The 115,343-nt window shown below is 39.9% G+C and carries 103 protein-coding genes, 3 pseudogenes, 2 riboswitches and 2 other annotated features (2 of these 110 running past the window's edge); of the genes and pseudogenes, 35 read left to right on the top strand and 71 right to left on the bottom strand.

Annotated features, from left to right (window positions below; all coding sequences use genetic code 11):
- Positions 1-983, top strand: partial view of a hypothetical protein gene (locus MKZ02_RS14065; protein ID WP_340854112.1) — the 3' portion only. It extends 109 nt beyond the left edge of the window; only the last 983 of its 1,092 coding nucleotides appear in the window; its start codon lies off the left edge, out of view; its stop codon occupies positions 981-983.
- A 3-nt stretch (positions 984-986) separates the two neighbouring features.
- Positions 987-2,210 (top strand): amidohydrolase family protein, encoded by a 1,224-nt coding sequence (locus MKZ02_RS14060; RefSeq protein ID WP_340854110.1) that lies wholly within the window; start codon positions 987-989, stop codon positions 2,208-2,210.
- Between the two features lie 313 nt (positions 2,211-2,523).
- Here MKZ02_RS14060 and MKZ02_RS14055 read toward each other — a convergent pair whose 3' ends face one another.
- Entirely contained in the window at positions 2,524-3,420 is an 897-nt protein-coding gene (locus MKZ02_RS14055; protein WP_340856404.1) for a DMT family transporter, read from the bottom strand.
- A gap of 25 nt (positions 3,421-3,445) precedes the next feature.
- The gene (locus MKZ02_RS14050; RefSeq protein ID WP_340856403.1) at positions 3,446-4,402 is read right to left on the bottom strand and encodes a proline dehydrogenase family protein; all 957 of its coding nucleotides are present in this window, start codon (positions 4,400-4,402) and stop codon (positions 3,446-3,448) included.
- A 116-nt stretch (positions 4,403-4,518) separates the two neighbouring features.
- On the opposite strand from MKZ02_RS14050, the gene pdxR (MKZ02_RS14045) reads away from it, so the two are divergent.
- The gene (pdxR, locus tag MKZ02_RS14045; protein ID WP_340854108.1) at positions 4,519-5,922 is read left to right on the top strand and encodes a MocR-like pyridoxine biosynthesis transcription factor PdxR; all 1,404 of its coding nucleotides are present in this window, start codon (positions 4,519-4,521) and stop codon (positions 5,920-5,922) included.
- Positions 5,923-5,966: 44 nt separating this feature from the next.
- On the opposite strand, the gene MKZ02_RS14040 is transcribed toward pdxR (MKZ02_RS14045), so the two are convergent.
- From MKZ02_RS14040 to MKZ02_RS14030, 3 genes are all read right to left on the bottom strand, one after another.
- Positions 5,967-6,491 (bottom strand): hypothetical protein, encoded by a 525-nt coding sequence (locus MKZ02_RS14040; protein WP_340854106.1) that lies wholly within the window; start codon positions 6,489-6,491, stop codon positions 5,967-5,969.
- Between the two features lie 193 nt (positions 6,492-6,684).
- Entirely contained in the window at positions 6,685-7,446 is a 762-nt protein-coding gene (locus MKZ02_RS14035; protein ID WP_340854105.1) for a class I SAM-dependent methyltransferase, read from the bottom strand.
- A gap of 356 nt (positions 7,447-7,802) precedes the next feature.
- Complete coding sequence (locus tag MKZ02_RS14030; protein ID WP_340854104.1) at positions 7,803-10,769, bottom strand: Tn3 family transposase; 2,967 nt, start codon at positions 10,767-10,769, stop codon at positions 7,803-7,805.
- Positions 10,770-10,916: 147 nt separating this feature from the next.
- On the opposite strand from MKZ02_RS14030, the gene MKZ02_RS14025 reads away from it, so the two are divergent.
- On the top strand, positions 10,917-11,489 hold the full coding sequence (locus tag MKZ02_RS14025; protein ID WP_340854103.1) for a recombinase family protein: 573 nt from the start codon (positions 10,917-10,919) through the stop codon (positions 11,487-11,489).
- Between the two features lie 341 nt (positions 11,490-11,830).
- On the opposite strand, the gene MKZ02_RS14020 is transcribed toward MKZ02_RS14025, so the two are convergent.
- The 9 genes and pseudogenes from MKZ02_RS14020 to nagE all read right to left on the bottom strand — a co-directional run bounded on the left by MKZ02_RS14020 (position 11,831) and on the right by nagE (position 22,114).
- A complete protein-coding gene (locus MKZ02_RS14020) occupies positions 11,831-13,000 on the bottom strand; it encodes a DUF418 domain-containing protein (RefSeq protein ID WP_340854102.1) in 1,170 nt (389 codons plus the stop codon).
- A complete protein-coding gene (locus tag MKZ02_RS14015) occupies positions 12,978-13,652 on the bottom strand; it encodes a YqeB family protein (protein WP_340854101.1) in 675 nt (224 codons plus the stop codon). The genes MKZ02_RS14020 and MKZ02_RS14015 overlap by 23 nt, the downstream gene beginning before the upstream one ends.
- A gap of 79 nt (positions 13,653-13,731) precedes the next feature.
- Entirely contained in the window at positions 13,732-14,325 is a 594-nt protein-coding gene (locus MKZ02_RS14010) for a TetR/AcrR family transcriptional regulator (protein ID WP_340854099.1), read from the bottom strand.
- Positions 14,326-14,876: 551 nt separating this feature from the next.
- Positions 14,877-15,878 (bottom strand): C40 family peptidase, encoded by a 1,002-nt coding sequence (locus MKZ02_RS14005; protein WP_340854098.1) that lies wholly within the window; start codon positions 15,876-15,878, stop codon positions 14,877-14,879.
- 29 nt (positions 15,879-15,907) lie between these two features.
- The gene (locus tag MKZ02_RS14000; RefSeq protein ID WP_340854097.1) at positions 15,908-16,990 is read right to left on the bottom strand and encodes a dipeptide epimerase; all 1,083 of its coding nucleotides are present in this window, start codon (positions 16,988-16,990) and stop codon (positions 15,908-15,910) included.
- A gap of 15 nt (positions 16,991-17,005) precedes the next feature.
- Positions 17,006-18,169, bottom strand: a complete 1,164-nt coding sequence (locus tag MKZ02_RS13995; RefSeq protein ID WP_340854096.1) for a DUF819 family protein — start codon at positions 18,167-18,169, stop codon at positions 17,006-17,008.
- A 95-nt stretch (positions 18,170-18,264) separates the two neighbouring features.
- Positions 18,265-18,582: a DUF3870 domain-containing protein gene (locus MKZ02_RS13990; protein WP_120031318.1), complete on the bottom strand. Its 318-nt coding sequence runs from the start codon at positions 18,580-18,582 to the stop codon at positions 18,265-18,267.
- A 146-nt stretch (positions 18,583-18,728) separates the two neighbouring features.
- Positions 18,729-20,071: pseudogene (locus tag MKZ02_RS13985) on the bottom strand (MATE family efflux transporter).
- A gap of 156 nt (positions 20,072-20,227) precedes the next feature.
- Positions 20,228-22,114: an N-acetylglucosamine-specific PTS transporter subunit IIBC gene (nagE, locus tag MKZ02_RS13980; RefSeq protein WP_340854095.1), complete on the bottom strand. Its 1,887-nt coding sequence runs from the start codon at positions 22,112-22,114 to the stop codon at positions 20,228-20,230.
- Positions 22,115-22,318: 204 nt separating this feature from the next.
- Here nagE and nagA point away from each other — a divergent pair, with 204 nt between their 5' ends.
- The 3 genes from nagA to MKZ02_RS13965 are packed head-to-tail and all read left to right on the top strand — an operon-like array spanning position 22,319 to position 24,967.
- Positions 22,319-23,497, top strand: a complete 1,179-nt coding sequence (nagA, locus tag MKZ02_RS13975) for an N-acetylglucosamine-6-phosphate deacetylase (protein ID WP_340854094.1) — start codon at positions 22,319-22,321, stop codon at positions 23,495-23,497.
- Entirely contained in the window at positions 23,494-24,216 is a 723-nt protein-coding gene (locus tag MKZ02_RS13970; RefSeq protein ID WP_120031326.1) for a GntR family transcriptional regulator, read from the top strand. Before nagA ends, MKZ02_RS13970 begins: the two co-directional genes overlap by 4 nt.
- A 13-nt stretch (positions 24,217-24,229) precedes the next feature.
- Positions 24,230-24,967, top strand: coding sequence for an SIS domain-containing protein (locus tag MKZ02_RS13965; protein ID WP_340854093.1), 738 nt, complete (start codon positions 24,230-24,232; stop codon positions 24,965-24,967).
- 51 nt (positions 24,968-25,018) lie between these two features.
- Here MKZ02_RS13965 and MKZ02_RS13960 read toward each other — a convergent pair whose 3' ends face one another.
- The 3 genes from MKZ02_RS13960 to thiT form a co-directional block, all read right to left on the bottom strand.
- The gene (locus tag MKZ02_RS13960; protein ID WP_340854092.1) at positions 25,019-28,810 is read right to left on the bottom strand and encodes a dynamin family protein; all 3,792 of its coding nucleotides are present in this window, start codon (positions 28,808-28,810) and stop codon (positions 25,019-25,021) included.
- Positions 28,811-28,859: 49 nt separating this feature from the next.
- Positions 28,860-29,303, bottom strand: a complete 444-nt coding sequence (locus MKZ02_RS13955) for a DUF1801 domain-containing protein (RefSeq protein WP_340854091.1) — start codon at positions 29,301-29,303, stop codon at positions 28,860-28,862.
- A gap of 426 nt (positions 29,304-29,729) precedes the next feature.
- On the bottom strand, positions 29,730-30,296 hold the full coding sequence (thiT, locus tag MKZ02_RS13950; protein WP_120031335.1) for an energy-coupled thiamine transporter ThiT: 567 nt from the start codon (positions 30,294-30,296) through the stop codon (positions 29,730-29,732).
- A gap of 70 nt (positions 30,297-30,366) precedes the next feature.
- A riboswitch (TPP riboswitch) is annotated at positions 30,367-30,468 on the bottom strand.
- 379 nt (positions 30,469-30,847) lie between these two features.
- Here thiT and MKZ02_RS13945 point away from each other — a divergent pair.
- Positions 30,848-31,342 (top strand): L,D-transpeptidase family protein, encoded by a 495-nt coding sequence (locus MKZ02_RS13945; RefSeq protein WP_120031337.1) that lies wholly within the window; start codon positions 30,848-30,850, stop codon positions 31,340-31,342.
- Between the two features lie 78 nt (positions 31,343-31,420).
- The gene (locus tag MKZ02_RS13940) at positions 31,421-31,762 is read left to right on the top strand and encodes a DUF3243 domain-containing protein (RefSeq protein WP_120031339.1); all 342 of its coding nucleotides are present in this window, start codon (positions 31,421-31,423) and stop codon (positions 31,760-31,762) included.
- A 184-nt stretch (positions 31,763-31,946) separates the two neighbouring features.
- Here MKZ02_RS13940 and MKZ02_RS13935 read toward each other — a convergent pair.
- From MKZ02_RS13935 to MKZ02_RS13905, 7 genes and pseudogenes are all read right to left on the bottom strand, one after another.
- Positions 31,947-32,117: pseudogene (locus tag MKZ02_RS13935) on the bottom strand (GNAT family N-acetyltransferase); the annotation flags it as partial.
- 220 nt (positions 32,118-32,337) lie between these two features.
- Complete coding sequence (locus MKZ02_RS13930) at positions 32,338-33,429, bottom strand: branched-chain amino acid aminotransferase (protein WP_340854090.1); 1,092 nt, start codon at positions 33,427-33,429, stop codon at positions 32,338-32,340.
- 154 nt (positions 33,430-33,583) lie between these two features.
- On the bottom strand, positions 33,584-35,101 hold the full coding sequence (locus tag MKZ02_RS13925; protein ID WP_340854089.1) for an ABC transporter permease/substrate-binding protein: 1,518 nt from the start codon (positions 35,099-35,101) through the stop codon (positions 33,584-33,586).
- Positions 35,094-36,056 (bottom strand): ABC transporter ATP-binding protein, encoded by a 963-nt coding sequence (locus tag MKZ02_RS13920; protein ID WP_340854088.1) that lies wholly within the window; start codon positions 36,054-36,056, stop codon positions 35,094-35,096. Before MKZ02_RS13920 ends, MKZ02_RS13925 begins: the two co-directional genes overlap by 8 nt.
- Before the next feature lie 206 nt (positions 36,057-36,262).
- Entirely contained in the window at positions 36,263-38,185 is a 1,923-nt protein-coding gene (gene thrS / locus MKZ02_RS13915) for a threonine--tRNA ligase (RefSeq protein ID WP_340854087.1), read from the bottom strand.
- A 48-nt stretch (positions 38,186-38,233) separates the two neighbouring features.
- Positions 38,234-38,461, bottom strand: a binding site (T-box leader).
- 45 nt (positions 38,462-38,506) lie between these two features.
- Positions 38,507-38,734 (bottom strand) — a binding site (T-box leader).
- 429 nt (positions 38,735-39,163) lie between these two features.
- Complete coding sequence (locus MKZ02_RS13910; protein ID WP_340854086.1) at positions 39,164-39,694, bottom strand: GNAT family N-acetyltransferase; 531 nt, start codon at positions 39,692-39,694, stop codon at positions 39,164-39,166.
- 144 nt (positions 39,695-39,838) lie between these two features.
- On the bottom strand, positions 39,839-41,320 hold the full coding sequence (locus MKZ02_RS13905) for a PAS domain-containing sensor histidine kinase (RefSeq protein WP_340854085.1): 1,482 nt from the start codon (positions 41,318-41,320) through the stop codon (positions 39,839-39,841).
- Between the two features lie 185 nt (positions 41,321-41,505).
- Between MKZ02_RS13905 and MKZ02_RS13900 the strand changes: the two genes are divergently transcribed.
- The 3 genes from MKZ02_RS13900 (at position 41,506) to MKZ02_RS13890 (ending at position 44,837) form a co-directional block, all read left to right on the top strand.
- On the top strand, positions 41,506-42,165 hold the full coding sequence (locus MKZ02_RS13900; RefSeq protein WP_340854084.1) for an NUDIX hydrolase: 660 nt from the start codon (positions 41,506-41,508) through the stop codon (positions 42,163-42,165).
- Between the two features lie 292 nt (positions 42,166-42,457).
- Positions 42,458-43,573: a glutamate 5-kinase gene (gene proB, locus MKZ02_RS13895; RefSeq protein WP_340854083.1), complete on the top strand. Its 1,116-nt coding sequence runs from the start codon at positions 42,458-42,460 to the stop codon at positions 43,571-43,573.
- 22 nt (positions 43,574-43,595) lie between these two features.
- Complete coding sequence (locus tag MKZ02_RS13890) at positions 43,596-44,837, top strand: glutamate-5-semialdehyde dehydrogenase (RefSeq protein ID WP_340854082.1); 1,242 nt, start codon at positions 43,596-43,598, stop codon at positions 44,835-44,837.
- Positions 44,838-44,886: 49 nt separating this feature from the next.
- Here the strand turns inward: MKZ02_RS13890 and MKZ02_RS13885 are convergent, their stop codons facing one another.
- Both MKZ02_RS13885 and MKZ02_RS13880 read right to left on the bottom strand, forming a co-directional pair.
- A complete protein-coding gene (locus MKZ02_RS13885) occupies positions 44,887-45,216 on the bottom strand; it encodes a hypothetical protein (RefSeq protein WP_340854081.1) in 330 nt (109 codons plus the stop codon).
- A 232-nt stretch (positions 45,217-45,448) separates the two neighbouring features.
- Positions 45,449-46,363 (bottom strand): hypothetical protein, encoded by a 915-nt coding sequence (locus tag MKZ02_RS13880; RefSeq protein WP_340854080.1) that lies wholly within the window; start codon positions 46,361-46,363, stop codon positions 45,449-45,451.
- Between the two features lie 246 nt (positions 46,364-46,609).
- Between MKZ02_RS13880 and yfkAB the strand changes: the two genes are divergently transcribed.
- Positions 46,610-47,722, top strand: coding sequence for a radical SAM/CxCxxxxC motif protein YfkAB (gene yfkAB, locus MKZ02_RS13875; RefSeq protein ID WP_340854079.1), 1,113 nt, complete (start codon positions 46,610-46,612; stop codon positions 47,720-47,722).
- A gap of 195 nt (positions 47,723-47,917) precedes the next feature.
- Here the strand turns inward: yfkAB and MKZ02_RS13870 are convergent, their stop codons facing one another.
- A complete protein-coding gene (locus MKZ02_RS13870; RefSeq protein WP_120031364.1) occupies positions 47,918-48,304 on the bottom strand; it encodes a VOC family protein in 387 nt (128 codons plus the stop codon).
- Positions 48,305-48,533: 229 nt separating this feature from the next.
- Positions 48,534-49,268, bottom strand: a complete 735-nt coding sequence (locus MKZ02_RS13865; protein ID WP_120031366.1) for an SDR family NAD(P)-dependent oxidoreductase — start codon at positions 49,266-49,268, stop codon at positions 48,534-48,536.
- A 237-nt stretch (positions 49,269-49,505) separates the two neighbouring features.
- Between MKZ02_RS13865 and MKZ02_RS13860 the strand changes: the two genes are divergently transcribed.
- The 3 genes from MKZ02_RS13860 to MKZ02_RS13850 all read left to right on the top strand — a co-directional run bounded on the left by MKZ02_RS13860 (position 49,506) and on the right by MKZ02_RS13850 (position 50,683).
- Positions 49,506-49,781 carry a ferritin-like domain-containing protein gene (locus MKZ02_RS13860; RefSeq protein WP_340854077.1) on the top strand — a complete coding sequence of 92 codons (276 nt, stop codon included), beginning with the start codon at positions 49,506-49,508 and terminating at the stop codon, positions 49,779-49,781.
- 23 nt (positions 49,782-49,804) lie between these two features.
- On the top strand, positions 49,805-50,143 hold the full coding sequence (locus MKZ02_RS13855; protein ID WP_120031372.1) for a spore coat protein: 339 nt from the start codon (positions 49,805-49,807) through the stop codon (positions 50,141-50,143).
- A gap of 132 nt (positions 50,144-50,275) precedes the next feature.
- On the top strand, positions 50,276-50,683 hold the full coding sequence (locus MKZ02_RS13850; RefSeq protein ID WP_340854075.1) for a hypothetical protein: 408 nt from the start codon (positions 50,276-50,278) through the stop codon (positions 50,681-50,683).
- Positions 50,684-51,039: 356 nt separating this feature from the next.
- Here the strand turns inward: MKZ02_RS13850 and MKZ02_RS13845 are convergent, their stop codons facing one another.
- Positions 51,040-51,615 (bottom strand): nitroreductase family protein, encoded by a 576-nt coding sequence (locus tag MKZ02_RS13845; protein ID WP_120031376.1) that lies wholly within the window; start codon positions 51,613-51,615, stop codon positions 51,040-51,042.
- A 263-nt stretch (positions 51,616-51,878) separates the two neighbouring features.
- On the opposite strand from MKZ02_RS13845, the gene MKZ02_RS13840 reads away from it, so the two are divergent.
- Complete coding sequence (locus tag MKZ02_RS13840) at positions 51,879-52,559, top strand: hypothetical protein (RefSeq protein ID WP_340854074.1); 681 nt, start codon at positions 51,879-51,881, stop codon at positions 52,557-52,559.
- 86 nt (positions 52,560-52,645) lie between these two features.
- Here MKZ02_RS13840 and MKZ02_RS13835 read toward each other — a convergent pair whose 3' ends face one another.
- Both MKZ02_RS13835 and MKZ02_RS13830 read right to left on the bottom strand, forming a co-directional pair.
- A complete protein-coding gene (locus tag MKZ02_RS13835) occupies positions 52,646-53,323 on the bottom strand; it encodes a DUF3885 domain-containing protein (RefSeq protein WP_340854073.1) in 678 nt (225 codons plus the stop codon).
- A gap of 78 nt (positions 53,324-53,401) precedes the next feature.
- The gene (locus tag MKZ02_RS13830) at positions 53,402-54,805 is read right to left on the bottom strand and encodes a sigma-54 interaction domain-containing protein (RefSeq protein ID WP_340854072.1); all 1,404 of its coding nucleotides are present in this window, start codon (positions 54,803-54,805) and stop codon (positions 53,402-53,404) included.
- Positions 54,806-55,072: 267 nt separating this feature from the next.
- Between MKZ02_RS13830 and MKZ02_RS13825 the strand changes: the two genes are divergently transcribed.
- The 3 genes from MKZ02_RS13825 to MKZ02_RS13815 are packed head-to-tail and all read left to right on the top strand — an operon-like array spanning position 55,073 to position 57,992.
- Positions 55,073-56,269 carry an amidohydrolase gene (locus MKZ02_RS13825; RefSeq protein WP_340854071.1) on the top strand — a complete coding sequence of 399 codons (1,197 nt, stop codon included), beginning with the start codon at positions 55,073-55,075 and terminating at the stop codon, positions 56,267-56,269.
- Positions 56,270-56,307: 38 nt separating this feature from the next.
- Positions 56,308-56,514: a DUF3311 domain-containing protein gene (locus tag MKZ02_RS13820; protein ID WP_340854070.1), complete on the top strand. Its 207-nt coding sequence runs from the start codon at positions 56,308-56,310 to the stop codon at positions 56,512-56,514.
- Complete coding sequence (locus tag MKZ02_RS13815) at positions 56,511-57,992, top strand: sodium:solute symporter family protein (RefSeq protein WP_340854069.1); 1,482 nt, start codon at positions 56,511-56,513, stop codon at positions 57,990-57,992. The genes MKZ02_RS13820 and MKZ02_RS13815 overlap by 4 nt, the downstream gene beginning before the upstream one ends.
- Before the next feature lie 129 nt (positions 57,993-58,121).
- Here MKZ02_RS13815 and MKZ02_RS13810 read toward each other — a convergent pair whose 3' ends face one another.
- The 4 genes from MKZ02_RS13810 to ytvI all read right to left on the bottom strand — a co-directional run bounded on the left by MKZ02_RS13810 (position 58,122) and on the right by ytvI (position 62,031).
- Positions 58,122-59,084 carry a metal ABC transporter substrate-binding protein gene (locus tag MKZ02_RS13810; RefSeq protein ID WP_340854068.1) on the bottom strand — a complete coding sequence of 321 codons (963 nt, stop codon included), beginning with the start codon at positions 59,082-59,084 and terminating at the stop codon, positions 58,122-58,124.
- Between the two features lie 21 nt (positions 59,085-59,105).
- Complete coding sequence (locus MKZ02_RS13805) at positions 59,106-59,963, bottom strand: metal ABC transporter permease (protein ID WP_340854067.1); 858 nt, start codon at positions 59,961-59,963, stop codon at positions 59,106-59,108.
- Complete coding sequence (locus MKZ02_RS13800; RefSeq protein WP_340854066.1) at positions 59,964-60,707, bottom strand: metal ABC transporter ATP-binding protein; 744 nt, start codon at positions 60,705-60,707, stop codon at positions 59,964-59,966.
- Positions 60,708-60,999: 292 nt separating this feature from the next.
- Complete coding sequence (ytvI, locus tag MKZ02_RS13795; RefSeq protein WP_120031390.1) at positions 61,000-62,031, bottom strand: sporulation integral membrane protein YtvI; 1,032 nt, start codon at positions 62,029-62,031, stop codon at positions 61,000-61,002.
- 187 nt (positions 62,032-62,218) lie between these two features.
- On the opposite strand from ytvI, the gene msrA reads away from it, so the two are divergent.
- Genes msrA through MKZ02_RS13780 form a run of 3 tightly spaced genes read left to right on the top strand, consistent with a single transcriptional unit; the run spans position 62,219 to position 65,337 of the window.
- Positions 62,219-62,764: a peptide-methionine (S)-S-oxide reductase MsrA gene (msrA, locus tag MKZ02_RS13790; protein ID WP_340854065.1), complete on the top strand. Its 546-nt coding sequence runs from the start codon at positions 62,219-62,221 to the stop codon at positions 62,762-62,764.
- A gap of 51 nt (positions 62,765-62,815) precedes the next feature.
- Entirely contained in the window at positions 62,816-64,237 is a 1,422-nt protein-coding gene (pdxR, locus tag MKZ02_RS13785; protein ID WP_340854063.1) for a MocR-like pyridoxine biosynthesis transcription factor PdxR, read from the top strand.
- A 29-nt stretch (positions 64,238-64,266) separates the two neighbouring features.
- A complete protein-coding gene (locus tag MKZ02_RS13780) occupies positions 64,267-65,337 on the top strand; it encodes a DUF3900 domain-containing protein (RefSeq protein WP_340854061.1) in 1,071 nt (356 codons plus the stop codon).
- Between the two features lie 453 nt (positions 65,338-65,790).
- Here the strand turns inward: MKZ02_RS13780 and MKZ02_RS13775 are convergent, their stop codons facing one another.
- The 6 genes from MKZ02_RS13775 to MKZ02_RS13750 form a co-directional block, all read right to left on the bottom strand.
- Positions 65,791-66,246 carry a PH domain-containing protein gene (locus MKZ02_RS13775; protein WP_340854060.1) on the bottom strand — a complete coding sequence of 152 codons (456 nt, stop codon included), beginning with the start codon at positions 66,244-66,246 and terminating at the stop codon, positions 65,791-65,793.
- Positions 66,247-66,918: 672 nt separating this feature from the next.
- On the bottom strand, positions 66,919-68,208 hold the full coding sequence (locus MKZ02_RS13770) for a C40 family peptidase (protein ID WP_340854059.1): 1,290 nt from the start codon (positions 68,206-68,208) through the stop codon (positions 66,919-66,921).
- Between the two features lie 314 nt (positions 68,209-68,522).
- Positions 68,523-69,728, bottom strand: a complete 1,206-nt coding sequence (locus MKZ02_RS13765) for an MFS transporter (RefSeq protein WP_340854057.1) — start codon at positions 69,726-69,728, stop codon at positions 68,523-68,525.
- Positions 69,729-69,829: 101 nt separating this feature from the next.
- A complete protein-coding gene (locus tag MKZ02_RS13760; protein ID WP_340854055.1) occupies positions 69,830-71,341 on the bottom strand; it encodes a sodium:solute symporter family protein in 1,512 nt (503 codons plus the stop codon).
- Positions 71,334-73,001 (bottom strand): amidohydrolase, encoded by a 1,668-nt coding sequence (locus MKZ02_RS13755; protein WP_340854054.1) that lies wholly within the window; start codon positions 72,999-73,001, stop codon positions 71,334-71,336. The genes MKZ02_RS13760 and MKZ02_RS13755 overlap by 8 nt, the downstream gene beginning before the upstream one ends.
- A gap of 14 nt (positions 73,002-73,015) precedes the next feature.
- A complete protein-coding gene (locus MKZ02_RS13750) occupies positions 73,016-74,269 on the bottom strand; it encodes a M20 family metallo-hydrolase (protein WP_340854053.1) in 1,254 nt (417 codons plus the stop codon).
- A gap of 284 nt (positions 74,270-74,553) precedes the next feature.
- On the opposite strand from MKZ02_RS13750, the gene MKZ02_RS13745 reads away from it, so the two are divergent.
- Complete coding sequence (locus MKZ02_RS13745) at positions 74,554-75,960, top strand: sigma-54 interaction domain-containing protein (protein ID WP_406908656.1); 1,407 nt, start codon at positions 74,554-74,556, stop codon at positions 75,958-75,960.
- Between the two features lie 170 nt (positions 75,961-76,130).
- On the opposite strand, the gene MKZ02_RS13740 is transcribed toward MKZ02_RS13745, so the two are convergent.
- Positions 76,131-76,298: a hypothetical protein gene (locus MKZ02_RS13740; protein WP_340854051.1), complete on the bottom strand. Its 168-nt coding sequence runs from the start codon at positions 76,296-76,298 to the stop codon at positions 76,131-76,133.
- A 441-nt stretch (positions 76,299-76,739) separates the two neighbouring features.
- Between MKZ02_RS13740 and MKZ02_RS13735 the strand changes: the two genes are divergently transcribed.
- A complete protein-coding gene (locus MKZ02_RS13735; protein ID WP_340854050.1) occupies positions 76,740-78,188 on the top strand; it encodes a serine hydrolase domain-containing protein in 1,449 nt (482 codons plus the stop codon).
- Between the two features lie 181 nt (positions 78,189-78,369).
- A complete protein-coding gene (locus tag MKZ02_RS13730) occupies positions 78,370-79,026 on the top strand; it encodes a PspA/IM30 family protein (protein ID WP_340854048.1) in 657 nt (218 codons plus the stop codon).
- A 266-nt stretch (positions 79,027-79,292) separates the two neighbouring features.
- Here MKZ02_RS13730 and MKZ02_RS13725 read toward each other — a convergent pair whose 3' ends face one another.
- From MKZ02_RS13725 to MKZ02_RS13670, 12 genes are all read right to left on the bottom strand, one after another.
- Complete coding sequence (locus tag MKZ02_RS13725; RefSeq protein ID WP_340854046.1) at positions 79,293-80,426, bottom strand: NADH:flavin oxidoreductase; 1,134 nt, start codon at positions 80,424-80,426, stop codon at positions 79,293-79,295.
- A 64-nt stretch (positions 80,427-80,490) separates the two neighbouring features.
- Entirely contained in the window at positions 80,491-81,138 is a 648-nt protein-coding gene (locus tag MKZ02_RS13720) for a DsbA family oxidoreductase (RefSeq protein WP_340854044.1), read from the bottom strand.
- 336 nt (positions 81,139-81,474) lie between these two features.
- On the bottom strand, positions 81,475-81,858 hold the full coding sequence (locus MKZ02_RS13715; RefSeq protein WP_340854042.1) for an SDR family NAD(P)-dependent oxidoreductase: 384 nt from the start codon (positions 81,856-81,858) through the stop codon (positions 81,475-81,477).
- A gap of 19 nt (positions 81,859-81,877) precedes the next feature.
- The gene (locus MKZ02_RS13710; RefSeq protein WP_340854040.1) at positions 81,878-82,048 is read right to left on the bottom strand and encodes an SDR family NAD(P)-dependent oxidoreductase; all 171 of its coding nucleotides are present in this window, start codon (positions 82,046-82,048) and stop codon (positions 81,878-81,880) included.
- 148 nt (positions 82,049-82,196) lie between these two features.
- Positions 82,197-82,997 carry a methyl-accepting chemotaxis protein gene (locus tag MKZ02_RS13705; protein ID WP_340854038.1) on the bottom strand — a complete coding sequence of 267 codons (801 nt, stop codon included), beginning with the start codon at positions 82,995-82,997 and terminating at the stop codon, positions 82,197-82,199.
- 19 nt (positions 82,998-83,016) lie between these two features.
- Positions 83,017-83,103: riboswitch (cyclic di-GMP riboswitch) on the bottom strand.
- 232 nt (positions 83,104-83,335) lie between these two features.
- Positions 83,336-84,208 carry an AraC family transcriptional regulator gene (locus MKZ02_RS13700; RefSeq protein WP_340854037.1) on the bottom strand — a complete coding sequence of 291 codons (873 nt, stop codon included), beginning with the start codon at positions 84,206-84,208 and terminating at the stop codon, positions 83,336-83,338.
- Positions 84,209-84,443: 235 nt separating this feature from the next.
- Entirely contained in the window at positions 84,444-85,589 is a 1,146-nt protein-coding gene (gene solA, locus MKZ02_RS13695) for an N-methyl-L-tryptophan oxidase (protein ID WP_340854036.1), read from the bottom strand.
- A gap of 426 nt (positions 85,590-86,015) precedes the next feature.
- Complete coding sequence (locus tag MKZ02_RS13690) at positions 86,016-87,467, bottom strand: sodium:solute symporter family protein (RefSeq protein WP_340854035.1); 1,452 nt, start codon at positions 87,465-87,467, stop codon at positions 86,016-86,018.
- Positions 87,468-87,497: 30 nt separating this feature from the next.
- Entirely contained in the window at positions 87,498-88,748 is a 1,251-nt protein-coding gene (locus tag MKZ02_RS13685; RefSeq protein ID WP_340854033.1) for an NAD(P)/FAD-dependent oxidoreductase, read from the bottom strand.
- A gap of 181 nt (positions 88,749-88,929) precedes the next feature.
- On the bottom strand, positions 88,930-90,138 hold the full coding sequence (locus tag MKZ02_RS13680) for a CdaR family transcriptional regulator (protein ID WP_340854031.1): 1,209 nt from the start codon (positions 90,136-90,138) through the stop codon (positions 88,930-88,932).
- A gap of 241 nt (positions 90,139-90,379) precedes the next feature.
- Positions 90,380-91,183: a CPBP family intramembrane glutamic endopeptidase gene (locus tag MKZ02_RS13675; protein WP_259455537.1), complete on the bottom strand. Its 804-nt coding sequence runs from the start codon at positions 91,181-91,183 to the stop codon at positions 90,380-90,382.
- Between the two features lie 198 nt (positions 91,184-91,381).
- Positions 91,382-91,801: a carboxymuconolactone decarboxylase family protein gene (locus MKZ02_RS13670; protein WP_120031432.1), complete on the bottom strand. Its 420-nt coding sequence runs from the start codon at positions 91,799-91,801 to the stop codon at positions 91,382-91,384.
- A gap of 121 nt (positions 91,802-91,922) precedes the next feature.
- On the opposite strand from MKZ02_RS13670, the gene MKZ02_RS13665 reads away from it, so the two are divergent.
- Positions 91,923-92,363: an Lrp/AsnC family transcriptional regulator gene (locus MKZ02_RS13665; protein ID WP_120031434.1), complete on the top strand. Its 441-nt coding sequence runs from the start codon at positions 91,923-91,925 to the stop codon at positions 92,361-92,363.
- Between the two features lie 182 nt (positions 92,364-92,545).
- Here the strand turns inward: MKZ02_RS13665 and MKZ02_RS13660 are convergent, their stop codons facing one another.
- The 3 genes from MKZ02_RS13660 to pdxR (MKZ02_RS13650) all read right to left on the bottom strand — a co-directional run bounded on the left by MKZ02_RS13660 (position 92,546) and on the right by pdxR (MKZ02_RS13650) (position 96,534).
- Complete coding sequence (locus MKZ02_RS13660; protein ID WP_340854027.1) at positions 92,546-94,708, bottom strand: sensor domain-containing protein; 2,163 nt, start codon at positions 94,706-94,708, stop codon at positions 92,546-92,548.
- Positions 94,709-94,953: 245 nt separating this feature from the next.
- Complete coding sequence (locus tag MKZ02_RS13655) at positions 94,954-95,097, bottom strand: hypothetical protein (protein ID WP_182916935.1); 144 nt, start codon at positions 95,095-95,097, stop codon at positions 94,954-94,956.
- Positions 95,098-95,145: 48 nt separating this feature from the next.
- Positions 95,146-96,534 (bottom strand): MocR-like pyridoxine biosynthesis transcription factor PdxR, encoded by a 1,389-nt coding sequence (gene pdxR, locus MKZ02_RS13650; protein ID WP_340854026.1) that lies wholly within the window; start codon positions 96,532-96,534, stop codon positions 95,146-95,148.
- 91 nt (positions 96,535-96,625) lie between these two features.
- On the opposite strand from pdxR (MKZ02_RS13650), the gene MKZ02_RS13645 reads away from it, so the two are divergent.
- Positions 96,626-97,195 carry a GNAT family N-acetyltransferase gene (locus tag MKZ02_RS13645; protein WP_340854025.1) on the top strand — a complete coding sequence of 190 codons (570 nt, stop codon included), beginning with the start codon at positions 96,626-96,628 and terminating at the stop codon, positions 97,193-97,195.
- A gap of 204 nt (positions 97,196-97,399) precedes the next feature.
- Here MKZ02_RS13645 and MKZ02_RS13640 read toward each other — a convergent pair whose 3' ends face one another.
- Positions 97,400-97,858, bottom strand: coding sequence for a divergent PAP2 family protein (locus MKZ02_RS13640; protein ID WP_120031442.1), 459 nt, complete (start codon positions 97,856-97,858; stop codon positions 97,400-97,402).
- A gap of 582 nt (positions 97,859-98,440) precedes the next feature.
- Positions 98,441-99,823, bottom strand: a complete 1,383-nt coding sequence (locus MKZ02_RS13635) for a sigma-54 interaction domain-containing protein (protein ID WP_340854023.1) — start codon at positions 99,821-99,823, stop codon at positions 98,441-98,443.
- Between the two features lie 650 nt (positions 99,824-100,473).
- On the opposite strand from MKZ02_RS13635, the gene MKZ02_RS13630 reads away from it, so the two are divergent.
- Together MKZ02_RS13630 and MKZ02_RS13625 are read left to right on the top strand one after the other, a co-directional pair.
- Positions 100,474-101,880: an amino acid permease gene (locus MKZ02_RS13630; RefSeq protein ID WP_406908639.1), complete on the top strand. Its 1,407-nt coding sequence runs from the start codon at positions 100,474-100,476 to the stop codon at positions 101,878-101,880.
- 327 nt (positions 101,881-102,207) lie between these two features.
- Positions 102,208-102,885: a DUF2711 family protein gene (locus MKZ02_RS13625; protein ID WP_340854022.1), complete on the top strand. Its 678-nt coding sequence runs from the start codon at positions 102,208-102,210 to the stop codon at positions 102,883-102,885.
- A gap of 395 nt (positions 102,886-103,280) precedes the next feature.
- On the opposite strand, the gene MKZ02_RS13620 is transcribed toward MKZ02_RS13625, so the two are convergent.
- Positions 103,281-103,772, bottom strand: a complete 492-nt coding sequence (locus MKZ02_RS13620) for a GNAT family N-acetyltransferase (RefSeq protein ID WP_120031448.1) — start codon at positions 103,770-103,772, stop codon at positions 103,281-103,283.
- A 277-nt stretch (positions 103,773-104,049) separates the two neighbouring features.
- On the opposite strand from MKZ02_RS13620, the gene MKZ02_RS13615 reads away from it, so the two are divergent.
- Entirely contained in the window at positions 104,050-104,442 is a 393-nt protein-coding gene (locus MKZ02_RS13615) for a hypothetical protein (protein ID WP_340854021.1), read from the top strand.
- Between the two features lie 250 nt (positions 104,443-104,692).
- Here the strand turns inward: MKZ02_RS13615 and MKZ02_RS13610 are convergent.
- From MKZ02_RS13610 to MKZ02_RS13595, 4 genes and pseudogenes are all read right to left on the bottom strand, one after another.
- Positions 104,693-105,249: pseudogene (locus MKZ02_RS13610) on the bottom strand (DUF4256 domain-containing protein).
- A 508-nt stretch (positions 105,250-105,757) separates the two neighbouring features.
- Positions 105,758-106,336 (bottom strand): YdhK family protein, encoded by a 579-nt coding sequence (locus MKZ02_RS13605; protein ID WP_406908637.1) that lies wholly within the window; start codon positions 106,334-106,336, stop codon positions 105,758-105,760.
- A 72-nt stretch (positions 106,337-106,408) separates the two neighbouring features.
- On the bottom strand, positions 106,409-107,119 hold the full coding sequence (locus MKZ02_RS13600) for a response regulator transcription factor (RefSeq protein ID WP_340854017.1): 711 nt from the start codon (positions 107,117-107,119) through the stop codon (positions 106,409-106,411).
- The gene (locus tag MKZ02_RS13595; protein WP_340854016.1) at positions 107,116-108,498 is read right to left on the bottom strand and encodes a sensor histidine kinase; all 1,383 of its coding nucleotides are present in this window, start codon (positions 108,496-108,498) and stop codon (positions 107,116-107,118) included. Before MKZ02_RS13595 ends, MKZ02_RS13600 begins: the two co-directional genes overlap by 4 nt.
- Before the next feature lie 143 nt (positions 108,499-108,641).
- On the opposite strand from MKZ02_RS13595, the gene MKZ02_RS13590 reads away from it, so the two are divergent.
- Positions 108,642-108,968, top strand: coding sequence for a four-helix bundle copper-binding protein (locus tag MKZ02_RS13590; RefSeq protein ID WP_340854014.1), 327 nt, complete (start codon positions 108,642-108,644; stop codon positions 108,966-108,968).
- A gap of 96 nt (positions 108,969-109,064) precedes the next feature.
- On the opposite strand, the gene MKZ02_RS13585 is transcribed toward MKZ02_RS13590, so the two are convergent.
- Both MKZ02_RS13585 and MKZ02_RS13580 read right to left on the bottom strand, forming a co-directional pair.
- Positions 109,065-109,496: a DoxX family protein gene (locus MKZ02_RS13585; protein WP_340854012.1), complete on the bottom strand. Its 432-nt coding sequence runs from the start codon at positions 109,494-109,496 to the stop codon at positions 109,065-109,067.
- Between the two features lie 29 nt (positions 109,497-109,525).
- Positions 109,526-110,308 (bottom strand): dioxygenase family protein, encoded by a 783-nt coding sequence (locus MKZ02_RS13580; protein ID WP_340854011.1) that lies wholly within the window; start codon positions 110,306-110,308, stop codon positions 109,526-109,528.
- A 423-nt stretch (positions 110,309-110,731) separates the two neighbouring features.
- Between MKZ02_RS13580 and MKZ02_RS13575 the strand changes: the two genes are divergently transcribed.
- Complete coding sequence (locus MKZ02_RS13575) at positions 110,732-111,259, top strand: helix-turn-helix domain-containing protein (RefSeq protein WP_120031462.1); 528 nt, start codon at positions 110,732-110,734, stop codon at positions 111,257-111,259.
- 24 nt (positions 111,260-111,283) lie between these two features.
- The gene (locus MKZ02_RS13570; RefSeq protein WP_340856477.1) at positions 111,284-111,454 is read left to right on the top strand and encodes a hypothetical protein; all 171 of its coding nucleotides are present in this window, start codon (positions 111,284-111,286) and stop codon (positions 111,452-111,454) included.
- A 153-nt stretch (positions 111,455-111,607) separates the two neighbouring features.
- Here the strand turns inward: MKZ02_RS13570 and MKZ02_RS13565 are convergent, their stop codons facing one another.
- Together MKZ02_RS13565 and MKZ02_RS13560 are read right to left on the bottom strand one after the other, a co-directional pair.
- Positions 111,608-111,850 carry a hypothetical protein gene (locus MKZ02_RS13565; protein WP_120031464.1) on the bottom strand — a complete coding sequence of 81 codons (243 nt, stop codon included), beginning with the start codon at positions 111,848-111,850 and terminating at the stop codon, positions 111,608-111,610.
- A complete protein-coding gene (locus MKZ02_RS13560; protein WP_340854009.1) occupies positions 111,847-112,209 on the bottom strand; it encodes a helix-turn-helix domain-containing protein in 363 nt (120 codons plus the stop codon). The genes MKZ02_RS13565 and MKZ02_RS13560 overlap by 4 nt, the downstream gene beginning before the upstream one ends.
- Before the next feature lie 281 nt (positions 112,210-112,490).
- Here MKZ02_RS13560 and MKZ02_RS13555 point away from each other — a divergent pair, with 281 nt between their 5' ends.
- The gene (locus MKZ02_RS13555; RefSeq protein ID WP_340854008.1) at positions 112,491-112,886 is read left to right on the top strand and encodes a hypothetical protein; all 396 of its coding nucleotides are present in this window, start codon (positions 112,491-112,493) and stop codon (positions 112,884-112,886) included.
- Positions 112,887-113,103: 217 nt separating this feature from the next.
- On the opposite strand, the gene MKZ02_RS13550 is transcribed toward MKZ02_RS13555, so the two are convergent.
- The 3 genes from MKZ02_RS13550 to MKZ02_RS13540 form a co-directional block, all read right to left on the bottom strand.
- Positions 113,104-113,658: a sugar O-acetyltransferase gene (locus MKZ02_RS13550; RefSeq protein WP_340854007.1), complete on the bottom strand. Its 555-nt coding sequence runs from the start codon at positions 113,656-113,658 to the stop codon at positions 113,104-113,106.
- Positions 113,659-113,953: 295 nt separating this feature from the next.
- Positions 113,954-114,709: a GNAT family N-acetyltransferase gene (locus tag MKZ02_RS13545; RefSeq protein ID WP_120031473.1), complete on the bottom strand. Its 756-nt coding sequence runs from the start codon at positions 114,707-114,709 to the stop codon at positions 113,954-113,956.
- Positions 114,710-115,138: 429 nt separating this feature from the next.
- Positions 115,139-115,343: the final stretch of an SDR family NAD(P)-dependent oxidoreductase gene (locus MKZ02_RS13540; RefSeq protein ID WP_120031475.1), read on the bottom strand. Its footprint extends 554 nt past the window's final position; 205 of the gene's 759 nt are visible here — the last part of the coding sequence; its start codon lies off the right edge, out of view — the gene reads right to left on this strand; it ends in the stop codon at positions 115,139-115,141.

Below are 115,343 nucleotides of genomic sequence, written 5' to 3'. Positions count from 1 at the left end.
AACCTAATTCGCTGGCAGACTTTTTTAGTGCCATTATAAATGAAGTCAAACCTGTGGTTGTTGACATTTTTTTAATGAGTGAGATAGGTATTGCCATCATTGCGAGTGTTATTATGGGCCGCCTACTAGAGCGGCTTGGATTTACAGATGGATTAATTCGAATGTTTGTGCCCGTTATGAAATGGTTCAGAATCAATCCAGCTGTTATTATACCAAGTGTCTATAATGTCCTTGGCGACATTAATGCTGCTGGAAAAATTGCGGGTCCAATACTTATGAAAGCCAGTGCTACGAAAGATGAGCAAAAAATTGCTGTTGCCACAATGATTCAGTCCCCCCAATCCTTCGCAACATTTGTACTGGGATTAATAGCTTTAGCTGCCTTTGGCATTCATGCTTTTCCGCTCGTGATTCTCTCTATTTTCCTTCCAATTATTGTTGTTCCTTTTCTGTTATCAATAACAGTTTATCGCTCCACTAAGAAAGTCGAGCTAGAAGAACTGCCACGCTTTACACCGAAAACGCCTTTTCTTCAAACCATTTTCTCTTCAGCAAAAGAAGGAGCAGAGCTCTTGTTTTTAATTATCATCCCGGCAGTGGCCGCTGTTTTTTTCTTTATTGGTATTTTAAAGTTTGCAGGCGTATGGGAACTGCTGGAGTCGTGTTTATCTTCTTTCCTTACGTTCATAAGCATTGAGCCGGCGACGGGTCTGGTTTCTATTCTTGCAGCTCCTACCCTTGCAGTGGCTCAATTGGCTGAATTAAGCCAGGGGTTTGACCCCCGTCTCATCGTTGGCTCTTTTATCATTGCCAATTCAGGGTTACCGCTGTCTGTCATCTTTGGTCAAGTGCCGGCAACATGGGTAGAATCGTCTAGTTTAAACGAGAAAGAAGTATTAAAAGCAGCGCTCATTGGGCTGATTATCCGCTTCATTACAGCCTGGGTACTCGGAGTATTTTTAACTCCTTATTTGGTCGGGTGAGCTATGGAAGAGCGGTATTTAATTCGCGGGAAAAAGCTGGTTACTGTATCAGATTACGGAACGATAGAGGATGGATGCCTCGTTATCAGTCACGGAAAAATTGAAGAACTTGGCCCTTGGGAACAAGTAAAGAAACGCTTTTCAACCATTAAAGTGATCGATTGTTCCGAATATGTCATTACGCCTTCACTCGTTGATTGTCATACTCATTTGTTAGAATTTGCGCCTTCTTCCTTGCATCCTGTTTCTCCAAACACTCATCTATGGGCAGGAAAATCGATTCTTTTTCATGCTCTATCCTCAGGGATTACAGCGCTCGGAGAACAAATTTGCGGCCATCCAAACTGCAATTTTTCAATAAAGGATTATCGAAAATCAATAGCTGATTTGCCGATTGATATTTCTTTTGCCACGACGAGCATATCTATTGGTTTTGATGAACCTGTACACTTTTCAGCTATTACCCAGTCACAGCCTATCGAAAGAAGCCGCTTGTCTGATGCACGATTAGTACGAAAAATTGCAAAAGAAAGCGGCTTTCCCGGTGAAAATGTTTTCATCAATGCGACTCCTGCCAATTTTATTGCTGAGGCAGTGCCTTGCGCTGGTGAGATTATGTACAGTTTGCAAGAATTGAAACAAGTAACGGATATTTATCATCAATTGAATAAGGAAATAGGCGCCCATGTGGCAGGCGAAGAAGGAATTGAATTAGCCATCTCCGCAGGGATAGATGTCCTGCATCATGCTCATGGAATTACGGATGAACAAATTAAAAAAGTAGCAAAGCAGAACATGAAAATAGTAGCCACTCCAATGGGAGGAACTCATTTGCCGCCCAATTCTCCGAAGGAAATTATGAAGTTGGTAGAAAAGAAAATAGCTGTATCGATTGCGACAGATGCTTATCTTCCCCCCTATCCGAATGTTTCATGGCTTCCTTTCCATTCCCGTACACTGCAAGGACCAGATGCTTTGATGCTCATAGCCCAACCTGCTATGAAATTGATGAAGGAGCATCAATTTGATGAAAATGACATTCTAGCTTTATTAACAGCAAACCCCGCAGACCTTTTAGGAAAAGGAGATCAGTTCGGTCGTCTGGAAAAAGGAATGGACGCTAATTTTATCGTATCTGCGGGCATACCTGGCCTGGAGATAACAGACGTGGAACAAATAAAGAAAGTATTTTTCCGAGGAATAGAAGCGATTAATCGCTTGGTTTAATCCTTTTCTTTTGGCATTCTACCAGAAAAATACGGAAGGTATACGTCAAGACAATTTCGGGAGACCAAAAGCCGATTTTCCTTAGCGCAAGGAAAATCGGCTTTAAAGTTGAGCATGGTTAAAAATGAATGATGTTTTTTGCCGTTGATTGTAGCGGAAAGCGCCCGCCTGCAGCGAAAATCAACTTTTTCCTCTCTTTTTGACAATTAGTTTGTTGAAGCGCGGATCGATTGTTTACTATTTTAATGATGAATCAGTTAATTTAATAGGAGGAAGCTTGTTAGAGAGCGTTAAGCGAAAGACACGTGCAGCATCAAGTGTCTCCTTTTCTAATGTGATCGAGACGAATAACTTTTTTCTCTGGGTGTTTAGCAATCAACAAAATAGCTGTTAATATGAATCCACTCCCTATAAGATGGATAAAAGAGAGTTTTTCACCTAAGAAAAGCACAGAAAGAATGACACTGCTAATTGGTAAAACACCTGTCAACACTCCAACTGTACTTGCCGGAACTTTTGAAACACCCTGGTACATAAGAATAAAAGCAATAACAGTCACAACTACACCAAAATAAAACACTAATCCCCACTCCGCCATGGACACTTCTTTAAATTTAAATTGAGAGCTCTCATAAAGAGAAAACGGTAGAAATAAAACAGCCCCAAACAAACTAACAATCGTTGAAATAGCAAGCGGACTAACTCGCTGTGCCACAAATTTCCCAAATATAATAAACAAAGCTTCACCAATAACGGCACCAAAAATGAGTAAATTCCCCAATATGGGAGAGGAACTACGCTCAATGGATGAAAAAGAGGTGAAAACATTGATTATCAATGTTCCCAAAACTGCCAGCAAAATGCCTATGCTAACATTTTTGGTTAGTTTCTCTTTAAGAAAAAGAGCAGCAAGGCCCCCGGTAACTGCTGGAATAGTGCTTGTAATAATGCCGCCTTCCATGGCCGTAGTTAGTTTCAGGCCATATAACATCAGAATATTAAATAAAAATACACCAGATAATGCTTGTAAAAATAGGATGAAAAAATCGCTCTTATTAATAGTCGGGATCCCTTCCATCTTAATCAGTAATGGAACCATAATAATGGTTGCAATAAGAAACCTAAGTTCAGAAGCCAAGAACACGGGGAAACTTTGAACCATCAGCTTACCTGCTACAACTGAACTGCCTACAATAATCATGGCCAACATAATTTTCAAGCTTGGGATTAAATGGTCATTCAATATGAGTACTTCTCTCTAATGAATGGATGATATCCGTTACTGCGCGATATAAATTTTCCGGGTATTCAGCTATTCGATGACATAAATATAAGTACCACTCTTTTCCATAAGGTAAGTACACTTTACAGTTATAACCTTTGCTTTTTAAATCACTTAACAAATCTGAACGTATGCCATAGAGCATTTCTATTTCTACGTCTGGACGATTAAGGTATTGACGATATTCCATTTCGCGGATAAGAATCTCATCATGTGTGGCTATGGATACCGAGTGGTTGGCTTCTATTAGTTGCTCTATAAGTTTAAGATAGCGATCATTTAATTCTTTCGATCTAGATATGGCAATATCGGCAGATTCTTGATAAGCTCCTTTGACAACGCGTATCTTCCCAGGATAATCAATGAGTTTCTGAATATCATTGTCCGATCGGTATAAGTGCGCCTGTATAGTTATCCCTACATTCGGGCACTGTTCAGCTGTTTTTCTATAAATATCAAGAATGTGATTTGTTTTTGCAGATTCTTCCATGCTGATCATCAGTGAAATCCCATGCAGATTTGCTTCCTTTGCTATCTCAAGCAAATGGCTATAAGCTGTATCAGGATCCACAGATAACCCGATATGTGACAAATCAAGCGAAACAGTTTCCTTCATAGATAGAGAGCCCATCTCTTCTATAAGGTTTAGAAACTCATTTTTTGCTTTTTGACACTCCTCTAAATCAGTTATGTTTTCTCCTATGTATTCCAGTGAAATAAAATAACCTGTTGAAATTAGTTTTTTTGCTACTTCGATTCCTTCTTGGCTATTTTCGCCTGTGACAAACCGTTTAGCAGCTTTTAACAATAACGGATAGAGTTCGGATGATTGCTGAATATAAGATTTCATTTGTTCATTACGTGCAATTGATTTAAGAGCTTGAATAACTTCGATTTCTGGATTAGTCATCATTGTCCATCTCCTTTTCTATTTGCATCCACTTTATCATGGTAAAATGGTTTGTATTAGTACCACTAAACACAATTTTTAATGGTACCACTTTTATTAAAGGAGAAAATGTACATATGCTTTGGATACCGATTGACCGATCCTTAGATATACCTTTGATTAGACAAGTGTATCAACAAATACGGGAGCAAATTTTAAATGGGCATCTACATTCAGGAGAAAAACTGCCATCCACACGCGAACTATCATCTGAATTAAAAGTTTCCAGAAATGTGATTTTGGAAGCTTACGATCAACTGCTGGCTGAAGGTTTTTTAGTTTCACGGAGGGGAGCAGGCACCTTTGTTGCTGCAGGAGCTTTTTTAGAACAACATAAAAAGGTGCCTGTATTTCATTCTTCAGATGAGAGGGAAGAAAACAGAAAAGAGGATTCCGTTATTAATTTTCGGTCGGGTATACCTTCATTAGATCTATTCCCCCGTAAGACATGGGCAAAGTTATCTCATGCCACGTGGAATGACACCTCACCTTCTTCGTTTGGATACGATATCCCTGAAGGACGACCAGAATTAAGGCAGGTTTTATCACGGTATTTACTTAAAACGAGAGGAGTTCACTGTCATCCAGATCAGATTGTTATTACTTCTGGTGCCACTCAAGCTCTCACACTTGTTTCTAAACTACTTTTAACACCGAATGATACAGTAATAATGGAGGATCCCATCACTAATGATATTCAAACGATCTTTAAAGATTCAGGGGCTCTTCTTTATCCCGTATCTGTTGATGAATATGGAATGAAGACATCCTTGCTACCAATCAATCAAAATCCAAAGTTTGTCTTTATTACTCCTTCCCACCAGTTCCCTTTAGGAGGAACATTGCCGATTCAACGACGGATCCAATTGATTAATTACTCGAGAAAGACAAACTGTTATCTTGTTGAAGATGATTATGATAGCGAGTTTCGATATGAAGGCCCTCCCGTAAGTTCGTTGCAGGGGTTGGAACCGGAACGCGTGTTATATATTGGTTCATTCAGTAAAATCTTATCTCCTGCTCTTAGAATGGGATATTTAGTTCTCCCTTCGCATCTGATTGAAAAATGTCGGAAACTAAAATGGTTTTCCGACCTACACACTCCTTCTGTAGATCAGCTTATTCTCGCTCGATTTATTGATGAAGGCTATTTGGAACGACACATTACAAAAATGAAAAAAATGTATAAAAATCGGAGGGATTTCCTGATTCATTGTTTAAAAATAACCTTTTCGGATAAGGTTAATATCTTCGGTTATTCAACAGGCTTACACCTAATTGTTGAATGGAATGAGCTCCATTTCTCAAAAGAATTACTTGAACACATCCAACAATTTGGAGTGAAAGTATATCCAGTAGAAGATCATACAATTGAAAAAGGAAAACACCAAAATCGGATTATTTTAGGATACGGCCATCTGAAAAATGAAGAAATAAATGAAGGCGTAATTAGATTGCATGAAGCCATATATAACTATTAAATTTAAAAGAAAGGAAATCCTAACAATAGGGTTTCCTCCATTCTTCAATTGAGGCCTTTTACAGTTATTTCAAATGTGTCTCCATCCATTTCTAACTTCACACGATTACCCAAGTTGAGAAATTCATCGCATGTAATCAATAATTTATTATTAGACCAACCATGAAATGTAACTGTGTCCATTTTAATTGGACTTTTTAATAGAATTTTATCATTTAATGTTGACTCTATTTTTTCAATATCATAATAATCCGCAATTATGAAGTCACCTGATGGTGTCACGGTTAAACATTGATATGGAGGTTGGGATTCATATGCAGTTACTTCTCCGCTATAACAGTCAACTTGAAATAAATAATCGGAAGTGAGAACCAGAATTTTGTTATGCTTGTTTGATAGTGCAACAGCCCTTGGTGAATCTCTAAACTCCCCACACCATTCATGAAAATTTTCTTCTTCAAACTTTATCCAAGTCCAATTTTGAGAATTCCAAGAACTTGCTATGTCATAAATTTTTTCTTTGTACTGTCCTGAATAAGGCTGGTTGATTATTTCTGCTTTGATTATCACTTTTTTGTCCTCCAAAAAGGGTTTGTCTTATACATATTCGATAAATAATGATGGAGTACAGCTAACATTTCGGAAACTTTGTACGCTAAGCGAATGTCAACTTAAAAAAAGTCGAATTCCCGTATTCGAAGGGTTCGACCTTTTTTTGATTAGCTTGCTACACTACAGGAGGATAATTGGATAAGAAAAAATGTCATTCCTTATGAGCGACAGCTTCAAACGTAATTATTTGACTTGATGTAGTTGGATATTGTCCGTATTGATAGTCTGCTGATATGGTTATATCTTCAAATCCAATCTGTTCAAGAATCATTTTGAATTCTTCAATTCCATACCAACGAAGTGGAAAACGTTCCAATTCTGTTTGTATTCGTTCCCCATCCCCCCATTTTTCATAGCGATTATGAGATATTGTGTATTGGTTGATATAGTCAACTTCGACCACTTTATTTTCTAATGTGATAATATCGCCATTCTTAGATTCCCAAGTTCTTGTTGATACCTTGCCAATAGATATATCCGTTTGTAAAAAAACATCTAAAATTAGCCTGCCTCCATTGGAGAGATGGTGATAGAAATTTTTTAAGGCTTTAATCGAGTCCTCTCTTCTATGTAACAATAGGAATGTGCCAGTTGGCACGATAATAGCTTCATATTTTATGTCTAATGAAACTGACTCCATTTTTCCTTCAAATAATTTTGGTTTCAGTCCTCTTTGTTCGCAGTTGTTACGGCATATTTTTAACATTTCTTCTGAAACATCGAAGCCATCGACCTTCAAGCCTTTTTGTAAAAGTGGAATAAGAATACGGCCGGTTCCAACTCCTGGTTCAAGAATGTTGTCCTTGCAAGACGCTAATCTATCGCTATAAAATTCGACATCACCAAATGAAAGACCGATATATTTGTCTATATCATATACTTCTGAAGAAAGTTTATTATAATAACCCAGCATATGCCTTTCCCCTTTTCTTTTTTAATCATCCTACCTATTAGTTTAAGCATATTTCTTTATCATAACTTTCCCATCATAACATATTTATCCAATTCATTCTCTCTAAAGGGTTCCGAAAATGGCATGTTAATGGGACTAAAAATAACGCTGTTAACAACAACTATTTTGTATGATTTGATAGAGCCAAAACTCACACCTAAAATCAGAGTAGTCTTTTTAATAGACTAAATCGTTTTTGGTGAATAAAATAGCTATAGCTCTCCGAGGAATTATATACTTTAAGGGGTACCGTCAGGAAAATGCGGATTTACAACGCTAAGCACATTTTCGGGACGATTCCCCCATTTTTTACAACGTTAAGAAAGTTTCAATGGTCTTAAAGAATCTAACGAGACCACTTTCTCCAAATTAAAATGATATTCCCCTAGTAAATTAATATGTTCCCAACCTAGAGGCGACATATGGTGCAATAATTCTTCATTAAAACGACCAGACCGTTTTTGATATTCAACTGCTTTTGTTAGATGTAAAGTATTCCAAATACTGATGGCATTGATGATTATGTTTAGAGCACTGGCCCTTTGCAATTGATGCTGTATGGTTCGTTCCCTAAGCTCACCTTGCTTTCCAAAGAAAATAGCTCTTGCTAATCCATTCATGGCTTCGCCTTTATTCAATCCTCTTTGTATTTTTCTTCTTAATGATTCATCCGATATATAATTCAAAATAAAGATCGTTTTTTCTATTCGGCCCATCTCACGTAAGGCCGTAGCCAAGCTGTTTTGTCTTGAATAGGAACCTAGTTTTCCCATAATAAGGGATGCTGAAACTGTTCCTTCTCTTATAGAATGAGCTAATCGCAAAACATCCTCATAATTTTCTTTAATGACCTTTGTATTTATTTGTCCACGTAAAATGGCTTCTAATTTTGGATATTCACTTGCTTTATCTATTGTAAATAATTTTGAGTCTGATAAATCTCTTATTCTAGGAGCAAATTTAAATCCTAATAAATGAGTCAGCCCGAATATTTGGTCTGTGTAACCAGATGTGTCTGTATAATGCTCTTCTATATTTAGATCCGTCTCATGGTGCAACAATCCATCTAAAACATGAATCGCATCTCTTGAATTTGTATGAATAATCTTTGTGTAGTAAGAAGAAAATTGATCACTAGTAAAACGATAGATAGTTGCTCCTTTTCCAGTCCCGTAATGAGGGTTTGCATCTGCATGCAGTGATGAAACACCTAGCTGCATTCTCATACCATCTGACGAGGATGTTGTACCGTCACCCCAATAGGAGGACAACTGTAATTTATGATGGAAGTTTACTAAAATGGCTTGGGCTTTATTCATTGCATCTTCATACATGCGCCATTGAGATACATTGGCTAATTGCTTATATGTAAGTCCAGGTGTGGCTTCGGCCATCTTGCTCAAGCCAATATTCATTCCCATTCCTAAAAGAGCAGCCATGATAATGATTGTTTCTTCCTTATCTGGTTTTCGATTATTGGAAGCATGAGTGAATTGCTCATGAAATCCTGTTATATGAGCCACATCCATGAGTAAATCAGTTAATTTTATTCTTGGTAGCATCTGATACAGGCTTGCACTAAATTTCTTTGCTTCTTCTGGAACATCTTTTTCTAATCGTGCAAGTGACAGCTTTCCTTTTTCAAGAGAAACTCCATCTAACTTGTTGGAATTAGCAGCTAACCACTGTAACCTCCCATTAAGGCTGCTAGTTCTCTCTGTAATATAATCCTTGAATGATAAACTAACCGATAATCTTGTATTCTCCTTCGTTTGATTCCATGTATCTTCGGAAAACAAATATTCCTCAAAATCTCTATATTGTCTACTGCCCACAATAGAAACATCACCAGCCCGAATATGCTCCCGAAGTTCTGTTAAAACAGCCATTTCATAGTAATGCCGATTGATTGTTGTACCATCATCCTCGTATAAATGCTTTTTCCACCGTTTTGAAATAAAATCCAAAGGTGAGTTATCAGGTACTTTTCGCTTCCCAGATTCGTTCATTCCTCGTATAATCTCTACAGCTTGTAAAAGTGGCTCATTCGCCTTTGTGGAATGAAATTCCAATACCCTTAATAGGGTTGGCGTATATTTTCTAAGAGAATAAAATCGTTTTTGCAGTAAGTCTAAATAGTCATAGTCGGCAGGACGTGCAAGCTCCTGAGCTTCTTCGACCGAAGAGACAAAAGAATTCCATTCGATAACGGATTCTAAAACCTCAAAAACGTCTAATTTTTCCTTTTTTGCTTTGATTAAAGCTTGTCCGATGTTCGTAAAGTGTATAACTTTCTCATTCAGCTTTTTACCGTTTTGTTTCTGAATTTCCTCTTGAGCCTTACGGCCTTTTGATAACAGACTAAGTATTTGTCTATCATGAATTTCAAAAGCTTTATCCGTTAACTCTTGAGTAAGATGTAATAAATAGACGGTTAATATCGAATATCGCTTATTTTCTTGAAAGTCACGGAATGCATATGGCTCATATCTTGAGCCTAAGCGAGATAGTTGAAACAGGCGATTGCGATGCAAATGACTAATTTGTACCGTTTCTAATTCCATTCCTCGTATGTATTCGAGTCGTTCTATTACTTTTAGAAATGTTTCGGGTGAAGGATGACCCGGCGGTTCCTTTAACCAACCCAATATCGTTTTATTGGATTCGGATGGATGCTGCGAAGTAATGATCTCTTCAAGCTTTCCTTTTTGTTCATTTGTAAGAGATTGACTAACAGTATTAAACAGTTTCTTTTCAGCCATTGCCCTTGCCTCCCACACCATTCTTTCAAGTGTAGTAATAGCAGGCAGTATGATTTTGTTTTTTCTTAGAAAATCTATACATTCATGTAGTAGATGTATGGCATCGCCATTTTCAAAAGCTAATTGATGAAGATGCTTAAATGCTATTCGATATTCTCTTAGAGTAAAAGTTACAAAGTCGTATTCACTTCGAAGTTCTTTCAAATGATCCCAAAGTGTATTTTCTCTTTGAGGATAAAGACTAATCGAAGATGGAGTGGCACCGATTTGTTTCGATATATAATGTATGACTGATTCCGGGATGCTTTTGATATGAGTGTATGGCCAACCGGGATACCGAAGAACAGCTAATTGAACAGCAAACCCTAAACGGTTTTCTTCTCTCCTTCGCTTATTAACTATTTCTAAATCCCGTTTGGAAAAAGTGAAGTAGGTCCCCAATATCCATTCATCTTCAGGGATTTGCATAAAATCCTGCCTCTGTTCCAGTGTAAGCAATTCTCTACCTCTCGCAATTTTCATTCAGTATCATCCCATTTCCATAATTATTCAGTTAATTAGTTCAATTATATATCAATAGAGTGTACTCTATTGATACAAGTGTAGGAGACTGATAAAATCATAGTTAAGAGCGTCTCATAAGACTTGTCTCGAAAATGAGGTGATATTTTGCGAAAAATCGGTTATATACGTGTCAGTTCAACTAGCCAGAATCCTTCAAGGCAATTTCAGCAGCTAAACGAAATCGGAATGGATATTATTTTTGAAGAAAAAGTTTCTGGAGCAACAAAGGATCGCGAACAACTCAAAAAAATGTTAGAGGTTTTACAGAAAGGTGACATTATTTATGTTACAGACTTAACTCGAATCACTCGCAGTACACAAGATTTATTTGAATTGATTGATATAATACGAAGTAAAAAGGCAAGCTTAAAATCAATCAAGGATTCATGGCTAGATTTATCAGAGGATAATCCATACAGCCAATTCTTAATTACGATAATGGCTGGTGTTAATCAATTAGAGCGAGATCTTATTCGTATGCGTCAACGTGAAGGGATTGATCTGGCTAAGAAAGAAGGTAAGTTTAAAGGCCGGTTAAAAAAATATCATACAAATCACGCAGGTATGAATTATGCAGTAAAGCTATATAAAGAAGGAGGTATGACTGTAAATCAAATTTGTGAAATTACAAATGTGTCTAGGGCATCATTATATAGAAAGCTGTCGGAAGGGAAATAATAATGGTTCCTTATTCCATTAAAGGCCAGATTATTGAATAAGATAAATGAATGCGATATTCATTTTATAAAAGTTCTTATTGTAGAAGGGAACACAAGGTCCCTTCAGTGTTCAGGACTAGTAGTATACCACGATTAGTATGGTATGAAAAAATGGTGAAGATTAATCAACTTTATTGAAAATGTTAGTGAATGATATAGCGCCTGATCAAGAAATTGTACAAGAATTCTGTCAAATCGCTTATATTACACAAAGTAAATGAGGTTTTTTGATTTTTTATGAAAGGTTTTAAAACCAAAAAACAACCAAGGTACTCCAAAAATCCCTTGGTTTCTTTTGGTTTATTTATTTTTATACACCAATCGCCTCAATAATATTTCCAATGGACCATTTAGATTGTTTCTTTCTAATAAAGTTGCCAAAACAACAGAAAGGGCCCAAATCCCCACTGCCATCATAGCAGCAATTCCGTTGCTCAAATGTCCTCCTAAATCAAGTGCTACTGGTGATAGGAATAACACAAGCATTGCCTCATTCCAAACATAGAATGTTAAAGAACGTTTCCCTAATGCCATTAAAGAATAGCTACTGTACCCTGGCTTTTTTACCTTGGCCCCGATTATTCCAAAAATCGCCGCATAAGCTAATCCTCCGGCGATTCCTGTTAACATGTGAAGTCCGGCTATTAATCCTGCTATAAAAAAATTAGGGTGCCATACGCTCCCTAAAAAGGATAAAGGCAACGTTCCTAGTAAGGAGACAGACAATCCAATAAGGGTTATGAAATAAAGTATTCTTACATGTTGTTCAGGTTTTGTTAATAGCTGATATCTAGCAATCCACATTCCAACTAAAACGGAAGGAATGATGGGGAACATAATATGAATCATAATCGGAATGATAGGAAAAGAAAACAGGGTTGAAAACGTTGTGCTTAGGTATGTGTCTATGGCTGAAACCTCTGGAGCAAAACCATAACTTCCGATTTCTTGCATGTTGAAGCCCCATAAAATTGGAGTAAAGAGACAATAGACTAAAGTTACAATTGTAAAGGTTCGTATTAGAGCATTAATCTCGCGTTTTAATTGCCAGCTAACAAGAAGCCCAGCTAAACCATATGCCATTAAAATATCTTGACCGCCAATGAAGACTGCCAACATGATCCCAAATAAAATCAAATACCAGGAACGTCGTCGTATCGTTTTTATGGCATCTTTTTCACTTTTCCCTTTAGAGATTTGACTATTAAATGACAGTACTAAACCATAGCCTAATAATATCGCAAACATCGGTCTTGCCCGATTGTCAATAAAGAACATGCCAAAAAGATTCACGACTTGATCAAAAGAGTTTATACTTTCCGCCCTTTGCATGATTCCAGGTTCAGAGTTGTATAAATATAGGGGGGCATGTGCGAGTACAATGAGCAGTAACATAGCACCTCTGGCTAAATCTAATGAAATGGCACGTTTTTTTCTTTCTGTTGTGCTATTGGTTAATAGAACGGACATACTGATCTTCTCCTTGGTCTTTGACAAATACACCTAGCTCATTCAAATCTTTTCGTAAATGCTTCGCTTTTTTAGTATTTCCTTCCCGAATTGCATTTCGCCTTTCATATAACATAGTATTTACATTTGAACTAAATCGCTCATCCTCTAATTTCCATAGGCTATATTCCTGTTTATAAGGATCTTGTTCCACCCATGGGAAACCGTGCATTAAGAAAGTATCTTTAATTTTGCTGGGGTTAATATCAGATGTTTCACGTAACAATTCTTGATCTGCTTGATCGATGACCACCACTTGACGCTTGTCTACAAAAACGGCTTTTACATTCGACTTTGAAATTTGCTTTTCTAGGGAGTCCTTCTTAATATAAATGCTTTCCAAAGTAATTCTCATCTTTAAAGCTTCACTATATATTGTTAAAGAAAATAGAATTCCCACAATAACACCAATTAACATAAAAATAACTGAAAGCCAGAAAGGAACAAATAAATTTAATAGCTCTATAAATTTCGAATCAGCAAAAAGAGGGATCTTTTTTATCATTTCTACCAATCTGGGTAAAAACCATCCGATTATTCCTAAAAGAATCGGGCTTACTATAACAAGTAGTTTTTCTAAAAAACCTAATCCAATGATAGATACATTTTTCATGTGTAGTTAATCCTTTCTAGTTGGAGTTTGTTTTTGATTTCAAACTTACTGTGATAAAGAAAAGAAGATAATGGCATATTTAAACAATGAGTTTCTTCACCATTTTTATGAGCTCTACTGAGTAATTCTCAGTAGGTATTGATGAATTTGCCTTCAGCATTCTTTCCTCTATCGCCCCGATAATAAATGATGCTAGTATTTCTGTTTGAAAGGATTGAGTAAACTCACCGTTTTGTAGGCCTTCATTGAGAATATTCAAAACCATCGTTCTAAGTGCGTCTTCTTCCTCTTCTTCTTCCATTCTGTAATATGCCATGCCCTCTTCATTTCGGGCATTAAAGACAATCTCAATTAAAGCAATATTATGTTTAAAATGGGTCTCTTGATAAGCCAAATATGCCTTAATAAAAGCCTCTAGTTGTTGCGTTGCAGACTGGGTTAACAGAACCTGTCTACTAATAAAATCATGCTGCTTTGCTAATAGAAACAGTAATGTATGATTCATTAGATCAAGCTTGTCATTAAAGTGATAAGAAATCAGCCCTGCGCTAATCCTAGCCTTTTTCGCCACCTTCGTTAAACTTAAGCTGTTATATCCAACCTCTTCTAATGTATCAATACATGCAAGAATAATTTGCTCTCTTCTAGCCCCTGCAATAAAAGAATCAGTCATGCTTTTCAACTCCTAATTTATTCATATTGGTGGTTCAATCAAAAAAGTGTTTGGTCATTCAATCAAAGTTTAGTGAAAAATTTATATTTTGTCAAATGTATTATGAATACTAGGTGATATGAAGTGTTGAAATGAGAACCTAAAAAAGGAATATGTAAGGGAATTGTGCTGAAGAATGGTAATTAAAGGAGCAAAGCAAGACATTTGGCATGTGAAACCTCATTTTGATACATCACGGAGAACTTCATCATAAATAATGAATGAATTATTCAACAATAGGGCTTTTTAATATGGGAAATTCCTTATCGTTGTAAATCCGCATTTTCCTGACGCTACCCCTTTAACAAGTTGCTAAACGATTTACTCACCTTGATCGTTTCCCCTGATAACTGTTCTTCTGTGGATTATATCAACATCCATCTTTAACAGAGGCAAAAGAAAAAGTAACGATAGATTGTTAGCCTATTTTGCCTGCCCTTCTCTACGCGGGCCCTTTTTAGGAAACACAAAATCACCCACCCGGGACTGCATATCCCGGGTGGATGATTGGATTACTGAATATATCGGCGGGCCCCCGCATACTCTTCGCCATAGCCAGATGTTTCAATCGGATCAATGCGCACATGAGTCGAGCTGTTAGGAGAGTGAATCATCTTGCCATCTCCAATATAGACAGCGACGTGGTGAACTTTGCCTTTTCCTTGATCATAGGCGAAAAACAAAAGGTCTCCGGCCTGTAGATTTTCTCTTTCAACAGGTATTCCATGTGTGGCCTGTACAGAAGAATCCCGCGGGATCACTATTCCATTTGCATGATAAAGCGTGTAGGTGAACCCCGAGCAGTCAAAGCCAAAACCGGACATGCCTGCCCACAGATAGGGAAGGCCGAGAAACTTTTTGCCGGTATTGACAATATCCTGTCCAGTCGGAGCTGGGATATCCATCTCGTTTTTGTAAATGGCCACATCGCTCTTTTTTAGCCATTTGGCACCATCGCCAGGTGTCGCAACGAGCACTTCATGTTTGAATTCTTTTATAACTGGAAGGCGAGTGTTAAAGCTGATCTCCATAAACGCATGATTGCCCTTTTTGTTTTCATACAGCCAAGCTGTTGGAGACGTGACAAGTGCAAACGGTCGATTCAATTTGTTTTCAAAGCTTTTCCCTTTTACAAGCTGGGCTTTCGGCATCCAGCCCGGGTAGCCTTGTTCATTTCTTGGTGTTGGTTGATTATGAACGACCACTTTAACCCATTCCCCTTTTTGCTCAAGTACCGTTACTTTTGATCCGTATAAGGCTTGTGTTTCTAGTTTCCCGACAAGGCCGAGTTTTTCTTCGTAAGTCATGCTGGTGGTCCATTTTCTTAGATCAACCGGATTAGCGGAGGAAGGCTTGTCCACCTCTCGTAAAAGGTTTGGAGCCGTCCACAAAGTCGCCGCTGATACATCAACATAATAAGTATCTGTCTCTTTCCCTTTTGCTTCTGCTGAATTGATTGACAAAAGCAATAATGTTCCAAGAGCTAACACAATGGCATACCACTTTTTTAACATAATGAATGTTCATCCTTTCTTTTATTTATTTAAAAGGAAAGGTTTTCTTTCCTTTTTATCCCCAGTCCTGGAGCATTTCCGAGCTTGATCAGATCTTTCTCGTAAGAAATGCCTTCGAAGTTCTCTTGCTTGATCCAGAGCGGTGCATCCAGGTCAACTTTTGTTATATTCGGGTGGGCTACGGCCAGATGGATGGCGGCTGAAACACTGACGATTGATTCCATCATGCTGCCAATCATGCATTCTACTTCTGCTGCTTCCGCCATATCAGCGATTTGTACTGCCCGACGAATCCCCCCTGTTTTCATTAATTTAATATTTAAATAGTCCACTGCTTGCTCGGATAATAGTTTCATAGCATCAACCGGTGAAAAGAGGCTTTCATCTGCCATGATAGATGTGCGAACGTTATTTTTTATTTCTTTTAGACCGGCAATGTTGTAGGCTTTTACCGGTTGTTCGACCAGTTCAATATTAAGTTGTCGATCTTCAAGTTCTCTGATAGTTCGGATCGCCTCGCTGACCGACCATCCCTGGTTCGCGTCCACACGGATAGCGATTTTACTGCCGACCGCCTGGCGGATGGCACTGATTCTTTCCACATCCTGCTCCCAGTCTTTTCCCGCTTTAATTTTTAAAATGGAAAAGCCATCTTTGATAATTCTCAACGCATCATTGACCATCTCAGCTTCACCGGCAATGCTGACGGTCATATCATTGTGCAGCTGATTCGTCTCGCCGCCGAGCAGTTCGTATAGAGGAATATTCCAGTAACGGCAAGCTGCATCATATACAGCGATTTCAACAGCTGCCTTTGCACTCGTATTCCCGGCACATGATTGCTGAATGATTTTTGAAAGCCTATTAAGGCAGGTGATTCTCTGGCCAATCAACTGAGGAGCGATTATCTGTTCAATGACACTTGAGATTCCTTCTGTTGAGTCTCCCGTAATAGCAACTGTTGGCGCAGCCGCTCCTACTCCTGTCAGGCCATTTTCCAATTGAATTGTGACAAAGATATTGTCAATTTCTGTTGCTGTGCGTAAAGCTGTCTTAAAAGGTTTGACCAATGAAAGTTTTTCTACAGAAACAGCTAGTTTGCTAATATACATGATGACATCCTTTCCTTACAGTGCAGATAAAATATAAGAAGTGAAAATTCCATAATATGTGCCAAGCAAACTACCGAGCACGGCCATTAAAATACCTACCGGGATCAGTGTCCTGTTAAAGGAACCGGCTAAGATTGGTGCCGAAGCGACACCGCCAATGTTGGCAAGTGAAGCGACTCCCATTGTAAATAGATCTAACTTAAAGACTTTCGCCAGAATAACCATAATTACACCATGGAAGAACATAATCATGAAACCGGAGATAATGTAAACTGGCGCCTGGAACAATTGCGAAAAGTCGGCATGGGAGGCAATCAACCCGATGACAATGTAGAGCATTACTTTCGAAATTTCCATAGAGCCCGGCAGTTTGCCTACCTTCGTCATTGCCAATATAAGGCCAACAGCAGAGGCGATAATGATTGTCCACGTAGTTGCATTGACAGCAGCCCCGAGTTCAGGAAGGCTGTCTCCTATTTTCGTTGCAGCTGCGGAGACGAATAAGGCGAGTGCCAGAAAGCCAATTAACTCTACAAAGCCGATCGGCTGTTTGTCGCCGTTATCTTCCGCTTCCAGCTGGGCTGTAATTTCATCAATATAAGAAGTGTCCGCTTTCGTCCACTTGTTGAACTTTAAGGCAAACGGCACAAGCCAGAATAAGAACATAACCCAAACGGAATAATTGACGGTATCCATGATCAGGGCGTACCCAAAAATATTTTCCGGAACATCTAAAATTCCTTGAAGAATGACCATATTGGCTGATCCGCCTGTCCAGCTCGCACTGAGTGCAGAAAATGCCTTCCATGTTCCTTCGGCATAAAATCCTTGAAGAAGCACATAAGTGATGGTAAATCCAGCGATAATACTGAGCGATGCAGCGAAAAATGTCAGCAGCATTTTTGGTCCTAGGCGGATAATTTTTCTTAAATCACAGTGAAGCAGCATGAGCATAAGCATCGCTGGCAACAGCAAACCGCGCACGGTCCCGTAAGCGGTTTCAACGGACTCACTAGCAGAGAAGAAACCAAAAGTTTTCATTAAAGCAGCTCCAATATAAATGAGAACAATGCCGGGCACATACTTAAAGAACTTCCCACCAATCGTTTTTTCTGCAATGGCAATGACAGCCGTAAATGCCAGCAAAAAACAAACAAACATAACACCATCTTGAATCATCTATAATTCCTCCTTTAAAAAATAAAAAATCCAGCTGCCAAAGGAGAGTAGCCCCTTTAACAGCTGGATTTCAAATGCGTAAACAATTGAAGCAGCTAATTGCTAATAATTTGGTTATATTTAATATGGGCATTCTTAAATGCCACAATTAAAGCCTTCTGTGATGCGCCAAAATAACGGGATTCAATATCGGCAATAATATCCTCGAATTCCATCATGGATCGCCCGCTAAAAATGGATTGAACAAATTTAGATGTTAATGAAATGGTTGAAGAGCACTCAGCTTCTAATATTTTATGATTGCTCCGATCGATGACGAGTCCGATAAAATAGGAATTAAACTGCTGCATAATCGGATTGTTAGAAGCCGTTTTACTATCTCCAATTACATAGATTGTATCTTTATGAAACACGAGTGATCCTCCTGCCATTCGGATATTACGCGGGGCATCCACATGTTTTGCATGCAAATGTTCGCCGTAATAAGCATGGTACATTCATCTTAATATATCCGCCCGCTATTTGCAATATTAAAAATATTTTGTTTCAAAGACAATAGTTAGGCTCCTTCTTTTGTAAACAGCTTTTTTTCTTTCCATTTTCCAAAGTGAAAATAGGCGAAGGCAAAAAGGCTGCTAATGATAAAGCTTGTCCCCATGCCAAAAGCAATGCCGCGTTCTCCTATCCAGTTTGCAAACCATTCCGTCAGTGGATATCTCAACACCCAAAAAGAAATGAAGTTCAATACCAACACTTGAAACATGGCCCCTGCTCCCCGCACGATGCCATTTAATACAAAATTCAAGCCGAGGAAAGGATAGAAAAACGCCACCATTTTTACATATTCACTTCCGAACGCTACCGCTTGCTTGTCGGTAATAAACAGGCGGATGCTCCAATCAGCAAATAAGAAGATAAATAGAGCGGCCAACAGCATAATAGCTAAATTTAACAAAGCGGCATAGAGAGCAGTTTGGTTTACCCGCTTCCACTGCTGGACGGCGATATTTTGACCAGCCATACTGTTGACTGCTGTACTGAGAGCCTGGGCCGGTAAGATTAACAGGCTGTCCAATCGCTGAGCAGCACCGAAACCAGCAACGGCATATCCACCAAATGAAGCAACCACACTCATAATAGCGGCCATCCCTGCAGAAATAACCGTCATTTGCAACCCAGCTGGAATCCCCTGTTTTAAGATCAGAGTTACTTCTTTTTTGGCAGGGATCGAAGGAATGGTGAACGGAATCAATTTAAACCGAATGCTAACTACTAGACCATACAAAAAAGCGGCACCTTGAGCGAAAATGGTGGCATAGGCGGCACCGTCAATGCCCATGTCTAATACACGGATAAATAATGGATCAAGAACAGCGTTTAATATAACCGCCATGGAAACAAAGCGGATAGGCGTCTTGCTGTTTCCGAGCGCCCGAAAAACCGTGCCAATAAAGTTGTAACCGAATAAAAAAAGAATGCCAATAAAGTTTATTTGTAAGTAACTGACCGCTTCAGGAACCATGGCGGATGGCGTATCCAGCAATCGTAAAATATCTTCTGCCAAAAAAAAGCCAGCTATACCTAGGCTAATGACAAAAAAGTTAAAAGGACGATAAAAGCATTTACGTATCTTTTTAAATGCTCAGTGTCATCTTTGCCTTTTAACTGCGACAGAATGGTCAAGGTGGCATTGTTAATGCCAATGATAAAAGATAACACTGTAAAGATGACGGTGCTGGAAACAGCTACTGCCCCTAGTGCATTCGCACCGAGTAAATTTCCTACCCACAAGCTATCAATGAATTGATAAGACACCTGTAAAAGGTTGGTCAGCAAAATTGGCAGAGAAAAGGTAAGCAGCTGCCTACAGATGTTCCCTGTCGTGAAATCATGCTGTTTCATTCTTGTACTCCTTTTTGTTCTATCATAACGAAAAACAATGGAAGATGTGCTGAAAATGCTTCCAAAAGAGAAAGCAAGATGTTTGGCAGCTGAAAAAACACCGTCTGGTTTAGACGGTGTCGTATGATGACTAATGATTATTTGGGCCTATCTGTATTATACAATTTTAATGAGGTCCGAGGTGCCTGTGCGCATCTCCCCTGTTTTATTCAGTTCAATCGCCTGTCCTTCTTCGAGGTTAGTAAAAATAACCGGCGTTACAGCTGAAGGAGCATGTTCATGAATATAATCTAAATCGACTTTCAAGAGAGGTTCCCCTCGTCGGATTCGATCCCCATCTTTTTTAAGCGCTTCAAACCCCTCTCCTTTTAAATGAACTGTATCAAGGCCGACGTGGATCAATACTTCATGCCCTTCGTCTGAACGAAGACCAATGGCATGCTTGGTAGGGAAAATAGTAACAATTTCTCCGTTAAACGGAGCTTCCACTACGTCTCCTGTTGGCTCTATCGCAAATCCATCCCCCATTAATTTATTAGAAAATACTTCATCAGGCACTTCTGAAAGCGGCATTACACGGCCGGCAATCGGCAAAGAAAAATCGGTCAGTGATCCAGGATGGTTCACTGAAGTCATTGTATTTTCCGTTGAAGGAGCAGAAGGTTGTTGTCCGGACATGATATTTTTCATATCTTCATATACAAATTGCACATTTGTACCGACGATGACTTGCACGCCTGTTTTTCCAAGCTTCATTACACCACGAGCTCCATTTGCTTTTAAAGCTTGATCTTTCACTTTTTCGCTATCGGCTACTGTCAGGCGAAGACGAGTAGCACAATGATCAAGAGACGTGATGTTGTCCTTTCCGCCTAGATTTTCGATGAAAGCAGCCGCCATGTGTCCAGTTGTTCCGTCACCTTGAACAGCTAGTCCTTCTTTTTCTGAATCAGCGGTTTCTTTTTCTCTTCCTGGTGTTTCAATATCGAGCTTTTTAATTAATGTGTAAAAAATAACAAAATACAAAACAGCATATACAATCCCTATTGGTATAAGGAAAAGCGGTTTTTGAGCGATACCAAAGTTTAAAAAGTAGTCAATTGCTCCCGCGGAAAAACCGAAGCCATGATGAATGCCGAGCATCACACTGATTGCCATGGACAAACCAGTTAATAAAGCATGGACGACATACAGAAGCGGCGAGAGAAACATAAATAGAAATTCAATCGGTTCTGTAATACCAGTTAAGAAGGAAGTTAAAGCTAAGCCGCCGAGCATGCCGGCTACTGCTTTTCGCTTTTCTTTCTTAGCAGCAGCAATCATCGCCGCCGCTGCTGCAGGAAGCCCGAACATCATAATAGGGAAAAATCCAGTCATAAAGGCACCCGCTGTCGGATCACCGGCAAAGAAGCGCTTTAAGTCTCCATTTGCCCCATTGAACTCACCAAACACAAACCAAACAAGACTATTTAAGACATGGTGAAGCCCTACTGGCAATAGCAGGCGATTTAAGAAACCAAAAATACCGGCTCCAAGAGCACCAGCGCCTGTAATCCATTCTCCTACATTATTAATGCCTTCCTGAATTGGGGGCCAAATCACACCGAAAATACCGGCAAGAATGATCATCGCAAAAGAAGTAACGATAGGCACAAAGCGCTTGCCTCCAAAGAAACCGAGCCACTCTGGGAGCTTTATACCGGAAAATCGGTTATATAAAAGCCCGGCCGTAATCCCTGAAATAATTCCGCCAAGCACATCCATATTAATGTCTTTATTAATAGCCTCTGTCCCATTCGACAAGACGAAATAACCAACAGCCCCAGCTAGCGCAGCGGCCCCGCTTCCGTCTTTCGAAAGGCCAATCGCAATGCCGATCGCGAACAAAATGGCTAAGTTAGCAAATACTGCATCACCAGCGGCAGCGACGAATGGAATTCCTAGTAAGTCATCTTGGCCAAGCCGCAGCATTAATGCTGCGGCTGGCATAACAGCGATCGGCAGCATTAACGATTTGCCTAGTTTTTGTAAAAAATTCAGCATATATTCATATCTCCTTTTAAAATGAATGAAAACGCTTTTGTTGGGAAAACTGTATCACAAAACATTTATAGTTGTCTATACCAATTTTGCGGTTTATCATGATATTAGAATGTGCTTTTTTTCATTCTTTATGACCAATTTAGACAAAATTATGGTGAACAGGTACATTAATAATGAACTTCTTTATAGAAAAGGATGACGTACATGAGCGATTATATTTTAACGGGGGCGACAATTTTTGCAGAGAACGAGACTATCTCTGATGGCTTTATCCGTGTAACTAACGGAAAAATTGCTTCATTTGGCCGCTGCAATGATGGCGAACAATCCCCAGAAATGCCAGTCATTCAGCTTCCAAAAGATAGCCTGATCATTCCAGGGGCGGTCGATATTCATATTCATGGAGCTGGAGGAGCCGACGCGATGGATGCCACGGAACAATGCTTGCAAACGATATCGTCAGAATTGCCAAAGGAAGGCACCACCTCCTTTTTGGCAACAACCATGACCCAATCACAGGATGCTATTCAAAAGGCCATACAAAATGCAGGAACATTTCGACCTGACCGTCCAGGCTATTCAGAGATGGTTGGCATTCACCTGGAAGGGCCTTTTATTTCAAAAAAACATCCCGGCGCCCAGCCAAAAGAAGCGATTATGCTTCCTGACGCCTCCTTGTTTGATCAATGGCAACAGATGGCAAACGGCCGGATTCGGCTGGTAACAATGGCTCCGGAGGAACCTGGTGCTATCAGCTTTGTTCAATCCCTTGTACATTCCGGCATCACCGTATCTGCCGGACATACAGATGCGACATATGAACAGCTGCTTGAAGCTGAGTGTGCTGGTGTTAAGCACGTTACCCATTTATATAATGGCATGCGAGGCATGCATCATAGAGAGCCTGGAACAGCTGGCGGGGCTTTGCTCATCGATAGCTTGTTTATAGAAATGATCGTCGATGGCATTCATATTCATCCCGAAATGGTCCGGCTTGCTTTTCGCCAGAAAACCGCTGACAAAACTGTGCTGATTACCGATGCTATGCGGGCAAAGGGGCTGAAAGACGGGCAATATGAGCTTGGCGGCCAGCCTGTCGCTGTCGAGGGAGGAAAAGCTACTTTAGCCGATGGTACGCTAGCGGGAAGTACGCTAACGATGAATCAGGCGATCAAGAATATGATGAGCTATACTGGCTGCTCGATCCGCGATATTATAAAAATGACAGCCGAAAATCCCGCCCGCCAAATTGGAATATTTGATCGTAAGGGCAGTATTGCTTTGGGGAAAGATGCGGATCTAGTCGTATATAATAAAGATTTAGATATCCAGTGGACCATTTGCCGCGGTGAAACGGCTTTTTTACAGGAGGATTTTTTATGATTAATAAGCAGTCCCCCTTGCCTATTTATTTTCAAATTGAAACGATGATCCGCCAGCAGATCGAACGTGGCGAGCTAAAACCGGGAGAGGCTCTTCCTTCTGAGAGAATCTATGCGGAAGAATTCGGCATTAGCCGCATGACTGTCCGACAAGCTATTACGAATCTTGTCATAGCAGGTCTTCTATACAGAGAGAAAGGGCGTGGCACATTTGTCGCTGAGAATAAAATGGAGCAGCATCTCTCTGGCCTGACAAGCTTCACAGAGGATATGAAAAAGCGCGGCCTTACGCCAGGAAGCCGATTGCTTACATTTCAAATAGCGCCGGCCCCAAAGAAAATTGCTGGCCGTTTGCAAATTAAAGAAGGCGCGCCTATATACGAGGTTACCCGTCTTCGCTTGGCAGATGATGTGCCGATGGCTTTAGAGACACTGTTTGTTTCCACAGATCTCGTTAAGGATCTGAATGAAGAGATTGTCATCAGCTCTTTGTACGAATATGTGGAGGGAAAGTTGAACTTAAAGATCGGTCATGCCCTTCAATCGATAGAAGCGATTTCTCCTGGTGAAAAAGAGCGGGAATATTTGCAGGTTTCAAAAGATGTGCCTGTTATGCTGATGGCTCGGCACACTTTTCTGGAAGACGGCCGTCCATTAGAATATGTACAATCATCTTATCGGGCAGACCGGTATAAATTTATGATTGAAATTAAACGATAAGAGGATGAGTGCAATGTTTCTTGCTTATATGGAAAAAGTAGCGCATTTGTTACAGGAGACTGCCCAAAAACAAGCAGACAGTGCTCAGCAAGCTGCTCACACGATTGCCTCCTCTATAAAAAATGGCGGGATCATTCATGTGTTCGGCTGTGGTCATTCACATATGCTTGCTGAAGAACTCTTCTATCGGGCCGGCGGACTTGCTTGCATCAATCCAATTTTTATCGAAGAGTTAATGCTTCATAAGGATGCCGTCCGTTCTTCTTCGTTAGAACAGGAGCAGAACTTCGCCTTCTCATTTATGAAGGATATTCCGATCCAGCAAGGCGATGTTTTCATTGCTGTGTCTACGTCGGGCATCAACCCCGTTCCAATTGATGCACTGCTTTATGCTAAGAAAAAAGGAGCTGAAACACTGGCACTGACATCGCTTGCTTACTCTGAGCAGGCGTCTTCCAGGCATAAAGAAGGCATCAAGTTGTTTGAGGTGGCCGACCTGGTCATTGATAATGGTGCTCCTTATGGAGATGCGATTCTTGCGCATCCGCATGCCGATGCAGAGTTTGCCCCTGTTTCAACTGTCATGGGAGCCGCATTATTAAATGGGATTATGGCTGAAGTTATTTCTATACTTGCTGACAATAACTATAAGCCACCTATTTTTAAAAGCAGCAATGCCGGAGACTCAAAAGAGCATAACCACTCTTTAATTCAACGCTATTCACCGGTTATAAAACTATTCGAAAATTAAATCAGGCTGTTCTGAAAATATGTCTGTTTTCAGAACAGCCTGATTTAGTATTCAGAAAAGTCCAATTTGCAGCTCGTGAATCAGTTTTTTGTAGTGGGCGGCTTCCGATTTTCCGGCAAGCGCCGCCAACCTTCCTGCTACCTGCTCTTTTATTTGCTCTTCTATGTCCTTTCTCGCCTGTTCTAAAAGCTTGCCATAGAACGGGAGAAAGCTTGCTTTCATATGCTCCTCTTCCTCACGGATATACTGGTGAACAGGCGGGATAAGTGTTTTCTCGATTTCATCCCTGATTTGTTTGTTTCCATCTTCTGCAAAAAATTGCAGAGGCGTTTTGTATTCCTTAAACAGAGAAGTAAATAAGCCTGAATGTATTTCTTGAAGACCGGGTTCAAAAAATAAATCCGGCGCTTTTTCTACAATTGTTTCCTTCAAGTCAACCGATGGCAGCAGCTGTTTCATTTCCTTCTCAAGCGATCGATAAAGCTCATCCATCCTTTTTTGCATAAAGATTTGGAATCGAAAAGCAGCAGTCCTCATTTCTTGCGTCATCTCCCCGGCAACAAATCGAATGATTTCATTCGTCATTCGGTGCAACGCGGTGAACGTGTCATCAAAAGCATCAAAAGCCGCTGGACTAAAGATCAGCTTAAATTCATCATTATAGCGATAGAAGAGGCGCTGTCTTGCATAAAACAGCAGCTCTTTAATTTCTTGTTGAAAAGCCTCCTGCTCGGCTGTAAACGACCGATTCTTTAAGTAAAGAAGTGCTTCCGTCAATTGTTGGGAAAGTCGCTGGCGATAATTTTGTTGTTCTGTTTCGTCTGCTTCAGCGAGCCGAAGCCGCCGTTTCAACTCGATCACGGCCTCGTCGGCATCCAACTCTGCCTGATGCAGTACGGCAACGGCCAGTGCCTGCTTTGTAAAAGGGTAAAAATAATGCTCGAACAAAGAGAAACCCGATAATTCCAGTGCCTGCTCAACCGGCATATACTCATTTTCCGATAAATTCAAAAGAGCTTCATACTGTTTTTTATCTTCTGCCGTTAAAGAGTGAGCGGCCCCTCTTTTGGACAGCAATGCCAAATGACTTGACACTGGGAAGATGCGCGCTTGCCGAATTCCATTTTTTTCTAAATTTCGTTCTACATGGTGAAGCACATCGAATAAGTCGCTTTTCGTTGCAGCAAGATCAGCAGCATTAACGATAAAAAACATTTTATCTTTCTCGATAAAATTCTTCATTTGGCCGAGTTGTGTTAAGAAAGCCTGATCTGCTCGCGAGAAAGCATGATTATAATAGGTAACAAATACGATAGAGTCTGCACTCGTTATATAATTAAAAGCCATTTCTGTATGCCGGGCATTCATGGAACCCGCGCCAGGTGTATCGACAAGAACCATCCCCTGCTCTGTTAGCGGAGAGGAATAGTAAAGAATAATACGTTCAACAAAACAGGCCTTTTCCTCCATGCTGACAAATTCAATGTAGCTCTCTGCCGTTCTGTGTGCTGTCTGTCCGAGATACTGTTTCATTTCTTTATAGCCCGCGAGAGCGGCACGCAGAAAGGCAAACTGTTCAAGTGGCAAAGCGGTAAGCGGGCTGAACCACTCGTCCTCTTCTTCCCCCTCTCCATTCCCCTCCTTTCCCGGCGCCAGCTTCTTTTCTACCAGCTCATCATGCTTCTGTAAAAGCAACTGTAGACTTTCTATGCTGCCAACCGTTTTTCCGCTTAGCTCTAGCGCCTGATTTATATCTTTAAGCAGCTGGTCTTCTGTTTTAAACAACAGTATAACTGTTCCGTGGGAATGCTCGGCATCAGGCATACGAATTTCATTGATCGCCGCTGTCGTCGGATTGGGGGACACTGGCAAAACCCGCTCACCTAACAAAGCGTTCGCAAATGATGACTTGCCAGCACTAAACGCGCCAAATAAAGCAATAGTGTATTCATTTTTTTCCAAACGCTCAATTCGTTGATGAAGCTTTTCCATTCTCTGTTCCATGTAATTAGCCTGCGACAAAAGGTGGGCTTTTCTTTTTACCTCCTTAATCCGCTCGTCTAGATTAATAGAAACAAAAGCCGTTTCCTCAGATCGGCTGCTCCACTCTCTAGCGGCTTCACCAATAGAAACGAATGGCTTTCTTTTTTGACTGGCTAGTGGTTTTGTCTTTTTAAAAGCCTGAAAAGGTTTTTTCTCTACTTTTTCCTGGCCGCGTACAGCGAGGATAGAAAAGATGTTTTCATACAACTCTGTTTCGTTTGCTTTTAACTGTTCCCGCTTTTTCCAATCCTCCATTTTTTGATATATCTCTTTCTCTTCTTTAGCAAGCAGAACCCGCTTCTTGCGGTTATTTTCCTTTGCCTGTGCTTCCAGCGGTTCAACGAAAGCAGCAAATGCCTGGCGGTACAGGGTCTTCATTTCGGAAGTGACGTCCTTCGCATAGTTTAATACGTAATCATCTGTAAGCATTGCTCCACTTTTGACGAGCCTTACGAGCAAATCTGGAGAAAACTGGACTTCGCATTGGCGAACTCTCTCTCTGAGCTCATCATTTATTACATCAAATGAGGTTAGCAGCTTGATAACCTCTTCTTTAAAGGGGATGTCAATGTAAGACAGCCTATTCTCGTTTAGTGTTTGAAACAGCTGCTGCAAGCGCCATTCTTTTTCTTTTTTTGTTCGTTTGCGGGAAAAGAAGCCGCGCACTTGAAAGGAAAGTTCACGGGACTCTAAAAATTGGCGCACAAAAATGCGCGCATAATAATCTAAAAGCTTGGCATTGTTAAAAACAGTTGACAGCATTTGATCAAACAGCGGAATAAACAGATTGTCCCGCTCTCTTATCGCTTCTTTTCGCTCATTGAACTCTCGGCGTTCTTCTTGAAGCTGCTGAAAAGAAGCCGTACCTATAAGCCGCTCATCATATTCCTCAAGCTCGGTTCTTGTTTTTTTCCGCTGCTTGTGAAAAAAGCTCATGGCAACGACTAGTGCTTCCTGTAGTACATGAGCCGTGATTTGCTGTTGCCGGTCAGCGATTTTTCCCGACAAAAGAGCTTTCAATTCGCTCAGTTGGTTATAAGCATGGTCTGCCTCTTTTAACGAAGTGAAATAAAGGCCGTTATATGAAAGGCGATGCTCAGCAAATGATTGCTGAATACGGCTTAAAAATTCAGTAAGCGACAGTTCACTTGCTATGTGTTTATCGATTTGGTTAACGATTAAATAGTTTTCTTTTCCTCTCTCCGCAAGCTGGCGATTAAATTCAAAGTTTACAGGAGATTGCACATGATTATAGTCCATCATGTAAAAAACAAGGTCGGCCAAGTGAAGCTTGGACAAAGCACTTACCCGGTGAGCATCGTCTGTTGAGTCAATTCCAGGCGTATCAAAGATGGCAACTCCTTCAGGCAACTGGCCTGTACGATGGGATATTTCCACTTCTTCTACTATATTGCCGTTGACGCAATATGCTTGAATGTCACGGATATCGTAAGGGTAAGGGAACACTTTTATAGTCCCATCCTTAAACCAAACCTTCGCATACGGCTCTCCTTCTTTTACCTTGACAATATTGGCGCTTGTCGGAATCGGACTGGATGGCAGCAAGCTTTCTCCCATTAATTCATTGATCATGGAAGACTTTCCGGCTGAAAAGTGGCCATAAAAGGCGATGATATACTCCATGTTTTCCAGTTTTTCGATCAGTTCGGCACATATATAGGCACTTTGCTGGTCACCGTACTTTAAAAATAAAGCATGAAGCTGCTCTAGTTTTGGCAGAAGCAAGGCGCGGGTTGGTTTCTGGTTAGCGAGCCAGTTTTTTAATTTCTCGGTTAACATGCAGCATCCTCCTTTCTGCTTTCAGCGGTATTTTATTTACGCACTCCCCCTATGTAATCTCGGCTTCTTTGCCTATTTCTGGATAGGTTTCTTTTAAAAATGCTACGGATTGTTTGATTAATACTTTTAAAACATCAACATTAATATCGGCTAATTTATTAATATAGACGCATGCTTTCCCAGTAGTATGTTTTCCGAAGCTTTTTAACAGTTCCTCACGCTTTGTGTCACCCGGTGCAAAATACAAACTTATTTTAGCTTTTCGAGGTGAAAAGCCAACTAACGGTGCGTCTCCTTCATGGCCGGATTTATATTTATAATGATACGAACCGAATCCAATAATGCTCGGCCCCCACATTTTTGCTTCAAAACCCGTCGTTTCGGTAAAAATATCTAGTAATTTATACGCATCTTCCCGTTTTTTGGGGCTTTCAATAGCTTCAATAAACTCAATCACATTGTTATCCGTTTCCTTTGTTTTTAACTCATACATATAGAGTCACTCCTATATTTTTAACTTTTATACAGTCAAAGCGAGTATAACTGCGGAAGTGCAGGTCGCTTAGCTACACCAGCTGTAAATTAATCAACTAACGTAATCAGAAATATCGTCTCCAATTTCCAGTGCGCTACGATAAAGATTTCTCTATCAATCTTTATTACTCCTTTATTAAGCGCAAATTCTCAAGTTAACAGTCTATATGAGAAAGCAGGAAAGAATCAAACGTTCTCTACGCCCCGTTGTAAATGGCAACGTGACCGGCTTGGCATTTTAGCAGCCCTTAATAAAAAAATTTTCTGAACAGACTCGCAGCTCTTCTACAAATATAAGAATAAAAAGCGGGTTTCGGCAAATCCTCTCTCTGCACAAAAAAACAGGAGCTGAATTTAATGGATCAGCTCCTGTTTTATGTGTTTATTAGTAACTGGCCGAACTATTTTCAACAGGAATGGACTGTTTGTAAAAGCGCGGCGCTGTCTTTTTCAAAAATAGTAGTACAGCTGACGTAATTAACATTTCCGGAAGCAAATAAGAAAGGTTGTACAAGAAAGAATAAACGGCGACCGGTGTTCCTTCCGGTGCCGAACTGCCGAACCAGACGACGCCGGAAACGAAGTGGCAGATAAAACGAAACACAGTACCTAACAATAGACCGGCAAAAATACGGCCCGTTGTAACTGGTTTATGGAAAACAGCAAGGCCTCCGAGTCCGAGTACAGCATAAGCAAGAGGATAATCCAACACGAGCTGCACTGGATGCACAACGTATCCACCTGTCATTAAGCTGATCAGCCCAACCAATAGACCTGTAATAAAACCAGCCTGCCAGCCGCGGCGAAAGGCCATGACGAATATTGGCACCATGACGAGGGAGATAGAACCCCCGAATGCCCAAAGAGCGCCAAACTCGACATAGCTTAATATAAGCGATAATCCTGCCATGACAGCAATTTCGATCATCGTAACCAGTTTGTTTCTTTCCATAAAAAATCCCCCTTTTCTTATCCAAAGGGGTGTACGGATACAACGGATTCTTCCGCTTATGCGAATATTTCCTGTATCTGTCACACTTTCCCTACGCTGGTACTAACCAGATCAGGTTCTTAGAGTTGAGGATGGTTCCTCTCTCAGTCTAACGACACCCCTAGTGGACTTATTGCTCTTACTATAGCATAACTATAAGGAAAATGAAATACGGGGAATCATCTCCGGTGCTTTACAGTAGTAAAAGATGGCTAGATTTTTAGAGTGACTTTCATAGGAAATTATCCATCATCTCAGCGATTTCATAAAAACTGGACTCTGCCTCTCGGCTTAGTTGTGTTACTGTCTGTTCCACATGAAAGGATTCTTTCGACTAAACGATACAATCTTATAAGGGCCTATTCATATTCTCTTCCCTCTTTTGGATGTGCCTGACTCTTTTTATTTAAAGCGTATATCTTACTCTCTTATTTCATATACGTAAGTGAATATCAGGCGAAGCATCTTTTCATAAATACTTGTTTTAAAAATATATAAAATCAGGTGAGCCGATGAATCATATTGTTAAGAGCGGTGAAACATTGACGTCTATTGCAGCGGATTACCGCATTCCTGTTTCTCAATTGATTGCAGCCAATCCGGGGATCAATATTCATTCTATCTATCCCGGCCAGCAGCTGCGTATCCCGGGACTTCCTGATCCTTCTTCTCTTCCTTATTCAATTAGCGTTTCATTGTCACAGCGCAGGCTAACCTTATTTCGTCAGGGGAAAGTACAAAAAGTCTATCCGGTGGGGGTTGGTAAAATGCTGACTGAAACGCCAACTGGAGATTTTGTTATTATTAATAAAGCACCAAACCCAGGCGGCCCATTCGGAACGATGTGGATGAGTTTATCGAAGAAATCTTATGGCATTCATGGAACGAATAATCCTTCTTCTATCGGCAAGTTTGTCTCTAAAGGCTGCATTCGCATGTATAACCGTGATGTAGAAGAACTGGCTAGAACCATTCCAATCGGTACTCCAGTTCGCATTAGACCTTAAATCGCTGAAAATTCATCTGTTGCATGTTTGAAAACAAGCAAAGGGGGGCATAACGAAACAGTAAAGGAGGAATGACTGATGACAGAAGAAAATCACGCGATTCATAAAGACGGGGAACTGCAGCCGGATATGGTGGATGATACACTTGAACGGATAAGCCCCGAAAGAATGGACAGCATTCTTGAGAATTTCAATTCCTTTAAATCTTATTTGAAAAAAAGAATAGAACTCGCTGAAAAGATCGGTTTAAATGAAGAGCAACTGGCGATTGCTACAGAAAAAATTGCCGACTATCTGGCTGATCATGCCGAGCCGAAAAACAGAGAAGAGAAGCTTCTTCAAGAGCTTTGGAATGTCGGGACACAGGATGAGCGTCACCACCTAGCTCATATGCTTGTTAAATTTGTGGATCAAGAATAGAGTGGTTCTCTTTAGTGCAAACGAAGCACTATTTACGATAAAAGCCTGATATGGAGCAATCTTATATTTAACAGTCAATGAAAAAGCCTCTATGCATTCAGGGGCTTTTTCATTTGTTTCTGATCCTTCTTCTCCCTCCAAATCTTAGAAGAAAAGCGCTTTAATCAGGTTGGCATGTTGTCTCTTACTTTTGATATGGGGATGAGTTCTTCTCTTTCCACTCACTAGCTAACACTCCATAAATAACATGGCCTCCACAATGATTGTATAACCATTCGGCTTGTCGGATCGTCCCCTCTTCTACAAACCCTAACCGTTCAGGAAGGCTTCTGCTCTTTGTATTGTCAGGAGCAGCGATCAAAGAAACTTTTTCAAAAAGAATGTAATAAGGGCCTCTCCCTCGTGACAGCTTGGGTTTACTCGAATGAGCTTGAAACCCGTCTCCCTATTTAATGCTATATGAGCTGAGGCATAGAGAGTAATAAAAAAAGAGAAGCGAATCGCTTCTCTTTTAAGGTGTACCGGTCCTTTAGTTTTTCTTTGTCATCAAACTCTATCAGTTTTTGGAAAAATTTTTATTTTACTTCGGCATACTGTTCTACTTCAACTGTCCAGTTGAATGGATCTTGTTCCTTGCCGTTTTGAATACCGGTAATAGAGCTGTACAGCTTTTTAGCGATTGGACCAGTTACACCCTCGTTAATGACCATCTTCTCATTATTCCAGAATAATTCTCCGATTGGAGAAATAACCGCTGCTGTTCCTGTGCCAAAGGCTTCTTCTAACTGTCCAGCCTTATATGCTTCACGAATTTCTTCCATAGCAATGCGGCGTTCGGTTACTGTCAGTCCCCAAGATTTTAAAAGCTCGATGACAGAGTTTCTTGTGACACCTTCTAAAATACTGCCATTCAAAGCAGGTGTGATAATTTCTCCGTTGATTTTAAAGAAGACATTCATGCTGCCTACTTCTTCAATGTATTTCTTTTCTAAGCCATCTAACCACAAAACTTGAGTATATCCTTGACGTTCAGCCACTTCCTGCGCCTTTAAGCTGGAAGCATAGTTACCGGCTGTTTTCGCTTCTCCTGTCCCTCCGGCAACCGCACGAACATATTCGCTTTCAACCAGTATTTTTACCGGATGAATGCCTTCTTTGTAATAAGCACCAACCGGCGATAAAATAATGATAAATTTATAGTGGTTTGATGGCGCTACTCCAAGAAACGGCTCGGTAGAAATGATGAATGGGCGAACATAGAGAGACGTGCCTTCTGCACTCGGAATCCAGTCTCTTTCTACTGAGATTAATTGCTTTAACGCTTCCAAAGCAAAGTCTTCATCCACCGAAGGAATACAAAGACGCTCATTGGAGCGATTCAAGCGTTCAAAATTTTTCTTAGGACGGAATAATAGCACTCGATTGTCTTCAGTAAGATACGCCTTTAATCCTTCAAACACAGTCTGCCCATAATGAAAGACCATGCAGGCTGGATCTAATGAAAGTGGTTGGTAGGGAACAATACGTGGATCGTGCCAACCTTGCCCTTCCGTATAATCCATAATAAACATATGGTCCGTGAATATTTTTCCAAAGCCCAGTTCTTCTCCTTGTGGCTTTGGCTTTCTTTCAGGACTTAAGTTGAGTTGGATAGTATGTTCTTTCATTCGCACTGTCTCCTTGCTGTATATGAATTTGGTGAAAAGTAAAGGGATAAATAATTATATACGTACCATTTTACAATTTTTTAGAATCTTTTCACAATAGTTTAGTGCAAAATTATTGTAAAACATTTTCATTTTTTTGTCCAACCAGATTTTTCTATTTCAAAAGTCCTTCCTCTTTTAAAAATTCCTCCGCCACCTTTTCTGCTTCTTGATTCGCTACATTCACTTTATAATTCATCTCTCGCATCTGCTCATCGGTCACTTTTCCTGCCAGCTTATTTAGTGTCTGTTCAACCTCCGGATACTTTTTCAATGTTTCCTCTCTTAACAATGGGGCTCCTTGATATGGTGGAAATAGATGGAGGTCATCTTCTAACACTGTTAAATGGAACTGTTGCAGCTCACTATCTGTAGAATAAGCATCTATTAAATTAATATCTCCCGACTTGATAGCCTGGTAACGCAGCTTGGGCTCCATCGTTTTGACGAATGGAAAATGGAGATTGTATTTTTTTTGAATGCCACGGTAGCCATCTTCACGATCAGAAAACTCTAATGTAAACCCTGCCTTCATTTGTTTTTCCACTTTTTTTAAATCCGAGATTGTTTTTAAGCTCAATGTTTGTGCTGTTTGATCCGGCACGGCTAATGCGTAAGTGTTATTGTAAGCCATCGGGCGAAGCAGTACCATATCATACTTTTCAAGCAAACCGGTTTGCGCTTGTCGATACACCGCTTGCCGATCTGTGCTCTTTGCTTCCTCCTTTAAAAATTCAGAAAGAGCCGTTCCTGTAAATTCCGGGTAAATATCAATTTCTTTCGCACGCAGAGCATTAAAGACAAAAGATGTTTTCCCGAGCCCTGGTTTTAATTCCACTTGCAGATCGGTATCTTGTTCAATGAGCAGTTTGTACATATTCATTAATATTTCAGGTTCACTGCCCAATTTCCCAGCAATAACAAGCGTCTCCTGCTTGTTTTTCATGAGGGATGGGGCCAGCAGGAGTACACAAGCTGCCAGAACAGCTATCCCCGTCACCATCAGTGAGCGCTTAAATGAAGCTCTCTCTGCGGCCTTCAGCACAATATCAAAGAAGATAGCAAGCAACGCGGCTGGGACAGCTCCAAGAACGATCAAGGAGGCATTATTGCGGTCAATACCGAGCAGAATAATATCGCCAAGCCCCCCTGCTCCGATTAAAGCTGCCAATGTGGCCGTTCCGACAATTAACACCATGGCTGTCCGGATGCCTGCCATCATCACCGGCATAGCGAGTGGAAGCTCCACTTTGATTAACTGTTGATGGTTTTTCATTCCCATCGCTCTGGCGGCTTCAGAAAGTGAGGGATCAACCCCGGTAATCCCCGTGTATGTATTACGAAGAATGGGAAGCAGAGCATAAATAACCAGAGCGATAATGGCCGGCAGCCGACCGATTCCAAATATCGGGATCATTAATCCAAGCAAAGCGAGTGATGGAATGGTTTGAAGAACGGCAGTCATGCCGATAATACTTTCTGCGGCCTTTCTATGCCTCGTTAAATAAATGCCAAGGGGAATAGCGATCAGTACCGCGAAAAACAGGGAAATCAGAGAAAGTTGTACATGCTCAAGCAGCGAGTGCAGCATGTCCGCCTTGCGTTCATTAAAAACAGCGATAAAGTTATCCATGTGTCCGTCGCTCCTTCAGCCTGTCCGATAAATAAGCAAGGGCTGATTGTCTCGTAAGCACGCCAATAATTCTCCCGTCTTTTTCGACTTGGACCTGTTCGGCTTGCAGCAACAGGTCAATCGCTTCTTCTAACGGCAAGGTTGCCTGAATCGTCCGGATCCCTGGCTGTTTTACAAGAACGAGTTGTTTTTCAAGAGCCTGTTCAGCTGTGAGTGTTCCCAGTGTGAACGGGCGAGCTGTACCGATAAACTGTTCAATAAACTGATTGGCCGGATCGTTAAAGATCGCCTCCGGGGTGTCGATCTGAACAATTTCTCCCTCTTTCATTAAACAAATTCGATCTCCTAGCTTAAAGGCTTCCTGCATGTCATGGGTCACGAACACAATGGTTTTATGAATGCGTTTTTGCAACTCAACTATATCATCCTGCATTTTCTCCCTGCTGACTGGATCCAAAGCGCTGAATGGCTCGTCCATTAATAAGATGTCCGGATCGGCGGCTAAGGCGCGAGCCACACCTATTCGCTGCTGTTGGCCGCCCGATAATTCTGTTGGCTTTCGATCTCTATATGTATGGGGGTCCAGTCCTACCATGACTAAAAGCTCATCTATCCTCTTCTTTATTTGGGGCCGGCTCCATTTTTTTAATTCCGGTACCACAGCAATGTTCTCTTGGACTGTCATGTGTGGAAACAGAGCAATCTGCTGAAGAACATAACCGATGTTCCAACGGAGCTCATGAATATTATAATCATTTATATTTTTTCCGTTGATAGCAATTGTGCCCTCTGTCGCATCAATTAACCGGTTAATCATTTTCAAAGTCGTTGTTTTTCCGCAGCCGCTTGGGCCGGCCAGAATAAGAAACTCTCCTTTGCGTATGGATAAATCAATAGATTGAACAGCTATGGTCCCATCAGGGTATTTTTTTGAGACCTTTTCAAATTGAATCATATTCACTCCTCTTTTCTCTTTTTCCTAATTATTTCCCTAACTATTCATACTAACAAACTCTTCTTTTTCATCAAATGAAAAGGCCCGCTGCAAGCAATCAAGTAAGATGAATGTTCCGCATGATCAGGTAAGCAACTGTAAGAACAAAAAAGCCGACTTCCTTAAAGGGATCGACTTTTTTATTCTCAAATGGCCTTGCTCTTTTCTTATTTCCTGCGTTCTTTTATTTGCTGCAGAATTGTCTTCTTGAAGTCAGCCAACGAAACCATTTTCGATTGTTGCTCTCCATACTTTCTGACGTTTACTGTCTTCTCTTTCACTTCGTTGTCTCCTAGCACTAGAATGTATGGAGTTTTCTTTATCTGGGCTTCTCTTATTTTGTATCCGATTTTTTCCTCGCTTTTATCAGTTCTCGCTCTTATTCCTGATTGCTTTAATTCGGATTCAACTTTCAAGCAATGGTCGAGATGAACCGATGAAACAGGGATAATTTCGACTTGAGTCGGTGCAAGCCAAACAGGAAAAGCACCTGCAAAGTGTTCAATTAAAATGCCAAAGAAACGATCAATGGAGCCAAACACAGCACGGTGAATCACAACGGGACGGACCTTCTCGTTATGTTCATTAATATAGGTTAAACCAAATTTCTCTGGCATTTGGAAATCCAGCTGGATTGTGGCACATTGGTGGCTTCGCTTCAAGGCGTCTTTGATATGGAAATCAATTTTTGGTCCATAAAACGCTCCGTCCCCTTCATTTATCTCGTAATGAATCTCTAAGCTTTCGAGGACATTTTTCAATGCTCCCTCAGACATCTCCCAAAGGTCGTCAGTGCCGAGTGAATTCTTTGGACGAGTGGAAAGCTCCACTGAATACTCAAAACCAAACGTGCGATATACCTTGTTAATCAGAGAAAATACTTGCTTAATTTCACTCTCGATTTGATCCTCTCGCACGAAAATATGAGCATCATCCTGGCAAAACGTACGGACTCGGAACATTCCGTTTAAGGCACCACTATATTCATGTCGGTGGACTTGACCGAACTCAGCGAAACGAATGGGCAGATCTCGATAAGAGTATAGATTATTTTTAAAAATGAGCATGTGACCCGGACAATTCATTGGTTTCAGAGCAAATCTAGCATGATCCACTTCAGAAAAATACATATTTTCGTGATAATGATCCCAGTGACCGGATTGTTCCCACACCCGCTGATTCATCATAAATGGTGAGCGCACTTCGTCATAATCGGCACTCTTTTGCAGCTCCCGCAAAAATGCCTCTAGTTCATTCCTGACAATTTGGCCTTTCGGTAGATAAAACGGCATGCCGGGTGCTTCTTCAGAAAACATAAACAGTTCCAACTGTTTTCCTAATTTGCGATGGTCTCGCTTTTCTGCTTCTTCCAAGAAATTCAAATACTCCTCTACCTCTTTTTCTCTGTTAAATGCTACACCGTACACCCGTTGGAGAACGTCATTTTGACTATCGCCCCGCCAATAAGCTCCCGAGACACGAGTTAGTTTGAATGCCTTGATCAATCCTGTAGAAGGAAGATGCGGACCACGGCAAAGGTCAATAAACTCTCCTTGTTGGTAAAGAGTGATCTTCTCACCCTGTCCGATCTCCTTTAATATTTCTAACTTGAATGGTTCTTCTCTTTCTTTAAACAGCATTTCAGCTTCTTTGTAAGACACGTCGATTCGCTTGATTGGTAAATTCTCTTTTACAATGTTCTTCATCTCTCTTTCAATCGCAAACAAGTCCTTTGGAGTCAAGCTATGATTTAATTTCATATCATAGTAAAAACCATTTTCAATGACTGGCCCTATTCCTAATTTCACCTCTCCATAAAGTCTTTTCGTTGCCTGTGCCAATACATGAGCCGATGTATGCCGCAAAATAGACAATCCTTCTTTAGAGTGCAGTGTTAAAATAGAAAGCTCCACATCTTTTTGCAGATGATGACTTAGATCTACCAACTCCCCATCTGCCTTTGCTGCAACTGCATTTTTCCCCAGGGAGAGGCTGATGGAATTGGCTATAGTCTCCACTGTTGTGCCTTTCGCAAATTCCTTTATGTTTCCGTCTGAAAGTGTAACTTTGATTTTTTCCTTGCCTATCATCCTAAACACTCCTTTTAAAAATAAATAAAAAAACACACCCATCCCCCAACAAGGGACGAGTGTGCATTAACCCGTGGTTCCACCCAACTTCCCATAAGCTCAATAGATGGCTTATGGCTTTGGTGCTGTAACGTAGCATAGACGGCATTGGATACTTCAAGTTCCCCAATACAGCTTAAAGGCGGTAAACTATTTCCCTAAGCTAGGAAGATTTCAGCCTGTTCTTCCCTCTCTGAAAGCCGTAAAAATAATTCGTGTCCTTCTCATCGCAGTAATCCTTATTTTTTTGTTGGTAAAATAAAAAAACACACTCATCCCTCAACAAGGGACGAGTGTGTATTAACCCGTGGTTCCACCCAACTTCCCATAAGCTCAATGGACGGCTTATGGCTTTGGTGCTGTAACGTAGCATAGACGGCATTGGATACTTCAAGTTCCCCAATACAGCTCAAAGGCGGTAAACTATTTCCCTAAGCTAGGAAGATTTCAGCCTGTTCTTCCCTCTCTGAAAGCCGTAAAAATAATTCGTGTCCTTCTCATCGCAGTAATCCTTATTTTTTTGTTGGTAAAATAAAAAAACACACTCATCCCCCAACAAGGGACGAGTGTGCATTAACCCGTGGTTCCACCCAACTTCCCATAAGCTCAATGGACGGCTTATGGCTCTGGTGCTGTAACGTAGCATAGACGGCATTGGATACTTCAAGTTCCCCAATACAGCTCAAAGGCGGTAAGCTACTTTCCTGCGTTAGGAAGATTTCAGCCTGTTCTTCCCTCTCTGAAAACCGTAAAAGTAACCCATGTCCTTGTCAGTGCTTTTCGCAAATTTAAACAGTTCATTTGAAATTATGTTACATACTACAACAAATGATCATAAATGGCAACACTATAATTTTAAATTTCTAGTCTCTCGATCTTTTTCATTAAGCCTCATTCGGACACACGACGGGTGGTTTCCCCCAATATCGAAATAAAAAGTTAATCTGACTTTAACTTAGAATAAAGATTAAGATCGACGAATTTGTCTTTCACTTTCTCACATTGTCTCAGTGTTCCTTCGAAAGTGAAACCTAGTTTTTTTAGCACTTTAATAGAATTGACATTTTGAGGCTCCACTTTAGCTTCCACCCTATTAAAGTTTAACGCGTTAAAGGAGTAATCAATCAAGGCTGATACGGCTTCTGTTGCATAGCCATTTCCCCAATGCATTCTAGCTATGTCATAACCAATTTCAGTTTTGGCATTATCAAAATCCAAGGAATTGTAACCGCAAGAGCCGATAATTTCATTGGATAGCACCTCAACAATAGAGAAACGAACCGCTTGGTTATCTTGAGATAACTTTTCAAGATAAGTAATCATTTCTTTCGCCTCATCTTCATTGGTGAAATGCTGGATATTCATGAATTGAGTTACTTCAGGATCAGCCCATATTTTAAACAAGCTTGATGAATCGGCAATCGTCATTTTTCTTAAATGTAACCGTTCTGTATACAAATCTTTAATCAATACTTTTCCCTCCTAAGGTAAATTGTCGGTGAGTTAAAAATATTGATATCTGCGCATAATTCAGTCCCTTCTGTTTATTCCTTGATTATTATACAGGTTTTTACGGATTATTCCATAAAAACCATCTAAAAGAAATTCAAGACACTATTTAAAATCAGTGCCTGGCAGCCGGATTTCTACTTTTGTGCCTTTTCCTTCCTCACTCTCAAAGAAGATTTTGCCTTTGTGATGCTCGATAATTTTGAAGCTAACCATTAATCCTAGGCCCGTTCCTTTTTCTTTATTAGAATAGAACGGTTCTCCCAGATGCGGGATACGATCTTGAGAAATGCCAATGCCATTGTCGGATACTTCAATGCAAATAGAACCATTGGCCGCCTGTTTTGTACAAATGGTTACCTTTCCTCCATCGGGCATTGCCTCAATGGCATTTTTAATTAAATTTAAAATGACTTGCTTCATCTGCTTCTCTTCGACTCTGACTAAAGGCAGCCCTTCTGCTAACATAGGAACTAATTCTACCCCATAGAGTACAGCTTCGGGCCCCATGAAGGCAATCGTATCTCTTAAAATGCTGTTAATGTCCTTTTCGGTAAAAAACATTTCTTGATTTGGCTTGGCGAGCATTAAAAATTCCTGCATGATTGACTCAATTCTATCAAGCTCGGAAAGAATAATTTGGCTGTATTGATGATGAGTTTCTTGTCCCCACAACTGAGTAAAGCCTTTAATAGCGGTTAAGGGGTTTCTTACTTCATGAGCAATGCCAGCCGCAAGTTGTCCGACTGCACTTAATTTATCTCTCTTATTCAATAAGATTTCTTTCTCTTTTAAGCTGGTAATATCTTGTGTGATCACAATGACCCGGTTTTCAAAGCGCTCATCAATGATCTTACGCGATCGAAGCCAGATAACAGAGCTATCTTTGTGAATAGCCTGGTATTCAATTTCTGCTCGTTCTCCGTAAACTTCTTCTCTGGCAAACTTTTTAAATCTCTCCTGGTCTTCCGGATGAATAACTGATATGAAGGAGCTGAGGTCTTGATAGATCTTACTTTTTGGATGTCCTAGCACTTTTTCATAAGAAGGGCTGATATAAAGGAGCCGGTTCGTAAAACGGTCGTATACGCAAAAAATATCGTTAATATTTTCTGAGATGTCGAGGAATTTTTTTTCGTTTTCTTTTAATTCTTCTACTTTTCGATCTAATAAGAGGGCTGTTTCAATTTTTCGAGTAATATTTCTTGTGACGCAAACCGCAGCGGTGAATTGTCCATTGGCATCCAATACAGGTGACATAGAAATTTTCATATGAAGAAAAGAACCCTCTTTGTGCCGGCGAATCGTTTTAAAATGGTGGACGGTTTCTCCAGACATGAGCTTTTGTTTTAAAAAGCTAAACTCACCTTCTAAATGTATGGGAACGACTGGCAGAAGGTCCTCCTGTATTTCATTTAATTTCCAGCCGTATTCTTGTTCAAATGCCTCATTTACAGCAATAATTTTCCCATTCTGATCAAAGACACATAGAGGATCACAAACTGCTTTTAAAAAAGCGTTACGCCAACTATTACATTCAACTGGCAAATGATTTGATAAAATGGATTCTGTTTCATTGGTTTTCACTTCTATCCTCTCCCCCTTATTACTATGTCTAAAATTCTTTTATTTTTCATCAAAAACCTTTCAACAAATGGCGAGTTTTTATGACAATTTCCAATATGAATGTAGGTGCCCAGATTCCTTTTTACACAATTCTCAGCGAATGAACTATAATAAAGACAAACATATCGTAAAGAAGAGGTGCCGCTATGGAAATAAAGCAGTTATTTGAATACTTTCAAGAACGGACGCCAGCCATTTTAGGCAGTGAAAATTTTACGAAGTTTGCTGTTCTTCTTCCCCTTGTTGAAAAAGAAGGAGACATCCATGTCCTGTTTGAAGTGCGCTCACATAAGATGCGCCGGCAGCCCGGAGAAGTTTGCTTTCCGGGTGGAAAGTGCGATCCGGAAGATGAAGACGAGCGCTTCACTGCAATACGCGAAACGGCAGAAGAACTTGGCGTTATACCCTCAGATATACACCATACTTTTCCGCTTGATTTTATGCTATCCCCTTTTGGTACTATTATCTTTCCGTTTGTGGGAGCGTTGCCGACCAGCCAATTAAATACTAATCCAGAGGAAGTAGAAGAGGTGTTCACTGTCCCGTTGGATTATTTATTGAAAGCTGTCCCAGACTGCCACTCGATTAACTTTAAAGTGGAACCGGAGGAAGGCTTTCCGTTTGATCTCATCATCGGGGGGAAAGATTATAATTGGCAGGCACGCCCAATGGATGAATACTTTTATTTTTATGAAGACCGGATTATTTGGGGATTAACAGCACGCATTCTTAAACATTTCCTAGATATAGTCAAAAAGTCCGGAGTCTTTTGTGAGCCTCCTCCTCTTGACAAATCAAAAAAATAATAGATAATTATGAATAATCATGAATACTTAAACGATCAAGGGATTAGTAAACACGTGAAAGGCGCCAGAGAGTGGGACCCACCGGCTGAAAGGTTCCTCGCCGGCAGCTGTTGAACCTGCCCTTATTAAGCATCGCTTATGACAACATAAGCCGTTTTCCCTCGTTACGGGGTTTAAAGCGGGCGCTTCTATGCGCCAATAAAGGTGGTACCGCGGAACAGCATGCCCTCCGTCCTTTTTAAGGAGGAGGGGCATGCTGTTTTTTTTATATACGAGAAAAGGATGATGGATTGTGAAGAAATCACGGGTTGTTGTGAAGATCGGCAGCAGTTCCCTGACGGATGAACAAGGAAATATTGTGGAAGAAAAAGTTCAAGACCATGTGTCTGCAATCGCAAAGCTTCGTGAAAATGGGCATGAAGTCATAGTCGTTTCTTCTGGAGCCATTGCCGCGGGGTTCCGGTCTCTTGGCTATAACTCTCGGCCTAAAGCAATAGCCGCCAAGCAGGCAGCGGCAGCGGTTGGGCAAAGCTTGCTGATTCAGAAGTATATTTCCTTGCTTGCTCCTTTTGGCCTCGTTGCTGCTCAAATGCTGTTAACGAAGGAAGACTTTTACAGCCGCGGTCGCTTTCATAATTTTTATACTTCGATGTCGGAATTATTGCGGGCAGGCGCTGTTCCGATTATTAACGAGAATGATTCTATTTCCATTGAGGAGCTTACTTATGGGGATAACGACATGCTGTCTGCACTTGTGAGCGGTTTTACCCAGGCGAATGCCTTGATTATCCTTACCGACATTGATGGGCTTTATGACAGCAATCCTGTTCATAACCCCGAAGCAAAACGGTTTCACTTTATTCCTGAAGTGACAGATGACCTGTTGTCGTATGCTGGTGACAGCAGCACTTCTATTGGTACCGGAGGAATGAGGTCAAAGCTCTTAGCAGCAAAAAAAGCGCTATCTCTTGGAGTGCCAGTGTTTGTTGGCAACGGCACAGGCAAGGAGAAGCTGATGGATATTCTTGAAGGAAAAGGAGCAGGCACATACATTGGCGCTCCCTTCAAAAGTCATATGCAAATGAAAAAACAGTGGCTGGCCCATCATGCAAAAACAAACGGAGCGATCGTAGTAGATGAAGGAGCCGAGCAGGCGATTCTTTCAAGAGGAAAAAGCCTACTGCCCGTTGGCGTTCTATCTGTTGAAGGCTTGTTCCATGCCATGGACGTGGTCACGGTCTTAAATCAAAAAAGAGAAGTGCTCGGCAAAGGACAGGTTTTTTATTCTTCTGCAGACCTTGAAAAAGTGAAAGGTCAGGCTGGTGCACAAGCGCGGCATTATTCTATCAATGAACGGGCTGAGGTCATTCATCGTGATAATTGGGTAACTACAAAAGTATTTATTTAACAAAGAGAACGGAGTGGAGATAATGGGAGAATTACTGGAGAAAGCAAGGCTATTAAAGACGGCTTCTTATCAAATGGCTATGTTGGATGAAGCAGAAAAAAACGAGGCGCTAGAAAGAATAGCTCAAGCGTTGCTTGCCAATGCAGATTTTATTTTACAGGAAAATGCCCGGGACATGGAAGATGGAACAACTGCCGGATTTGTTCCACCTTTACTAGACCGACTGCAGTTAACGGAGGAACGGATCGGCCAAATGGCTGATGGCGTCCGACAATTAATTAAGCTAAAAGACCCAGTTGGCGAAACAACAGAACAGTGGACGCTTGAAAATGGATTAAATATTCGGACAGTCCGCGTGCCGCTCGGCGTGATCGGCATGGTGTATGAGGCACGGCCGAATGTTACGGTTGATGCCGCAGCTCTATGCTTAAAAGCAGGCAACGCAGTCCTGCTCCGCGGGAGTTCCTCTGCAGCTCGGTCCAATCTTGCATTGGTAAAAGTTATGAAAGCTGCTTTGCAAACTTCTTCGATTCCAGAAGATGCACTGCAATTGCTGGAAGACACAAGCAGAGAAACAGCGACTGAAATGTTCCGCTTAAATGAATACTTGGATGTGCTCATTCCACGGGGCGGAGCAGGCTTAATTCAGACTGTGATCAAACAGGCGACCGTACCTGTGTTGGAAACTGGTGTAGGAAATTGCCACGTCTATATTGATGGCAGCGCAGAGAAAGATATGGCCATTGCCATTGCAGAAAATGCGAAGCTCCATCGACCTTCTGTCTGCAATGCAGCTGAAACGTTATTGATTGATATACATTGGCCTTACCGAAAAGAGCTCTTGCACACAATCGCCGAAAAAGGCGTTGAGCTGCGCGGATCGGCTGATTTGGCAGAGGAATTTTCATTTGTTAAACAAGCAGAAGAAGAAGACTGGCACACTGAGTATCTAGCTCCGATTCTTGCTGTAAAAACAGTGACAGGTGTCCGAGAGGCTATTACTCATATTCAAACATATGGAACGAAACACTCAGAAGCGATTGTGTCAGAGAACAGAGAACATGTGCAAACATTCTTCCGGGCAATTGATGCCGCAGTTCTTTATCATAATGCTTCCACTCGTTTTACAGACGGTGAACAATTTGGATACGGAGCAGAAATCGGCATCAGTACCCAAAAGCTTCATGCCCGTGGGCCAATGGGGTTAAGAGCCCTTACGACAGTAAAGTCACTCGTAGAAGGAACCGGACAAATTAGACATTGATGAAAAAACCGGCCGCTCTAATTTTGGGCTGCCGGTTTTTTCTCTCCATTTACAGGAAAGCCATATGAATGTAGTTGCTTTCCTGTAAATGAAATCCCTGTTTAACGAGCGCTTCCCACATATAGCGATCCAGTGAATAAGGACTCTTTTCCTGTAATTCGGCCACCTTTTCTTTGTCAAGCGAGAATGTATATAAATAGTCCTCAATGATAAAAGATGCATAAATGACTTCTTCATACTCATTCCAGTCAAACAGCAAAATAGCCTCTTGTCCCCAATCATTCAATTGTACATCCATGCAATTTATCACATGGTAAAAGTAGCTCTCATTACTCATCATCTTTGCTAGATAGCCTCTAAGCATCCCAGAAGTATTCATCCAACTCCTCCATTTCCTGTTTATTATTGTCATGAACTATATAAACTTCCTATTCCCTCTCAGAGGCCTTTTAATCCAAGTAAACCTACTTTCTTTAAAACAGAAGGTTTGTTCATTAGGCGTGTGGATATACATTCCAGTCGCTGAGCGTTATCGGGCCTCCCTCATAAGAACCATAATAGAAAAACGGACAGAAAAAGGGAATTCCCTTTTTCTGTCCGTTGGTTTCTCTTTATTTTAGTTCTTGAAGGATTAGCTGTTCCCCCTCCTTTTTGTAAGTGAACGTGATGTTTGTTCCTTCTTCCATTTGATCAAACTTCTTCATCATGTCACTGTCAGGGGCAACCTGGAAGGATTGTGGCTGTCCATCCACTTCAATTTCTACCGTATGTGGGTCGGCCATGCCATTGAAAGTTCCTTTTGCTTCAATGTTTGTGTCATTGCTGCTTGCCGCTTTTAACTCCTGAAACACCAATTGTTCCCCCTCTTTTTTATAAGTAAACGTGATGTTTGTTCCTTCTTCCATTTGGTCAAATTTCTTCATCATGTCACTACCAGGAGTTACTTGGAAGGATTGTGGCTGTCCGTTTACTTCAACTTCCACTGTATGCGGATCAGCGACACCGTTAAACACTCCCTTTGCTTCAATAATTGTGCTGGCGCTGTCTTTTTTAGCGGTAATCTTTTTCAATTCTTGAAGGATCAGCTGTTCCCCCTCTTTTTTATAGGTGAACGTGACGTTTGTCCCTTCTTCCATTTGATCAAATTTCTTCATCATGTCACTGTCAGGGGCAACCTGGAAGGATTGCGGCTGTCCATCCACCTCAATTTCTACCGTATGTGGATCGGCCATGCCATTAAATACACCTGTCGCTTCCGTTATATTAGCAGCTGGCTCTTTGGGTGCAGCTGGCTGCTTGTCCGCATTATCCGCATTGTCTGTTTTGTCTGTATTGTCCGCTGGCTCCTCTGCCGGTTCTGGCGATTGAGTTGTTACCTCTTTATCTACCGGCTTCTCTGTTGTTTCTTCTGCGGAATTATCTGCAGGCTTCTCTGTAGACTGTTCTTTCGTTTCTTTTTCTGAACAAGCCCCTAATATTCCTCCAGTGAGCAAAACAGCTCCCAGGATTGCAGACCATTTCTTCATAGATAACTCTCCCTTCACTTACTTCTCTTACAGCCTACATTGTAACATACATGGAATTTTTCGCTAACTATTTACATAATAAATAGAAAAAATAGGACTCCCGCCTGAGAGAATTTTCAAATTCTGAGAACATAATAAAATTCCTCCCTGTTTCCCTTGGGAGACGGCTTCCTTTCATTTTCCCTGTTCATTTATTGAGAAAATAACAGTATAATAGTTCGTTGTATAAAGAAATGAGGGTTAAACATGAAACAAACGATTACACCTGTATTTGATCCATGGGAAGCTTACCTCGATGTACAGCAAGCTGGACATATACAATTATCAAACGTAGAGTTCACGACAACGACTCTTTGCAATATGAGATGTGCGCACTGCGCAGTGGGTTACACGCTGCAAACGAAAGACCCTGAGGCCTTACCGCTCGATCTATTTATCCAGCGGCTTGATGAAGTGCCTGCTTTGCGGGCCTTAAGTATTACTGGCGGCGAGCCTATGCTGTCAAAAGCTTCTGTTCGCAACTATGTGCTGCCGTTATTAAAATATGCCCACGAACGGGATGTATACACACAGATTAATTCTAACTTGACGCTGGAGCTTTCTCGCTATGAGGAAATTGCTCCGTACCTAGACGTTCTACATATTTCCCATAACTGGGGCACAACAGAAGAATTTGCAGAAGTAGGCTTTGCCAATATGGCGCGGAAGCCGACATTGCAGCAGCGTGAAGCTTTGTTCCAGCGAATGATTGATAACAGCCGCGAATTGTCTCGCATGGGAGTCATGGTATCAGCTGAAACCATGTTAAATAAAAGCACGCTCCCTTACCTAGAAAAGATTCACCGACAGGTCGTAGAAGAAATGGAATGTGCTCGCCATGAAATTCATCCTATGTACCCAAGCGACTTCGCAAGTGCGCTTGAGTCGCTTTCTCTTGATGAAATCAGGGAGGCCATTCATCACCTGCTTGATATACGTGATCCAGATGTATGGATGCTGTTTGGTACTCTTCCTTTTTATGCTTGTAGCTCGGATGAAAGCACACAGCAGTTGCTCAAACGGCTGCGCACTGAAAAGAATGTGACCGTTCGTAACGATCCTGATGGCCGTTCTCGCTTGAATATTAATATCTTTACGGGGGAGATTATCGTCACAGATTTTGGGGATGCGCCGCCTTTAGGAAATGTTCAGACGACTACCTTGCAGAAATCTTATGAAACATGGAATCAATCCAAGCTCGCTGCTGATCTCAATTGTCATTGTTCAGGCGTTCAATGTCTAGGTCCTAATATTCTAGTTAAAAATGCTTATTATCCACACGTTGATTTTACAAATAAAAAAGCTGTTTTTGCTAAATAAGAAAGCATTAGCCCCTGCAGAAGGTTAGAAAATATCTATTCTACATTGTTTTTCTCCGTTCTGTATGAAGATTGCTAAAACCGCCACAAGAGCTCATTTTGTCAGGCGGTTTTAGTTTTTTATGCCATACAAAAGGTTCTCCCTGCCCATGAAAAAATGAGTAGGTGGTTTCTTTAGGATAAGGCTTGATTAACGTTAGTTATTTACTTTTTCCATGACGGCAAAGTAATTTTCTTCACTATCTGCAAAGTTAAATACTCTGCCAGAGGGCATATTTACAATGTCTCCGACTGTAACTTTTTTATTTAATAAGTCGCTATGTAACGTATCGAGGTTTTCTGAAAAAAACATTAAAGAAGGTGTGCCCAGATTTAATCCAGGTGACATTTTGGCCACGAATTCCTTATTGTGCAGAAGGATAGTCGTTTCTGCCTCCTTTGTTGGACCGATTTCAATCCATCTCATTCCTTGGCCGTTATTTTCTTCAGAAATCACATGAAATCCCACTTTTTCCGTCCAAAAATTTACTGCTTCGTCCTGATTGTTTACATATAACATGATTTGACCGATCTTATGAATCATTCATTTTCCCTCCTGCATGTTTGATATCCATATTTAATTCTACAACGGGTGCGGATAACCCTTTCTAATTCGCACTTCTCTAAACTTTGTACGAATGGCCGTTTGAGTGTAAAATCTTAAACAAGTAAAACCCCGTTTCAGGCTTAAAACGGGGTGAAATATAGTTATTTAATTCTCACCGCAAGGCACTTAGTTCTCGGAGCAAAGTATCGGCTAAATGTGACTGAAACTACCTTAAATATCCCCCATTATTTATATCGAATGTTGCTCCTGTGTAATGCTTAGACTTATCTGATAATAAGAAGATAACCGTATCGGCCACATCTTCAGGCATCACAGGCGTATTAATGAGCTGGTGAGTTACATACTCTTTTTTTCTCCAATCAGGTATCACTCCCATCATCGGCGTGTTCACTATCGTAGGAGCGACTGCATTCACTCGGATATACGGTGAGAAATTCATGGCACTGCTTTTAGTTAAGCCTAGTATGGCCGCTTTTGATGTTCCGTAAATTGCATCTGAACTGCCTTCTATCCCTGATACTGAAGACATATTCACGATCACTCCCTTACGCTGATTGGAGAACAACTGCTGGCCGAACATCTGTGTGAAGTAAATAAATCCCTTAACGTTTATATTTAACACTTGATCAATTTCATCTTCTTGATAATCCAGTATATTCTTCGCCAAATAGATGCCTGCGTTATTCACTAAACTATCTGCATCAGCATGCTCTGACTCCACATAGGCAAAAAATGAGACCGCCTCTTCATATTTGCTTACATCTAACGGATAGGTGTAAAGAAATTCATGGCCATTCATGGCCTGTTTTAACTCATGTAAGGAGTCTTCATTTATATCACAGGCAATGACTGCAGCTCCTTCCTGCAAACATTGTTTCACCATTTCTTTTCCAATACCAGAAGCCGCACCTGTTATGATGATCTTCCTGTTTTTTAGCACTCTATAAATCCCCCTCTTCTCTCTTTTAAACGAATCCTTCCTGTAAATTAAAAACTGAATGTATAAACTATTTTATCATCGCTTATTGTGCAGCGTGGACAGATGATTAAATAAAATAACGGAAGATTTTTTTATAGGGCTTTGCTGTAAATCAGTATATACACTTTTTGCGCATAAGAGGACGATTCTTTGCTCATCCTACACTGTGATACTCGACAAAACGAAAGGAGTCTTTTCATGCAGAATACACAAGCACCGATTCCGAACCCACCAAGAGTTCTTACAACGAAAGACTTGCTTTACTTAAAAGATGCATTATCATGGGAACTTCTGGCATTTAAAAAGCTTCATTTTTTCGCTCAACAGGTGAGCAATCCGGAAATCCAGCAAGCGCTCGAAAAAGCAGGAAGAATGCATCAAAATCACTTTCAAAAATTGCTTACCCATCTGCAAGTAGATAACAATGCTGCATTAGCCAGCTTGCCTACTCCTCAACAGGGACAGAATTCGTAAAGAACCAAAAGGAGGTCGATGAAATGTCAAATCAGCAAAATCCCAATCAAATTGCCAATCCGCAAACAGGACAATTGCCGAAAGTCAAAAGTCCAGAGATGAATGATCGTGACTTTATTAATGATGGTCTCAGCACATGTAAATACTTAACTGACAGCTTGAACATTGCTGTGCGTGAAGCAAGCCACGAACAGCTGTATTCGGACATGCTTCAAATTCTTTCAGAAACCCATCAAAGCTGCCGCGAGCTTTACGAATTAATGTTTCAAAATGGCTGGTATAAGCTTGAGGCTGAGGATCAGCAAAAAATTGATCAAGCCTATAAGCAATTCAGTAATTACTCCTCGCAGTTTCCCTATTAAAAGAAAGATCCCGGCCATTTAGTTTGCCGGGATCTTTCTTTTAACCAGCAAATTTCTCTATGTCAAAAAAACAAAGGGGTGAATGGATAGATTATAATTAAAAATACATTCATTCTTAAAGGAGACGGCATGATGGATCTTGAAGTGGGTTTTCTTCCGGAAAATTGTATAAGAGATATACCAGATGCAGGTGGATATTTTCCTTTTTCTATAGATGGAAAGGCTCTATATGTTATAGATTATCAAAGCATTGATGAAGAATTTGAGAATTTTTTATGCGATTGGATGAAAAAATTAGACCGTTTTCCCATCTATGCTGTTTTTGAATATATGGATTATCAGGAAGAAGAGATAGAAAAAGAGTTTTCATTGGCCAAGGTTGAAAAGCTCCATATTAACTTTAAAAAAGAATTATTTATAAAAACAAAGTTAACAAATTTATCTCAATTGCAAGTGGTTATGCCTTATCTATACGGGCAAGGAAGCATGAATTTTTTTTGCTGCATGGTCTCCTCTTCAGCTTTGATAAGCGAGAAATGAACACTCTCTTCGGCCTTAAAAAAGTACAGCTGCCTGTTATCTCTTTAAAACAAAAGGGTACAGTCTTCTGGGTTGATTATGACGGGCAGTCGATGATTTCTATTTCAAATGAAAAGTTATTTTCATCGATTGAATCTATTAGCCATTCCTTCCCTTCAAACACCCATGTGATCAAATGTGAATAGGCAGATAAAGAATGAGTTAGGCAATCTCTGCTGTCCAGATCGAAAAAGGATCTTCGATTTGAAGATCCTTTAGTAGAACAAGTGTGGCTTTGACGTAAAGTTTGATAAAAAGCCATGTGTAGCCATGTGTTGTGGACAGAATTTTTCCCGGTCAGCAATCGGGCCAGGGTGTTACTTATCGATAATCGTTAGACACTCGCGGATATCTGTACGTGGTCGTGCAGTCGGTACATGTTGGGGATAGCCAATCATCAACGTAGCTACTATTTTTTCCCCAGGCGCGACACCGATTTCCTCTCTAAATGCGGGGTCATAAATCCAATCATTCGTACGCCAAATCATGCCGATGCCTCTTTCCCATGCGGCCAGTTGAAAATTTTGAATGAGCGAGGAGACCGCTCCATAATCTTCATCCCACCTTCTTTGGCGAGGATCTTCAGGCATAATAACGACAAGGTGTACGGGGATATCCCGGAAATATTGGGCTTTCCTCTTCACTTTTTCTGAAACGTCACCATCCACTTTTGGCTGTGAATGAATGTAGGCTTGGATAAATTTTTCTTTTCCTTCATCTACATATAACTGGAATCGCCACGGCTCTGTTAACTTATGATTGGGTGCCCACTTGGCCACATTTAGTAACTCAATAATCACTTCAGGACTAATCGGTTCCTTTTTAAAGGATTTAATCGTTCTACGATTTATAATGTTTTCTTCAACAGCATTTATTCCTTCTTGATGGCTCATCTTACACATCCCCCTTACATAGCTTTTGTAAAAGTATATGTAATTGATTGATCTACATGAAAAACATTCTCAATTACATTATTTCTTAGTATAGCATGATTGCAAGTAATCTCCTAATCATACACGCAATAGCGATAGATATAACGCTAAATAACATCTCACTGTACGAGGATTTTCTTTTATCCAAAATTTAATTTATATAGTATTTGTTCCATATATGGTAATATTTACATGAGAAATAATCTGTTATAGGAGTGTATGTAATGAAAAACAATCTGTGGACGAAACTAGCTGTCATTTTTTCCTCTGCAATCATGTTCATGCCCACAAGTATTGCACAAGAGACGGCTAGAGCCTCTGGACAAGAAACAAAGAAGGAAGAGCCTTATATTGAAGAATATGATGCTAAAGGCAATCTAAGTAAATCCTACTCTAGTAAAGAAATTGAACTGCTTATGAAAGAAGCAAAGACATCAGAGCATTTATTAAACACAGAACCAAAAAACACTAATGAAAGTTCCTATGTTCATTTTTATGATGAAAACAATCTCTTAATAGGTTCATCGAATGCAAAAGCGGTAACAGCCCAACAAGCAGCGTTAGCAAAAATTAAGGCTGCAGGATACCTCGTGTACAGATATGATGAAACGACTTTCGAAAACAGTGTGACGATAGCTAGCGAAAGGTACTTTAAAAATCCTCAAAGCATCACCGTCACTCCAAAACAACAAGTGAATGCCCTGACTATTCAAACATACAAAGAAGGTTATTCAACACCCTCAGGAAGCATCAAGATCGGAAATCTTCGCGCCAGTGTGAATGTTCCGCTCGCGGACATCGCTCAACATGCACTCGGATCTGGCAATTATAAAATTCAATTTATCCACAATGATACTGCAGGCAGCATGACTTATCTGAATAGCGGGACCCTTTATTATCAGTAAAAGAAAATTAGAGCTTGTTGGGAATGAAGTAGATAGACAAGCAAAGGAGCACGAACGGGAACATGAGCTTTTACAATCTGTCCTGGTTACTTCATTCCCGGCCTTCCTAGTCCTTCTTCAATCTTCTTTCTATCTACTTCCTCTACCCAATCGTAATAGTTCTCATACAGCGACCGGATTCGATCTGCTTCACGAGCTATCACTTCACATCCCCGATCATCATAAACAAAGAAAATAATATCTTTTGTCGTATTCACAAAGAAAACATCCGGATAATGAATGAAGTCCTCTCCAAGCTTTGGTTTCAGCGGAAAGTCTTCGTTACATGCTGCCTTCAGTAATTCATTCATACGTATGTCCTCTCGCTTACAAAGCAATGAAAATTGTTGCCTTTCATAATCCTTCGCTTCGTCCGACTCAAACGGATAAGGATATGTTCTCACCTGAATTCGTTTTAAAGCGTTTTTACACTTCAAAAATGGTTGATAGACCTTCAGTTTTTTGGTTTGTTGCTTTTGGTTTTTGTGCTTATAAATATTGGTTACTAGAAGCAAATTGTCCTCTCGTTCGAATAATTCATTAAAAATGGTGAAGGCTTGCTTATAGACCACTCGAAATCGTTCAAGATTGAGCCCACCGTTCTCTTTAAATTGATAGATTTCCGTACCAAGTGAAAAATGAATGCCAATGTCCCATTGATTATAGATGCTTGGGACTAATTCGATAGAGGGGAACCTTTTCTTAAGGTATTCTGCTACGTCCATTCCTCATCTTCCTTCCTGTTTATCGTGTTTTACTAAGGTGTGTTTGTTTCTACATAAATAGCCGGTTTGATGAGAAAGTTATCCCTTGTACTTTTTTAATCTTCTCATTAATGAAGACTGGCTAATGCCTAATGCTTTCGCTGCTTTTCTTGTGGTTTTATGGTGATTGTAGGCTTGTAGGATGACTTCTTTTTCAACCTGGTCCAAGATGCCCTGTAGAGACTCTTCCATAAGATTAAGGGATAGAAGTGAGTCCGTATTTGGCCTCGTCTTTTGTTGATATTTTTTCGGAAGATCAGCTGTAAGAATTTCATCTTGTTTTGCTAAAATCACGAGCTGCTCTACTAAATTCTCTAATTCTCTTATATTTCCAGGCCATTGATAATTTCGCAGAATGTCAATCACTTCGTTCGAGAAAAATCGCGCTTTTTTATGTAATCCGTTAAATCGCGTTAAATAAAAATGCAAGAGAGGAAAAATATCTTCTTTCCTTTCTCTAAGAGGAATGATGGCAATAGGCAGAATGTTAAGGCGGTAAAATAAATCACTGCGAAAGGTGCCTTCGTCTACCATCTTCTCTAAATCACTGTTTGTTGCTGCAATGATTCGAATATTTGCCTTTTGGATTTGAGCAGCCCCTATTGGACGATACGTTTTATCTTGCAATAGCTGTAAGAGTTTAGACTGCAACGGAAGCGAAAGCTCGCTAATTTCATCAAGAAACAACGTGCCGGTTTCAGCAAGCTTTACGAGTCCTGCCTTCCCCTGCGTGTTGGCCCCTGTAAATGCCCCTTTTTGATAGCCAAACAGTTCGGATTCGATCAATGTTTCCGGAATAGCAGCACAATTTACATAAATAAATGGTTTATTATGTCTTTCGCTGAGCTGATGAATTTTTTTGGCGGCTACATTTTTTCCCACCCCTGTTTCTCCCGTGATTAAAACAGTTGTATCGACACTCGCGACTGTTTCAATAATTTGAGAAAGTCGAATGGATGACGGACTTTGTTCAATAAAAGGAAGCTCCTGTTGATTGAACAATTGATGTAAATGCAGTTTCCTAAATTCTTGAATGTAACGGTTGAGAAGTGCATTAATTTCTTCAAACTCAAGCTGAGGGGTACTAGAAGCCAATTTGCTCATATCCCTGCCGTGAGCAATCACATACTTGATCTCCCCCTCTTCATCCAGAATAATATGTCCCGTAGTCATATGTTTTTTTCCGTTTACTAAGGTTTGTACCTTTGTAATCCGCTCTCCTGTTTCGATGACCTGTTTAATAATGGACGGTTGAAATACTTTCTCCTTTTCGAGTTCTTTTACATTTTTACCGATAATGTCCATTCCTTCGAACGACTCTTTGCTTGTTTTATTCATCCATAAAGTCGTCCCATTTTTATCCGCAATATAAATGGCGTCATCTAAAGAATCAAAAATTTTGAAAAAATCATTTGAGCTGATTGATATGTTTTCTGTCTTCATTCACCATTCCCCCCTTTTTTCTGTGAAAAATGAGTCTCTATTGGTTCGAATTTTCACACTCCATCAAAACCTTCAAACGATCGAACCATATATAAATCAATCACAAGAAAATTGAACCAAATTTGGTTCAATTATATATGAATCCCTTGAGAGTTTGTATTAATTTATTAAAATTTACACACTATTCTAACATGTAAGCGATTAAAAGCAGGCACAGAAATTGCAATATGAAAAATTGAACCAAAATAAAGAAAGGTGAGTAAAAAAATGACAACTACTTTTGAACAACTCTCATGCTTGGCTGATCACATGAAAGAAGACATGGTGCAATGGCGGCGTTATTTGCACGAAAACCCTGAATTGTCGTTCCAGGAAGAAAAGACCTCCCAATTTGTGTTCGATACTTTACAGTCCTTTGGCGGTCTAGAGGTTACTCGTCCGACAAAAACAAGTGTAATGGCCCGATTAATTGGCTCCCGTCCCGGCAAAACACTTGCGCTCCGGGCGGATATGGATGCCTTGCCTCTTCAAGAAGAAACTAGCTATGAGTTTGCCTCTAAAAATCCAGGCATCATGCACGCCTGCGGCCATGACGGCCATACGGCTATGCTGTTGGCGTGCGCTAAGATTTTATCCGGCTTGAAGAACCAAATTAAAGGAGAAATTCGATTTCTATTCCAACATGCCGAAGAGGTCCCGCCGGGGGGCGCTATCGAAATGGTCGAAGCTGGTGTGATGGATGGGGTTGACATGGTGATTGGTTTACATCTCATCTCGACCATGGAAGTCGGGACATTGGCTATTAACTCCGGCCCCCTCCATCCCGCTTTAGGTAATTTTGACATTAAAATTCTAGGAAAAGGCGGACACGGCGCCTCTCCACACGAAACGATAGACAGTTTAACCATTGCTGCCCAGGTCGTGACAAATCTGCAGCAAATTGTATCACGAAACATTGATCCGTTTGAAACGGTTGCCTTATCGATTACCAAAATTCACGGGGGAGCTGTCGAGGGGGATATGGCTTATAATGTCATTCCTGATGCACTGGAGCTTGGTGGCACGGTGAGATGCTTTAATGAGGAGCTTTTACACTCCATTCCTGCTTTAATGGAACGCATCATAAAAGGAATTACGGATGCACACGGCGCAAACTATCAATTTTCATACAAACAAGGCTATCATCCTGTTGTCAATGATCAGCAAATCGCTTCCCTTGTCGAGGAAGCACTGATAGAAGCGTTTGGTGCAGAAGCAGTCCATAAAGCAAAACCGATCATGCCGGGAGAAGATTTCTCTGAATACCTTCAAAAGGCACCTGGCGCTTATTTTTACATTGGCGCCGGAAATGAAACAAAAGGGATCACTTATCCGCATCATCACCCACGGTTTGCCATCGATGAAGAGGCCTTGCCAATCGGGGTACAAGCCTTTCTCCATGCGGTCTTTAAATTGTTAGATTGATTCATTCACTAGATAAATTTTCAAGAGGAGAACATGACATGAAAAACATTCACTTACTAGGCATGTTGCCATTTATCGGAATGCTCGGCGGACTTCCCTTCGCTAACAGAGAAACACCCTACGTTCTTGGAATGCCCTTTCTTCACTTTTGGATTGTTTTATGGATCGTTCTCACCTTTTTTATTATGTTAACGATCTATACATTTGATCAAAGCAATAGAGACAAGGAAGGTGAAAGGGAATGAATATAGCAACGATGATCATTTTGGCTTTTCTCCTTTTCTGTCTTTTTTTAGGAATCCAAGCGAAAAAAGGAAAAGAAATGAATATGGAGCAATGGGCTGTAGGCGGCCGCGGTTTTGGCTACATGTTTGTCTTTATTTTAATGGCTGGTGAAGGATACTCTACTTTCACGATGCTTGGCGCGAGCGGTTGGGCTTATTCAAAAGGTGTCCCTGCCTATTATGTTCTCAGCTATACGGCTCTGGCATTTGCTATTGGCTACTGGCTGCTGCCGCCTATTTGGCGCTACGCGAAAGAACATAACATTGTCTCTCAACCAGACTTCTTTACCTATAAATATAAAAGCAAATCATTGGGAGTGCTGACTGCTGTCGTGGGCATTATTGCCATGATTCCTTATATTATTATCCAATTTAAAGGATTAGGCATCATTGTGTCTGAAACGTCTTATGGAACCATTTCGCCCACGCTTTCCATTATCATCGGGATGATATGTATAACGATTTATGTAATGATATCTGGAATCCACGGTTCTGCCTGGACGGCCGTTATAAAGGATATCCTTGTATTCTTTATTATTGCCTTCCTGGGGATTTATCTTCCCTATCATTATTACGGCGGGCTGCAGCCGATGTTTGAAGCGGTCAGTGCAGCCAAACCAGATTTCCTTACTTTTTCCGAGTCTGGATTAAGTATATCCTGGTTTATTTCAACTGTTCTCTTATCCGTTCTTGGTCTTTATATGTGGCCTCATTCACTCGTTCCCGTCTTTTCCGCTAAAAATGAGAAGACCTTTAAAAAGAACGCCATTATGATGCCAGCTTATACACTCATGCTGCTGTTTGTTTTCTTTGTGGGCTTTGCTGCCATTCTCAAAGTCCCTGGACTCGTTGGGGCCGAAGGCGATCTCGCTCTGCTCAGAATTTCTGTACAAACGTTCAGCCCTTGGTTTGTTGGATTGATTGGAGCCGCTGGATTGTTAAGCGCTCTAGTGCTAAGCTCGATTTTGCTGATGACCACTTCAACGATTTTAGCCAACAATATCTATAAATTATTTGATCCCGGCGCCAGCAGTGTTAAAGTAGGAAAAATAGCGAAGCTCTGCGTTCCGCTCGTCTCCCTACTATGCTTATATTTCACCCTGGGAAACAGTAATTCCTTAACCGTACTGTTTCTGTCGGGCTTTAGCATCGTCACACAATTGTTTCCAGCTTTTTTTGCCAGTCTGTTTAAAAAGAACCCTTTCACCACACAGGGAGCATTTGTCGGCATTACCCTTGGTGTTAGCGTTGTTTTGTATACAACCATCACACAGCAGACAATGGGAACTCTTTTCCCTCACATGCCGCAGGTGATGAAAGATTTGAATATTGGTGTTTTAGCGTTAGTCATAAATATGATCTCAATGAGCATCGTTAGTGCTGTGCCGCCCAAACATTCTTCTCTTGTTGGACAAGAAAGCAAAGAAGAAGCGATCTAACAAAAAAAGCAGGATTTCTCACTCTTATTAAGTGAAAAATCCTGCTTTTTCTTATATAAAACATCTCATTAGACCATAGAGAGTGGGATCTAATAGTTTCTGTCTTTATTACGATGATGAAGGCTACTCTTATTTTTCTTCTAAATTATCAAGGATCACCTTAATGTTCGATTCCATCATCTTAATGTAAGTGTCTCCGTCTTCCCCTGGCTTGCCGAGAGAGTCCGTAAACAATTTTCCGCCAATCGGCACGCCTGTTTCTTTTGAAACCATTTCCATGCTGCGCGGATCAATACTTGTTTCAACGAATAAAACCGGCACTTTTCTTTCCTTAATTATGTCAACAATTCGTTTTACTTGTTGGGGCGTACCTTGGTTTTCTGCATTGATTTCCCAAATATATCCAGCATCAAAATCATAGGCAGCACTAAAGTATTTGAAGGCACCCTCACTCGTTACTAGATAGCGTTTTTCTTTTGGAATTTTATTAAAGTTTGCTACTGCTTCCTTGTGAAGTTCTTCGAGCTGGGCAATATATTCTTTCGCGTTTTTCTCGTATACTTCTCTATGTTCAGGATCTGCTTTTATAAGAGCTTCCTTTGCATTTTCCGCATATTTAATGCCATTGCGGATATCCAGCCAGGCATGAGGATCCTCTTCCCCTTCCTTCCCCTTTGTCGTTAAATGTTTTGCTTCTACCCCTTCACTAAGACGGAAAACAGGTGCATCCTCTCCGGATTTTCCAGATGTGTCTAGTAGTTTTTCAAACCAGGAGTTTCCTGCTTCTAAGTTTAAGCCGTTATAAAATATCGCATCAGCATCTGTTGCTTTTTGAATATCCAATGGCAGCGGATCATATTCATGCGGATTCGAACCTACCGGTGCTAAGCTGTGAATCTCTACACGGTCACCACCAATGTTTTTTACGATGTCATATAAAATGGAATATGTAGTGACAATTTGCAATTTATCATCTTTGCCACCACCAGCTGATGCTCCTGTTTGCTCTCCTGCTTTATCTCCGCTTCCGCAACCTGCAAGAATTAGAACCGCCATAACACCCGCAGCTAAAAATTTTAATAGTTGTTTCATTACTCAATCTCCCCCCGTCTTCTAGATTAAAGATACTTTCTTTCTTCTTGCTTTAATAAACCGCCATAACACACCCCGCTTTGGTGAAAAAGTGAATGCTGATAAAAACAGCACAGTGGCGACTAATACAATCGTTGCACCAGAAGCTAAGTTATAAGTAAAGCTGAAATACAATCCTACAACAGACGAAATCACCCCGAGCCCTGCCGACAAGTAAAGCATGATCCACAAGCGATCGGTTAATAAGTAAGCTGTGGCCGCCGGTGTGATCAGCATAGCTACGACAAGCACGATGCCTACCGTTTGCAGGGAAGCAACAGTGACCATTGTTAACAGTGTCATTAAGAAATAGTGAATACCTTTGATTGGCAATCCATAAGCTGCCCCCATTGTCGGATCGAAGGAAGTAACAAGCAGTTCCTTGTAAAATAAATAGATAGACGCGAGAACGAAAATGCCGATTCCGAGCGTGGTCCACATATCGGAAGGACGAACAGCCAAAACATTGCCGAACAATATATGATAAAGATCTGTGCTGCTCTTCATCAACGTAATCAGGACGATCCCTAAGGCAAAAGCAAACGTGAACATAATACCGATGGAAATATCATTCTTAATGCGGCTATTCTGGCTGACAAACCCAATCGCCACAGCCGTCACCACTCCTGAAACAACGGCACCGATAAAAAAGTTAATGCCGAGCATATAGGCGATGGCCACTCCGGGAAGAACAGCGTGGGAAATCGCATCCCCCATTAACGCCATGCCTCTTAGAATGATAAAGCATCCGACAACTCCACAAATGATTCCGACCATAATCGAAGTTAACAAAGCTTTTTGCAAAAAACCGTATTGAATAACAGCATCAATAAATCCCATTTATGCGTGTACCCCCAATCTGTCAAGAAACGAGAACTGACCTGAGTAAGCTTTGGACAGGATGTCAGCCTGCAATACTTGATGAATGTCTCCAAAGCCAATGAGTTCTTTGTTTAATAGGATAAGCTGATCAAAATAGTCATTTACTTTGCTTAAATCATGATGAACAACGAGAATCGTTTTTCCTCTTTCTCTTAATTCTTTTAAGAGGTTAATAATCGTTTCTTCACTCGCGGCGTCAATCCCCACAAATGGTTCATCAAGAAAAAAAATCTGTGCTTTTTGTGCAAGAGCCCTTGCCAAGAAGACACGCTGCTGCTGACCGCCGGAGAGCTCTCCGATCTGGCGCTTGCTGAACGCTCCCATCCCGACCCTCTCCAGACATTGCAGAGCCCATTCTTTTTCTTGTTTCTTCGGTCGTTTAAACAATCCTAGCTTCGGATAGGATCCAATGACGACAGTATCTAACACTGTAATAGGAAAATCCCAGTCAATATTGCTTCTCTGAGGCACATAAGCAACCGATTTTCTTAATTCTTTCACGCTTTTTCCATATATTTGTACATCCCCTTTATCTTTTGGTATCAAATTTAACAAGGCTTTTATTAAAGTAGACTTCCCAGCTCCATTTGGTCCGATGATCCCCACTAAAGTTCCTGGATCAATAGAAAAGCTAATGTCTTTTACTGCTTCATTTCCATGATAGGATACAAATAAATCTCTCACTGTAAGGGCACTATCCATCTTGATTCTCCTTTACTTGTTTTCATAGTTACTAACAAAAAGAGTTGGCTTCTCTTTTAAAAATCCCAGGCCTCTTTTTTTGCTTGTAGACAAAGTGTTTCCTTAAGGCAAATTTTTGGGTAAAAAAAAGATTGTTTCTAAAACTACTGTATGCAGCCATTTTAAAAATGATATATGCGTACAACCAATAAAGTTTCCTTAATACAAAAATTAAAGTATAAGTCAGGTTATGTCAAGGAAATTGTGATTAAAATAAGCCAGCGCTCGAGGCGACTGGCTTGTTGTATGTCTGTTAAATTTTCCATCTGCTTTTAATGATGCCCGCTTCTCTTAATGTATCATATATAATCACGATAGCTGGCCCCACGAAAAATCCGATAAAGCCAAGCAGCTTAAATCCAATAAACAAGCTGATTAAAGCAGCTAATGGCGAAATGCCCATGTTGCTTGAAAACACCTTTGGCTCCAATATCCGCCGAACAACAGTGATAACGATAAACAGCACAATCAATCCAAAGCCAAGAAATTGATTTTCCTGGAAAAAACAGATGATGGCCCACGGCACGAGCACAGATCCCGTCCCTAAGATCGGAAGAATATCAACAAAAACGATTAATATGGACAAGAGCAGCGCATACGGCACTTTTAAAATGGCTAGTCCAACAAATGACATGAAAAAGGTGACAATGCTCAGGAAAATTTGCGCTTTAATAAAACCAATTCCGGCGCGATTTAACTGCGCAGTAATTAAATAAAGCTTCTCCTTCGTACTCTCTCTCAAATGCCTCTCCGCTTTAATTCGCAATCGTGACAGCTCCAGGCTGAACAAAAAGACGGCAATTAAGTATACTAGAAACTCAATTAAAAATCCCGGTATCGCTGCGGCCAGTCCAAACAGCCATTCAACGATTCCCTGCAGCATATTTGTCACTGACTGCAACGTATTTTCGATGGTTTTTTCAAAGGATTGGAACGCATCAACCGGCAGCGATTTAAAATACCGTTGCGACTGATCGAAAAAGCCCTTCAGTGACTCTTTGTAAAAATCATTAGCAAAGGATGGCCCCTTCTCTGCAAGTGTGACTGCCTGATCAATGACCAGCTTCACAATGAACCAGATGAACAAGGCAATAAATAGGACATAGAGCAGAAAGGTGGCAAGCACTGCCCGAAAACGCGGCCATTTAAAACGCATCATAAACCATTTAACGGAATTCTCCAGCAGGATGGCCGTGATCAATGCCAGCAAAAAAGGCAGTGAATAGGGAATTAAATAGATTGTTATGATTATTAGTGCGATTGTAATAATCCATCTCTTTATCATTGTCGTATCTACTGCTCCTCACTTCATATCTCATTATGTATTAATTTCTATAATAAACTATTCTCCTTCGCAAAGTCACTTTTCAGGCTGCAGAAAAAGTGTTTTTCCTGTTGATTGGCCCGTGACAAACCAAGAGAATAAGTGATAATATGAACTATTATTTCAACTATATAACGGGGGGACATCCATGAATAAAAAATTAGAGAAAGCCACATTTGCCGGGGGATGCTTCTGGTGCATGGTGAAGCCATTTGACCAGTGGGAGGGTGTCTATAAAGTTATTTCCGGTTATACGGGCGGTCAAACATCCAATCCAACCTATGAACAGGTAAAAAGCGGGACAACCGGCCATTTAGAGGCGGTTGAAATCACATATGATCCGGCTATTATCTCCTATCAAACCATGTTGGATCTGTACTGGCCGCAAATTGACCCGACAGATGATGGCGGGCAGTTTCAGGACCGCGGCGATTCTTATCGCACCGCTATTTTTTATCATACACCGGAGCAAAAAGAGCTGGCGGAGGCCTCCAAGAAAGAAATAGAGGAAAGCGGGAGATTTCAAAAACCAATTGTTACCCGAATCCTGCCTGCGGCAACATTTTACCCGGCTGAGGATTATCATCAGGACTTCTATAAAAAGAATCCGGATGAATATCAAGCCGACCGCGCGCAATCAGGGCGCGATGAATTTATTGAAGAACACTGGACAGAAGAAGATAGTAAGCAATGAAACAGGATGATATGATAGAGGCAGCACATAAATAGGGAGATTGAAATAGCGATGGGTACAAACCTGGCAAAATATGAAAAAGTGATGAATTATATAAAAAAAGCCATCTCCAGCGGCGAATGGCCAATCGGCAGTAAAATTCCGAGCCAGCGCAAATTGGCCGAACAGCTGTCCGTGAATCGTTCAACGATTGTCACAGCGCTTGAAGAGCTAAAAGCAGAAGGATTGATCGAGGGTGTCATGGGGAAAGGAACCCTTGTTGTTAACAATACATGGACGTTGCTTGCTGCAAGCCCTCCGTCCTGGGATGAAGCTGCCCTGCTCTCTTTCCCTAAAACGGTGTCTGCCCCACATTCGGAAACCGATAACACAAAGGAGCCGGATCATTTAATTGAACTGAGTAAAGGCGAGTTGGCCCAGGACATCTTCCCAAAGGATAATATGCAGCAAGTCATGATGCGGCTCGCTCAAAGTCTGGAGCCGTTCGGCTACGAAGAACCTAAAGGATACCTGCCGCTGAGACAGGCGATCAGTGATTATATGAAAAAGCAAGGAACAGACGTGTCTCCCTCCTCGATATTAATTGTTTCCGGAGCGATTCAAGGACTTCAATTAATATCGGCCGGACTTTTGCATAAAGGGTCGACCGTTTTCTTAGAAAAGCCGTCTTACCTTTATTCCCTTCATATTTTCCAATCAGCCGGCATGAATTTATCAGGCCTGCCCATGGATGAGAAAGGATTACAGCCCGCTTCCCTTGCGAAAAAGGCACTGGACGGCCCTTCTTCCGTTCTCTATACGATTCCGTGCTTTCATAACCCTACGGGCATTTTAATGTCGGAAGACCGCCGGAAAGAACTGCTCGATGTCTGTGCGGAAAAACGGCTGCCCATCATTGAAGATGATATTTACCGCGAGCTCTGGATTGACAGCCCGCCACCGCCGACACTCCAGTCACTTGATTCCCACGGGCATGTACTCTATATCGGCAGCTTTTCCAAAACGCTCACGCCCGGACTTCGCATTGGCTGGATCGCAGGATCAGAACAAGTCATTGATCGTTTAGCGGAAATAAAAAAGCAGACCGATTACGGCTCCAGCTCCCTTTCACAGCTGGTGGCGGCTGAATGGATTTCAAGCGGCCTGTACGAGCAGCATTTGTCCTTCGTCCGCAAAGAATTAAAAAAGCGCCGGACGGCTGCCTTGAAATCATTGAGTGAGTATATGAGCGACCTGGCTGAATGGGACATTCCTGCTGGCGGTTTTTTAATCTGGCTGCGCATGAAAGAGAATATCCAGTTAAAAGACATTTATACAAAAGCGTATCAAGCGGGAATTTCCTTGAATATGGGAAGTATTTACACAGAGGAATCGGTTCAGGCGATCCGCCTTTCCTACGGTTACGCGTCCATTGAAGAATTTGAGCAAGGCATTAGAAAGCTGCGGCAAATCATCCTTGAAGACAACAAATAGAAGATTGACTGAAAAAACAGGTGATAATAATGGATTTTAAAATACACTACTTATCTTTCTTTTTAATCCGTGTGGATGACAAAGAAGAAAACAAGCGGGCGCAGCACTTTCGTACACTGAACGAAGAAGAATATGAAAGCAGTCCGCTCAGGGACTTTCTTGACGGGGAGTTTACGAAAATCGTCAAACGCAAGGCCGAACGTCATCCAAAAGCCGAACAAGTCCCTACAAAAATTGGCTTTTTCACAGCGGAACCGGGCCATGACTTAACATCAAACCCGAACTACAACCTTTTTGCCAAAGCCCGGGCCGCTTTTTCCTTGTTAGAGTTTCAAGAAGCGAGTGAACAATTCGCCACACTTTATACCCAAACAAGTGCCGCGCGTGGCGGTGTCTTTATCGTCGCTAAAGCACAGTTAAGAAAATATTTCGATGATGCCTTTATCTTCGTATTAAAATGCGATTTTGAACCGAAGGTGGCCTCGATCTCAGACGCCTCCTCCCTCATCGAGCACGTCGAACTGGCGATTACAACGAAAAACATGAAATCAATCCAGTACCCCTACATGCCCGAAGAAGGAATGATCGAAGAAGGCGAACTGAAAATCCATCAGGCTTCCCACGCCCGTTACTTTGAGGACTTCTTAAAATACGTCGGCTACGAGCAATCGATGCCTGAAATCGTAAAAACACAAGTCATGGACTTCGTACGGGAAACGGTCATTGAAGACTTGGAAGATGAAAGTCCCGAACGGGCGCAGTTTGAAGAAGCGATGGAAATCTGGGCAGAGAGTCCGAAACGGGAACTGCAGGAGCGGTTTTCAACGGAAGAAATCGTGGAAGCCGCCAGCCGCATGGTCGAGCATACACCTGAATTAGAACTGAAGATGAAGCTGGACCATATGAGCGTCAAAGCCATGCTGTCGGACTTTGGAGAATCCGTTCATCTGGCTAAAATCGGTGATCGTTATGTCGTTTTGATGGAGGCTGATTCGGTTGTGTTTGAAAAAGGCTTCTCCCCGATTGAATTTCATAAGCCTGAGGAGTTGGATGAGGTGGTGGAGCGGATTCGAGAGAAGCATGGGAGCTTTTCGAGGTGATACGTGTGATCGCTATTTCTATTAGAAAAGAGGGTTATTCAAGCATTTGTAAGTCGTTTTTGTGATCAAAAATGTGATCAAAATTTATGCTCTAAACATGTTGATAAGGAGTTCCTTTAGTTATATCTCTTAGTTTTGAATAGAAAAGACAGCGAGTGAATATAGCTTCGCTGTTTTTTTATTTATATTAATATGACTTTATATTGGTTGCTCTAAAGATTTTCCATTCATTGTGTTCATTCAAATGACTACACTTATAATCCTTGTTTTACCGCGGAAAAAGCGGGTTTTAGTTAAAAGTTAATACCGGTGGCCAGGGGCGAAATAACGGTTAACGTATTGATTTAATAGGGATTTATAGATGCTATGTGTAAAATCCTCTGAATCTATTTGTTTCCGCATTCCACATGTGTTGAGTGTTGGTCACTATATTTAAACCACAAGAGAGCGGATTCATAAATTTATAATGTGCATTTTCACAAATTCATATATTTCCATGAAGTTTGGCGAAGAGATATGTGTGACTCTATCTTTTTTGCTGCCAAATAATCCTGATTTGTTAAGGTAGATCATATTGTTGATAATACCCAGAGCCTTCGTCATATCGTAGTCTACTTCGTCATAGTTCTTATACTCATATACATGAGTCTTTAACTTACCAAATGGTGGTTTCACTTCAATGAGGATCACCTTTGTATCCGTAAAGAATAAGTATCCGAAGGTTGTGTTTTTGAATGCTCCTGTGGAAAGGAAGTAAAACTTCTCGTCCTTCGCTTCTTTCTTAATCAAATCAAGTACTTTCCTATAATGCTCCCTGCTTGTTTTAGGGAGCTTCTCCGCTTCGCTGGCTAATCCATCAAATGTAGAGTATTCTCCCATAATTGTAATTTCTACTTTTATCTTACTCACCTTATATCCTCCACTCAAATTCCTTATCTTACAAAACTTTAGTATACTACCTTTTCGCTAGAATGTAAGGATAGATTCCCATATGGAAGAATAAACATTTATATCAAAAGATTTACATCACTTTTACTGTTAATAATTTTTGTTTCAGTAACCTGCTCCGTATGTGAAACTTATATGGGAGCGGCTTGGACATTTCCATATCGAAACGACAATCAATATCTATAGCCACATTTTACTTAGTATGCAGAAATCTGTTTCAGATGACTTTTAAATCCTGTGAGCCTTGTTAAATTAATACTTTTATCGTTTGCGATTTACTTCTGCCCCAAGAAGGAATAATTGAAGAAGGCGAACTGAAAATCCATCAAGTTTCTTCCTTTTATAGTCGATGAGTTTTCTGTAAACATCGTTATATAACAGTGTAGAAAAAATCCACCTGCTTTATATAAAATCCTTATATTATAAGTGAATAAAGGAGCGTTTATAAAATGATGAATCACTCTTATAGAAATCTTATTCATAAGGGAAATCGAATTGAATAATTGTATTACTTCCATCTACTTGCGAAACTGTTCTTTAACATAGCAAAAGACCTTCAATAGAAGGTCTTATCTGCATTTATGCTAATGAAAATTTGTGTGTTAGATGAATAGCCACCCGTATAGCATTCCATTAATTTAGTATTCTCGAAGCTGTTGAAAAACTTGAAGGATTATAGTTTGAAATCTTCACTACATCCCCTGTATGTGGGGCGTGTATATATTTCCCCCCTCCAATATAAATACCCACATGGTAGGCAGGGTTACCTCTAAACACTAAATCTCCCGGTTGTACTTGATTGGTTGGAATTCTTTTCCCGACATCCTGTTGATCTCTTGATATCCTTGGAAGCTCGATTCCAGCGGTGTTTCTAAAAACATAGGAAGTAAATCCAGAGCAATCAAATCCTTTTGGCGTGGTTCCACCCCATACATAAGGAACTCCCATATATTTCTTAGCATATTCAATAACTTTTTCAACTTTATCCGAAGAAGTTGTTAGGTTAGAGTCATTATCAGTATGGGCTGTTTGAACTTTTGGTGTTTTAAAGGCTGTTGGTGATTTTTGAGCTAATTGATCTTGTTGTTGTTCTCCTGATTGATCTTGTTGTTCACTGAGTCGAGCCTCTTGTTGCTCTCTTAACTTCGTTTGTTGTTCGTGAAGTTGAGCTTCTTGTTGTTCTTTTAACCGAGCTTGTTGCTCCTGACGTTGAGCCTCTTGTTGCGCTTTTAATCGGGCTTGCTCTTGTTCCCGTAATTGGGTTTGTTGTTGAACAAGTTGACTTTGTTGTGCTTCTAAGGTGTTTTTGGAATCAGCCAATTGTTTTTGGACTTCTTTTTTATTTTTTTCAATCATTACTTGTTCAGAAGCCAATTCGTCTTGTTTACGTTTTAAACTCTTCATTTGCTTATCTAATTTCTCTTTTGTATCTGTTAATTCTTGTCCTTTCTCTTTTAAGCCAGTCATTAAGTCTGAATCACTCTGAAGAATAGATGAAACAGCGGTAGCCCGGCTAAAAAAATCTGATAGATTTTGAGAAGAAACTAAAACCTCTGCATAAGTGAGAAGTGGTTTTTGCCCTTGCTTTTGGATACTTCTCAATCGTTCAGAATAGACAGCTTGATGAGCATCAAACGTTTTTTGGGCTTCTTTGATTTCTGATTTTGTTTTTTTTATTTTTTCTTGCTGTGTTTTTATCTCTGCATCAAGTTTTGAACTTTTATCCATTGATACACTGATTTTGTCGTCCAGTTGTTGAATCTTTGTATCCAAATTATCAATTTGAAGCTGTGTAGACTGAATCTGTCCTTTGGTTTCATTAATTTGCCCCTCTGTTACTGGACTTGCAAAGACAGTTGTTGTTTGTATAAAAGTGGCTAATATAGCCAGGGATGCTGTATATTTAAATGACTTCTTCCTCAATCTCTTGTAACCTCTTTTCTATTTTCTATACAATAGAGTATGGCATTTCTCGACTAAAAACAACAGGTTTAGTGTTTGATGTTTCAAATTTGTAATAATTGTCAAAAAAGAAAAAGCCCTGTAATGCCAGAGCTTTTAATCAACGTATTTAAGAATAAACTATGTCTTCAAAAATGAAAAGAGATATGTATATAGGTTCTGCTTAAGCAGAACCTTCAGTTTATCGACAAACTGACAGTGAGCCTATATGTACTCACTGTCTTTTTATTTATAAAATTTCGTTCACTGCTACAGCCAATCAATAGTGCAAGAACCTATTTCACCTGTTTTCTTTGCCAGGCGTAGCCTGTTTCCTTTTTTCTGAGAGCTGGATTCCATATGACCATGAGGAATAAAGCGGTTAGCGCCAAGAGGCCTGAAAAATAAAAACCGGCTGCAATGCCAATAGAGGAATTCAGAATGCCGGCTATCAACGGAACGACGAACATGCCAATCGCATACACCGCTTGATAAAGGCCCATGGCTGTTGCTCGTTTTTCCGGAGAAATACTTTCTATGGCCATTCCTAAAAAAAGCGGAAACAGCAGGCCCATTGAAAAGCCGTTAAGTCCCAAGACTACACAGAGTAAAACGTTTGTTTCGATGAATGGGATGATCAGTGTGAAAAACGCTGTGGCGCCAAACGCGAGCTGCAAGGTTTTCCACTCGCCAAGTTTTGGTGCAAACCAGCCTCCGCTCAATAAAGTGGCCGCTGCATGAGGAATCATAAAAGAACAAACGATGAAGCCGATGTCGCTAGCCTTCAATCCAATATGCAAGGCGTAAGTAGGAACAAATCCAAACATCGTGGTGAAGATAATACCATGCGCCGAAATCGACAGCAAAGATACTTTCAACAGCATCGGCTCTCGGATGACAGAGGCCAAGTCTTGTAAGTTCACAGGTTCTCTCGGAATTTCTTCAGTTGATTCAGCAACTAAAAGAGACAGGAGCACACCGACGATGCCCATCGTCCCGCCAATCCAAAACGGAGCGGTCCATCCCCATGTGTCCACGATTAACCCACTGACACTCATACCTAGGAATTGCGCTAATACCACCACAAACGAAATGGTTCCCATCGCACGATGGATATGCTGATCTGTAAAATAACTGGAGTATAAAACAGTGAAGACGACCCAAGCGGAAGCTGCTAATCCGGCAAACGACCGAGCTAAAAGAATCCATCCTAGACTGTCTGTCCATGCAAAAGCTAAACAACTAAGAGCACTGACTAGCATTCCAAATATAATAAATGGCTTTCTTACTTTCAGCAGATCTGAAACAATGCCCATGGGAAGGCGAAATAAAAATTGCATGAAGCCATAGCTGCCTAACACTAGGCCAATAAAGGCATATTGCCCCCCTTTAAATTCTATGTAAGGGGACAATACGGGAATGTAAATAAAATGAGAAAACCAAAAAATAAAAGAAACAGCTAAGAATACATATTTATTTTGGATGCGTTGCGAAGATTTCACTCTATCACTTCCTCATGTAGTAGCTGTCCAAATTATTTTTTGGTTTTTCGAGATGAATAGGACTTCCTTCTAATCAAAACAGCTCTCCTAAATTATTCTTATTAAGCATTTTTAGTGCTGGCTTTTTCTTGTAAAAGCGTTTCCTCATAGAGCAAGTCACTCGATCCTAAATTATTTTCATAGGACATCTTCTCAATGAGAGCGGCATTCTGTGGCTTCGTAACAAGTGTAGCTGCGATAATGATTAGCGTTGAAGCGAGCAGCCCTGGAAACACTTGATGAATACCAAACGGCTGACCGGCTATTTGCCAGACGACCGTTGTAATCAAACCGGCCCAGATCGATAATGTCCCTGCCGACTCGCTGACTTTTTTAAACAGGACCCCAGCAATAAACGGAACGAGTAAGCCTGACGTAAGCATGGCCGTGCCAGCTACCCATAATGGAACAAGCTGAGGGATGGCAAGCGCCATTACTAAAGCAACAACGGAAAGAATGATAACAGATAACCGGCTGTATTGAAGCATTTTTTTATCATCTGTTACCTTGAAATAAGGTTTAATAATATCATTTGCAATACTAGAAGCTCCCGCCATGAAAAAGGAATCTGCGCAAGAAACAATAGTAGCCACGAGCGCAATTACCATAATAACGATCATAGGCACAGGCATCGTTTCATTCACTACTTGATAGAAGATTAAGGCTGGCTGATCGGTTTGAATATTTAATCCTAACGCTGAGAAAACACCAGTTAATACGATACATATACCAGTAATCAGGCCGATCACTAACGCAAACCAGTTGCTTACAACAGCTACCTTATCTGTTTTCGCTGCCCACACGCGCTGCCAATTATCTTGTCGAACAAACTGGTAAGCACCTAACGTAAAAATAAAAACAAAAATGCTGACGGTTGAAATCCCGAAGACATCCACAAATTGTGGCTGATTGATGGCTAGAGCATTTTCCTTTACGTTATTCCATCCGCCTGAAAGGAAATACACTGTACAAAATAGGATGATAACTCCTAATGTTTGAATGGTTCCCTGAACAGAATCAGACCAAATAACGGCTTTTAAGCCACCGATATAAGTTTTAAAGGTGAGGAACACACAGCCGATAATAATGCCTGCGGTTGTGTTTAAACCGAACATTAAATTTAAAAAAGTAGCAATCGCAATAAATTGTAATCCCGTAATGGACGCATATGCGACCAATATACAAATGAGTGCAGGCACACGCGCTTTTTCTCCGTAACGAAGGGCGATATAGTCAGGAAGCGTGACGAGGTTATATTTCGTTCCGAGATTTCGAATCGGCTTTAAGAAGAAAATGATCCAGATTGCGCTAACAATATATACGGGAAGAACTAACCAAATCATTCCAAGCCCCCCGCTGTAGGCATCTCCCATGAACCCAAGCAAGCTGGCCCCGCCGGTAGCCGTACCCACGATAGACAGGATCATCGGGAATGTGGGCATCGAACGGCCGGCGACATTGTAATCATCCGAAGTCTTGACTCGCTTAAAAAAATATAAAGAGTGGCCAAGAATAGCTAAAGAATACAGGAAAACAGCGATTAAAATAATAGATTTAATACTCGGATCAAACATATGAATACCCCTCTTTTCTCGTTCGTTGAAAAACGGTTTCTCCTTCAATCATGGTCAGCAATACTTTAATGTCTTTCAGCTGATCGGAATGTATCGTAAAAGGATCTTCGCTGAGTACAATCAAGTCAGCATATTTCCCTATAGAAAGCGAGCCTATAATTTCTTCATCAAATCCGCTGTACGCAGCATCGACAGTATAAGATTGAATGGCATCTTGTACTGAAATAGCTTCTTTTGTTCCTAACTGCTGCCCCCCTATCGTTTTTCTAGTCACTGCTGTATAAATCCCATAAAATGGATTGCCGTGACATACAGGCATATCTGAATTTCCCGGTGCTGTGATGCCGTATTTCTTAAAAGAAGCGTGGGGAAATACTCTTTCTGCCCGCTTTTCACCTAGATTTTTCAAATAACTATCTCCTATAGAATAAATAAAACCAATAGAAGAAGCTGCGATGATCTCACGAGAAGCCATCCGTTCTAAATGATCCTTCGTCGCTAAGGCACAATGCTCAATTCGATGTCGCATATTCTTGTTCTGCTCAGGAGTCCCAGATTGTTCGATCGCTTCAAGCGCCATGTCAATGGCTCGTTCACCAATGCCGTGAATAGAAACACGCAGATTGTGTTTTACGACTCGGGCCACATGATCACATAGCTTCTCACGTGTCATATAAAGAAGGCCGCAATTATCTTCTTCATGTTCGTAAGGGGACGATACAGCAGCTGTTTTTCCTCCAACACTGCCATCAAGCATATACTTCAACCCTTGGATATTGAGCCGATCATTCCCGTAACCGCTTTCAATTCCTAGTGCCAATACTTCATTCTCCATGCCGTTCCATCCCATCTGGCTAAGGGCCCAAAGCCATAATCGGACTTTCAGGCGAAAATCGGCTTGTTTTTGCAGTTGCTGGTACACCATCATCTCTTCTTTTTTTACAGCCATGTCATGTACAGTCGTAATGCCCCATTCATAAAAATGCTGCTGGGCCTGGAGCATCGCTTGCTTTAGTTGGTCGATCGTTAACGTCGGGACAGCAAACTCAGACATCGCATTCTCTTGAATTAGACCGCTCAGCTTTCCTGTCTCAGGATTTCTATGAAAATGTCCCCCTTCCGGATCAACAGGGTTTTCAGAAAGGCCGCTTTTTTCAAATGCTTTTTGATTCACTACAGCGTTGTGAATACAAGTGCGCTTCAGAAAGACCGGATGGTGAGGAGCTGCTGCACTTAACTCTTCAATAGTAGGAAATCTTCTTTCCTTTAACTTACTATCATCCCAGCCCATGCCGAGAATCCATTCTCCTTCCGGTAATTCTTCGGCTTTTTTTCTGACGGCTGCTAGAATGCTATGGATGTCAGGGGCTACTTCAGCACGTAAATCCAGTTCCAATAAGTTAGCCGCGTAATTCAAAGGATGGGCATGACTTTCAATCAGCCCCGGCAAAATAGTTTTGCCTTTTATATCAATCTTTCGAGTTTGTGGACCGCAATATGGGTCAGCGTCTTGATCAAATGCCACGATTTTTCCCTCTTTGATGGCTATCTTAGAAGCGGTAGGTCTTGTTTCGTCCATAGTATAAATAACCGAGTTGTATAAAATAAGATCTGCGTACATATTTTTCTCCCTTTGTTTTAAACTTGTTGTGCCTTCCATCTAATCATTCCTTTTTAATAAGCAGGAACATGTTCTCCGGCTAATTTTCTGACCACATTCAACAGCACATTGGCTCCTTTTTCAATGGCCTCTTGCGTCGTAAATTCTTCCTGGCAATGACTTTTCCCCTCAACGCTAGGAACAAAAATCATCGCTGTAGGAGCCAGTTTACTCATATACTTGGCATCGTGTCCGGCTCCACTAATCATCTGACGATGGCTATAGCCTAGCTGGTCTGCACTATCCGAAATACATTGAATCAGTTCCGTGGAAAAATAGCTGGCCGGTGTTTCCCAAATTTGATTGACTTCAAGTTCAACTTGTTCAGTGGCAGCAATCATACAAATTTTTTGTTTCACTGTTTCTAGTAAATGCTCCCGCACAGCATCCACTGAATGCCGAATATCTACGGAAAAAACAGCTTCTCCGGGAACACAATTAATTGAATTCGGTAACAGAGTTAAACGGCCGACTGTCGCAGTTGCTTCATCATCTTGCTTTTTTATCGTTTCCTTGATCTCCAGCATCATTTTAGCTGCTGCCATTAAAGCATCTTTGCGTCTATTCATCGGTGTTGGCCCTGCATGGTCGGCTTGTCCAGTCACCTTCACTTCCAGCCAGTTCATCCCTTGAATGCCGGTTACGATGCCAATATCCAATTGTTCATGCTCCAGGACTGGCCCCTGTTCAATATGAAGTTCTAGATAGCTGTATATATTGTCAGCCCGATTCTCTTTAGAGCCGTGATAACCGATTCGCTGGAGCTCGTCTAAAAATACTTTTCCGTCTTGATCTTGACGGGTAAATACAAAGTCTTCGTTAAAAATACCGGCCAGTCCTCCCGCACCTAAAATAGGAGGCTCAAAGCGGGCACCTTCTTCATTTGTAAAACATACCAGCTCAATCGGCCGCTCTAATTCAATGTCATTTTCCTGTAACACCTTCAATACTTCGAGTCCTGATAAAACACCTAGTATGCCATCGTACCGGCCGCCTTCCGGCTGGGTATCAAGATGAGAGCCAATAAGAACAGCCGCTGCCTCTGAATTTTTCCCCTCTCGTCTTCCGTAAATATTGCCGAAATCATCCACTCGAACAGTCAATCCTGTACTCTCCAGCCAATGAATAAATAAATCTCGCATATGTTTATCTTCATCTGTGAGCGCCAATCGGCCAATGCCACCTTGATCAAGCTGGCCAATCTTGGCACTTTCCTCAATTGTGTTCATCAGCCGTTCAATGTTAACGAGCTGAATTTGCTCTATCATGTTCGGGATCAGCTCCTTTCCTAGTCTATTGCTTTATAAGCATATTTCGTGCCAAGTTGTTCATCTGTTTTTTAAGCAAATCCTAGGTTTCAAAGCTGATTTTTCTATTTTTTCGTGTTGGTCAGATTAAAATCGACTCAAAAAAATAGGGATTTGAGTCGATTTAGATTCTAATAATCATTTTAACTGTCCCGATTTTTCTATTTTTCATGTATTGATTCGATATAGACTCAAAATGTGTTAAAATATTATAAAAATTTTAACGATTGATCATCAAAAGGAGAATGAATTTGAACAATATATTCGATAATATGTACTTTACTAGTATTCTCAATGCGATTTCAGACGGAATTTTGATAGCTGATGGAAACGGAAAAGTCCTTTGGCTGAATCAAGCATGTGAGAATCTGGCGAATGTCTCCCGCTCACAAATCATCGGCAAAACAGCGGATGCGCTGGAGAAACAAGGCGTTTTTATGCCCTCCGCCACTAAAATGGTATTAAATAAACGAAATACAGTCAGCACAGTACAGACAACGGTGCAAAATCGGAAATACATCACTTCAGGATACCCCATTAAGGATGAACAAGGAAATATTGAATTAATTGTGGCTCATGCACGAGATATTACAGAAGCAGTTCGTACGAATTTACAGCTGGAAGAAACCCAAGAGCTTTTAAAAAGATATAGTCAAGAAATTATAAAGATTAGACAGGAAAATGATCTGGTAGCTTCAGAATACTTTTTCATGGGTAAAAGCCCTGCTTACGTATCTCTAATCAGCATGGTCGATAAAATCGCCTTAACAGACACAACGGTGCTAATCACTGGAGAAACAGGAGTTGGGAAAAATGTAATTGCCAACCGGATTCATCAATTAAGTGAACGCAGTCTTGAACCATTTGTAGAAATTAATTGTGGAGCCATACCAGAATCTTTAATAGAATCGGAACTATTTGGCTATAAGAAAGGAGCCTTTACTGGCGCCAGCTCAGGAGGAAAAGCGGGGCTTATTAAAATGGCAGACAAAGGAACTTTATTTCTTGATGAAATTGGGGAGCTTCCTCTTCATTTGCAGGCAAAGCTCCTTCAATTCATCCAGCATAAGAAATTTCTGCCGATCGGAGGAACGGAACATCAAACGGCCAATGTAAGAATTATAGCTGCTACAAACCATGATTTGCTTCAACAAGTTCAAGAAGGAAAATTCCGCTCTGATTTATTTTATAGACTAAATGTATTGCCCGTCAGAGTGCCTTCTATGAAAGAAAGAAAAATAGATGTCATTGATTTGCTGCAGTTCAATCTGGAGAAATACAACAAAAAACATAAGCGAGAATGCACATTTTCGCAAGAAGCGCTCAAACACTTGCAAGCCTATGACTGGCCGGGAAACATTAGAGAGCTAGAAAACATGGTAGAGCGGTTAGTGATTATCTCAGCTCATGATGAAATTCAAGTAGAAGATTTGCCTTTTCAAATGAAGACGAAGGAAAAAACAACCTTTACTCTTAACAAATATGAAAAAGGAAGATCCTTGACTGCTATTTTAGAAACGATTGAACGGGAAATTATTGAAGAGGCCTATGCTGAATGTAAAACGACAAGAAAAGCAGCAGATGAACTGGGGATTACCCAATCTTTATTGATGAGACGTATTCGAAAATATGGGATAAATCTAAGGGAATAAAAAATAGCGGGCAACTACTGGATCTCCAATAGGCTGCCTGCTGCCTCTTCCTTGTTGTTTCCCCAAGAAGGAATACTATAAGAACAGCCGCTTATAAAACGGCTGTTTTCTCTTTTTTAATATTTTTTCCGCACTTCTTGATACAGAAAAACCTTTAAAAAACGCCGTTATTAGCGTTCGGACTGTTCCTTGTTAACGGCCTCGTTATTTTCGTTAATCATACTTCTCACTTCTTGCACCATGTCATCAAAAGTTTGATTCACTCTATTCATAATTTTATCCTGAGGCGTGTTGCCATTTTCAAAATCCATGTTTTCGTTGTTATTACTTTTTTTCACTTTCTTCACCTCCGATATAAATATATGGTTTGTAACGAGAACAAAAATATACTTTGAGTTGCTTATTAACTAAAATTTGCACAACAAAGTGATGATTAATCAAAAACAGAAGGTTTATACAGTGGCTCTCTGTTTTTTTAGTGTATAGTGATAATAAAGTTATTGAATTTTGATTAAAAAAGATAAGAGCCTTACTACATTCTATATGCAGCAAGGCTCTTTAAAGTTGTTTCAAATTATATCCATCTGCTTATGTAATACTAAAAAAATGAATAATAAAGTTGTTTACTTCTTATTGAACTAATGCCCCCGTTAGTTTAAGTGTAACTCTTCACAATTATTTCATATTATATAGGTAAATAGAAAGATAAATTAGAGTTTAGTTTATAGTTATAAAAATAAGTTATTTATACCCTTACAATTCTTCAAAAAGGAGAGTGCATGAAAAAGACTATTGTTTTTGTATTAACGATATTTATATTATTCTCAGGATTCGCAACACAAAGTTATGCGTTGTCAGATTCGAAAGCTGTGGCAATACAAGCATTGCTAGATGATGCCTGTCGTACATCAGGTGTGCCTGGAATGTCAATCTCAATACTTGCTGATGGTGAAGTGTTCTACTTTTCTTCTGGGTATGCAGATCTTGAAAAGGGGTTGTCTGCAAGTGAAAATACACTCTATGAGTTGGCCTCGGTGAGTAAAGCTTTTACTGGTATGGGGATTTTGCTATTGGAAGAGCAAGGGCTGCTATCAATGACTGACCCTATCCAAAAATATTTACCTTGGTTTACGTTAAAGTATCAAGGTAAACCTGTTGATATGCAAAACCTTACACTAAATAACTTTCTTCACCATACCAGCGGCCTAACAAATATTAGACATACTCAAAATATTCCACAAGGTAATACGCCTGATATGTTGCAAAAGACTGTGAAAACGCTGGTAGATGCAGAATTGGCGTTCTCTCCCGGTGAACAATATAACTATGGAACCGTTAATTATGACGTATTGGGTTTGGTTATTGAGATTGTATCACGACAAAGCTATGAAGACTTTATGAAGGAACAGGTATTTCTACCCTTAGGTCTTCACCAGACGTATGTTTATAAAGAAGATGCTCAAGCCACTGGACAGTTAGCACAGGGCTATCGTTCTTCCTTTTTTATAACAACTCCATTTAACGCTCCGGATTATGCTGGGAATAAACCTGCCGGCTATATCATTTCTAATACAAAAGATATGGCGCGTTGGATGGGCATACAGATGGGTATCGTGCAGGACATACCCGAAATATTTCACAGGGTTATCGAAAAATCACATAGGGGTGATATGTCTGTTTCGGCTGTCAATGATATGTATTATGCGGCAGGTTGGTCGGTAAATGCCGAACAAACGTTTATAGAACACACTGGGGGTAATCCAAATTTTCGAACCGAAGTAGCTATACTGCCAAATGAAAGAACAGCCATCTGCTTACTGAGCAACGGCGCAAATACCAATATAAACCTGGTGCTAAAAGTTAAAAATATATTAAACGGCAATCTAACTCAGTCATATGAGATAAGCGGCACACAGCTTTTGGACATCATTTTGTCGTCTACCACAATTATTCTTTGCCTATTGGCCGTTCTGTTATTTCTCTTAGGATTAAGAAAAAGGAAAACGAATGAACAGCAGCCAATGACAAAAAAGAGAACAATCGTAACAATTATTTTCCTAATCGCTACGATTGCCCAGTGTATAATGTTTTTTGCCTTCGATTGGTCAACGATACTTATTTGGCAAACATATAGTGTTCTTACAGCTTTAATTTCGTCAACATTATTAACAGCAAGCATTACTTGGTTTGTATATACTCACCGATTAGATGCCTCGGTCCGAAAATAAGTATAATGTTAAGTAATTAAATCCTAATTTATCGATATTCTTAATTTAAAAAACAGGAAGACACCTCGGTGTCTTCTTTAATGTCATCGACACTTCTCCTAGTTAAACCCACTTGCTATTTCTTCCACTAACCAGCCCCGTTAGTAGAAGAAGGATTTTTAAACAACTATATTTTAAAAGAATGAAATCCATTACGATGGCAGAATCACACGGTGCATTAGATAAAGTAGAAGACCCGATTGCAATGCTAAATCAGTATGCAAGAGAAATGGAAGAAAACCTGACAAAAGGACAAGAAGCTCTTGCGAGACAGATCTTCCTTGAGAAAAAACAGAAGGGATTGATTTCTGAAACAGAGGTGTTAATTGCTAAAAGAGAACGCCAAGCAAGGCTTGCCGTAGAACAGGGTGACGATCATATGGCCACTCTTGCCCTGTATGAAAAAAACTTGCAGGAAAATCAGCTGAAGCTGTATGTGGAACAATTTAAAGCCATTCAGCAGCAGACAGAGTCCCTTAAAGAGAAATGGCAGGAATTCAAAGGAACATACAATGAGCTGCTACATAAAAGAATCTTATTAAGCAGCAGAGCTAACGTTGCTCGATCGATTAAACAAATGCAACAAACGACTCTCTCATTTAATTCCGAAAACATCGCAAAAGGAATGGCTCAGGCAGAAGATCGGATTTTATTAATGGAATCAGAAGCCCAGGCTTTTTATCAATCCACTCAACCGAATGAAGTTTCAGCGAAAGGCTATATGGATAACAGCCTGGAAGAGCTTCTGCAAGAGGAGCTTCAAAAGCTAAAGCAAGGTTCATCTAAAGAAACAGCATAAATAGTGTTTGGGAAGCACCTTTTCATTACGGCGCTTCCCTTTTCATTTATTTATTTCTTTTCTCAAACACCTTTACCAGCTCTTTTCCCATCAGTTCAGATGAAAAGGGATCACGGCTTGTCACTGTTTGCTCATCCGCCCATACGGCATGCGCTTTTTTGTTTCAGTCTCCTTTATGATAAGAATCAATCTTTGGCTCTGAACTAAAAGGTAAAACGTTTGGCAGCCCATCTGATTCAATTTTTCCGGGATAACCAGTATAAGAATTAGGCTTCAAAATCTTTTATCTTAGCATCCGGGCTTAATACCTTTTCCGGATTAAACTTTGCTAACGGCTCGCCATTTTTTACTTTATTGACCCAGTCATGATTGGCAAGAGCGCCCTTTCCTAAGGTAATAACGTCGGCCTCGCCTTTTTCAATGATTGCCTTTGCTTTTTCTGGATCTTCTAAATGGCCGTTAGCGATAACCGGAACTTTGCCATACTTTTTTGCTAAGGCTGCTAAGGAGGGACCACCATCACCAAAGGCTGAATCAGTAGCAACGGTCCCCTCTCCTTCCGGAAATGCGGGCTGCCATGCTTCATACTCCGTCACATGGATAAAGTCGAGACCAGCCTGACCTAACTGGCCAAAAATAATCTCTGCATCTTTTTCTTTTCCTGCCCACTTATGCTCATAATCATTCACTTTTCCTTGGGAGATGCGAATGCCAACCGTAAAATCTTGTCCAACGGCCTCCCGGACACTTTTTGATACTTCCGTTAATAAACGTACCCTATTTTCAGTAGAGCCGCCGTACTCATCTGTGCGCTCATTTGTATAATCCGTTAGGAATTGATCGAGTATATACCCATTTGCCCCGTGAATTTCTACACCATCGAATCCCGCCTCTTTGGCACGTTTAGCCGCATTCACAAATCCATGGATGACTTCTGTTATCTCTTTCTTTGTTGCTTCTCTCGGTGTTTGGAATGGACCTTTTCCTCCGTAAAACTCCATTTGCTCTCCTTTTGGCTGAACAACAGAAGGTCCGATGGTTTCCTTTACAAAACGGTTTCCTTGAGAAAGGGCGCCCGCATGCATCAGCTGGGCAACTATTTTTGCGCCCGCTTGGTGGACAGAGTTTACTACTCTCTTCCATGCTTGTGCTTGTTCGCCGTTAGCAATGCCCGGCTGGTTTAAGTACCCTTGACTATACTGTTCATCCGGATAAATGCCCTCCGTAATAATGAGCCCAAAGCCGCCGCGGGCAAATGACGTGTAATAGGAGAGCATTTGCTCAGTTGCCCGCCCTTCGGAGGTGGCACTTGTACGCGTCATTGGGGCAACTCCTACCCTGTTATCTAGTGTGATGTTGCCTACCGTTACTGTTTCAAATAATAACTGGGTGTCTCTCAAATTTAAAACTCCTTTCCTCGATAGAGTCACTTATCAGTATGCTCCACTTAATAAAATTTTTTCGTTAACAGCCATCCCTATGACAGGACATGCCTTCGATTGAAATAGCTGCTTTTTTCTTTTGACTCTCTTCATTTATAACTTGCTCAAGCGTTTCTTTAGATCGTATTCCTCCGATAGTCGTGTTCCCAATGACGAATGTTGGCACGGCCGTAATGTTCACTTCTTCATAGGCATGTGTTAGCGCCTTTTGGTGTGCTTCTTTATAGGTTCTTCTCTCCAAGGCTGTCCGATACTCCGACTCATTAAGCCCAATTTCTCCAGCTACTTTTGTTAGCACATCAATGTCCCCAATATCTTGTTCTTCTTGAAAAAAGGCACGAAGCATCCGATCATTATACTCGTTGCCCTTTCCTTTCTCTTTTGCATATTGATATCCTTCAAACGCCAGATGTGTGTATGGCTGTGGTGATATGCTTGGCAAGACGATAGCAATTCCCATACGCTCAGCCAACGGATAGACCGATTGCTTCCAGGTACTTTGCAAATAGTCTCCCTCAGGCTTTAACGTTTCATTTGGATAAGGACGCAGCTCGAAAGGCATCCATTCTACTTCTACATCCTTCCCTTTGATCGCTTCTTTTAACGGTTTTTCTGCCAAGAAACAAAAAGGACATACATAATCTGAATATACCTTAATCTTTATAGTCATTGCGATCTTCTCCTTTTCTTGCATGATTGTGTCGCACATCTGACCTATTCCCTTGACTGTGAAGGAAATTCATCACACATTCGATTATTATCCACCTACTTTTGTATTTTATTTTGTTGTGCATTTTTCTAAACATCGCCATATGCACCTTTACACTCATTAATCATTGCTTATATGTGTATTTTCAAGTAAGGTATCTTGTTTGCATGTTTTTATAAATTTTATATTTGAATTTTGCACAATATGTAATTAGTTAAAAATTTATAGTCTTAGCTGATTAGTATAAAAAACAGCTCAACGGTTTGTTAAGCTGTTCAGCGCATTTCTGAGGAATTTTTAATTGGATAAAGAAAGAATTTTTAACGCCCAAGCAATAAACCGCCATCGTTTAGTTCCATATACTGTCTTCTTTTTCTTTTTGATACTATGATATATTTGCAAAGCAGCCTCTTCTGGAGATGCTGCCCAAAACAGTTTATCAGGTTCGCCTTTAGCCATTTCCGTATCAATGAATCTGCATTTAACGTCCGTGGCAAACACGTTTTCCTGTTGCATTTTTAGTTTTTTTCGGATGTTCATCAAGTAGTTGGATACGAAAGTTTTTGAGGCATTGTATAAAGGAGCAACCGGATTAGCCATTAATGCTCCAACCGATGATAGGCCGAATAAATGACCTGCATTTTTCGCTAGAAAATGCTGATATGCCACGTTCACTGTCATTACAAAACCTGAAACATTCTCATCTATTGCCTCCTTTGACAATCGACTTATGTATTAGTTGTTCTTGGAGAGCAAGGAGCTTATCTTCCCTTCTAGCGGCTAACCCGACAATATATCCCTCATTCGATAAAATTTCCGCCAATTCTTCGCCTATTCCGGAACTTGCACCTACAACTATCGCTTTTCTCAAGTCATCCTCTCCATAGTTCTATTCTTATCTTTTCCAGATTCTTTAGTATTAGAAATCTTTTAACAAACGTTAAACCAATTAGACGTTATTTGGTTTGTCCCTTTCTACTAACTGTGATCTGTTCTTATGACGATCGACGAATTGTTTTTTATTTCATCATATTCTCGAATTCTTCAATATCCTTATTAAATTCGGATTGCGTTTCTATGATTATTTGCTGTAAATCATCGGTTATTTGGCTAATCCTTCTTACTTCGTTTGAAATGTTTTCTACATTCATATTCATATTTTTAACGGCATGATCAACCTGACCAGCCAATTTCCGCACTTCATCAGCGACCACCTTAAAACCTCGTCCATGTTCTCCCACCCGGGCAGCTTCAATAGCTGCATTTAAGGCTAGCATATTCGTTTGTGAGGAAATATTGCGTATAAGTTTAGATATCTCACTGATTAGATCTGTTTGCGTTTTTAATGATTCGATGGCCTGAATTTTTTCAGAAGAATTGGTGACAATTATATTGACTAATTCTACGGGCATATCTTTTAATTGAGAAATGATTCCCCTTGTATAATTTTCTCGTTCTGTAATATTAGTGGCGATTTTCAGAACAGCTTCCACTTCCCCGTCCGCATCTCGAACCGGAATATAGGTCGCTTCGAACCATAGTAAATTTTCCCGCTTGCTTACTCTCTGAATTTTCTCTTGGAATTTGACTCCTTTTCCAAGGTTCATCCACAAGTCTTCATACTGCCTGCTGTTTCTAAACGCTGGCCTGCAAAATTGCTCATGCTTCATATTTTTCATTTCACTGGCTGTATAGTCCAAAGTCTTTGCAAAGTTTTCATTCGCCCAAATCACTTCTCTGTTCAAGTTAAATTCTATCATTGCTAAGTTGGACTCCAATGCCGTTACAACAGCTGCTTCGTTTAATACTTGCGAAGTCATTTTTTACCCCTCTCATTGTAGGGGCAGCCCAGCCATCATAACCCATTTGGTTTTAGACCTGTCGGCTTTGCGTCCTAATCTTTCGACAAGTTTGCTTTTCACATTTTTAATAAGTAATAGTTATATTATAAATCTTTTTATTGGCAATGTTATAAAATTTTGCAGAAAATAAAAAATCACTATTAGGCTACTGCTATAAGATGAAAATAAAGTTATTTCATTTTATAACGTCAAACAAGCATACCCCCGTTCAGACTTCAGAACGGGGGTAATTCGATAGAAGATGCTTTACTGCGCTTGAAAGATAACTGATACGCTGACTTTCTAATTGATTATCATTACTTTTTTGAAACTGGTATCCATATTTCACTTTTGAAAGTGGGTGAAGTTACATCTTTATTTTCGTTCCACAGGATTTCTGGACCTTCTATTTGTTCATAATTTGAGGATGGGAACCATTCAGAATAAATGCGTCCCCATACATCTTGCAGCGTATCCGGAAATGGTCCGATGGCTTCAAATACAGCCCACGATAGAGCAGGAACTTCAAGCTGTGTTAGATGATCAGGACACGCTTTCGTTGTTGCCACGCCAATATAGTGATCAAGTTCCCCTTTTTCCTCCATCCTGCCTTCAGAAAAGTTGGTGGATGCACTAAGAAGTCCTATAGGTTCGACATTAGAAAGTTTTTTTAGAGTATTTATCGTTTCACTATCTAAGCTTCTCCACATAGAGGCAATGTCCGGATTAACTCCGTTGAAAATAATAGGAACTCTTTTCTTCATACCCACGATGCGAAATGCCTTTTTTTCTTCCATTCGATAGTTCATTTCATTTCCTCCTTTGATTGATAAATGGAAGGTCATTCGTGGATAAGCTTTAAGTAAATGACCATTACTTCTAGCCTCTGATGGTGTGATGCCATGCAAATTTTGAAAAGCCCGTGCAAAAGAATCGGGGGAATTGTATCCATATTTCACGGCAATGTCAATGACCTTTACGCAGCTGTCTTTAAGCTCAAACGCGGCAAGAGTAAGCCGTCTGCGCCGGATGTACTCTGATAATGAAACACCTGAAAGAAAGGAAAACATCCTTTTAAAGTGATATTCGGAGCAGAAAGCCCGTCTTGCTACTTCTTTAAAATCAATCTCATTCGTAAGGTTTTCTTCGATATATTGTAATGCGCCATTCATATCTTTAAGCAAATCCATTAATATGACCTCCTTTATCAAAAGAATAGCAGGAGTTGAATGTATCCATCCGACTTTTCGTGCACAGTTATGCAGGGTTCACTCATAGATAGTAAAACATGTTATTCAACAACATGAAAAACTCATTTGGAATACAAATGAGTTTTTTCTTTTAAACCAATATTTATAGACTACTTTTAATCCGTATCTATTTTAAACTAACAAGTTCTAGGCTATCAAATGAGAAAACAACTTTTCATCTTACAGTCGCTAATGCTGGTCTTGAAATGGAAAACATTGAAATATCATGAATCGTTTGCCCATGAATGATTATCTCGCTTAGTACTTCTCCTAAAACGCTACTATACTTAAAGCCGTGTCCCGAAAACCCACCGGCAATCATCACGTGCGAAAATCCAGGGTACTGATCTATAATAAAGTCCTTATCGGGGGTTTTTGTAATCATACAGGAGCTGCCCTTTATAAGTTTGCCGGCTGCTCCTGGCAAAAACTTTTCTAAAAAGTTTCTTAAATCTCCTTCATCATTAAGGTATTTGCCAAAGTCCTGACTCATTGCATCTGGATCTGTTTCTCTCTCCGAATCATTCCGGCCAACTTTCACACCACCACCTGTTATATTTGGAAACCCATAGTATTTTTGATTTTCTACATTAAAATAGAAGCAAGGCAGCAAAGGATGTTCATAATTCTTACTATTCGCTTCAAACCATCCTAATGTTTTACGCATTGGCTGTAACGGCAACCTTAATGACGAAAGAAGTTTACCTGTCCAAGCTCCTGCACAAATCACCACTTTATCAGCATAAACAGTCTCATTTGTAGTTTTTACAGCCACTCCACTAGTTGAAAAATCAATGCATTCTACTTTTGTATTATTCTTTAGTGACATATTATATGTTAGACCTAACTGTTTGTATGCAAGGATACATTGTTCATTAAGAAGAGCTCCAGAGGAGGATTCAAAGTAGCCAACAAGATGTTCAGGAATTGAAAAACCCGGCCATCTTTTTTGAATTTCATTCGCCCTCATCCTTTCTAAGGATAAAGAATGCTCTGTAGCACTTTTGACTGTTTCTTTTATAAAGGGAGCATCATCTTCTCCCACCATCAGAGTACCAGATGGAATGAAAAGTGTCTGACCCACTTCCTCTTCTAACTGCTTCCACAACTGTTGTGCTCTGAGAACGAGGCTTACATAATGGCCGCCTTCCCCAGTGGCATGGCGGATTAACCGAGTTTCCCCATGATGGCTTCCCCTGCCATGTGGAGGATCAAACGCATCGATTAATAAAGTATCGATCCCCTTCTTAGCTAAATAACAGCCTGTGGCCATTCCGACAGAGCCGGCACCAACAATAACGACACTGTAATGCTTTTTCATAGCGGAGAGTCTCCCTTTCTATTCTGATCAATACTCTGGAACTCTCATTTCCCAGACATCATGAACTTGCGGGCTATTTGTAAGCAACAATCCCCAAACCAAAGCTAAAACAACATGGTTAAGATAAAAAACGTCACAGAAAGGATGCTAAACCTTTCCCTCGCATTTGTCCTCTTCCTTCCTGGATTGTCTTACTCTACCCTTCAACTAAAGGAGCCGGGAATGAGAGGAGAAGGAAAATACTTTTTAAAGAATGTAAAATAAGTCTATTTGCCTCTGGCATACTTTACCCAGCCCACTATTACTGTTGCTGCTGCTATATAGCAAACACTAGCTGAAAAATAAACGATAAAATCCCATATACCCATTGTGTGACCCCCTCTTTCAGTAAGTAATTAGATTTTTCGCTATTTCCGCTGTTCTTGTTTATGCATCTACTTTCTCCGTAGGCATGTTTTGATAATTTCGCGGCATTTTATGCAATGTCATAAAGTGAGTAACCCAAAAAACAACTAAATTTACGACGATCCCTACTGCAATGGCCGGAATGCCAAAAGGTTCTCCTAAAATGTTCAGCCATAGGATCGTGACAAGCAGGCCCGCTACAATGGCTGGCGGCCCAGCATATGGAGATACTTTGCGCTCCGAAGGCCCTCCCCAAAGTATAGCTATACATAGTGGTGGCAAGACCGATGGAGCCCATAGCTGAAAAGCGTATAACATGAGCCCCATTACACTAGGGATAAATAACGATACAATAATCCCGCCAATTCCAACTATCAAAGTGGAGTATTTTGTCCATTTTAACAAGCTGCTGTCATCAGCACTCTTGTTAATAATCTTGCCGTAAATATCTCTTGTAAAAATAACGGCTGCCGTATTTAAGATAGAGCTTCCTGTCGACATGACAGCTGAAAGCAATCCACCAAATACTAACCCCACAATGCCGATCGGTAAGTACTCCTGTGCATAAGTAACAAATACCACATCTCCATTTAAACCTGGAAATTCAACAAATCCAATCAGACCGATTACCATGATTACGATGGTAAGAAAAATGTACATAATAGCAAAAGATACAGTGCTCCACTTGCTAATATTGGACGTTTTAGAAGATGCATATCGCTGGATATAGTGCGGCGCTAGTGCCTCTCCTAATAAAAAACTTAAGAATGTTGCAATAAATATACCAACTGTCCAAGGTCCTCCAAAAAAGACTAAATGCTCTGTATCAATGGCACCTACTTGATCAATAATCTGTGTCATGCCTCCCATTTTGTTAACACCTATGACGGCGGCTGTAGCCATACTGCCCACAAGAATAATAAACTGAATAGCGTCCGTGTATATAACTGCTAGCATCCCTCCTGCCCATGTATAAATGATTGTTATTAACGCACCAATAATGGTTAAAGTGATAAAGGGCAACTCGATAACCGGCTCCAAAATACGACCGAGCGCCAAAACCTGAACACCAAACATGCTTGCCATAAACAAGAATGCAATAATACTGGCTATAAGCTGGCCTGACCTTCCAAAATAAAACTCCATAATATCGCCAATCGTATATATATTTTCCATCTTACTTATGCGCGGTGCTACGAAAAATCCAATCAGAATTTGGCTGATGACCACTCCTAGAAGTGCCAAGAAAACAACAATACCAGTTTCATAAACGAAAGAAACTCTGCCAACTGTTGCCCCACCGCCGGCTAATGTAGCCCCGATGGTCGCAAAAATCAAAGCAAATGGCATAGATCTCCCTGCGACAGAATAATCACTGAAGGATGTAATCTTATTCATTGTGAAATAACCGATCCATAAAACAACTAACATATAAACAACTAGTATGGTAAGGTCCAGCCCACTTAGCATCATAATCCCTCCTGTATTTTCATTTATCGTTACTCATACAGCAAAGCGATTCGGTTCAAATGGCTGTATATTAAATTCGGTTTGCCCGGAATGAATTAAATCTGACATTATCTTGCCTGTAGCAGGCGCCATGGCCATGCCGACCATGCCATGTCCGGTTGAAACAAACAGGTTTTTATAGTCTGGAACTCTCCCTAAAACAGGTAAGCCATCCGGTGTCATCGGCCGCATTCCTGTCCACTCTTCCTCCATATCACCCGTTAAATCTTCATTTAAGTAACCTGAGACAGCGGAGCGGATTCCTTGCAGCCGCTTCTTATCAAGTTTCGTGTTAATTCCCGACAATTCCATCGTGCCACCCATTCTTACCGCACCATCAAATGGTGTGATTCCTGCTTTGACATCCCCCAAATAAAGGGGCCGCTGGATATGAATCTTTGGGTTAGTGGCGGTAATGCTATAACCTTTTCCAGCAGTTAAGGGAAGAGCATAACCAATTCTCTTGGCTAAAGTGCCAGACCATGCTCCATTTGCTAACAAGAAGTGATCTGCTTCAATCCGAGTTGATTTTGTGTGTACGGCTATCACTTCATGTCCCTGTCTTTCCATGTCGATGACTTCTGTGTGGGGCAATAGTTCTGCACCGGAAGCGGCCAGCTTTCTTGTAAGCGCTTTAGAAAAAGATTCTGGTCGAATATGATATTGTTTTGAAAGTAAAATTCCTCCAATTACTTGATTAGACAAGTTGGGTTCTAGGTCTCTCACTTCTGCAGCACTCAGGGCAACTGGTGATTCGTGTCCATGAACAGCCGCTCCATTTTCCAGCCGCTTTATTTTATTGTTAAGATTTTCTTGATGCAAGAAAGCGAATAAGATTCCTTTTCTGTGTAATTCAAAGTCCAATCCTTCAGACTGAAGGGAATCAAATAATTTCAATGTCGATTGGCTCAGTGTTAACAAGGCTGTTTCTCCATCTTCAAAATCGCGTTCGTTACAATACTTCATAAACTGGCTCACCCATCCGGATAGCTGAGGAAGTGCGGATGGCTTAATATACAAAGGACTGTCTTTTTGGAGCAGCATTTTAAATGATTCTGTCATTAATCCGGGGGCTGGGACGGGTTCGTGTAAAGCTGGACAGATCCACCCCTGATTTCCCCTTGAACACGCCTCTCCAAATTCTCCTTTATCCACGACAGTCACATCGTAGCCTGCTTGTATTAAATAATAGGCACTGCTAAGACCAATGACACCGCCTCCAATAATAACTACTTTCTCTTTCATATCTAAATGCTCCTTTCCATTCATCAGCAATTCATTTGAATTTTCTGATAATTTTATTTAATTTTATTATTAGTGGCGGAATTGTACATTGTTTCATGTGCCTAATATTCAGAAGTTTTTCACAAGAAATTTTTTACTTTTTGCACAGTCATACTTTGTTCAGTCATTTTATACAGCCTGCCTACATGTCCGATGTTCCCATATTCTCCATCATTACAGCGAGATAGAGCATAAATGCATTCTTGTAATTTTTAAGATCGATATCGCTAATTTCATAAATTTTATTCAAGCGATATTGCAGTGTATTTCTATGAATAAATAACCTATTCGCGGCACTTTTCTGATTGAATCCAGATTCACACCATGCACAAATTGTTTTGGATAAATCTTCCCAATCAGACTGTTCCTTCAAAGACGTTAACATACTTAATATGTAGCGCTTCGATAGATCTTTTTGGATGCTTGATACTAAGTCTTCAAAAAACAAATCTTGAATAAAAAAAACACCTGAAGAAGCATGTAGCTTTTTTCCAATTTTCAAAGCTCTCCATGCATCTTTATAGGATTGGCTTAATTCATTCATATTCTTTGCAATGGCGCCAATTCCGATAGAGGCGGAGATTCCTTTTGCTTCAAATTGAGCGATTATGCTTGAACACTTATCTTGTATCTCTTCGATAACTCCGTGTTCTGAGAATTGAAAGGCCAGAGCGGAAAGAACAATAAATTTATCATCCTGCATAGGAGCAATCAAGTCATTTGCTTTGTGAAAAGTCTTTTGTATGATAGCTAATACGTCTAGCTTTAGAGACTGAATCTGCAGTTCAGCAGATTGCTGCCCTCCTGCTTTTTCATATATTTTTTTAGTTAAATTTTCAAAACGAAAAAGATCAATGGCGATAGCTATATGAGGCGGCTGTAAATCATAACCTAGCTCGTGTCCTCTAGACAACAAGTAAGATTCGTCGCTCTTTTCATCATCAAAAACAGAAATCTCTTGGATCAAATTCTTCACCGCTTGTTCCCGAAGATGACTGGATTTCATATACATTTCTTGATGAAGCATCGTTTCAATATATCTCTTTAATAGATAACAATATTTCTTTACCTTTGCTTTTTCACCTGCCATTCCAAATGATCCAATATTTTTATTGAATAATTCAATGGGTAAAGCAAATCCTGGTTTCGTACCTTTCATTTTATCGATATTCATCGTATCTGGATTCGGCTTGCCTGTTTTGATAATTTGAACAGAGGCTTCATGAAAATCACCTAGCCTGGAAGGATCACTTGAACCAATAATGATCGAATCTTCATCTGTTATAATTACTTCATATCCAATAATCTCGCTTGTCGAAACGGCGATCTTCTGCGCAATATCGTCTAACATACTAGTACACCTCCCGTGCTCACTTTCTACAACTTTTTAGCTATTTTATTTATATAAAAATTCCTTCTTTTATTTTCGCATAATAGCAGTGTTTCTGGGAGATCTGCTGAATAGAAAGCTCCTCAGAAAAATAGCTACCAGAAACATCAACAGAAAGCTCTCTAAATAAAAGGTGCTTAGACTACTATTCCTTTACGTATTTAAATACAAAAAAGCCCCGGATTTCGGGACTTTTTAATCTTCATTTTAAAATAAAACCACTTAAAACCATAAGTACGTTTAAAATGACATGCCATACGATAGACGGAACAATGCTTTTAGATTTGATGGTGAGCCCGCCATAAAATAGCCCTCCCACAGAAAAAGCAAGGCAAGCAAGCCATGGAAAACCAAGTGAATAATGCTGCAAACCGAAGCCTAAGCTCGTGATGATGACTGCCCACTTTTCACCTAGTTGCTCGGAAAAGCGGCTTAAAAGAGCCCCTCGCCAAATCAGTTCTTCCAATACAGCATTTGTAAGCGAAAAGATAATAGTTAACAGCCAGACTTCCTGAATGAAAGACCAACCGTTTAGAATAACAAATGGTGTGCATATTAAAATATTTACCGTTACTGCTATAGTGAGAAAAAATTTAATCTTTGTCTGGTGAAAGCCAGACCAGATAAAGGGAAAATAAATGTATTCATTCCATTCGGGCCTTCTCCAATATCTAATAAACGGAGAGCTTGAAAAGAGTGAGAGTACAACCAGCGGGATTAAAACAGTCACTAACGATAATCTATTTAAAAAGATATGTAATTCTCGCGATTCAGCTTGAACGATCCCATGAGCGTTTATGTACAAATAAATGAAGAACCCTATCCCAAAGAAGCTAGTGGTATAAACAAATGATTTTAGAGGTTTATCCAAAATCACAAATAAAAAAATAGCAAAAAAGATGCACAAGCTCATGAGTAAGTAACTGTGAATTTGTATGGAAATAACAAGCAAGACAAATAAAGATAAGCAAGCCATGCTTTTAGTAAAAGTATGGTGTATGTTCATCCTCTCCTTTTAAGAGCGCATCCTCCTTATTTTGCTTAATTGCTTCTGGATGCCGCCTACGTGTTGAATGTTGGATATATTGATATTTTCAAGACCTTTATCATTCAATTATAACGAAAAGATCATCGTCCATGCATAAGTTTAATAGCAGCGAAGAAAAAATGCTTGGAATAATGTAATCCAAGCATTTTTTATAAATTATTGTCTATCGGGTTTTAATTTCATCATCGCTCCAAAATACTGTTGAGCGGTAGTAAAACAAATAAATGCACAAAGCTCACTGATTTCAGCTTCAGAAAAATAATCGGCTACTATTTGAAAGGCCGAATCCGGAACATTTCCTTTTTCATATTTTAAAAATACCTCTGCAAATCCTGTTGCGACTGCTGTTTTTTCATCAAATAAATGCGGATCGGGCTTCCCTTTTGCCTTGCAATACTCACAGCCATTACTTTGTGCCAAAGTTCTTCTAACCTGCTCTTTTAGTTTAGATGAAAGCAGTCCATCCTGCTCCAGCACTTCTCCTAAATCAGACCATGCCTCCATTACTTTTCTATTGTGGCCTAATAATTTTTGAAAAGGTGTCTTCCCGAAGTTTGATTGAATAACTCTTGCCACCTTCACCACCTCCTTGTTACATTAAATATAAACTGAAAAAGCTTGATTTCACATTAAATACTAAATGTTTTTCCATAAGGTAAATTAAACATTCAACAAAAAAAGGGAGATTTCTTTAAAAATGAAAATAGATGAGATTGATAAGAAAATATTAGTTGAGTTATCGCAGAACAGCCGTTTATCGATGAGTGAACTTGGAAGGAGAATTAATTTATCTTCCCCGTCTGTTACTGAACGGGTCAGACAAATGGAGTCATTTGGAATTATCAAGAAGTATACATTAGACATTGATTACGAAAAATTAGGGCTGCCTATTCAATGCATCGTAGAGGCAACAGTGAAAAATGGGGATTATAACCGCTTTAAAAGGTATATAGAAAGCCTTCCGAATGTTGATTTTTGTTACCGGATTGCGGGCAATGCCTGTTATATGCTGAAGATGCAATTTGAAAATTTCTCTCAAGCAGAAGAGTTCATTAACACAGTCAATCCTTATGCTTCTACTGTTACCCATTTTATTTTTTCAGAAGTAGAAACAAATGTACAAATAGATTTAGAATGACCCTTTCTACGCTACTAAATAAGGAGACCTAAGTTGTTAGAGTAGAAATCGATGGGCTGTCGCCTGTTTTAACAGGTGTAAAAAGCTCTATTCAGGCATTAGTCATAAAAAGAAAAAGGCTGCCAATCTGCTAGCCTTTTTCTTTGCTTCATTCAATGGTCTTTATTCCAATCCTTGCAAAGTTAGATTTTATTTATGTTTTCATAAACGATGGGCAGTTTGAGCGATTCGGCCGGCAGTGGGCGGCTAAAATAATAGCCTTGCCCCTCATCGCATCCTTCCTTCTTCAGAAAAGTCAACTGTTCGTCCTCTTCAATCCCCTCTGCAATCACGCCTATATTCAATTTATGGGCCAAAGATATAATGGTAGAAGCAATAGCCATTCCATTTAAGTTTTGTTTCACATCTTCAATAAAGCTGCGGTCAATTTTCACATGGTCAAAGGAAAACTGTCTTAAATAACTAAGCGAAGTGCATCCTGTTCCAAAATCATCAATAGCCATTGAAATACCGATTGCTTTTAGCTTCATTAAATTTTCTTTTAAAAGTTTAGTATCCTCTATTAAAACACTCTCTGTCACTTCTAGCTCTAGCCATTTTGCCTCAAGTCCTGTCTCTTTAAGCACCATGCTTACTGTTTCAACAAAACTTGGGTGCCGCAACTGTATAGTGGAGACATTGACGCATACTTTAAAGGGAGGGTGCCCAAGATCCTGCCAAGCTTTATTTTGAGAGCAAGCTGCGTGAAGAACCCAGTTGCCTATGGGAATGATTTGTCCACTTTCCTCTGCAATCGGGATAAATTGGTCCGGTGATATAAAACCAAGATTGGGATGATTCCATCGTATTAATGCTTCCATCGCTCGCAGCTCACCATTATTCAAGTCGACAATCGGTTGATAATAAAGCAAAAACTCCAGATTCTTAATCGCTGCTTTTAAATCTTTTTCAATTGTTAATTTGTAAGCAGCCTCTACTTCCAGTTCTTTTGAATAGACTGTATAGCTGTTTCTCTCATGCTTTTTTGTGTAATACATAGCTGTATCAGCATTTTTTATTAATTCCTCTACACTTTCTTTTTCTCCATCATTAAGTGCAATCCCTATACTCACTGAGGTCGATACAGAGTGCCCCATCACATCAAAAGGTTCTGCCATTGCCTGATTTAGACGCTCGGCTAATAATATGACTTCTTCTTCATCCGTATCGGGAAATAATATGACAAACTCATCTCCAGCAAATCTGCTAATCGTGGCGGTTTCATGTACAATCTCTTTTAATCGCCTAGAAACCGCTTTTAAAAATTCATCTCCTACATGGTGTCCCAGTGAGTCATTGATCACTTTAAAGCGATCCATATCCAGAAAGAGGACCGCATACTGGTGATGACTCCCTTCTGATAGCTTGGCAACTTGCTGGAGCCGATCCTCAAACAATTTTCGGTTTGGCAATTTAGTTAATGGATCATAGAATGCCAGGTCATCCATCAACCTTCTATGCTCTAATTTTTCTGTAATATCTTTAGCAATCCCATAAGCCCCTATGACTTCTTCGCCTGATCTCATCGGAAAATTGGTAATATCCAGGTATTTCTGTTCTCCATTTTTGCACATGATGGAAACTTCATAGTTTTTGGTAGCTCCCTGTTTCGCTTCTTCAAAATTGTGAACAGCAATGGGCAGATCTTCAGGAACGATCAGCGGAATAAAAGACATCTCTAACAATTCATTTGTCGAATAACCTGTTAGCGCTTTACACCCCGGATTCGCATCTATAAAATTGCCGTCCATATCAAAAGTGAAAATAGCATCTGGGTTATTATAAAAGAGAGATTGGAAGCGCTCTTTATTTTCTTTCAACTTTACATGAGCAATGACTTCTTTTGTTATATCAACCACTGTTCCGAATATCATTCTTTTGCCATTCACAATGGCTTTAGTCGCATGCACGGCTGCATGTATCAGACTACCGTCTTTTTTAAATGCTCTCACATGGTATGGCACTTGAGCCCCGCGCTCTCCCGTTTCTTTATGAACGCCTTCTCGTAATAAAGATAAATCATCAGGATGTATTAATTTATCCAATGCGACTTTGTCTCCAACTAACTCCTCTTTTGTATATCCAACAAGTTGGCAAAATTGATGATTAATATACGAGTAAGTAGCATCTTCTAATACGTACATACCGACAGGTGCATTTTCAACTAGAGTTTCAAACATCTCTTTATAAAAAGCAGGCTCTTTTGAAAGTGCTTGATGATTCTCCTCTAGTGAGCTCTGGAGATGGCCTTGAAATAGTTGTATATCACGGCTGCAGCTGTAGTTTTCATTGTTTTCATTTTTCATTATGTTTACCTCCAAGAGGACGGATTCACTTGTATAATTTAGAGTACCTATCTAGAGCAGCATTTGACAAGAGTAAATATAGACGAGCAAGCATTTAAATTGTGAATGATCCATCTTCTTCCACAAAAAGGATATACTTCACGTGGACAAAAAGACCGACATAGAATCGTAATTTGTTCTGTGTCGGTCTTTCTGCATTATGAAGAGTATTTTATTCAACAAGCGATTTTTACATTTTGGCTCTGCTAAAGATCCATGATATTTTTTGAATCGTTGATGATAATGGAGAACGTCCCCCTGCGCAGTGCCTGTTCATTGTCTATTACATTTCCCTTATCTTTCTTAAGGTAAACACCGTTCGTTATGTCATCATCCTTCATCCCCAGCATTTATGTTCTTCTTCCAAGAGAAGATCCTTTATAAGGTAGATGAAGTTTTTATTGACTAATCTGGCGATCGCTGTGGTCACCACAAAGAAAATAACTTAATTTCTTTATTCCGTGCTCTATCTCCTCTAAACTTGGCTCCCCGTATCCGATCATAATCTGGTTGTTCGGTTTCTGCTGTTCATACAGGCTAGAAATTCGATCTAACGCAATGCCTTGCTGATAAGCTTGGTGAATTACATGATCTTCTGTCAGATGAGCGGGCAATTCTAACACAATATGTAATCCCGCTTCCTCTCCTTTTACTTTAAAGCCCTGGCCTAAATATCTTTCAATATTCTTTAATAAGTGCATCCGTTTCTTCCGATAGAGCACCCGCATTTTCGCAACATGTTTGCTATATAGCTCTTTGTTTATGAATTCGGCCAACGTATGCTGGTCTACTTTAGAAACGGTTGATTTTAGATGCTTATTAAAATCTTCAAACGGCTTCACGAAATGAGCGGGCAATACAATGTAACTGATTCGTAAAGAAGGCATCAATGTTTTAGAAAACGTGCCAAAATAGATCACATGCTGAAGCTGGTCCAGATTGGCTAAAGTTGGAATAGGCGTACCTGTGTACCGAAACTCTGAATCATAATCATCCTCTATAATGACGCCTTGATTCTTCCTTGCCCAATTTAACAGATCTATCCTTCTTTGGATTGTCATGACCTGCCCATTTGGAAATTGGTGAGCGGGTGTCATATACAGGCAATTTATATGAAGATCTGGTACTTGGCAGCCCTCTTCATCTACATCCACAAGCTTATAGGGACGCCCAAGCTGCCGAAGTGTGGCCTTTGCTCTCATAAAACCAGGCTCTTCTATCCCTATGCTCCTATCTTCAAAAAACAGCATGCAATTCATAAATTGTTGTTGAAAGCCGCTAAAGACAAATACTTGCTGATAACTGCAACTTAGTCCTCTAGCTGTTGCTAAATACTGGGCAATCGCGCGACGAAGCACTTCTTCTCCTTGCCATGGGGCATTTTGAGGAGAAAGCATCTGCAGCTTTTCACGGTAAATGCGCAACCATTGATTATAAGGAAAGCTATGCAAATCTACCTGCCCGTTTCTAAAGTTATAAGCAGGGGGAACTTCTTGCTGATTGTTTGGTAAATCTTCCGTTTTGTTTTTTTGTTCATGCCATTCTTCCAAAATAGCCGCTACGAAGTACCCTCTCCTCTCTATCGAATAAATGTATCCTTCACTTACCAATTGATCGTATGCTTGTTGAACAGTGATCACACTGACATTCAATTGAACAGCTAACTTTCTTTTAGCGGGCAACTGCGTATCCTTTCTGAAATTCCCAAGCAAAATGCCTTGTCGGATGCCTTCATAAATTTGAAGAAACTTTGGCTTCTTATGAGAGAAGTGAATTTCTAATTCCATATCCATACTCCCTGGTATTATATTTTTTATCATTTTTGATACTACCTATATTATCAAAAATGCTTTTAAATGGTGACAGGGAGTGATACAAATGAGAAAACTAGAAAACAAAGTGGTTTCATTAATTCCCATCCAGTTAGAGCATATTGATGGAATCCACACTGCAGCCCAAGACATGAGCATTTGGGAGCATATGTCTGTTAACTTAATGACTAAAGAGGACTGTAGAAATTATGTAGAGGATGCGTTAAAGAAGCGTGAAAGTGGCACAGACTTTGCGTTTGTGATTTTCCATAATGACACCAAGCAAATTATTGGCTGTACTTGGTTATTGGATATTCACCCAGCGCATAAACGGTTAGAAATTGGTTCCACCTGGCTGAACCCAAATTATTGGCGCACAACCGTCAATACAAATTGTAAATGGCTGTTGCTGCAACACTGTTTTGAGGAGCTTGACTATAACCGTGTGCAAATTAAAACAGGGCACCGTAATGTACGCTCTCAAAAAGCAATTGAACGAATCGGCGGCATAAAGGAAGGGACTTTGCGAAATCATATGATCCAGCGAAATGGAGATATTCGGCACACGGTAATGTATAGCATGACACAAGAAGATTGGCCAAAGGTAAAACAGCTATTTCTGGCTCAATTGTTGTAAAAAAGCATAACTGCAAACAGGTGAATAGGTGTGCTTTATTGAACCCTGTTGATAGGGAGCTATAAATGACTTTAAAAAGAGCGCGTTCTTGCAAGCATTCATATATAATCACTCGGCAAGAACGCCTCCTCATCAGACCTACTCTATTCCGCTAATCCGCTTGTCTTCTCCAATGATCTCCTATGTATCTTACTGAAAGAGGCATCATTTTTCCGATAAGTAATAACCCGCTGCTCCTAATACGACACCCAACAAGGCTCCCCCCAGTACCTCACCTGGTTTGTGGCCAAGGACCTCTTTAAGTGGATCAGGTACCTTTTCTTCATATTTAACCGGATCATCTTTATGAATTTTATCGATCAATTCATCTAGGTCGTTCACTTTTAAAGTTAATTCTCCTGTTTGTCTGCGGATGCCCTGCGCATCGTACATCACAATGACCCCAAAAATAACTGAAAGAGCGAAATCGATGGACGATGCACCTTTTTTCATAGCAATGTAAGTGGCCAGAGAGGATACTCCAGCCGAGTGAGAGCTTGGCATTCCACCTGTGGCTAAAAACAGTTCAGGCTTCCATTCCTTTTTCTTTATATAATGAAGTGGTATTTTCAAAGCCTGGGCCATTCCAATACTTGATAATGCAGTAATTATTCCTTTATTCAAAATGCTCACCTCCATGTTATTTTGAAAAAAGTTGGTTGTTTTTATTCTTTCTTCAGATCATTAATAAAAAAGACAAACAGTCCTTACCATAGGGTTTAGCCGGTCTAATAGGATATTTCTCTTTTTTCCAGGAAGTTAAACAAAAAACTTGAGGAAAAACAGAATAGCTAGACTTTTTTCATCGATTGCTTCTTTTGGTGACTGTTTTTTTGTTATATTTATTTGAATTTTACATACACTACACTATTCACTAATTATCATATCTCTTCCTAAAATGATATGAACGTTATTCTACCGTCCGAAATGGTTTAGGTTTAAATGCTAAATCCATGCTTCTTCAATAAATACCATTATGCAGCCCTATTCTCATAACTGGGCCAGCGATTCTTTTGATATAGAAGAGACTGAGCTGCAAGAAATACTTCTTCTGTGTACCCCTTATTACATAACCCTTAGCTCCAACAGGCTTTACGTTACTATGGTAAAAGGGTCCCTCACGTAAACGGTCATGCTAAGCACCCCGCTCTTATTTTCGAACGGGGCGCCCAATAAATTGACCATTTAGCAAATCAAGCGAACTTGTTAGATGGATTCTTTATATTTTTTCAATTTACGAATGACGGAAGGCTGGCTGATACCTAGATATTCAGCCATTTCATACGTAGATTTACAATGTTTCTGTGCCTTAGAAAGCATTAGCTTTTCCACACGCTCCATCACATTTTTTAAATTGTGGTCTTCAATTACGAATTGTTCAATTAGCGACATCTCCTCCCCATTCGTTGGTTCTTGGCCAAGAATAGAAGCAGGTAAAGAATTTGGCCAAATCATCGGTTCCTCGGATGTTAAAATTAGCCGTTCCATTAAATTCTCTAACTCTCGTACATTGCCGGGCCACTTATACTTAAGCAGAACTTCATACGTGGAAGAGTGTAACTTTTTTGACGTATTGTATTTTCTATTAATAAGATCGACATAATGATTAATCAGCAAAGAAATATCTTCTTTCCGGTCCCGTAATGGAGGGATATGAACCGGAATAACATTGAGCCTATAATATAAGTCCAGACGAAAATCGCCTTTTTGAACCATTTCCTCCAAATCTTTATTGGTCGCTGCGACCAGACGAAAATCAATACGGCGTTCTTTATTCCCGCCTATTCTCATGAATTTTTTTTCCTGCAGCACTTTTAATAATTTTGCCTGCATAGCCAAGGGCAATTCTCCAATCTCATCTAAAAATAGCGTGCCATTATGGGCTTGTTCAATTAATCCTTGTTTCCCATTTTTTTGTGCCCCTGTAAATGATCCAGATTCATAACCAAACATTTCTGATTCAAATAAATTGATAGGAATGGTGCTGCAGTTCACTTCAATAAACGGTTCTTTTTGACGATGTCCCTGCGTGTGGAGCTTTCGGGCCAGCATGCTCTTGCCAACGCCGGATTCCCCTGTCATTAAAACAGTCGCATCCGTATTGGCCACCCGCTGTAGAGTTTTGGATATTTGCTGCATTTCCTTGCTCCGATAGTGAGTCTCTTTTTTTTCTCTCAACTCCTCTACCTCTGTTTGGTACCCTTTTAACTTTCTCTCTAATTGTTCATATTGCTCTTGCAGATTGCTAATTTCTGTTTGATCAATGGCATAGCTGATGACTCGAACAATATCTCCGTTTTCGTCGAAGATTGGGTAAGCCGTTGACATAATAATTTTGCCTTTCCTTGTATGCTGCATGATTTTAGTAGGCTGTTTCTTCTCAAGTACTATGGCTGTAATAGAAGGAGTAAGCAACCCCTGTTCCTGAAGTTTAAAAATAGATTCTCCAATATAGTTTTTTGGTTCTTCATCATAAACAGACCAATGATCGCTGTTCGTATATAAAATAATCCCTTTCTCATCCGTAATGGTAATGTTGTTATTAGAAGTCTTTATAATTTTCTCTAAAATAATATCTGCAATCGACATAAGATGCTCCTTCTTGCTTTTTTATTCATCTCTCTGTTACTTTTATTCATAATTAAAATATAATTCAAAAGTGGATCAATAATCAAGAAATGGATCAAAAAACCTCGAATTTGATACAAAAACAAATCGTTTTCTGTCATATCCAACGATAAAATGCCGAATTTTAGGCAAAAGAATGTTGGCACGCATCTTGCTTATAATATAAGGCACACCGCTTTAAATCAGTTTGAAAACGCTTAGATAGGAAGAAAAGGAATTTTTCACCTTATTCAATGAGTAAAAGTCTTCTTTCTATTAAACAGCAGGCAGATCTGGGAGACTTTTTTCATAAGTCATAAGGTTTTGATAAAAGATACGAATAAACAAACCTTAGACTAATGTTTGGCTAGGCCCAGTGAGATTTAAAGCATTCATTATTAAAAGGGGGCATGAAAATAAATTGTAAGATTTGTCAGAGAGCTGCCTCTTGAATTTTCTCAACATTGTTACCATTATAAATATTACTTCTATTTATAATGGCTATGAATGATGAAAATTAGGCAGAGAAAGTTTCTGATCAAGGTGCAGGGCATCAATAAACAATAACTTTTAAGATGGGGAATTTTGAAAAGGTGAGACAAACGTAAAACTTACGGAGTGGGTGATATAATTTGGGATTGCAAAATAATGATCTAAAACACGGACTAAAAACAAGACACGTAACAATGATTTCTATTGGTGGGGTAATCGGTGCAGGGCTGTTCGTAGGAAGCGGCACAATGATCACACAGGCAGGACCTGGGGCATTATTGTCTTATATTATTGCAGGATTGATGATCGTTCTTATCATGCGGATGCTTGGTGAAATGGCTGTTGTGAATCCTGATAGCGGTTCCTTTTCAACCTATGCACACCAGGCAATCGGTCCTTGGGCTGGATTTACTATCGGTTGGCTCTATTGGTTTAACTGGGTCATTATCGTTACAATTGAAGCAACCTTGTTAGGAGAAATGGTGAACAACTGGATACCTTCCATACCTATTTGGGTACCAAGTGTTATCTTTCCTATTTTGATGACGATTACAAATATTTTTTCGGTTAAAGCTTACGGAGAATTTGAGTATTGGTTAGCCTCTATTAAAGTAGCAGCCATCGTTATTTTCCTCGGTTTAGGCGTAGCTATCGTTTTTGGACTTATTCCCGGCGTTGAAGTTCAGAGCTTTTCCACTCTGGCTACAGTCGATCAATTTTTCCCTCATGGTTTTATACCGGTGCTGCTTGGAGTTATCTTTATCACATTCTCGCTATCTGGAAGTGAAGTGGCGGCTATCGCAGCCGGTGAATCAGAAAATCCAGAGAAAAATATCATTAAAGCAATAAACGCTGTAGTTTGGCGCCTTCTTCTTTTCTTTGTTGGATCAGTTGCTGTGCTAATCATGGTCATTCCGCAAGGAGCTGAAGACTTGCTTAAAACGCCTTTTGCCAGCGTATTTGATATGGCAGGCCTTCCTGCTGCAGGTCAAGTAATGAACTTTGTTATTTTTATTTCCTTGCTTTCTGTTTTGAATTCAGGACTTTATACAAGTTCCCGTATGGTATATTCTTTATCGAAAAAAGGTTCCGCTCCTAAATTCTTATCCAAGGTCAACGAGAGAGGAATTCCTATCTGGGCATTAGCAGCTAGTTTATTTTTCGCTTATGTCTTCACAATGTTTAAATTCATTTCTCCTGATACGCTATTTGTATTCTTAGCAAATAGTTCAGGCGGCGTAACGATCATTATGTATATTTTTATCGCCTTCTCTCATATACGTTTACGAAGAAAAATGGAAAAAACAAATCCAGCGGCGCTAAAAGTAAAAATGTGGTTGTTCCCTTACTTAACTTATGCAACTATCTTTGTCTTATTAGTTATCTTTGTCGCTCAGGCTTTCATCAGTTCTATGCGCTTACAATTCTTCCTTACTACCATTTTGACCATTCTCGTTATCGGCTCTTACTTTCTTTTCTATAACAAAAAAGAAATCGTTCCAAATCTGTCTCAAGCAGATCTGAAGAAAGTCGAAACGGAAAATTGATAAACAACACCTCCACCTTATGGATGCTATTTCTCATAAGGTGGAGGTGTTTTATTAATAGCCAAATCTCTTAATCTTAGCAAAATGGTTAAAATCCAAAGCCGGTTTTTATCTTACAAACATTCATGATAGAATAATGATAATTAAGTAAATGATTGGAAAATCAGGCAAGCAAATCACCTGAAGGAGACTGCCCTTTAACTAATTGAGTTGAATCTCGAGCCAGAACATCCGCTAATCCTTCAATTCTTGGGCCGACAAGCACTTCGCTAGAGAAAGAGCCCTAGATGAAACATTCGTCATTACAAAATCAAAGGAGGAATAATTTTGATCGATTATATTTCTTTAGATATAAACATCCCTATTTTGCGCCAACTTCCTCCTCCGTTTGCTTCTGCCGCCATTTTATTTCATCCTTTTGTTCAAATGCCTGCTGGATGGAAACAAGCCCAACAAAAGTATCCAAATCATCACGTTTATCCAGACGATAGGGAAATCATAGAGCTAGGCAGTCCTGTTTCATGGAAGAAGATAATGCAGCAAAGTGGCCTGTCTAGTTTTGCGGAAGTTGCTACTGCTTTATCTGATAATTGGCTTGATAGAAAATATGCAAAGCCCCATTTAGCAAAGAAATTGGACGCTGCCCTTCATGAAGACCTCTTTTGGCCGATGGAGGACACAGTATGTATCCTTCTACTGAAAGATATTCTAGATACCTTCTCTTCGAAAGGAGCAGAATACTTTTATTACGCTGATCCCATTGAAGGTAAAAAAGGGAGAGTGAGAATTACAGACATTACGCCATTTGAACTACCTTTTCTAACACTCAGCGAGATGATCATTGCTGATGAAAACATGGACTTCGCTTTTATGAGTGAGTATGATGCTTACACAACCTATTTTTTTGCGAAAGATGAAAACATCCATACAATAATTAAGCAAAAGGAATGGGAAGCCCTTATTTGTGATAAAGAAACAACCTCTGCTTGGTTTTTATCAGAATAATAATCGTAGGTCGAGAAACTAAAAAAGATAATAAAATTTTAAGCCGCCACATCTTACATATTGCTATTTTTCTTTAGAATAGAATAAGAATAGACGGGGACCATCAGCCAAGCCTTTATTTTTTTACAACCTTGTAATCCCCCCTTGACTGTCCCTGAATAATTTCAAGTTAGCTGCTCGATTACAGAAGTGCGTTATTTTAGAAGCCAGAGTTGCCATCAGACCGGAAACCCGATGGTCTAAAACTAAAAATGACGATTCTCCAAAAAGCGATGTTTATATTAGAAAGAATCATCGCTGCATGGGAAATTGCTTCGTCATCTTCATTTCTCTCATCTCGTATGGGCCTGTCCCCTTCGGCTCATTATAATTTTTTCTTTCCCCTCCATGGCCGTTTACAGCTCCAGATGCAGAATATATAGCTCTCCATTTTTCCCCATCGCACGGATCCCTTTATCTTTAAACCCGCCTGATTGATAGACACATTGGGCTCTCTTGTTTAAATGGTTAACTCCCAAAACAATTTCATTTTTATCGGGAAAGTTTTCTTTTACAAACGAGGGCAATAATTGAATAGACTGTGTAGCTATTCCTTTTCCTTGCAAGTTGGCGTTGACTGAATAGGCTCTCAAAAGAATAGCATTCCTATTATCACTATATGACTTGACACCTTCCCAGCCGTGAAGAACGAAAAATCCAGCTGGTGTTTGATTGTAAAGAATAACAACAGGAGTGCGCTCACTATCTGTTTCACATATTGCAAGAGCATCAGCCGGCAACGAAGTGTACTTTTGCTGCTCCTCTGGTAAATAATACTCTTCTAGCTTTTCCTTATATTTAAATTTATAGAAGTCCAACGAAATCTTCTCTTTTTGAACAGTTGCCATGCGTGTGGATCTCCCCTCGTTAAGGACATGTATGTGTTTTTGTTTTATTGTAAATATTTACTTTTTGGTGTTCAAGTCGATGGATGGAAAAAACACCTAAATAAACGCTCTTTGAATAACTCGACCGGTAAAAAAATTATACTTGCCTCCCTCTTCTTTTTCCAGCTCCTTTCTGTTAAATCTTTGTTAAGCTGAAAACTACAACATTTTCAAAATCTATTGATGTGTAACTGTAATTAAGTGTGCTACGATTCTAGTATTCTTGGAGGGAGGAAAAATGAGAATAAATTTGTACAGTATAGCCGCTCTATTAGGTAGCATTTTAGGTGCCTTTTTTCTTAAAAAGGCAGAGAGACGTGTTTATCCATTCGCCCTGCAGCATTCAAGCCTATCCCCGGCAGAAGCATCAAGTCTGCAGATTAACATGGGCTTATCCTATGCTAAGCAACGAAAGTATAAGCAAGCGACCGAATACTTTGATCAAGTGTTTCATGAACAAATGACGCAGGGGTTTGTTTATGATCCTAGTTTCAAAGAAAGAATTCAAACTTATTTAAAGAGTCACCAGAAAGAAAAAGCAAAGCAGGTTTTATTCATCATGTTAGGCAATAAAGAAAAAGATAAACGATACAAAAAACTGGAAAAGACATTCTCTTTCCTATTAGATTAAAATGTCAATTGTAGACTTAGAATAACGATGGATTAAATGACTGATAATATCCTTGATAAACGAACAAAAAGAAAGAGCGTGTTTTGAAAAGAAGATTCATCAAAACACGCTCTTAATATATTTCAATCGAATGATTCTTTTATAAAGCTATCATCCTAATCCAATTAAAGCGCATGATAGTTGAAGAATGAGATTAAAGCCTTTCTCCAGGGTTTATTCTTAAGCTTAATTTTCGCTGTCTGGGCAAAATTTAGACTCTTAGCGAGCCGCGAAATCCCCTGGAAGAATAGTAAGATTCTGCTCCATTGTGATACACGAAAACGTGTCCGAAGCGGTAATCGCAAAAAAGAGCCCCGCCGAGTTCTCTAATATCAGAGGGTGTCTGCACCCAACTCGACGTTTTCATATCAAAGTTTTCTATCTTCTGCAACGCTCGATATTGTTCTTCCGTTAATAATTCAATGCCCATGGCAGTTGCCATATCCATAGCATTATTTTCTGGTTTATTTTTTTTCTTGATTCTAGCCCTTTGCGGTCATAACAAACACTTCTGCGACCTTTAGGACTTTCCCTTGAACAATCATAAAAAATATACTCGTCTTTCTTTTTATCATAATCAACAACGTCTGGCTCACCGCCTGTTCTTTCCATTTCATTGAGCGACCATAGTTTCTCAGTATTAGCTTCCAGCTTTTCTTGGATTTTAGCCCACTCAAGACCTTTATGGCGGTGCACGTTTTTCTCAAAACGAGCTTTCAATTCACTGAGTAATTCTTCACGTTGTTCTAGTGACAATTCTATTATCATGTTAATGTCCCCCTCACTGTATTTACTTATGATAATTTACGTATATGTAAATGGTTGGAATGAAGCTTTGCAACATCCACAACAAAAAGAAACGTTTGGCTCCGACACAAAATTTGATCAGGTTTTATTAAGAATAGTCAATCTTTTTTGTTAATTATTCAACAAGATATGCCCAACACTTCAATAACTCCCGCTTTCAGACACACTGAAGTCCTCCAACTGCTAAAGCTTGTTTATAAGAAATAGGGTTATCACAATAATTATATCTACCAAATCCCTGCTAATCAAAATTTTACCATAAAATGATTGGGTTATATTTCATTATTTTTTACGATGCTGATCATTAGGCCTCATTCATCTGCTAGTTTAGTTCCATTCCCAAAGAAGAAACCAGTGCGGTCATATAAACGTAAAAACGCCCCTCCTTTCAGATTTTCAACCTAAAAAAAGGGGCAACATTTTGAGAGCTTATTGGTATAAAAGTAAGCTCTTTTTTGAAAAACACTCGTTATTTTACTGGGGATAATTCGTTTTCAGTTACCCATTTGTGATTTTTTACTTCTTCTCCATTAGTAGTAGAGGTGTAATCGACCATATAGACAGTTGTTTTTTCTGCTGATTCAATTTCAGCAGAAGCTCCTTTCATTCCCTTCATGTGGTCCGCTACTAAGGTAACTTCCGTGCCAGGCGTTAACGTTTTGCTGCCCGCATCTTTCATTTCCTCTTGAATGACCCATTTATGGTTTTCTACTCTCTTTCCACCAGTATTCGGGGTATAAGAAACAACATAAGCTGTCGTTTCATAAGCCCCTGCTATGGTTGCTTTGGCCCCTTTCATTCCTTCCATATGATCGGTTTCAAGAATAGCCTCGCTTCCCACTTTATAAGTTGGATGATCTGCTGTTTTTAACCCTTTTGGAGTTTCGCCCGAACTGGAATGACTCATCTCTCCATGATCCATGTCTTCCATCTTTTCAGTATGCTCTTTATTGTCCGTTCTTTTCTTGCTTTCCTCCTTATCATTGGAACAGGCCCCCAGTATGAGGATAAGAGCGGCAAATAATAGAATCAGCGCTTTTTTAAGCATAAACATCTCCTCCTTTAATGATCGCTTCTCATCATAACAAGGAAGTTTGCAGAAAATATGGAGCTGTCTTCTCTATTTTTTTATATTGCTTTCTTCCTTAAGTGGGCTCTCTGCATCCACCCACTTATATCCAACTCCCCAAACCGTTGAAAGATATTGATCGATCGGAAAGTCTGCATTTCGCAGTTTTTCCCGGATGTTTCTTACATGGGAATCAACGGTTCGATCTTCTGTAAAGGCTTCATCTCCCCAAATGCTTTCAAGCAGGTTGGGACGCGAGAATACCTTATTTTGATTATGTAGAAACAATCCAATTAAAGAAAATTCTTTTGGGGTCACTTGAATATCCTGTCCTTTGTAGATTAATTCATGAGCCGTTCCATCCCAGAGAAGACCTTTAAATTCAATTTTCTGGTTCTCCCCGTTTTTTACTCTCCTAAAAATAGCCTCAATTCTAGCAAGCAGCTCAGCTTCGTCAAATGGTTTTGTTATATAATCATCCGCTCCTATCTTTAATCCTTTTACTATATCTGTTGTCTCGTTTCTTGCGGTTAACATAATGATAGGAAGAGTAGAGAATCTCCTAATCTCTCGGCACGTATCCCAGCCATCCATCTCGGGCATCATTACATCTAAAAGAATTAAATCAACTTTGTTCTTCTTCACATATGAAACAGCTTTCAGCCCTGAATTTACTTTGATGCACTCGTAATTCGGCGATAAATAAATGCTTAACAGATCAAGCATTCTCTCTTCATCATCTACAAGCAATATCGTTTTCATTTTGTTGCCTCCTTCAGCCAAATCAAAAACAATGACCCCTGATTAATTTTGCTGCTAACCTCAATCCTGCCTTGATGGGCTTCTACTAACTCCTTTACAATGGACAATCCTAAACCGCTTCCCCCCAAATCTCTGGACCGCGACTTGTCGACTCGATAAAAACGGTCAAAGATAAAAGGAAGGTCTTCCTTAGGAATGCCCACTCCTTCATCTTTCACCGCAATGACAACGTCATTTTTTTTTCGCTTCACAGAAATGGTTGTTTTCGTATGTGGGCAGGAGTATTTCATCGCATTATCCAACAAGTTAAAAAGAATTTGTTCAAATCTTAAAGGATCCATCAAGACATACATCTCTTCTCTGCATTCCATTTCCAGCTCGATCCCTTTCTCTTGAAAAGCCGGAAGCATTTTTTCACAGACAGTTGTTAAATAAGGACAAATCTCCACTTTCTTTCGGTTAATAATAAAAGAGTTGCGATCAATCTTGGCAAGATCAAACAAGTCCTTCATCAGAGCGGATAGCTTCTCTGATTCTTCATAGATAATATCGAGGTACTTTTCTCGATCTTTTTCTTCAATGTTTTTTCTTCTGGCCACATCAGCATATCCTTTTATATAAGTCAAAGGGGTCCTTAACTCGTGAGAAACACTTGATAAAAACTCGTTTCTTTGTTCCTTTAAGTGCTTCAGATCTTGAGCAAGAACTGTGATAGACCGTGATAATTCACCGAGTTCATCTTCCCCGTGTTCCGGCAGCCGGACAGAGAAATCTCCCTTGCTTAGCTTTTCTGTAGCTCGTTTCATTTGAATAAGGGGAGTCGTTAACGCTTTTGAAAGAAATAGAACCGTCGTGATTAAAAGGATAATCGTTACTGCTGCAGCAAATAGAAAATGCTGATTTAATTTTGAAATTAGGCGTTGTACCTGATCGGTGCTTTTGAACATATAAATATATCCGCTTTGATTCTCTCTCGTAGTATAAGGACTGACGGTAGAAATGTATTTTTCATTTTCCCATCGCCTTTCAAGAATTTCCCCTCTGCGTGGAACTTCTTCCAGCTTTTTGGCTATAATTTTCTTTTCCTCATTGTCTATGTTAGAAGAACTAATAATAATTTTTTGTTTGCCGTCAGTAATAACCACTTCTGTATCAGCTTTCCATTCCATTAATGCAATGTGATGCAGCGTTTTTGGGCTGTAGCTATCCTCCAGAACCTCCCTATGGCTATTCCCTCTTGCAAGGAGGGAGTCTAATTCTTCTTCTACCCTGCTTTCGACAAGACCAGTATGTAAAACAAAGAATAAACAAATTTGAATCATTACCATCACAAAGAAAAACCAAAGACCTAACTTTAATGTTATTTTATTGATTGCCATCACCGCTTTTCAAAATTACTGTCTTTATCATACTGAAAAAATCATATTAAATTGTGCAGTTTTTAAGGACTTTTCATTAAATCGTTAGAAAAATAATAAGAAGGGTAGACTCTAATTGACTAATATCATGAGGAGGATGCTTTATGAACACAATGTATGAAGAATGTATCAAAGCTTGTCTGGAGTGTATGGAAGCGTGCAACCATTGTTATGACGCCTGTTTAAAAGAAGAAAACGTGAAAATGATGGCTGACTGCATACGATTAGATAGAGAATGTGCAGACATTTGCGCACTTGCGGCAAAATCGATGCAATCTAACAGTCCATTCGCCAAACAAATCTGCCAGTTATGCGCAGACATTTGTGAAGCCTGTGGAAACGAATGTAAAACACACGATCATGAGCATTGTCAAAAGTGTGCTGAAATGTGCTTCCGCTGCGCGGAACAATGCCGTCAGATGGCATCATAATCAGATTGAGCTAAAAAACCTGTATCCGCTATTAGAAGCGGATACAGGTTTTTTATGATAAATTCTTTTCTGCCTCAGAAGATGGGAAGAAGAAGATTAGGCAGATTTAGGCGCATCGTTATTATAGTCGCGCCCTTTAAAAATCAACCGGTCTAACGAGCAAAACTTGCTTCCTGTGATAGCAAGAGAGACAGCCATTGCCAGGAATGCGAGATCCAACTCATATCCTGCTGATTGCCCGTCCCCTAAGAAACCAGCAGCCAGTTTCACTTTTAAGATCGCTCCAGCCATTAATAGAGCAAAGAGCGTCGAAATAATTTTAGTGCCTAAGCCGGCGATTAATGCTATTCCGCCAACTGTTTCTAAGAAAGCAACCCCATAAGCAAGAAAGCCTGGCAATCCAATGCTTTCAAACCACCCGGTGATGTTTTCAATGCCCCCCTGGAATTTTGTTAGTCCATGCACAAAGAAGGCTATTCCCAATACAACGCGTAAGATCAATGCACTCCACTCATATTTGCTTGCCATTTTCACCATACCTCCAGGTCATTTTTTTATTAACCAAATTGCCATACGCTGTGACTTAAGTTTCCATATCGATAGCTTCGGTGAAGGAGCTCGGCTGTTCTCTTGTCATCTGCTGCTCCCATAGCATAGAAAATTGGAATAAAGTGCTCTTTTCCATATGGAGGCACAGCCAGACGTGCTGTAGGAGCTAAAGTATCATAATGAAAGAGAGTATCTAACTCCCAACTTTGCAAATGACGGGCCACCCACTCATCAAAATCTACGGCCCAATCATCTACGGCCCCATAATCTGCAGCCATGTTTACCGCTCCAAGGTTATGCACAGTTCCCCCGCTGCCAATAATTAAAATATCATTTTCTCTCAGTTCGACCAGTGCTTTTCCAATCTTGTACTGCTCTTCTGGTGTGAGACGGGAATTAACAGACATAGCAACAACAGGAATATCAGCCTCTGGATAAAGCATCCGAAGAATCACCCACGCCCCATGATCCAGTCCCCTTCTCTTTTCTATTTCATAAGGGATACGATGTTTAGTGAATAACCCTTGAATTTCTTTGGCAACGTGCTTATCACCGCGAGCTGGGTACTGAATCTGATACAATGCTTCCGGAAAACCGCCGAAATCATAGATCGTACTGTACACATTAACGTCGCTTACTTTTTGGACAGGAGACTCCCAATGGGCCGACAGCAGTACAATGGCTTTGGGACGTACGAGTGTCCGGCCCAATTCCGTCAGAAACTGTGTATATTCATTGTCTTCAATAGCCAAAAGCGGCGCTCCGTGAGCGATAAAAAAAGATGGCATCATCCTTATTTTCCTCCTGTATCCTTTAGGTTTGTATATTAGTATGTTTCTTTTCGATCCATTTGTTTACTGTAAATAAATTTGCTGCTTCTCTTGATGAACTCAGCAATTATTTAGCCTGCCCCGTTTAAAAATATCCCCTCACGCTTGAATATAAAAAATTCTCTATCTTCCTAACGGCTAATAGTGAATCTCGCCCATTATTTCTTATTATTCTCTGAATGAAGAACCAGATAGTGTAAGCTCCATTTAGCTGGATCTATGCTGTTAGCGAGTTTACCTGCCTTTGATCTGCAGTTACGCTTTTATTTCCCTATGTGAATAATTGTTTTTTATAAGATAACAAACAATTTCATAGAACGTCAACTGTTTTTTTGTTAATATAGAATTAAGTTTCTTATTAGAAAACAACTGAGGGGGAAGAAGATGGACATCGGTTCAAACATCAGAGCGATCAGAAACAGAAAAAAAATCACCATTGCACAAATGAGCGAAAGCACGGGACTCTCCAAAGGATTTATCAGCAATATGGAAAACAACAATACGTCTCCCTCTATCACTACATTGCAAACAGTCGCTAACTTTCTTCAGGTGCCTCTGCCCTACCTTCTTTTAGAGAAGGACCAGCGTATGAATGTAGTTAGAAAGAATGAGCGGCAATATACGACTCACAAAAAAGAAAACATTAGAGTCGAGCATTTAATATCAAAAGATGGATTAACGCTCCAGCATGTCGAATTTCCGCCGGGAACCTCAACAGGAGAAGAACCGCATGTTCATGAAGGGAAAGAATGTCATCTGGTATTGCAAGGTAAAATTCTCGCTGAACAAGGAGAGGATTCGTTTATATTAGAAGAGGGGGATTCGTTTAGCTGGAATGCTTGTGCCCCGCATTTTGTTAAAAATATCGGTGACCAAACAGCCATTGTTTTAATTGCTGTTTATACAGAATAATAAAAATAGGTAGTATCCCTAGTCATGAAAGTTCTGCCAAACGTTGATATAACAACGTTTGGGAAGATTTTTCTTTTTATCCCGCTTTGTATTTTGTGGAAAGAGAAAGAACTATATGAGTTTATTGTTGAAGCTGCGAGTATAGCTGGCCTGGAATCAGAAGAAGATATAACTGAAGAGTGGAGGGAATGGTAAAAAAAAACAGTATTCTTTTTAATGCCTATAATCGAGGATTATGTTAATAAAAACCTTAACCCAAGAATCAGATTGTCAATAGACGGTCCGTTTTAGAGATTTGAATGTTATAACATCAGGCATATTAAACAAACTGATCTAAGCTTCTATTTATTAGAAAGCTTTTATTGCATGTGATCCTATTCTACTTCTTCCTGCTTTCACAAGTTCGAGCCTTGGATGTGATTCGCTGATTAGCGAGCAGACTGGTGTATCATCCGAGAGATGAAGGGCCATTACAGGCTGTGCGACACCGACCATCAACCCGGTATTTCTACATCTAATTTCGTAACCTTTCTTAAACACCAAATCCTCCAGTTCATCAAGCGTTCTTACACCTCCTAGTGAGCGAATCACTCTGCTCTCCCCCTTTTTTTGTCATACATAGGTATATTCCCACAAAAAATTACAAATTCCTTCCATGTGTTAACAAATATAAAAGCCCCGCTTAATAGAAGCGGGAAAAGTATTTTAGCTATCAAACGGTGATATTTTTTGCGCAGTTCATCCTGCTCTGCTTTTCGCGCTTCAATATCACTTCTTAAAAATAAGGTTTCTCTATTAAGTTTTTTCACTGGAGTAATCTTTTTAGTTGAAATTAACGATTTCATTTTTTGTCTGGTAACACTCAGAATTTCTATTGCTTCTGAAGTGGTCAATACTTGCTCAATAACGAACCGTTCTATTTCTTCGCGATTCTTCAAATGATATTCCATTTCCTCACCGTTTCCTTTCTGGTACCAGCAACTTTATAACAAAGAAAATGATCCATTTTTTTAATGTTCCCCTTAAAACGAATACATTTATCTACAAAAAAAATAGGTAATACTTTATACAAGTACAATGCAAAGAAAAATTAAAAGATCATCGAATAATCATCCGGTTGGTTTTTTATCCATACTTAGTTAAGGAAATAGAAAGAGAAATACTTCCTCGATTACAAAGGGCAAAAATGGTAAAATAAGTTATTCGTTATTTATTAAAAGGAGTGTAATATGTGACCAAATGGGGTTGTTTATCTGGAGTAATGGTTACAGTTGCATTTATTCTCTATCTTGTCGTGCATGGCTATGAGGAAAGAAATAAAAATATTTATGAATCTGAAGTTATCTTTAGCAACGAATCCCCAAACCACACCAATATAATCGAAGCTAGACTAGTGGTTAAAGAGTCAAAAGGATTGTTAGCATTTAAAGAAGTAACAAACTATTTCACAAGAATTTATTATGGAAAAAAAGGAAGTGTTTTAGAAACATATAAAGAATTGAAACCTTCTGAATCTATTTCTTCCCTTGATGAAGTTAAAGTCCACTGGGAAGGAGAAAATATGGCCACAGTAGAAATAAAGAAGGTACATGAAACAGAACATGTTAAAATATACATTCCAAATTAGTTAATAGAAGCTTCTTTTAATGCCCTCAAAATATAAAAGCCCCTGCCCGTTGAGAGCAGGGATCAATCGGAAATATTCGGGGTGTGACTCGATCGAACAATAAATAAATCCCCGCGCTAAAAGATCGAGAGTTTTTAATAAATTATTTCTCTTGTCTATAACTCATAGTGTTCTATAAATAAACGAGTGTGTAATACTGGAGAAGGATGGTATACACTTAGATATGTTTAATTATTTTCGCTGGATTTCCGCCAACCACTACATTATCAGGGACATCTTTTGTTACTACTGCCCCGGAAGCAACTACTACATTATTACCTATTTTCACACCGGGATTGATCACCGCTCTCCCACCAATCCACACATTGTGACCGATATGTACCGGCAGCCCGTATTCAGCGCCGCTAATTCTTTCCCTCGCATTTAGTGGGTGAGCAGCTGTATAGATATGTACTCCTGGAGCGATAAAACAATTGTCTCCTATTCGAATTTCACATACATCTAAAAATACACAGTCGAAGTTTGCATAAAAGTTTGCACCGACATGAAGATTGTAACCATAATCACAACGCAAGGTGGGCTCGACATATATATTTTCTCCCGTCGAACCAAAAAGTTTTTTTAAGAGCTCTGTACGCCTGTTGCCTTCCGTTTCTGTTGTCTGATTAAAAAGCCTCGTTAATCTTCGTGCGTTCTCACGTTCTTGTGTCAGTTCTGAGTCATCCGCAAAATAAATTTCTCCACTCAACATTTTCTCTTTTTCTGTTTTCATAACGGAATCTCCTTAACTAAGATGGATTTTTCTTATTTTATAAGACTGTATCGTATGAGGAAGAACTTTTAACATCCAATTATAAAATAATCTTTACCCTAAAACAGCTAAATTCACGATACAATAGGCTTCATTGTGACCTATCAAGAATTACTCATTCATTTTTGGACACTTGACAAAGTATCAAAGTTTAATATTACAAGGATAAAAAAGAGCATAATTGAAATAAGAAACTACAAAAAAGAACCTCAAATTGATAACGTCTTTAATCTAAATAAGAATAAAGAGTGTCTTTCTACGGTAGCAGTCTTGTTAGTAATTTATTAAATTTGTTTGGACTGATTATTTCATGTGTAATGAATTCACCATTATAAAACAAACCAAAAGTTGTCCAAATTACAGGTGAATGTTGTGCTTCATCTTTAGTTGTGATCTTATAAGTTTTAAAAGGGACATTTTTGTTTTCTGCTATTTTCTTTAATTCTTCTAATACACCAACAGCATAAGGACACTGTGCTGTGTAATAAATAGATATGCCTGTATCATCCGTCAAAGTCTCTACCTGCTTATTAAAAGAAGGTACGGTCGCTTGTTCATTCCACTTTAATGCTATTAATTGAAAATAAGGTTCTGCTTCGTCTACTAGCTCAAACCCCATATGTTCAAAGAAACGTTTATCGCTTAAATACGGGTAATTTTTCTTGCCTACAATATGTACAATCCCATCCATGCCACGATGGATAGCCTCTTCTTTGCAATGATTTAATAACTGCTTTGCATAACCGTTATTTTTATATCTTCCTGAAACCCACAAGCAGTTGATATACATAAAATTTGGTGCTTGAATAGGAACCCACGCCATTTCGGCAGGTAAATATTCTATAAATACTTTTGCCCGTTCATCTAAGCGATAAAAAACCAACCCTTCATCCATTCGTTCTGTTAGCCAATTCTTTTTCTCAGTTACTGCATTTTCATATTGTTTTGCTCCTAATGCACAGCATATGTGTTCCGTTTCAATATTATTTTTGGAAATTTGAATGAACTCCATATCGTTCCCCTTCGAATTCGATAATTTAAAGTATTATTATATAAATTAGAAAAATAACACTTTAATATTCATACGTTCTTAAAGATTCATAGGTTTCATTCATTGGATATAGACAGCTTTTCCGCGAAATTTTAACTAGCCCCACGTTTGCGCAGATGACGCCCTCCTATACTCCTTTTTAGTGTAAAGAAATCGAGGGCTCATCCATCCTAACAATTCCTGATTATTTCCTTCATTTAAGCTATCGCCTTGGAATAAAGTCTGATTAAACGTACGACAAAAACCGCTTATAACACAAATAAAAAATACTCTATTTTGAAAAAGGATTGATCAAAATAGAGTATTTTTAATGGTACACATAAATGGTTGTGAATGCCTCTTATGTCTTCAGCATTCTACCTGTTCCCTTGAATGGACTGTCTTTTGTGACTATAAGGTTAATCCGCCATCTACAAGAACAATTGAACCAGTCATGTAGCTTGCTTTATCTGATGCTAAGAAAGCAACCATTTCAGCGAGTTCTTGAGGATCAGCATAACGCCCCATTCTCATGTTGGAAACCTCTTCTGGAACGTATCCACCTTTTGCAAACTGAGCTTCAACACCTGTTGTTAAGGCTGTTTTTACCCCGCCA

It is taken from the genome of Pseudobacillus sp. FSL P4-0506 (genome assembly GCF_038003025.1).
Classification (GTDB): domain Bacteria; phylum Bacillota; class Bacilli; order Bacillales; family Domibacillaceae; genus Pseudobacillus.
The sequence above is the reverse complement of the archived record's forward strand: the minus strand, read 5'-3'. Positions and strand labels throughout refer to the sequence as shown.

Coding starts and splice junctions, on each gene's coding strand:
- MKZ02_RS13830 (WP_340854072.1), bottom strand. CDS start 54,805: ATGAAGACAGAAAACATATCAATCAGCTCAAATGATTTTTTCAAAATT.
- MKZ02_RS13920 (WP_340854088.1), bottom strand. CDS start 36,056: ATGATTCAATTTGAAAAGGTCTCAAAAAAATACCCTGATGGGACCATA.
- MKZ02_RS13595 (WP_340854016.1), bottom strand. CDS start 108,498: ATGGCAATCAATAAAATAACATTAAAGTTAGGTCTTTGGTTTTTCTTT.
- MKZ02_RS13745 (WP_406908656.1), top strand. CDS start 74,554: ATGAATTTGAACAATATATTCGATAATATGTACTTTACTAGTATTCTC.
- MKZ02_RS13615 (WP_340854021.1), top strand. CDS start 104,050: ATGAGAATAAATTTGTACAGTATAGCCGCTCTATTAGGTAGCATTTTA.
- MKZ02_RS13835 (WP_340854073.1), bottom strand. CDS start 53,323: ATGGACGTAGCAGAATACCTTAAGAAAAGGTTCCCCTCTATCGAATTA.
- MKZ02_RS13955 (WP_340854091.1), bottom strand. CDS start 29,303: ATGTATGAGTTAAAAACAAAGGAAACGGATAACAATGTGATTGAGTTT.
- MKZ02_RS13930 (WP_340854090.1), bottom strand. CDS start 33,429: ATGAAAGAACATACTATCCAACTCAACTTAAGTCCTGAAAGAAAGCCA.
- MKZ02_RS14015 (WP_340854101.1), bottom strand. CDS start 13,652: ATGAAAAATGTATCTATCATTGGATTAGGTTTTTTAGAAAAACTACTT.
- MKZ02_RS13545 (WP_120031473.1), bottom strand. CDS start 114,709: ATGGAGTTCATTCAAATTTCCAAAAATAATATTGAAACGGAACACATA.
- MKZ02_RS13880 (WP_340854080.1), bottom strand. CDS start 46,363: ATGAAGAAATGGTCTGCAATCCTGGGAGCTGTTTTGCTCACTGGAGGA.
- MKZ02_RS14000 (WP_340854097.1), bottom strand. CDS start 16,990: ATGTATATTAGCAAACTAGCTGTTTCTGTAGAAAAACTTTCATTGGTC.
- MKZ02_RS13580 (WP_340854011.1), bottom strand. CDS start 110,308: ATGATGCCATCTTTTTTTATCGCTCACGGAGCGCCGCTTTTGGCTATT.
- MKZ02_RS13800 (WP_340854066.1), bottom strand. CDS start 60,707: ATGGATAGTGCCCTTACAGTGAGAGATTTATTTGTATCCTATCATGGA.
- thrS (WP_340854087.1), bottom strand. CDS start 38,185: ATGATAGGCAAGGAAAAAATCAAAGTTACACTTTCAGACGGAAACATA.
- MKZ02_RS13665 (WP_120031434.1), top strand. CDS start 91,923: ATGAAAATAGATGAGATTGATAAGAAAATATTAGTTGAGTTATCGCAG.
- MKZ02_RS13970 (WP_120031326.1), top strand. CDS start 23,494: ATGATTAATAAGCAGTCCCCCTTGCCTATTTATTTTCAAATTGAAACG.
- MKZ02_RS13885 (WP_340854081.1), bottom strand. CDS start 45,216: ATGAATACTTCTGGGATGCTTAGAGGCTATCTAGCAAAGATGATGAGT.
- MKZ02_RS14060 (WP_340854110.1), top strand. CDS start 987: ATGGAAGAGCGGTATTTAATTCGCGGGAAAAAGCTGGTTACTGTATCA.
- MKZ02_RS13720 (WP_340854044.1), bottom strand. CDS start 81,138: ATGACTATAAAGATTAAGGTATATTCAGATTATGTATGTCCTTTTTGT.
- MKZ02_RS14035 (WP_340854105.1), bottom strand. CDS start 7,446: ATGCTGGGTTATTATAATAAACTTTCTTCAGAAGTATATGATATAGAC.
- MKZ02_RS13635 (WP_340854023.1), bottom strand. CDS start 99,823: ATGTCGATTGCAGATATTATTTTAGAGAAAATTATAAAGACTTCTAAT.
- MKZ02_RS13995 (WP_340854096.1), bottom strand. CDS start 18,169: ATGATTCAAGATGGTGTTATGTTTGTTTGTTTTTTGCTGGCATTTACG.
- MKZ02_RS13675 (WP_259455537.1), bottom strand. CDS start 91,183: ATGAACATACACCATACTTTTACTAAAAGCATGGCTTGCTTATCTTTA.
- MKZ02_RS13845 (WP_120031376.1), bottom strand. CDS start 51,615: ATGAGCCATCAAGAAGGAATAAATGCTGTTGAAGAAAACATTATAAAT.
- MKZ02_RS13805 (WP_340854067.1), bottom strand. CDS start 59,963: ATGGGATTTATTGATGCTGTTATTCAATACGGTTTTTTGCAAAAAGCT.
- MKZ02_RS13965 (WP_340854093.1), top strand. CDS start 24,230: ATGTTTCTTGCTTATATGGAAAAAGTAGCGCATTTGTTACAGGAGACT.
- MKZ02_RS13900 (WP_340854084.1), top strand. CDS start 41,506: ATGGAAATAAAGCAGTTATTTGAATACTTTCAAGAACGGACGCCAGCC.
- MKZ02_RS13680 (WP_340854031.1), bottom strand. CDS start 90,138: ATGTTAGACGATATTGCGCAGAAGATCGCCGTTTCGACAAGCGAGATT.
- MKZ02_RS13960 (WP_340854092.1), bottom strand. CDS start 28,810: ATGTTAACCGAGAAATTAAAAAACTGGCTCGCTAACCAGAAACCAACC.
- MKZ02_RS13690 (WP_340854035.1), bottom strand. CDS start 87,467: ATGATGCTAAGTGGGCTGGACCTTACCATACTAGTTGTTTATATGTTA.
- MKZ02_RS13750 (WP_340854053.1), bottom strand. CDS start 74,269: ATGATAGAGCAAATTCAGCTCGTTAACATTGAACGGCTGATGAACACA.
- MKZ02_RS13660 (WP_340854027.1), bottom strand. CDS start 94,708: ATGAAAAATGAAAACAATGAAAACTACAGCTGCAGCCGTGATATACAA.
- MKZ02_RS14005 (WP_340854098.1), bottom strand. CDS start 15,878: ATGTTAAAAAAGTGGTATGCCATTGTGTTAGCTCTTGGAACATTATTG.
- MKZ02_RS13600 (WP_340854017.1), bottom strand. CDS start 107,119: ATGAAAACGATATTGCTTGTAGATGATGAAGAGAGAATGCTTGATCTG.
- MKZ02_RS13560 (WP_340854009.1), bottom strand. CDS start 112,209: ATGGAATATCATTTGAAGAATCGCGAAGAAATAGAACGGTTCGTTATT.
- MKZ02_RS13825 (WP_340854071.1), top strand. CDS start 55,073: ATGACAACTACTTTTGAACAACTCTCATGCTTGGCTGATCACATGAAA.
- MKZ02_RS13840 (WP_340854074.1), top strand. CDS start 51,879: ATGAAAAACAATCTGTGGACGAAACTAGCTGTCATTTTTTCCTCTGCA.
- MKZ02_RS13575 (WP_120031462.1), top strand. CDS start 110,732: ATGGACATCGGTTCAAACATCAGAGCGATCAGAAACAGAAAAAAAATC.
- ytvI (WP_120031390.1), bottom strand. CDS start 62,031: ATGATAAAGAGATGGATTATTACAATCGCACTAATAATCATAACAATC.
- MKZ02_RS13585 (WP_340854012.1), bottom strand. CDS start 109,496: ATGGCAAGCAAATATGAGTGGAGTGCATTGATCTTACGCGTTGTATTG.
- MKZ02_RS14020 (WP_340854102.1), bottom strand. CDS start 13,000: ATGTCCGTTCTATTAACCAATAGCACAACAGAAAGAAAAAAACGTGCC.
- MKZ02_RS13715 (WP_340854042.1), bottom strand. CDS start 81,858: ATGACAGTGAACGTGGCATATCAGCATTTTCTAGCGAAAAATGCAGGT.
- pdxR (WP_340854026.1), bottom strand. CDS start 96,534: ATGGAATTAGAAATTCACTTCTCTCATAAGAAGCCAAAGTTTCTTCAA.
- MKZ02_RS13815 (WP_340854069.1), top strand. CDS start 56,511: ATGAATATAGCAACGATGATCATTTTGGCTTTTCTCCTTTTCTGTCTT.
- MKZ02_RS13925 (WP_340854089.1), bottom strand. CDS start 35,101: ATGGATAACTTTATCGCTGTTTTTAATGAACGCAAGGCGGACATGCTG.
- MKZ02_RS13760 (WP_340854055.1), bottom strand. CDS start 71,341: ATGTTTGATCCGAGTATTAAATCTATTATTTTAATCGCTGTTTTCCTG.
- MKZ02_RS13685 (WP_340854033.1), bottom strand. CDS start 88,748: ATGAAAGAGAAAGTAGTTATTATTGGAGGCGGTGTCATTGGTCTTAGC.
- MKZ02_RS13945 (WP_120031337.1), top strand. CDS start 30,848: ATGAATCATATTGTTAAGAGCGGTGAAACATTGACGTCTATTGCAGCG.
- MKZ02_RS13855 (WP_120031372.1), top strand. CDS start 49,805: ATGTCAAATCAGCAAAATCCCAATCAAATTGCCAATCCGCAAACAGGA.
- thiT (WP_120031335.1), bottom strand. CDS start 30,296: ATGGAAAGAAACAAACTGGTTACGATGATCGAAATTGCTGTCATGGCA.
- MKZ02_RS13645 (WP_340854025.1), top strand. CDS start 96,626: ATGAGAAAACTAGAAAACAAAGTGGTTTCATTAATTCCCATCCAGTTA.
- MKZ02_RS13820 (WP_340854070.1), top strand. CDS start 56,308: ATGAAAAACATTCACTTACTAGGCATGTTGCCATTTATCGGAATGCTC.
- MKZ02_RS13590 (WP_340854014.1), top strand. CDS start 108,642: ATGAACACAATGTATGAAGAATGTATCAAAGCTTGTCTGGAGTGTATG.
- MKZ02_RS14030 (WP_340854104.1), bottom strand. CDS start 10,769: ATGAAAATTGCGAGAGGTAGAGAATTGCTTACACTGGAACAGAGGCAG.
- msrA (WP_340854065.1), top strand. CDS start 62,219: ATGAATAAAAAATTAGAGAAAGCCACATTTGCCGGGGGATGCTTCTGG.
- MKZ02_RS13605 (WP_406908637.1), bottom strand. CDS start 106,336: ATGCTTAAAAAAGCGCTGATTCTATTATTTGCCGCTCTTATCCTCATA.
- yfkAB (WP_340854079.1), top strand. CDS start 46,610: ATGAAACAAACGATTACACCTGTATTTGATCCATGGGAAGCTTACCTC.
- MKZ02_RS13620 (WP_120031448.1), bottom strand. CDS start 103,772: ATGGCAACTGTTCAAAAAGAGAAGATTTCGTTGGACTTCTATAAATTT.
- MKZ02_RS14055 (WP_340856404.1), bottom strand. CDS start 3,420: ATGTTGGCCATGATTATTGTAGGCAGTTCAGTTGTAGCAGGTAAGCTG.
- nagE (WP_340854095.1), bottom strand. CDS start 22,114: ATGCTGAATTTTTTACAAAAACTAGGCAAATCGTTAATGCTGCCGATC.
- MKZ02_RS13940 (WP_120031339.1), top strand. CDS start 31,421: ATGACAGAAGAAAATCACGCGATTCATAAAGACGGGGAACTGCAGCCG.
- MKZ02_RS13755 (WP_340854054.1), bottom strand. CDS start 73,001: ATGGAAGGCACAACAAGTTTAAAACAAAGGGAGAAAAATATGTACGCA.
- MKZ02_RS13810 (WP_340854068.1), bottom strand. CDS start 59,084: ATGAAACAACTATTAAAATTTTTAGCTGCGGGTGTTATGGCGGTTCTA.
- MKZ02_RS13890 (WP_340854082.1), top strand. CDS start 43,596: ATGGGAGAATTACTGGAGAAAGCAAGGCTATTAAAGACGGCTTCTTAT.
- MKZ02_RS13860 (WP_340854077.1), top strand. CDS start 49,506: ATGCAGAATACACAAGCACCGATTCCGAACCCACCAAGAGTTCTTACA.
- MKZ02_RS13870 (WP_120031364.1), bottom strand. CDS start 48,304: ATGATTCATAAGATCGGTCAAATCATGTTATATGTAAACAATCAGGAC.
- MKZ02_RS13730 (WP_340854048.1), top strand. CDS start 78,370: ATGAAATCCATTACGATGGCAGAATCACACGGTGCATTAGATAAAGTA.
- MKZ02_RS13700 (WP_340854037.1), bottom strand. CDS start 84,208: ATGGATTTGCTTAAAGATATGAATGGCGCATTACAATATATCGAAGAA.
- MKZ02_RS13735 (WP_340854050.1), top strand. CDS start 76,740: ATGAAAAAGACTATTGTTTTTGTATTAACGATATTTATATTATTCTCA.
- MKZ02_RS13655 (WP_182916935.1), bottom strand. CDS start 95,097: ATGCTGGGGATGAAGGATGATGACATAACGAACGGTGTTTACCTTAAG.
- MKZ02_RS13780 (WP_340854061.1), top strand. CDS start 64,267: ATGGATTTTAAAATACACTACTTATCTTTCTTTTTAATCCGTGTGGAT.
- MKZ02_RS13570 (WP_340856477.1), top strand. CDS start 111,284: ATGAAAGTTCTGCCAAACGTTGATATAACAACGTTTGGGAAGATTTTT.
- pdxR (WP_340854108.1), top strand. CDS start 4,519: ATGCTTTGGATACCGATTGACCGATCCTTAGATATACCTTTGATTAGA.
- MKZ02_RS14050 (WP_340856403.1), bottom strand. CDS start 4,402: ATGACTAATCCAGAAATCGAAGTTATTCAAGCTCTTAAATCAATTGCA.
- MKZ02_RS13850 (WP_340854075.1), top strand. CDS start 50,276: ATGGATCTTGAAGTGGGTTTTCTTCCGGAAAATTGTATAAGAGATATA.
- solA (WP_340854036.1), bottom strand. CDS start 85,589: ATGAAAAAGCATTACAGTGTCGTTATTGTTGGTGCCGGCTCTGTCGGA.
- nagA (WP_340854094.1), top strand. CDS start 22,319: ATGAGCGATTATATTTTAACGGGGGCGACAATTTTTGCAGAGAACGAG.
- MKZ02_RS13550 (WP_340854007.1), bottom strand. CDS start 113,658: ATGAAAACAGAAAAAGAGAAAATGTTGAGTGGAGAAATTTATTTTGCG.
- MKZ02_RS13705 (WP_340854038.1), bottom strand. CDS start 82,997: ATGACTTCGCAAGTATTAAACGAAGCAGCTGTTGTAACGGCATTGGAG.
- pdxR (WP_340854063.1), top strand. CDS start 62,816: ATGGGTACAAACCTGGCAAAATATGAAAAAGTGATGAATTATATAAAA.
- MKZ02_RS14010 (WP_340854099.1), bottom strand. CDS start 14,325: ATGACTGATTCTTTTATTGCAGGGGCTAGAAGAGAGCAAATTATTCTT.